Genomic DNA, 114,316 nt, shown 5'->3' on the forward strand with positions numbered 1-114,316 from the left:
CGACGTCCACCGGCGAGCCCCCGACCCCGGCGAGCCGCTCCAGCTGCGCGTCCAGCGCCGCCTCCGACTTCGCCGACACCACCCACGGCACCACATCGGGCACAACCGACGAAGCCGCCGGAACATCCTCCGCCGGCGCCTCCTCGACGATCACGTGCGCGTTCGTCCCGCTGATCCCGAACGAGGACACCCCGGCCCGTCGCGGCCGCTCGCCGCCCGGCCACTCACGCGCCTCCGTCAGCAGCCGCACCGCGCCCGCCGACCAGTCCACGCGCGAGGACGGCGTGTCCGCGTGCAGCGTCCTCGGCAGCACGCCCGCCCGCATCGCCTGCACCATCTTGATCACGCCCGCGACCCCGGCGGCCGCCTGGGCGTGACCGAAGTTGGACTTGACCGAGCCCAGCCACAGCGGCCGGCCGTCCTCCCGTCCCTGCCCGTAGGCGGCGAGGAGTGCCTGGGCCTCGATCGGGTCGCCGAGCGGCGTGCCCGTCCCGTGGCCCTCGACGGCGTCGACGTCGGCGGCCGTCAGCCCGGCGTTGGCGAGCGCCTGGCGGATGACCCGCTGCTGCGAGGGGCCGTTGGGTGCGGTGAAGCCGTTGGACGCGCCGTCCTGGTTCACCGCCGAGCCCCGCACGACCGCGAGGACGCGGTGCCCGTTGCGGCGGGCGTCCGAGAGGCGCTCCAGCACCAGCACGCCGACGCCCTCGGCCCAGCCCGTCCCGTCGGCGCCGTCGGCGAACGCCTTGCAGCGCCCGTCCGGGGCCAGTCCGCCCTGCCGGGAGAACTCCATCAGCGAGCCGGGCGTCGCCATCACGTTGACGCCGCCCGCGACGGCGAGCGTACACTCGCCGGCCCGCAGCGCCTGGACCGCCCAGTGCAGGGCGACCAGCGAGGACGAGCACGCGGTGTCGACCGTCACCGCCGGGCCTTCCAGCCCGAGGGTGTAGGAGAGGCGGCCGGAGAGGGCCGAGGCGGCGATGCCGGTGCCGATGTCGCCGGTGGCATCGGCCAGGGAGCGCACCAGCAGGTACGCGTAGTCCTGGCCGTTGGTGCCGAGGAAGACACCGGTGCGGCTGCCGCGCAACGCCGTCGGGTCGAGGCCCGCCCGCTCGAAGGCCTCCCACGAGGTCTCCAGCAGCAGGCGCTGCTGGGGGTCGGTGGAGACGGCCTCGCGCGGCGAGATTCCGAAGAAGTCGGCGTCGAAGCCGGACACCGAGTCGAGGAAGCCGCCACGCCGCGAGACGCGGGTGTCGCGCTCGTCGACGCCGGCGTCCGCCAGGGCGCCGAGGTCCCAGCCGCGGTCGGCCGGGTAGCCGCCGGTGGCGTCGGTGCCGCCCGCCACGAGGTCCCAGAGGTCCTCGGGCGAGGCGACGCCGCCGGGGTAGCGGCAGCCCATGCCGATGACGGCGACGGGTTCGGCGGCCGCGGCCAGGAGCTGGCGGTTCTGCTTGCGCAGCCGTTCGGTCTCCTTCATCGAGGACCGGAGAGCGGCGACTACCTTGTCGTGGGGCGTGGTCATCTCTGCTCCGTCAGTCCTGGGCGTGGTCGGGGTCGTTGCGCAGGGCGGCCTGCACCAGGTCGTCCAGGTCCATCGCGTCGATCGCGTCGGTGTCCTCGGCCTCCTGGGCGGGCGCGCCGTCGGCGAGCCTCAGCAACGCGTCCAGGACGCCGCTGCGCCGCAGGCGGTCCAACGGGACGGACTCGACGAGCGCCCGCAGGCGGGCGCGCTCGGGGTCCGTGCCGTCCGTTCCGGCCGCGCCGTCGCCCTCGAACAGCAGGCCGAGCAGGTGCTCGGCGAGCTCGGTCGGGCTCGGGTGGTCGAAGACCAGCGTCGGGGACAGGTCGAGGCCGGTGGCGGCGCCGAGCCGGTTGCGCAGCTCGATCGCGCCGAGCGAGTCGAACCCGAGGTCGCGGAAGGCCTTCTCGGGGCCGACTGCCTCGGTGCCGGGCAGTCCGAGCACCTCGGCCGCGCGGCCGCGCACCAGCCCGAGGAGGGCGGCGGAGCGGCGGGCCGGGCTGAGCGCGGCCAGTTCGGCGCGCAGCTCGCGACCGTCGGCGTTGTCCCCACCGGGGCCCTGCGGGTCGGCGTAGCCGGGGAGTTCGGCGAGCAGCCGGCTCGGGCGCATGGCGGTGAAGGCCCGGACGAAGCGCTCCGGGTCGACGTCGGCGACGAGCGTGGACGGCGCGGTGTCGAGGACGGCCCGGCGCAGCGCGGCGACCGCGACGGCCGGGTCGAGCGGCCGGATGCCGGTGCGGCGGGCGGCCTCGCCGGCCCGGGCGTCGGCGGCCATTCCGCCGCCGGCCCAGGCGCCCCACGAGAGGGACGTGGCGGCGAGCCCGTCGGCGCGGCGGCGTTCGGCGAGGGCGTCGAGGACGGCGTTGGCGGCCGCGTAGTTGCCCTGGCCGGGGTTGCCGACGGCCGCGGAGGCGGAGGAGAACAGGGCGAACACGGCGAGGTCGTGGTCCCTGGTCAGCTCGTCGAGCAGGAGGGCCGAGCCGGCCTTCGCGCGGTAGACGTCCTCGAAGCGGTCGGGGGTGAGGCCGTCGATGACGCCGTCGTCGAGCACGCCGGCGGCGTGGACGACGGCCGTCAGCGGCTGTTCGGCGGGCACGGCGGCCAGGACGGCGGCGAGCGCCTCCCGATCGGCGGCGTCGCAGGCCACGACGGTGACCGCGGTGCCGGTGGCGGTCAGTTCCTCGCGGAGCTCGGCCGCCCCGGGAGCGTCCGGGCCCCGGCGGCTGAGCAGCACGAGGTGCGGGGCGCCGGCGGCGGCGAGGCCACGGGCGACCTCGGCGCCGAGCGCGCCCGTGCCGCCGGTGATCAGGACGGTGCCGGTGGGCTCCCAGGCCGCCGGGTCGTTGTCGGAGCCGCCGGGTGTGGCGGCCAGGCGTCGGCCGAGGATCCCGGTCGGCCGGACGGCCAGCTGGTCCTCCCCGTCCGGCTTGGCGAGGACGGCGGCCAACAGGGCGGCGGTGCGCCGGTCGAGGCTCGCGGGCAGGTCGATCAGACCGCCCCAGCGCTGCGGGAGTTCGAGCGCGGCGACCCGGCCGAGGCCCCAGACGGCCGCCTGGGCCAGGCCGGTGACGCGGTCGCCGGGGGCGGCCGCGACGGCGTCCCGGGTGAGGCACCACAGGGGTGCGCCGATCCGGGCGTCGCCGAGGGCCTGCACCAGGGCGGCGGTGCGGACGAGCCCGGCGGGTGCACTGCCGTCCGCCGACTCGTCGAGTGCCAGGAGGGACACCACTGCGGTGATCTCCTCGACCGCGTAGGGGAGATCGGCGAGCTGCTTGGCGAGGCCGGCGCGGTCGGTGCCGGCCTCGACGGTCAGCCGGACGGCGTCCGCGCCGAGCGCGGCGAGGACGGCGTCCGTCCAGGCCGTGCCGCCGTGTCCGGCGGGCACGACTGCGAGCCAGGTGCCGGCCGGAGCCGCGGCGCGCGGCCGGTCGAGCGGCTTCCAGACGATCCTCCGCCGGCGGGCGTCCACGGCGGTCTGCTCCTCGCGCCGGTCGTGCCAGTCGCGCAGCGCCGGGAGCACCTGGGCGAGGGCGTCGCCGTCGACGTCCAGGGTGCCGGCGAGCGCGTCGAAGGACGCAGTGCGCAGCGCCGTCCAGAACTCCCCGTCCGGGGAGGTGGCCGGCGAGGCGGCCGAGGCGAACGACTGCTCGGGCCAGTAGCGCTGCCGCTGGAACGGGTAGGTGGGCAGGTCGACCCGGCGGGCACCGGTGCCGGCGAAGACGGCGGACCAGTCCGGCGCGAGCCCGTCGGTGTGCAGACGGGCGACGGCGGTGAGCAGGGTCGTGCGCTCGTCGCGGCCGTGGCGCAGCGCGGTGGCGGTGACCACCGGGCGGGCCGGGTCGGCGTCTTCCGCGGTGTTGGCCTGGACGAGGGCGGACAGCACGCCGTCCGGGCCGAGTTCGAGGTGGCGGCGCACGCCGCGGGCGGTGAGGGCCGCGACGCCGTCGGCGAAGCGCACGGCCTCGCGGACGTGGCGCACCCAGTACTGCGCGTCGAACCGCGCCCTGGTGTCGCCGGTGACGACGTCGCCGGTCAGGTTGGACACGAGCGGGATGCGCGGGGCGGCGTAGCCGATGCCCCGGGCGGTCCGCTCGAAGTCGTCGAGCATGGCGTCCATGTGTACGGAGTGAAACGCATGGCTCACCCGCAAACGCCTAGTCCTGCGCCCGTCGGCGGCGAATCCGGCGGCGATGCGTTCGACGGCGTCGGCGTCTCCGGCGAGGACGACGGCGCGCGGGCCGTTGACGGCGGCGATCGAGACGCCGTCCGTCAGCAGCGCCAGCACCTCCTCCTCCGTCGCCTCGACGGACACCATCGCTCCCCCACCGGGGAGTTCGGACATCAGCCGGGCCCGAGCCGCGACCAGCGTGCAGGCGTCCTCCAACGAGAACACCCCCGCCACATGCGCCGCCGCGATCTCACCGATCGAGTGCCCGACCACGTAGTCCGGGCGCAGACCCCACGACTCCACCAGCCGGAACAGCGCCACCTCCAGCGCGAACAGCGCCGGCTGCGCATACCCCGTGTCGTCCAGCAGAGCCGCCTGAGCCGAACCCTCCGCCGCGAACAGCACCGGGCGCAGCGGCCCGGCCAGCCGTCCCTCGAAGCCGGCGAGGACGGCGTCCAGCGCGTCGGCGAACACCGGGTGGGTGGCGTACAGCTCCCGCCCGGCACCGGGGCGCTGCGAGCCCTGGCCGGGGAAGAGGAAGGCGGTCTTCCCGCCCAGGGCCGAGCCTTGGACGAGCTGCGGGGCGGCCTGGCCGTCGACGAGGGCGCGCAGGCCCTGCGTCAGCTCGGCGCGGTCGGCGGCGAGCACGGTGGCCCGGTGGTCGAGCAGCGTGCGGGTGGTGGCGAGCGAGTGGCCGAGGTCGCGGACCGTCAGCTCCGGGTGCGCGGAGAGGTGGCCGAGCAGCACGGCGGCCTGCTCGCGCAGCGCGACGGGCGTCGCGGCGGAGAGCGGGACGGGCAGCGGCCGGTCGTCCGGGCGGTCCTCGGCGGGCTCGGCCGCGGCCGGCGCCTCGATGATCACGTGGGCGTTGGTGCCGCTCGCGCCGAAGGCGGAGACGCCCGCCCGGCGCGGGTGGCCGGTGGCCGGCCACGCGGTCTCCTCGGTGAGGAGCTCGGCGGCGCCGGCCGTCCAGTCGACGTGCGAGGACGGCGTGCCGACGTGCAGCGTGCGCGGCAGCAGGCCGTGCCGCATGGCCAGCACCATCTTGATCACGCCGGCCACCCCGGAGGCGGCCTGGGTGTGGCCCAGGTTCGACTTCAGCGCGCCGATCAGGACGGGCCGTTCGCGGTCCTGGCCGTAGGTGGCGAGGAGCGCCTGCGCCTCGATCGGGTCGCCGAGCCTGGTGCCGGTGCCGTGCGCCTCGACGGCGTCGACCTCCGCGGGCGCCAGGCCCGCGTTGGCCAGGGCGCGCCGGATGACGCGCTGCTGGGACGGGCCGTTGGGCGCGGTGATGCCGTTCGACGCGCCGTCCTGGTTGATCGCGGAGCCGCGCAGGACGGCCAGCACGCGGTGGCCCCGGCGCTCGGCGTCCGAGAGCCGCTCGACCACCAGGACGCCGACGCCCTCGGACCACGCGGTGCCCTCGGCGGCGTCGGAGAAGGTGCGGCAGCGCCCGTCCGGGGACAGCGCCCCCATCTCGCCGAACTCGACGAACCCGACCGGGCTCGACATCACCGTCACGCCGCCCGCCAGGGCCAGCGAGCACTCACCGGACCGCAGGGCCTGGGCGGCCAGGTGCAGGGCAACCAGCGAGGACGAGCACGCGGTGTCCACGCTGACGGAGGGCCCCTCCAGGCCGAGGGTGTAGGAGAGCCGGCCGGACAGCAGGCTCGCGGACTGCGCGGTCTCGACGTGACCGAGCTGGCCGATGGCCGGCCGGTAGTCCCCGCTGCCGCCGCCGATGAACACGCCGGCGTCGCCGCCGCGCAGGCCCGCCGGGTCGATCCCGGCGCGCTCCAGTGCCTCCCACGCGGTCTCCAGGACGAGCCGCTGCTGCGGGTCGACGACCATCGCCTCGCGCGGGGAGACCCCGAAGAAGGCGGCGTCGAACTCGGCCGCGTCGTACAGGAACCCGCCCTGCTGGGTGACGCTGCGCCCGCGCCCGTCGCGGTCGCCGTGGGCGAGCCGGTCGAGGTCCCAGCCGCGGTCGGCCGGGAACGGGCCGATCGCGTCGGCGCCCTCCCGCAGGAGCTGCCACAGGTCCTCGGGCGAGCGGACGCCGCCCGGGTAGCGGCAGCCCATGCCGACGATCACGATCGGGTCGTCGGTGTCGGCGGCGACGGCCGAGCGCTCCACCTCCTGGGCCTCGTCGAAGAGTTCGGCGCGGAGGTGGGCGGCGAGGGCCGCCGGGGTCGGGTAGTCGAACACGAGGGTGGCGGGCAGGCGCAGGCCGGTCGCGGTGTTGAGCCGGTTGCGCAGGTCGACGGCGGTCAGCGAGTCGAAGCCGAGGTCCTTGAACGGGTGCCCGGGGGGCACGTCGTCGGCGTCGGCGTGACCGAGCACGGCGGCCGACTCGGCCCGGACGATCGCCAGCAGCGCCTCGGTGCGCTCGGCCGCCGACCGCTCGCGCAGACCGGCGCGCAGTGCGTCGGCCTTGCCGGAGGCCCCGGGCGCCTCCTCCGGCTCCGCGGTGACGCGGGCCTCGGGCAGGTCGGCGAAGAGGCGCGTCGGCCGGGATTCGGCGAAGGCGGGCGCGAAGCGCTCCCACGCCACGTCGGCGACGGTGACGGCGGGGCCGTCGAGGGCGGCGGCGAGGGCCGTCAGGGCGCGGTCGGGGGCGACGGGCGGCAGCCCGTTGGCCCGCAGGTGCGCGGCCAGCGAATCGGGCGTGCTGCCCGCCCAGGCACCCCACGCGACGGCGGTGGCGGCCCGGCCGGCGGCGCGGCGCCCCTGGGCGACGGCGTCGAGGAGGGCGCCGGCGGCGGCCTCGTCGGCCCGGCCCTTCACCCCCCAGGTGCCGGCGATCGACCCGAACAGCAGGTAGGCGTCGAGGTCCCGGTCCGCGAACGCCTGGTCGAGCGCGTCGAGATCGGCGAGCAGCCCGGCGAGGTGGTCGGCGGGCTCCCCGGCCCGGCCCGTGTAGAGGACGGCCGAGAGGTCCGGCAGCCCGAGGACGGAGGCGACGGCCTCCGGGTCGCCGGGCGTGCCGATGACGAGCGTCAGGTCGGCGCCGTGCTCGGCGAGCTCGGCGCGCAGCCGGTCGGCGGCCTCGCCGTCGACGGCGGTGTCCGCAGTGAGCAGCACCACCTGCCGGGCGCCCGCGTGGGCGAGCCAGCGGGCGGTGGGGGCCGCGTGGCCCTCCGCGTCGCCGACCACCAGGACCGTTCCGCGCGGGGTCCACGGGCGTGCCGTGTCGGGCGTCGTGGCGCGCACGAGGCGGCGGGCGAAGGCTCCGGCGGGGCGCAGCGCCAGCTGGTCCTCGCCGTCCCCGGCCGTCAGCAGGGCGCGCAGGCGGGCCGCCGTGCGGGCGTCGGGGGCCTCGGGGAGGTCGATCAACCCGCCCCAGCGCCGCGGGTGTTCGAGGGCGGCCACCCGGCCGATGCCCCAGGCGGCCGCCTGCGCGGCGTCCTGCGGGGCCTCGGTGTCGCCGACTGCGACGGCGCCCCGGGTGAGGCACCACAGCGGAGCCTCGACGCCTGCCTCGCCGAGGGCGGCGAGCAGGGCGTCCGGCCGGGCGAGCCCGGTGGGCACGCCGTCGGAGGCGCCGAGCAGGGACACCACGCCGGTGATCGGCCCGGCGATCGGGGTCAGGTCCGCAGCGTCGTCCCCGTCGACCGCCACCCGCACGACGTCCGCGCCGAGGGCCGCGAGCACCGCGGACGTCCAGGCGTCGTCGTCCCGGTCGGCCGGAACGAGGGCCAGCCAGGTGCCCGGCAGGGCGTCCGGGCCGGTGCGGGCGGCGTACGGCTTCCAGACCGCGCGGTAGCGCAGCCGGTCGGCGTCCGTCCGCTCGGTCCGGCGGCGGCGCCACGCTGAGAGGGCGGGGAGCAGTGCGCTGAGCGACGACTCGTCGTCCAGGCCCAGCGTCGTACCCAGCGCGGCCGTGTCGGCGCGCTCGACGGCGGACCAGAACGCGGCGTCCGCCGGGTCGGCGGCGGCGACAGCCTCGGGTGCGCGCTCGGGCCAGTACAGCTTGCGCTGGAACGGGTAGGTGGGCAGGTCGACCCGGCGGGCGCCGGTGCCGGCGAGCAGGGCGGTCCAGTCGACCGGGACACCCGCGACGTGCAGGCGGGCGAGGGCGGTGACCAGGGTCCGCTCCTCGGGCCGGTCGCGGCGGCAGGTCGCTTCGGCCACCCGGTCGGGGTCACCGCCGGAGCGCTGGGCGAGGGCGGCGAGGACGCCGTCCGGGCCCAGCTCCAGGAAGGCGGTGGCGCCCGCCTCTTCGAGCGCCCGGACGCAGTCGGCGAAGCGGACGGTCTCCCGGACGTGGCGCACCCAGTACTCGGGGGTGCACAGATCCGCGCTCGCGTCGCCTGTCAGGTTCGAGACGAGCGGGATCGACGGAGCCGCGTACGCGAGCCCGTCGAGGACGGCCCGGAAGTCGTCCAGCATCGGTTCCATCAGCGGCGAGTGGAAGGCGTGCGAGACCCGCAGGCGCGTGGTCCGCCGGTCGGCGAAGTGCGCCTCGATCGCCTCGACGGCCGCCTCCGCCCCCGAAACGACCACGGAGGTCGCTCCGTTCACGGCGGCGATCGACACCGACTCGTCCAGCAGCGGCAGGACCTCGTCCTCCGAAGCCTCCACGGCGAGCATCGCGCCGCCCTCCGGGAGCGCCTGCATCAGCCGGCCGCGCGCCGCCACGAGGACGCACGCGTCCTCCGGGGAGAAGACCCCGGCCACGTGGGCCGCGGCGATCTCGCCGATCGAGTGTCCGGCCACGAACTCCGGCCGGACTCCCAGGGATTCGACGAGCCGGAACAGCGCCACCTCGACCGCGAAAAGCCCGGCCTGGGCGTACTCCGTCCGGTTCAGCAGCTCCGCGTCGTCGCCCCACACCACGTCCCGCAGCGGCCGGTCCAGGAGCTGGTCCAGCCGTGCGCAGACGCCGTCGAAGGCCTCGGCGAACACCGGGAAGCGGGCGTACAACTCCTGCCCCATGCCGAGCCGTTGCGAGCCCTGCCCGGAGAACAGGAAGGCCGTCGAGCGCTCGGCGGCGACGCCGCGCGCGAGCTCGGCACCGTCCAGCAGCACCGCCCGGTGCCCGAGCGAGGCCCGGCCGACGGCCAGCGAGTGGGCGACGTCCAGCGCGGACGGCCCGTCCACCTCGGCGAGGCGCGCGAGCGAAGCGTCCAGCGCGGCCTCCGACTTGGCGGAGACCACCCACGGCGCCGCGTCTGCGGGCAGCACCGGACCGGCCGGATCCACAGCGGAGGGCGCCTGCTCCAGCAGGACGTGCGCGTTGGTGCCGCTGACACCGAAGGCGGAGACGCCGGCCCGGCGCGGGCGGCCGGTCTCCGGCCAGTCGCGGGCCTGCGTCAGGAGCTCCACGGCGCCGGCCGTCCAGTCGACGTGCCGGGAAGGCGCGTCGACGTGCAGCGACTTCGGCAGTTCCCCGTGCCGCATCGCGAGCACCGTCTTGATCACGCCGGCGGCGCCGGCGGCGGCCTGGGTGTGGCCGAGGTTGGACTTCACCGAGCCGAGCAGGAGCGGGAGTTCGCGGTCCCGCCCGTAGGCGGCCAGCAGGGCGTGCGCCTCGATCGGGTCGCCGAGGGCGGTGCCGGTGCCGTGCGCCTCGACGGCGTCGACCTCGGCGGCGGTCAGGCCCGCGTCGGCCAGGGCCGCGCGGATCACCCGCTGCTGGGCCCGTCCGTTCGGGGCCGTCAGCCCGTTCGAGGCGCCGTCCTGGTTGACGGCGCTGCCGCGCACGACCGCGAGCACCGGGTGCCCGAGCCGGCGGGCGTCGGAGAGCCGCTCCAGGACGAGCACGCCCGCGCCCTCGGACCAGGCGGTGCCGTCGGCGGCGTCGGCGAAGGGCTTGCAGCGGCCGTCGGCGGCGAGGCCGCCCTGCGCGGTGAACTCGACGAAGGCGTCCGGGCTGGACATCACCGAGGCGCCGCCGGCCAGGGCCAGCGAGCACTCCCCGGCGCGCAGCGCGCGGGCGGCCAGGTGGAGCGAGACGAGGGCGGAGGAGCACGCGGTGTCGACGGTGACGGCCGGGCCCTCCAGCCCGAGGGTGTAGGAGAGGCGGCCGGACAGAAGGCTCGCGGTGTTGCCGGTGGCGGCGTGGCCTCGGACGTCGGCGGTGCCGCGGCGCAGCACGGTCAGGTAGTCCTGGCCGTTGGTGCCGACGAAGACGCCGGTGTCGCTGCCGCGCAGGCGGTCGGGGGCGATGCCGGAGCGCTCCAGGGCCTCCCAGGAGGTCTCCAGGAGGAGGCGCTGCTGCGGGTCCATGGCGAGGGCTTCGCGGGGCGAGATGCCGAAGAAGCGGGCGTCGAAGCGGCCGACGCCGTCGAGGAAGCCGCCGTGGAGGGTGGCGGAGCCGCCGCGGCCGAGGGCGTCGAGGTCCCAGCCGCGGTCGGTGGGGAACGGGCGAACGGCGTCGGCGCCGTCGCCGAGCAGCCGCCAGAGGTCCTCCGGCGACTCGATGCCACCGGGGAAGCGGCAGGCCATGCCGACGATCACGATCGGGTCGTCCGCGACGGCCCGCGGGGCCGGGGCCCGGTCGGGTTCGGGCAGGGCACCGAGGAGTTCACCGAGGAGGTGGGCGGCCAGGTCGGCCGGGGTCGGGTGGTCGTAGACCAGGGTGGCCGGCAGGGTCAGGCCGGTCGCGGCGGTGAGGGCGTTGCGCAGTTCGACGGTGGTGAGGGAGTCCATGCCGAGGTCGGTGAAGGGCTGGTCCGCGCCGACGCGTTCGCCGCCCGCGTGGCCGAGGACCGCCGCGACGCGGGTGCGCACGAAGTCGAGGACGAACCGCTCCCTGGCCTGCTCCGACAGCTCGGCCAGGCGCTGTCGCAGCCCGGAGTCCGGGGCGGTCGCCGACGGCCGGCCGGCCGGTCCGGCCAGCGCGGCGATCAGCGGCATGGGCCGCTGCGCGGTGAAGACGGCGGCGAAGCGCTGCCAGTCGATGTCGGCGACGGTGAGCGCGGTGTCGTCGTGGTCGAGGGCGTGTCCGAGGGCGGTCAGGGCGCGCTCGGGCGCCATCGGGCCGTAGCCGCCGCGGCGCACCCGTTGTTCGACGCCGGCCCCGGCCATGCCCTCGCCGGCCCACGGGCCCCAGGCGATCACGGTGGCCGGGCGGCCGTCGGCGCGGCGCTGCTCGGCGAGGGCGTCGAGGTGGGCGTTGGCGGCGGCGTAGTTGGCCTGCCCGGCGGCACCGAGGGTGCCGGCGGTGGACGTGAACAGGACGAAGGCGGCGAGGTCGCTGTCGCGAGTCAGCTCGTCGAGGTGGCACGCGGCGTCGACCTTGGGGCGGTACACCTCGGCGAAGTGCTCAGCCGTCAGGGTGTCGAGGGTGCCGTCGGCGAGCACGCCGGCGGTGTGGAAGACGGCGGTGAGCGGCCGGTCGGCGGGGACGGCACCGAGGACGGCCGCGAGGGCGTCCCGGTCGGCGGCGTCGCAGGCGGCCAGGGTGACGCCGGCGCCGAGAGCGGCGAGGTCGGCGCGCAGCTGCTCGGCGCCGGGGGCGTCCGGGCCGCGGCGGCTGACCAGCAGCAGGTGCGCGGCGCCCTGGGCGGCGAGGCGGCGGGCGAGCTGCCCGCCGATGCCGCCGGTGCCACCGGTGATCAGGACGGTGCCGGCGGGCACGTACGGCCGGGCGGCCGCGCGCCCGCCCAACGGCTGGCGCACGAGGCGCCGGGCGAAGGTGCCGGAGGCGCGGACGGCGAGCTGGTCCTCGCCGTCGGTGCGGGCGAGCGCGGCGGCCAGACGGCGCAGCGCGGTGTCGTCGAGCTGCTCCGGCAGGTCGATCAGCCCGCCCCAACGGGTGGGCAGTTCGAGGGCGGCGGACCGGCCGAGGCCCCAGACGGCGGCCTGCCGGGGGTCGGCGGGGCGGTCGGAGCGGCCGGTGGCGACGGCGCCGCGGGTGAGGCACCACAACGGGGCGGTGAGGTCCGCGTCGCCGAGGGCCTGGACGGCGGTGACGGTGGCCGCGAGCGGGTCGTCGCCGAGCGCGAGCAGGGACAGGACGCCGGTGAACCTGCCTTCTTCCGCGGTCACTTCACGCAGCCGGGAAGCAAATGCGGCCCGGTCGCCGCGGACCCGGAGGGTCACCCCGTCGACGAGCCCGGCCACCCACGCTGCCTCGTCCGGCGCGAGCACCAGCCAGCGGCCGGACGGCCGGGCCACGGCAGCGCCCGTCGCGTCGAGCGGCGTCCAGGAGGCGCGGTAGCGCCAGGCGTCCACGGCGGAGCGCTCACGGCGGGCGCGGCGCCAGGTGGAGAGGGCGGTCACGCTGTCACGGTCGAGGTCAAGACCGGTGCCGAGCGCCCCGAGGTCGCCGCGGTCGACGGCGGCCCAGAACTCGGCGTCCACGGGGTCGGATCCCATCGCCGGGACGGACCGTCCCTCCGGCCAGTAGCGCTCGCGCTGGAACGGGTAGGTGGGCAGGTCGGCGCGACGGGCGCCGGTGCCGGCGAAGACGGCCACCCAGTCCGGGCGCAGGCCGCCGACGGCGAGCCGGGCGAGCGCGGCCATGAGGGTCGGGACGCCGGGCCGGCCACGCCGCAGCGCGGGCACGCCGGCCACGCGGGCGCCGTCTCCGAGGGTGTCGCGGGCGGCGGCGGTGAGGACGCCGTCGGGACCGAGTTCGAGGAAGGCGGCGGCGCCGTGGCCGGCGAGGGCTCGGACGGCGTCGGCGAAGCGGACGGTGTCGCGGACCTGCCGGGCCCAGTACGCGGGCGCGGCGAGCTCGTCGGCGGTGGCGAGCGCGCCGGTGACGGTGGAGATCAGCGGGATCGCCGGGGCGTCGTAGGTGAGCGTGGCGGCGACGCGGGTGTAGGCGTCGAGCATCGGCTCCATGTGCGGCGAGTGGAAGGCGTGCGAGACGCGCAGTCGCCTGGTGCGCCGCCCCTGGGTCTCGAACTGCCCGGCGATGCGCAGGACTTCGCTCTCGTCGCCCGCGAGGACCACCGAAGTGGGCCCGTTGACGGCGGCGATCGAGACGCCGTCCGTCAGCAGCGCCAGCACCTCCTCCTCCGTCGCCTCGACGGACACCATCGCTCCCCCACCGGGGAGTTCGGACATCAGCCGGGCCCGAGCCGCGACCAGCGTGCAGGCGTCCTCCAACGAGAACACCCCCGCCACATGCGCCGCCGCGATCTCACCGATCGAGTGCCCGACCACGAAATCCGGCCGCAGACCCCACGACTCCACCAGCCGGAACAGCGCCACCTCCAGCGCGAACAGCGCCGGCTGCGCGTACCCCGTGTCGTCCAGCAGAGCCGCCTGAGCAGAACCCTCCGCCGCGAACAGGACGTCCCGGACCGGCCGTTCGTAGTCGAGGTCGAAGCGGGCGAGGACGGCGTCGAGCGCCTCCGCGTACACCGGGTACCGGTCGTACAGTTCCCTGCCCATGGCCGGGTACTGGCTGCCCTGGCCGGTGAACAGGAACGCCAGGCCGCCGGCGGCCGCCCGGCCGGTGACGAGGGCGGCGTCCGGCAGGCCGTCACGAAGGGCGGCGAGCGCGCGCCGCAGCTCGGCGCGGTCGCCGGTGGTGACGGCGGCACGGCGGTCGAGCGCGGTGCGGGTGGTGGCGAGGGAGAACGCCAGGTCGGCGAGCGGCGGTTCGGGCTGCTCGTCGAGCGCGGTCAGCAGCCGCCCGGCCTGGGCGCGCAGCGCCTCGTCGGTACGGGCGGACAGCGTGAAGGGCACGGTGTCGCCGTCCGTCGGCGCAGCCGCCACGACGGCGGCCGGTGCCTGTTCGAGGATCACGTGCGCGTTGGTGCCGCTCAGCCCGAAGGAGGAGACGGCGGCCCGGCGCGGACGCCCGGTCTCGGGCCAGTCGCGCGCCTCCGCGAGGAGCTCGATGGCACCCTCCGCCCAGTCGACGTGGGTGGACGGCTGGTCGATGTGCAGGCTGGCCGGGAGCACGCCGGTGCGCAGCGCGAGCACGGTCTTGATGACGCCGGCCACGCCGGAGGCCATCTGGGTGTGGCCGATGTTGGATTTCACCGAGCCGAGCAGCAGCGGCAGTTCGCGGTCCTGGCCGTAGGTCGCGAGCAGCGCCTGCGCCTCGATCGGGTCGCCGAGCCTGGTGCCGGTGCCGTGGCCCTCGACCGCGTCGACCTCGCCCGGGGCGAGCCGCGCGCTGGCGAGCGCGGCACGGATCACGCGCTGCTGCGCGGGCCCGTTGGGCGCGGTGAGGCCGTTGGAGGCGCCGTCCTGGTTGACGGCGGAGCCGCGCAGGACGGCGAGCACCGGGTGGCCGAGCCGCTCGGCATCGCAGAGGCGCTCGACCAGGACGAGGCCGACGCCCTCGGCGAGGCTCATCCCGTCGGCGGCCTCGGCGTAGGCCTTGCAGCGGCCGTCCACGGCCATCGCTCGCTGGCGGCTGAAGCCGACGAACGCGTTGGGCGTGGCCATCACGCTGACGCCGCCGGCCAGGGCGAGGGAGCTCTCCCCGTTGCGCAGCGACTGGCAGGCCAGGTGCAGGGCGACGAGCGAGGACGAGCACGCGGTGTCGAGCGTGACGGCCGGGCCCTCGAAGCCGAAGGTGTAGGAGAGCCGGCCGGACAGGACGCTCGGGATGGTGCCGGTGACGAGGTGGCCCTCGGCGCCGTCCTGGGCGGAGTCGCCTGGGCTGTAGTCCTGGTAGCTGGCGCCGATGAAGGTGCCGGTGAGACTGCCGCGCAGGGCGGACGGGTCCAGGCCGGCGCGCTCCATGGCCTCCCAGGCCGTCTCCAGGAGGAGGCGCTGCTGCGGGTCCATGGCGAGGGCCTCGCGCGGGGAGATGCCGAAGAACGCGGCGTCGAAGTCGGCGACGTCCCGCAGGAAGCCGCCGCGCACCGAGTAGGTGCGGCCGGGCGCGTCCGGGTCCGGGTCGTACAGCCCCTCGGTGTCCCAGCCGCGGTCCGCCGGGAACTCGGTGATGGCGTCGCCGCCCGAGGTGACGAGCCGCCACAGGTCCTCGGGCGAGGCGATCCCGCCGGGGTAGCGGCAGCTCATGCCGATGATGGCGATCGGCTCGTCCGACGCGGCGCCCGCCACCGTGGCGGCGGGGCCGTCGACGGCGGCACCGGCGATCTTCTCGCGCAGGAAGCGCACCAGGGCGAGCGGGTTCGGGTGGTCGAAGACCAGGGTGCTGGGCAGCGTCAGCCCGGTCGCGGCGGCCAGCCGGTTGCGCAGGTCGACGGCGGTCAGCGAGTCGAAGCCGACGTCGCGGAAGGCCCGCTGCTCGGACAGCACGTCGGGCGAGGCGTGGCCGAGCGTGGTCGCCGCCTCGGCGCGGACCAGGTCCAGCAGGCGGCGCTCCTGTTCGGCGGCCGGCAGGGCGCGCAGCTTGGCGGCGAACTCGCCGTCCCCGGCCGGGCGGTCGGCGGCCTCGGTGAGCCGGCGCACCTCGGGGACGTCCTCGAACAGGGCGGTCGGGCGGCCGGAGGTGAAGACCGGGTGGTAGCGCCCCCAGTCGACGTCGGCGATCGCGAGCACCTGCTCGTCGGCGTCCAGGGCCTGGCGCAGCCCGTCCAGGGCGAGCGAGGGGTCCATGAAGACCAGGCCGCTGCGCCGGATCTGGCCGGGGTCGACGCGGCCGAGCTTCAGGTCGTCGGCCCAGATGCCCCAGGAGATCGCGGTCGCCCGGCCGCCGCGGGCGCGGCGGTGCTCGGCGAGCGCGTTGAGGTAGGCGTTGCCCGCGACGTAGGCGGCGTGCCGGCCGCTGCCCCACATGCCAGCGGTGGAGGAGTACAGCACGAAGGCGTCGAGCTGGTCGTCGGGCAGGAGCTCGTCCAGGTGGCGGGCGCCGGCGGTCTTGGCGTGCAGGACCTTGGCGAAGGCCTCGTGGGTGGTCTCCTCGATCGACAGCAGCTCGATCACGGCGGCGGTGTGGACGACGGTGCGCACCTCGTGGCCGGCGGCGGCCAGGTCGGCGAGCATCGCCGCGACGGCCTCGCGGTCGGTGAGGTCGCAGGCGGCCATCTCGGCCGCGCAGCCCGCGGCGGCGAGCTCGGCGAGCAGCTCGGCGGCGCCCGGCGCGGTGGCGCCGCGGCGGCTGGTGAGCACGATCCGCTCGGCGCCCTCGGCGGCGAGTCGGCGGGCCAGGTGCGGGGCGAGGGTGCCGGTGCCGCCGGTGATCAGGACGGTGCCGCGCAGCGGCCTGGCCTCGCGGGGGGCTGCGGCCTCGGCGCGCACGATGCGGCGGGCGTAGGCGCCGGAGGGGCGGATCGCCACCTGGTCCTCGACGCCGGCGGCCAGGACGGCGGCCAGCCGCTCGCCGCCGCGCCTGTCGAGCGTGTCGGGCAGGTCGACGACGCCGCCGAAGCGCTGCGGGTGCTCCAGGGCGGCCGTCCAGCCGAGGCCGTGGACCTGAACCTGCACCGGGTTGGCCACCTTGTCGGTGCGCCCTGCCGCGACGGCGCCGCGGGTGAGACACCACAGCGGGGCGTCCTGCCCGGCGTCGCCGAGGGCCTGGATCAGGGCGAGGGTGAGCGCGACGCCCTGCGGCAGGGCGGGGTGGCGCTCACTCGGCCGCTCGGCGGTGGCAAGCAGCGAGACGATGCCGGTGAGCCCGGTGGGGTCGAGGCGCGCGGCGAGTCGCTGCCGGTCGGTGCAGCTGTCGTCCAGGACGAGCCGCTCGACCGTCGCGCCGTGCGCGGTCAGCGCCTTGGCGACGTCCTCGCCCTCGCCTTCCTGGGCGGTGACGAGCAGCCAGGTGCCGTCCAGCCGGGCGGGACCGACGGAGAGCGGCTTCCACGTCGCCCGGTAGCGCCAGGAGCCGACCGTCGAGCGCTCCTGTCGGCGGCGGTGCCAGTCGGACAGCGCGGGCAGCACTGGCGCGAGCGCGCCGCTGTCGATGCGTAGCCGGGCGGCCAGCGCCTCGACGTCGGCCTCCTCGACGGCGCTCCAGAACTCGCCGTCCTCCGGCTCGCCGCCGGGGCGCGGCGCGACGGCCCACAGGTGCTCGTGCTGGAAGGCGTAGGTGGGCAGCGGCACGCGACGCCCGCCCGCGGTGTGGGCGGACCAGTCGGCCCGTCCGCCACGGACGAAGGCCTCGGCGAGCGAGGCGAGGAAGCGGTCGGCGCCGCCCTTGTCGCGGCGCAGGGTGCCGACGGCCGTGGCGCGGTCGCCGCGGTCCTCGGCTGTGGCCTCGATCGCCATGGTGAGCACGGCGTGCGGGCTGACCTCGACGAACAGGCCGTGCCCCTGGGCCATCAACTCCCGCACCGCCGGGTCGAAGCGCACCGGGTTGCGCAGGTTGCGGTACCAGTAGCCGGCGTCCATGGCCGTGGTGTCGAGCCAGTCGCCGGTGACGGTGGAGAAGAACGGCACCTCGGCGGCGCGCGGGCGCACGGGGGCGAGGTCGGTCAGCAGGTCGTCCTTGAGCAGCTCGACCTGAGCGGAGTGCGAACCGTAGTCCACGCTGATCCGCCGGGCGCGCAGGCCCTCGGCCTCGAACTCGGCCATCAGCTCGTCGAGTTCGTCGGCCGGTCCGGCCACCACGACGGTCCGCGGCCCGTTCACGGCGGCGACGGCGAGCCCACCGCCGCGCGAGCGCAGCCGCTGCTCGGCCTCCTCGGCCGGCAGCGGCACGGAGACCATCCCGCCGGAGCCCGCGAGGACGCGGCCGATGAGCCGGCTGCGCAGCGCCGCCACGCGGGCGCCGTCCTCCAGGGAGAGCGCCCCGGCGACGACGGCGGCGGCGATCTCGCCCTGGGAGTGGCCCACCACGGCGTCCGGGTGGATGCCGTGGGCGCGCCACAGTTCGGCGAGGGCCACCATGACGGCGAAGGTCGCCGGCTGGACCACGTCGACGCGGTCCAGCGCGGGCGCGCCCTCGACCTGGCGCAGCACGTCGGGCAGCGACCAGTCGACGTGCCCGGACAGGGCCGCCGCGCACTCGGCGATCCGCTCGGCGAACACCGGCGACTCGTCCAGCAGCCGGGCGCCCATGCCGGCCCACTGGGAGCCCTGGCCGGGGAAGACGAAGACCGTGCGGCCGCCGTCCTCGGCGAGGCCGCGGACGGCGTTCGGCGCGGAGGCGCCGGCGGCGAGCGCGGCGAGGCCCTCGCGCAGTTCGGCGACGTCGGCGCCGAGTACGACGGCGCGGTGTTCGAGGAGGGCGCGGGTGGTCAGCAGGGTGTGGGCGACGTCGTGCGGGCGCAGGTCCGGCTCGACGTCGAGGTGGTCGGCCAGGCGCGCGGCCTGGGCGCGCAGGGCGGCGGGGGTGCGGGCGGAGAGCACCCACGGCACGACGCCGTCGGACACCTCGGCAGGCTCGGCCGGAAGGGCGGCGGGCGCCTCCTCCAGCACGACGTGCGCGTTGGTGCCGCTGATGCCGAAGGAGGAGACCGCGCAGCGGCGGGTCCGCTCGCCGGCCGGCCACGGCACGGCCTCGCTGAGGAGGCTGACGGTGCCCGGCGTCCAGTCGATGTGCGAGGACGGCTCGGCGGCGTGCAGGGTGGCCGGCAGCACGCCGTGGCGCAGCGCCTGGACCATCTTGATCACGCCCGCGACGCCGGCCGCCGACTGGGTGTGGCCGAAGTTGGACTTGACCGAGCCGAGCAGCAGCGGGCGCCGCGGGTCGCGGTCGCGCCCGTAGGTGGCCTGGAGTGCCTGGGCCTCGATGGGGTCGCCGAGGGCGGTACCGGTGCCGTGCGCCTCGACGGCGTCGACGTCGCCCGGGGTGAGGCCCGCGTTGTGCAGGGCCTGGCGGATGACGCGCTGCTGGGACGGCCCGTTGGGCGCGGTGAGCCCGTTGGAGGCGCCGTCCTGGTTGATCGCGGAGCCGCGGATGACGGCGAGCACCTGGTGGCCGTTGCGCTCGGCGTCGGAGAGCCGCTCCAGGACGACGACGCCGACGCCCTCGGCGAGGGTCATGCCGTCGGCGGCCTCGGAGAAGGCCTTGCAGCGGCCGTCGGCGGCGAGCGCTCGTTGGCGGCTGAAGGCGATGAAGGCGTTCGGGTTGGTCATGACGGTGGCGCCGCCGGCGAGCGCGAGGGAGCTCTCGCCGCCGCGCAGCGACTGGCAGGCCAGGTGCAGCGCGACGAGCGAGGAGGAGCACGCGGTGTCGACGGTGACGGCCGGGCCCTCCAGGCCGAACAGGTAGGCGAGGCGGCCGGAGAGCACGCTCGGGCTGGTGCCGGTGACGGCGTGCCCGGCGGAGCTGTCGTCCATGCCGAACCCGTACTCCTGGTACGTGGACCCGATGAAGGTGCCGGTGGCGCTGCCGTGCACGGAGGTCGGGTCGATGCCCGCGGATTCGAGGGCCTCCCAGGTGGTCTCCAGCAACAGGCGCTGCTGGGGGTCCATGGCGAGGGCCTCGCGCGGGGAGATGCCGAAGAACGCGGCATCGAACCCGCCGGCCTCGTGCAGGAAGCCGCCCCGGGTGGAGTAGGTGCGGCCGGGGGTGTCCGGGTCCGGGTCGTAGAGGCCGGTGTCCCAGCCGCGGTTCTCCGGGAACTCGGAGATGGCGTCGGTGCCCTCGGCGACGAGCCGCCACAGCTGCTCGGGGCTTCCGGCGCCGCCGGGGAAGCGGCAGCCCATGCCGACGATGGCGATCGGCTCGTCCGGGTCGGCGGCGGCGACCGGCTGCGCCGTCACGTCCTGCGGTCCGTCGAGTAGTTCGCCGCGCAGGAAGGCGGCGAGCGCGACCGGCGTCGGGTGGTCGAAGGCCATCGTGCTGGGCAGCGGCAGGCCGGTCAGCGCGGCGAGGCGCTTGCGCAGCTCGACGGCGGTCAGCGAGTCGAAGCCGGCGTCGCGGAAGGCGCGCTTCTCGGGCACGCCGTCGACGGAGCCGTGGCCGAGGACGGCGGCGGCCTCGCGGCGCACCAGGTCGACGAGCAGGCGGTCACGCTCGGGCTCGGACAGGCCGCGCAGGCGGCGGACGAGGTCGGAGGCGGCCCCGGCGTCGGCAGCGGCGCCGCGGGCGAGGGCGCGGACTTCGGGCAGCTCGTCGAACAGGACGCTCGGCCGGGCGGCGGTGAAGACGGGGGCGTAGCGTTCCCAGTCGACGTCCGCGACGGTCACGGCGACGTCCTCGTGGACGATCGCGCGGCGCAGCTCGGTGAGCGCGGTCTCCGGGGCGAGGAAGCGCAGGCCCTGGCGGCGCAGGCCGTCCGAGACGGCCTCGTGGGCGGCCATGCCGGCGCCGGCCCACGGGCCCCAGGCGATCGAGGTGGCGGTCAGGCCGCGGGCGCGGCGGTTTTCCGCGAGGGCGTCGAGGTAGGCGTTGGCGGCTGCGTAGGCGCTCTGCCCGGCGCTGCCCCAGATGCCGGCGACGGAGGAGAACAGGACGAAGAAGTCCAGTTCGTGGTCGGCGAGGAGGGCGTCGAGGTGGGCGGCGCCGTGGAGCTTGGCGGCGGTGAGCGCGGCGACCTCGGCGACCGGGGTCTCCGAGAGCGGGGCGGCCTGGCCGACGCCGGCGGCGTGCACGACGCCGGTCAGCGGGTGCTCGGCCGGGACGGCGGCGAGGACGGCGGCGAGCGCGTCGCGGTCGGCGACGTCGCAGGCGAGGACGGCCGTGGTGGCGCCGTGTTCGGCGAGTTCGGCGACGAGTTCGGCGGCGCCGGGGGCGTCCGGGCCGCGTCGGCCGGTGAGCACGAGGTGCCGGGCTCCGCTGCGGGCCAGCCAGCGGGCGACCTCGGCGCCGAGCGCGCCGGTGCCGCCGGTGACGAGGACGGTGCCGTCTGCGGTGAACTCCTCGGCGCGGGGCAGCTCGTCGACGGCGTGCCGCACCAGGCGGCGGCCGTAGGCGGCGCTGCCGCGCAGCGCGATCTGGTCCTCTCCTGCGCGCTTGCCCGCCTTGCTCGCCGCGAGGACACCGACCAGGCCCTGCACGGTCGGCGCGTCCAGCACCGGGGGCAGGTCGACCAGCCCGCCCGGCGCCTGCGGGCGCTCCAGGGCGGCGACCCGGCCCAGGCCCCACGCGGCGGCCTGGACGGGGTTGGTGAGCGGATCGGCGGGCCCGGTGGAGACGGCCCCGCGGGTGACGGTCCACAGCGGCGCGGCGGAGCGCAGGTCGCCGAGGGCCTGGGCGAGGACGACGCCGCGCGCGACACCCTCCGGCAGGCCGGGGCCCAGGGTGGGCCGGTCGGCCAGCGGGACGAGCGACAGGATGCCGCTCAGCTCGCCGAACTCCGCTATCCGGCGGCCGAGTTCGCTTCGATCGCGGCAGTCCTCGTCGAGCACCAGCCGTTCGAGGCGGGCGCCGTGGCCGCGCAGCGCGTCGACGAGCTCGGCGTCGTCGACAGCATCGGTGGTGACGACCAGCCAGGTGCCGTCGAGGACGGGCGCGGCCGCCGGGCGGACGGGCCGCCAGTGGACGCGGTAGCGGGCCGCGTCGAGCTGGGCCTTCTCGTGGCGGGTGCGGCGCCAGTCGGCGAGGGCGGGCAGGAGGGCGTAGAGGCCTGCGTGGTGTTCGTCGCGCAGGCCGAGCAGGTCGGCGAGTTCGGCGGCGCTGCCGCGCTCGACGGCGCCCCACAGGGCGGAGTCGGCGGGGTCGGCGGCCGGGGCGGCGATGGCGGGCTCGGCCTCGGGCCAGTAGCGCTCGTGCTGGAACGCGTAGGTGGGCAGGCCGGTGCGGCGGGCGCCGGTGCCCGCGTACAGCGCGGCCCAGTCCAGGGCGTGCCCGCGCACGTGGAGTGCGGACAGGGCGAGGGCGGCGGTCCGTTCCTCGGGCCGCCCGGCGCGCAGCAGCGGGACGGCGGTCGCGGCGGTGTCGTCGGCCAGGATCTCCTCGGTGAGCGCGGCCAGCACACCGTCCGGGCCGAGTTCGAGGAAGGTGGCGGCGCCGGCCGCACGGGCGGCGCGGACGCCGTCGGCGAAGCGGACGGCCCGGCGGACGTGCTCGACCCAGTACTCGGGCGAGCACAGCTCGGCCTCGGTGGCGAGTTCGCCGGTGGTGTCGGAGACGAGCGGGATGGCCGGCGTGCGGAAGTCCAGCTCCGCGACGGCGCGCCGGAACTCCTCCAGCATCGGCTCCATCAGCGGCGAGTGGAAGGCGTGCGAGACGCGCAGCCGCTTGGTCCGGCGGCCCTCGGCCGCGAACTCGCCGGCGATGCGCAGGACTTCGCCTTCCAGACCGGAGATCACCACGGCCCGCGGCCCGTTGACGGCCGCGACGGACACGCCGGGCACCAGGCGCGCCAGCACCTCGTCCTCGGCGGCCTCGACGGAGACCATGGCGCCGCCTTCGGGCAGCGCGTCCATCAGTCGGGCCCGCGCGGCGACCAGCGCGCACGCGTCGGCGAGCGGGAGCACCCCGGCGCAGTGCGCGGCGGCGATCTCGCCGACGGAGTGGCCGAGCAGCACATCGGGGCGAACGCCGAGCGAGACGACCAGGCGGAACAGCGCGACCTCGACGGCGAAGATCGCGGGCTGGGCCCAGCCGGTGCGGTTCAGCAGCTCCTCGTCGTCGCCCCACAGTACGTCGCGCAGCGGGCGTTCCAGCCGCGGGCCGAACTCGCGCAGCACGTCGTCCAGCGCCTCGGCGAACACCGGGAAGCGCCCGGCGAGTTCGCGTCCGACACCGAGGCGCTGGGCGCCCTGGCCGGCGAACAGCACGGCGAGCTTCGCGGCACCGGTCTCGCCCGCGACGAGCCCGGCGGCGGACTCGCCCGCGACGAGGGCGGTCAGGGCGGCGAGCAGTTCGTCGCGGTCGCCGCCGACGGCCACGGCACGGTGGTCGAAGCCGGAGCGGGTGGTGGCGAGCGAGAGCCCGAGGTCGGCCAGGCTCCCGGCCGGGTCCGCGGCGGCGAAGGCGCGCAGGCGGGCGGCCTGGTCGCGCAGCGCGGCCGGGCTGCGGCCGGCCAGCGGCCACAGCAGGACGGGCTCCGCGACGGCCGGGGTGGCGTCCCGCGAGACGGCGGCGGGGGCCTGTTCGAGGATGACGTGGGCGTTGGTGCCGCTGAAGCCGAAGGAGGACACGCCGGCCCGGCGCGGGCGGCCGGTCTCCGGCCAGTGCGCCTCCTCGGTCAGCAGCTCCACCGCGCCCTCGTCCCAGTCCACGTGGGAGGACGGCTCGGCCGCGTGCAGGGTGCGGGGCACGACGCCGTGTCGCATCGCCAGCACCGTCTTGATCACGCCCGCGACGCCCGCAGCGGCCTGGGTGTGGCCGAGGTTGGACTTCACCGAGCCGAGGAGCAGCGGGAGTTCACGGTCCTGGCCGTAGGTGGCGAGGAGCGCCTGGGCCTCGATCGGGTCGCCCAGGGAGGTGCCGGTTCCGTGTGCCTCGACGACGTCGACGTCGGCCGTCGCGAGCCCGGCGCTGGCGAGGGCCTGGCGGATCACGCGCTGCTGGGACGGCCCGTTGGGTGCGGTGAGCCCGTTGGAGGCGCCGTCCTGGTTGATGGCTGAGCCGCGTACGACGGCCAGCACCTCGTGCCCGTTGCGGCGCGCGTCGGAGAGGCGCTCCAGGGCGATCACGCCGACGCCCTCGGACCAGCCGACCCCGTCCGCCCGGTCGGAGAACGCCTTGCAGCGCCCGTCCGGGGCGAGGCCGCGCTGGCGGGAGAACTCGATCAGCGAGGTCGGGGTGGACATCACGGTGACGCCGCCGGCCAGGGCGAGCGTGCACTCTCCGGCGCGCAGGGCCTGCATGGCCCAGTGCATGGCGACGAGCGAGGACGAGCACGCGGTGTCGACGGTGACGGCCGGGCCCTCCAGGCCGAGCGTGTAGGAGACGCGGCCGGAGGCGATGCTCGGCGAGGTGCCGCTGCCCTGGAGGCCCTCGAAGCGGCCGCCCGCGAGCAGCGCGGAGTAGTCGTTGTACATCACGCCGGCGAACACGCCGGTGCGGCTGCCGCGCAGCGACACCGGGTCGATCCCGGCCCGCTCGACTGCCTCCCAGCAGGCCTCCAGCAGCAGGCGCTGCTGGGCGTCGGTGGCCAGCGCCTCGCGCGGGCTCATGCCGAAGAAGCCCGGATCGAAGTCGGCGGCCTCGTGCAGGAAGCCGCCGAAGCGGGTGTAGCTGGTGCCGAGGTGGTCCGGGTCCGGGTGGTAGAGCGACTCGACGTCCCAGCCGCGGTCGGTTGGCAGGCCGGAGATCGCGTCGGTGCCCTCGCGCAGCAGGCGCCACAGGTCCTCGGGCGAGGCGACGCCGCCCGGATAGCGGCAGCTCATGCCGACGATGACGATCGGGTCGTCGTCGGCCGCCGCGCGCACGGGGGCCGCGCCGGCGGGCGCCTGGGCACCCGTCAGGCCGTCCAGAACGTGCCCGGCGAGGGCGGTGACGGTCGGGTAGTCGAAGACGACGGTCGCGGAGATGCGCAGGCCGGTGGCGGCGCTCAGACGGTTGCGCAGCTCGACGGCGGTGAGCGAGTCGAAGCCGAGGTTCTGGAACGGACGGTGCGGGTCGACCTCGGACGCGTCGGCGTGCCGCAGCACGGCCGCCACCTGGGCACGGACCAGGTCGACGACGGCCGCGGTGCGGGCGCGCTCGTCCAGCCCGGCGAGCCGGCGGGTGAGGGCACCGGCCGCCTCGGTGGCGGTCACGGCGGCGCGCCGCGCGGGGGTGCGGATCAGGCCGCGCAGGAGCGGCGGCACCTCGCCCCGGGCGCGCAGCGCCGGGAGGTCGAGGCGGACGGGCAGCAGGACGGCCTCGGGGCGGGCGAGGGCGGCGTCGAACAGCGCGGTGCCGTCGGCCTCGGAGAGCGCAGGGGTGCCGAGCCGGGCGAGCCGGTCGAGGTCGGCGTCGGTGAGTTCTCCGGTCATTCCGCCGACGGGGGCCCAGGGACCCCAGCCGAGCGAGAGTCCGGGCAGTCCGGCGGCGCGGCGGGTGCGCACGAGCGCGTCCGCGAAGGCGTTGCCCGCGGCGTAGTTGGCCTGCCCGGCCGCGCCGACGGTGCCGGAGAAGGACGAGAAGACGACGAACGCGGCGAGGTCGAGGGCCTGGGTGGCCTCGTGGAGGTGCCACAGGGCGTCGGCCTTGGGCCGCAGTACGGCGGCGAGCCGCTCGGGGGTGAGCCGCTCGACGACGCCGTCGTCGAGCACGCCGGCGGCGTGCACCACGGCGGTCAGCGGGTGTCCGGCGGGCACGCCCGCGATCAGGCGCTCGACGGCGGCGCGGTCGGTGAGGTCGCACGCCTCGACGGCGACCTCGGCGCCCGCCTCGGTGAGCCGCGCGGCCAGGTCGGCGGCGCCTTCGGCCGCGGCTCCTCGGCGGCTCGCGAGCACGAGGCGACGGACGCCGTGCTCGGCCACCAGGTGCCGGGCGAGGACGGCGCCGAGGCCGCCGGTGCCGCCGGTGATCAGGACGGTCCCGTCCGGGCTCCACGCGGCGCCGGTCTCGGCCACCGCGCCCGCGCGGGCCAGCCGGGCCGCGAGCACGGCGCCGCCGCGCACGGCCAGCTGCGGCTCGTCGCCGCCGAGGGCGCGCTCGGGCAGCGGCCCGCCGGCCGGGTCCAGGTCGACCAGGCCGAACCGGCCCGGGTGCTCGGCCTGCGCGGAGCGCACCAGGCCCCACACGGCGGCCGCGGCCGGGTCGGTGACCTCCTCGTCCGCCGTGGTGGCGACGGCGCCCCGGGTCACGAAGACCAGCCGGCCGAACGCGTCCTCGGCGAGCCACTGCTGGAGCCGGGCCAGGGCCAGGGCCGTCAGCGCGTGGGCCGAGCCGACCGGGTCGGCCGGATCTCCCGCGAGCGGCACGAGCACCACCTCGGCCGGGGCCTCGCCCGCCGCCGGCAGCACGCCGAGGCCGAGCGGGTCCGCCTCCGGGACGGCCACCGCGGCGGGCACCTGCGCGCCGCCGCGCGGCCGGGACCAGCGCAGCTCGAACATCGCGTCCCGGACCGGCCCGGCGCCCGCACCGGCCGGCGCCGGGAGCGCCCGCAGCAACAGCGAGCCGACCGAGACGACCGGGCCGCCCGCCGCGTCGGCGACCTCGACGGCGACCGAGTCGTCCCCGGTCGCGGACAGCCGCACCCGCACCACCGACGCGCCCGTGGCATGCAGGCTGACGTCCTGCCAGGAGAACGGCACCCCGCCGAGCCCGAGGAACGCCGTCGCGTGCAGCGCCGCGTCCAGCAGCGCCGGGTGGATGCCGAACGCGCTCGCCTCGCCGCTCGCGCCCTCGTCCAGCGCGACCTCGGCGAACACCTCCCCGCCGCGCCGCCAGGCCGCGCGCAGCCCGCGGAACGCCGGGCCGTAGCAAAAGCCCGCACCGGCGAGGCGCTCGTCCAGGCCGTCCAGGTCGAGCGCCTCGGCGCCGGCCGGCGGCCACTGCGTGAACTCCCCGCCGACGGACCGGTGTTCGCCGGCCGAGTCACCCGACGCGAGGAAGCCGTCGGCGTGCTGCGTCCACGGGGCGTCCTCGTCGCCCTCGGGACGGGCGTAGACGCCGACGGTGCGCCGCCCGCTCGCGTCGGCCCGCCCGGCCCACACCTGCACCTGCACGCCGCCCTGCTCGGGCAGCGGCAGCGGCGCGGTGAGCGTCAGCTCCTCGACGCGCTCGCAGCCGACCTCGTCGCCCGCGCGCACGGCGAGCTCCAGGAAGGCCGTGCCGGGCAGCAGGACGGTGCCGTCGACGGCGTGGTCGGCCAGCCACGGGTGGGTGCGCAGCGAGAGCCGGCCGGTCAGCAGCAGGCCGTCGGTGTCGGCGAGCGAGACGGCGGCGGCGAGCAGCGGGTGGTTGGCCGAGCCGAGCCCGGCGGCGCGGACTTCGCCGGTGCGCGAGAGCGCGCTCTTCGGCCAGTAGCGCTTGTGCTGGAAGGCGTAGGTGGGCAGGTCGGCGCGGCGGGCGCCGGTGCCCTCGAAGTAGGCGTCCCAGCGCACCGGGACACCGCGCACGTGCAGGCCGGCGAGGGCCTCGGTGAGCGCCTCGGTCTCGTCGCGGCCGGGGCGCAGCGCGGCGAGGGCGCTGCGACCTTCGCCGGCCGGCTCGTCGAGGGCGCCCTGGGCGAGCGCGGCGAGGGCACCGTCCGGGCCGAGTTCGAGGAACAGGGTGGCGCCGTGGCCGCCGAGCCAGCCGGCAGCGTCGGCGAAGCGGACGGCCCGGCGGGCCTGGTCGGCCCAGTAGCCGGCGGAGGTGAGCTGCTCGACGGTGGCGAGGGTGCCGGTGAGCGTCGAGACGACCGGGATCGCGGGCGCCTGCGGGTTCAGCCCGGCGACGACGGCGCGGAACTCGTCGAGCATCGGGTCCATGAGCGGCGAGTGGAAGGCGTGCGAGACGCGCAACCGCCGCACCTTGCGGCCCAGTTCGGCGAAGTGCGCACCGACCGCCTCGGCCGCCGCGGTCTCGCCCGCGACGACCACGTTCTGCGGCCCGTTGACGGCGGCCAGCGACACGCCGTCGCCGAGCAGCGGGAGGACCTCGTCCTCGCTCGCCTGCACCGCGACCATGGCACCGCCGGCCGGCAGGGCCTGCATCAGGCGGGCCCTGGCGGCGACCAGGACGCACGCGTCGGCGAGGGTGAACACCCCGGCGACGTGCGCGGCGGCGATCTCGCCGACGGAGTGGCCGGCCAGGAAGTCCGGGCGCACGCCCCAGGACTCCAGCAGCCGGTACAGCGCGACCTCGACGGCGAACAGCGCGGGCTGGGCACAGCCCGTGCGGTTCAGCGCCTCTTCGTCGAAGCCCCAGATCACGTCGCGCAGCGGCGCGCCCGGCCGGCCGTCGAGCTGGACGTCGAGCCGGGCGAGCACCTCGTCCAGCGCGGCGGCGAACACCGGGAAGCGGGCGGCCAGTTCGCGGCCCATGCCGAGGCGCTGCGAGCCCTGGCCGGCGAACAGGAAGGCGAGCTTCCCGCGCCCCTGGGTGGTGCCCAGGACGGCCCGGCCGTCGCCCTCGCCGTCCGCGAGCGCCGTGAGCGCCGCGACGGCCTCGGCGCGGCCGGCCGCGGTGACGACGGCGCGGTGCTCCAGGGCGGCGCGGGTGGTGGCGAGCGAGTGGGCGAGGTCGGCGTCGGAGCCCTCGGCGTCCGCCGCCAGGAATGCGACCAGCCGCTGGGCCTGGGCGCGCAGCGCCTCGGGGGTACGGCCGGAGACCAGCCAGGGCAGCACCCCGGCCTCGACGGCCTCGGACGCGGGCGCCTCCTCCGCGGCCGGAGCCTCCTCGATGATGGCGTGCGCGTTGGTGCCGCTGAGGCCGAAGGACGAGACGCCCGCCCGGCGCGGCTCGGCGCCCTGCGGCCACGGCGTCGCCTCGGTCAGCAGCCGGACTGCGCCGGACTCCCAGTCGACGTGGGTCGACGGCTCGTCCACGTGCAGGGTGCGGGGCAGCAACTCGTGCCGCAGCGCCAGCACCGTCTTGACCACCCCGGCCATGCCCGCCGCGGCCTGGGTGTGGCTCAGGTTCGACTTCACCGAGCCGAGCAGCAGCGGGCGCTGCGGGTCCCGCCCGCGCCCGTAGGTGGCCAGCAGCGCCTGGGCCTCGACCGGGTCGCCGAGGACGGTGCCGGTGCCGTGGGCCTCGACCGCGTCCACCTGGTCGGCGGAGAGCCGCGCGTTGCGCAGCGCCTGCTCGATGACGCGCTGCTGGGACGGCCCGTTGGGCGCGGTGAGCCCGTTGGAGGCGCCGTCCTGGTTGACGGCGGTGCCGCGCACGACGGCCAGCACCCGGTGCCCGTTGCGCCGGGCCACCGACAGCCGCTCCAGGACGAGCACGCCGACGCCCTCGGCCCATCCGGTGCCGTCCGCGGCGTCGGCGAAGGAGCGGCAGCGGCCGTCCGAGGCCAGGCCGCCCTGGCGGCCGAACTCCACGAAGGTGGTGGGGGTCGACATGACGGTGACGCCCGCGGCGAGCGCCATGCCGCACTCCCCCGCGCGCAGCGACTGCGCGGCCAGGTGGAGCGCGACGAGCGACGACGAACACGCGGTGTCGACGGTGACGGCCGGGCCGACGGCGCCGAGGACGTAGGAGAGGCGGCCGGAGATCACGCTGGTCGCGTTACCCGTCAGCACGAAGCCCTGGACGTCGTCGTCCGGCCCGGTGCGGTAGTCCTGCGGCATCGCGCCGACGAAGACGCCGGTGCGAGTGCCGCGGATGCTGCTCGGGTCGATGCCCGCCCGCTCGATGGCCTCCCAGGACACCTCCAGCAGGACGCGCTGCTGTGGGTCCATGGACAGCGCCTCACGCGGCGAGATGCCGAAGAAGCCCGGGTCGAAGTCGGCGGCGCCCTGCAGGAACCCGCCCCGGACGTCGACCGGCCCGGCCGCCGGGTCGAGCTCCCAGCCGCGGTCGGCGGGCAGGCCGGTGATGCCGTCCTCGCCGGCGACGAGCATCGCCCAGAGGTCCTCGGGAGACGCGACCCCTCCCGGGAAGCGGCAGCTCATCCCCACGATGGCGATCGGCTCCCGGGCGGCCGCCTCCAGTTCGTCCACCCGCTGCCGGGAGCGCTGGAGGTCCGCGCTGGCCCGCTTGAGGTAGTCCCGGAGCTTCTGTTCCTTGTCCATCATCGACGCAACCCATCTGGAAGACCGGCGAACGGCAGGGATCCGCTTGAGGACGGCTCGCGTGCCCGGCACGCGCGGCGCTCGCATTCCCGCACTCCAGCGCCCAGTCTCGATCGGGGCCGCGCCGAATTTCCCTAGGGTCTGTCGATCACGTCCGAACGGGTCCCGGACTCTAGGGAATTGCCGGGCCGTTCGGCTGGATCGTCAGTTGCGCGAGCCGTGGGTGCGGCCCGACCGGGCCGAGCGCCCCGACGTCGACGAGGATCATCGCCATGCCCGAACCCTTCCCGCACGGCACCGCACCGAGAGTGCCGCTGCCCTCCACCGAGGGCACCGCGGACCCGGTCGCGGCCGAGCTCAGCGAGCTCGACGAGCAGCTGATCGCCCAGCTGGTCCACCGCATCCGCCTGGCCCGCGGCCACCAGCTCAGGCGCCGCGCCGCGGGATTGCCGACCACCAGCCTCGCGCAGGAGAACGCGATGCTGCGCCGCTACGCCGCCCGGCTCGGCGGCCAGGGCGCCGGGATCGCGCTGGCGATCCTGGAGCTCTCCCGGCCGCCGAGCGGGCGGGCCGTCGAACAACGGTAGGGCGGTGGGGACGCGAGATCCCCACCGCCCTTCCACTGTTCCCGGCCGGTGTCACCAGCGGGCACCGGCCAGCACCTCGTCGTAGTCGCGGGCCACGCGCGCCTGTTCCAGGTCGGACTCGACCATCATCCGCATGAGTTCGGGGAAGTCGACCTCCGGCTCCCAGCCCAGCTTCTCCCTCGCGTTGCCGGCGTCGGCACAGAGCGTCTCCACCTCGGCGGGCCGCACGAGCCCTGGATCGACCTCGACGTAGCGCTCCCAGTCGAGCCCGACACACTCGAAGGCGATCCGGGCCGCGTCCCGCACCGAGTGCATCCGCCCGGTGCCGATGACGTAGTCGCCCGGCTCGTCCTGCTGGAGCATCAGGTGCATCGCCCGGACGTAGTCCCCGGCGAAGCCCCAGTCTCGGACGGCGTCGAGGTTGCCGAGCAGCAGCCGGTCTTGCAGGCCGAGCTTGATCTGCGCGACCGCGAGGGAGATCTTCCTGGTCACGAACTCGGCCCCGCGGCGCGGCGACTCGTGGTTGAACAGGATCCCCGAGACACCGTACATCCCGTAGGACTCGCGGTAGTTGCGGGTGATGTAGTGACCGTAGGTCTTCACCACTCCGTACGGGCTGCGGGGGTGGAAGGTGGTCCGCTCGTTCTGCGGGGTCTCCGCCACCATGCCGAACATCTCGGAGCTGGAGGCCTGGTAGAACCGGATCCGCCCGGGGCCGCCGGCGGCACCGGCCGGCTTGTTGATGCCGCTGACCATCCGGATCGCCTCCAGCACCCGCAGCACGCCGGTGCCGTTGACCTCGGTGACGAGTTCCGGCTGCCGCCAGGACATCGGCACGAAGGAGATCGCCCCGAGGTTGTACACCTCGTCCGGCTGGATGGTGTCGACCGCCGACACCAGACTGCTCTGGTCCATCAGGTCGCCGTCGACGAACCGCAGGTCCGGGATCAGCCGGCTGACCCGGTCCTTCCGCGGGTTGGCCTGCCCCCTGGTGAGGCCCCAGACCTGGTATCCCAGGGAGATCAGGTGCTCGGCCAGGTAAGACCCGTCCTGGCCGGTCACCCCGGTGATCAGTGCACGCTTGGACATCCGTTCCCCTTCAGCCACTGCTCGCGGACCGCTCTCGGCACAGCCAGCGAACCACCTACGCGGCTAAGGAATTTGCGAGACTTCCCGCAAGCGGCTGTTCATCGCCACCTCGTACATCACGGCGGACGCCGCCGAGTACCTCGGGCTTCCTCGTGACCGCACGGTCATCATGGGTGCGCACATCGAGGTGTAGGCGCGTCTTCTGCGGTCCACCGGGAGACCGCACCGAGGTCCGGTGCGGTTCAGGGCATGGCTCGAAGTCCGGGGCAGGCGGCTGGAGCACCCTTCAGCGACGACCGGGGCCCGGGGGAAGGCGACGGCCGGGGTCAGCCTTGTGCGGGGTGGGTGAGGGTGTGCCAGGCGGTGTAGCCGCCGAGGAGGTCGGAGACGTCGGGGTGGCCGTGGTGGCGGAGCAGGCTGGCGGCGATGGAGGAACGGTGGCCGCCGGCGCAGTGGACGACGAGGGGTCGGTCGGTGGGGATCTCGCCCTGGCGGGTGGGGAGTTCGGCCAGGGGGATGTGCAGGGAGCCGTCGACGGAGCCTGCTTCGCGTTCGCCGCAGGTGCGGACGTCCAGGACGGTGGGGGGCTGCTCGCCGGCGAGGGCGGTGCGGAGCTGGTCGGCGGTGAGGCGGCTGGCGGGGGTGAGGTGGTCGGCGAGGGCGGGCAGGGCGCCCGCGGGGTCGCGCAGGTAGCCGGCGATGCGGTCGAAGCCGATGCGGGCGAGGCGGGTGACGACCTCGTCCTCGCGGTCCTGCGGGGCGATGATCGCGAGGGCGCTGTCGGGGGTGAGGACGGTGCCGGCCTGTTCGGCGAAGCGGCCGTCGACGGGGACGTTGACGGCGCCGCGCAGGTGTCCCGCGCCGAAGTCCTCGGGGCTGCGGGCGTCGAGGACGACGGCGCCTGCGGCGCGAGCCTCCCGGAGGCCTTCGGGGCACAGCGGACGGGCGGGGTTGGTGCGGTCGAGCAGCGGGCGGTCCTGCCGGTTGAGGGCGGCGTCGTGGCCGAAGTAGGCGGGGGCGGCGGTCTGGCCGGTGGTGACGATGCGGACGAAGGTGTCCTGGTCCATGGGCTGGCAGGCGTAGTTGGTCCGGCGCTGGGCACCGATCGTGGAGCGCTTCTCGGTGGAGAGGTTCTTGCCGCAGGCCGAGCCGGCGCCGTGGGCGGGGAAGACCAGCGTCTCGTCGGGCAGGCCCATCAGCTTGCGGTGGACGCTGTCGTAGAGCATGACGCCGAGTTCGGCGGCGGTGACGCCCACCGAGGCGAGCAGGTCGGGGCGGCCGACGTCGCCGATGAACAGGGCGTCGCCGGTGAGGACGCCGTACGGGACGGTGTCGTCGGGCTGCTCGAAGACCAGGACGCTGATCGACTCCGGGGTGTGCCCGGGGGTCTCCAGGATCTGCAGGGTGACGTCGCCGAGTTCGATCCGCTCGCCGTCCGCAAGCTGGCGGATGGGGTACTCGGTCTCGGCGCGGCGGCCGTAGCCGATCCAGGCGCCGGTGCGGTCGGCCAGTTCGAGGTGGCCGGCCAGGAAGTCCGCGTGGAAGTGGGTGTTGATCACACCGACGACGGTCAGGCCGTGCGCTTCGGCGTCCGCCAGGTACTCGTCGACGTCGCGGCGCGGGTCGACGACGACGGCGCGGCCGGTGCGCTCGTCGGCGATCAGGTACGAGGCCTGGGAGAGGCAGTCGAGGTAGAACTGGGCGAAGTACACGGGGAGTCCTCCTGGGCGGCGCCGGGCGCCGCGGTGGTGTGATGATGCTCGAACCGATACCCCCCTCGGTATATTCGCCAGCATAGGGCACCGAGGTCAAATACGGGTGGGGGTATCCAGAACGATTTTCGATAATACCCCCTGGGGTACTATGGTGGGCGTCGAGGGGGAACCGGCGGCCGCCGACCGAACAGGTACGGGCGGAGCCGGGCAGACACCCGCGTGCGCCGCCGAGCCGCCGAGCCGCACCAGGCCGCCGCTCCACCGAGCCGCCACGCGCCGACCCCGACGCGCCGGACCATCGCCGTCCGGCCCATCCCGCACCACGGAGAAGCCATGCCCCAGCACCCGCCCACCCCCGGGCAGACCACCCCCGACCACGCGCACCAGCTGGCCCGCAGCGGCACCGCCGTGCTGCTCGACGTCCGCGAGGCCGACGAGTTCGCCGCCGGTCACGCGCCCGGCGCGCTCCACCTGCCGCTCATCGGCCTCGTCGCCGGCGCGGCACTGCCGCCCGAGACGGCCGGCCGCACCGTGCTCGCCCTCTGCCACTCCGGCAACCGCTCCCAGCGAGCGGCCGAGCTGCTCGCCGCGCGCGGCGTCGAGGTGCTGAACGTGACCGGCGGCATGTCCGCCTGGGCGCGGGCGGGCCTGCCCGTCAACGCCTCGCGCGGCGGCGCCGGGCGCGTGATATGACCGCGCTGCTGCTGGCGCTGGCCGCCGGGGCCGTGGTCGGCCTCGCGCTCGGCGGGCTCGGCGGCGGCGGCAGCATGCTGGCCGTCCCCGCCCTGGTCTACCTGCTCGGCTTCAGCCCCGCGCTGGCCACCACCGCGAGCCTGGTGATCGTCGCCGCGACCTCGCTCACCGCCCTGCTCGCGCACGCCCGGGCCGGCCGGGTCCGCTGGCGCACCGGCGCGCTGTTCGCCGCCGCCGGACTGCCCGCCGCCGCGGCCACCGGGGCACTCTCCGTCCACCTGCCGGGCGCGCTGCTGACCGGCGCGTTCGCCGTCCTGGCGGCGCTGGCGGCCTGGCGGATGCTGCGGCCGCCGAGAGCGGGCCTGCCGGAACGTTCCGCCGCCGGCCCGAACACGGGCACCGCCGCCGGCACCGGTCCCGCCACGGCGGCGGGCGCCGGGCTCGGCGCCGTCACCGGACTGCTCGGCGTCGGCGGCGGCTTCCTCGCCGTCCCCGCGCTCGTCTCCGTCCTCGCCTTCACCATGGCCGAGGCGGTCGGCACCAGCCTGCTGGTGATCACCGCCAACTCACTCGCCGCCCTGCTCCCCCGCCTCGGCTCCGCCGGGGCCATCGACTGGGCCGTCGCCGCCCCCTTCACCGGCGCCGCCGTCCTCGGCGCCTGGGACGGCAAACGACTCGCCGACCGGCTCAGCGGACGCACCCTGCAGCGGGCCTTCGCCGTCGCGCTGCTCGCCGTCGCCGCCCTGATGCTCCTCACCACGCTCGCCTGACCCCCCACCTCCGGAAGGACTCCCCCCATGACCACGCCGCTGACCGTCGAGCAGCTCCGCCCCCGGCTCGGGCAGCTCGCCCTCATCGACGTCCGCTCCCCCGGCGAGTACGCCGCCGGCCACATCCCCGGCGCGCTGAACGTCCCGCTCGACCAGCTCGACCGCGCCCTGCCCGCCCTGCGCCAGGCCGCCGACCGGGGCGAACTCGCCCTCGTCTGCGCCTCCGGGCTCCGCGCCGCCACCGCGTGCCGGCGGCTCTCGGAAGCCGGGATCGCCACCCTCGTCCTCACCGGCGGCACCAACGCCTGGGCCGCCGACGGCCACCCGCTGAACCGCCCGGACGGCGCCCGCGCGGTCTGGGCGATGGACCGCCAGGTCCGCTTCGCGGCCGGCTCCCTCGTCCTGATCAGCCTGCTCGTCGCTCTCGCCCTGCCCGGCGTCCGCTGGTTTGCGGCCGCGATCGGCACCGGACTGGTCCTCTCCGCCGTCACCAACACCTGCGCGCTGGGCCGGGCCCTCGGCAAGCTCCCCTTCAACCGCCCCCGCCCCGGCACCCCGACCCTCGACGACACCCTCAGCACCCTGGCCAACCCGCCGACACCCTGAGGCCCCGCGGGGCCCCGGCACGCCCGCTGACCTTCCAGGACCACGCGCCGACGGCCCGCTGGCCGAGCGGGCCGGAGCGCCCGGGCACGTCACCGGGGTGCGGCCTCCTCCACCGTGACGGACACGGTCGGCCAGAGCTGCCGGAGGTCGGCGAAGAAGCGCTCCGCGTCGACGGACGTCTCCGGGGGGTGGACGCCGGGCGTGGGCGCGGTGCCGTCGAGGAGTTGGGCGGCGCCGACTGCGGCGGGGACGCCGGTGCACTCGGCCATGTCGGCGAGCATCTCGTCGGCGCCGGTCAGGCGGTCCAGGACGGTCAGCCGGCGGCCGGAGCGGGTGCCGGTAGCGGCGGCGAAGAAGCCCGGGAGGGTGCCCGGGCCGTGGAGGCGGGCGGCGCAGACGGCGGCCCGGAGGGTGCGGCGCAGGGTGGGCCGGTCGAGGTCGGCGGCGGCGGTCTCGTTGGTCAGCCGCCCGGCGTCGAGGTCGCGGCGCAGCACGTCGAGGTACGCCGCGGTGGACGAGGTCGCCGAGGGGTACCGCCGGCTCGCCGAGGTCGCCGCCGACAAGCTCACCCGGCTCACCGAGGGCGGCCTCGGGGACACCGAACTCCTCACCATCGCCGTCGAGTTGGCCGCCGCCCTCACCGCGGCGGCGGACCCCGACCCGCTGCTCCCCCCGGAGCTGCTGCCGCTGCCCTGGCCCGGCGCCGCCGCCCGCGAGCTGGTCGCCCGCTGCTGGGCCCTGCTGCTCGCCGACCCCAGGCCGGGTGAGCCGCTGCTGTTCGCCGCCTACGCGGACGTGGTCGCGGCGGTCGCGGGCTGACCCCCGACAGGGTCTGCCACCGCGGCCCCGACCCCGACAAGGTCTGTCGCCGCATCCCCTGCCAGTCCCCGGGCGCCCCGCCGGTGGGTCGACCGTGCCCGTTGTCGGCGGGTGGTGGCAGGCTGGGGGCATGTGCGGCCGTTTCGTCTCCACCACCACGCCCCAGGACCTCGTCTCGCTGCTCGGCGAGCTGCGCTGGGACCCGGCCGAGGCCCTGGCCCCGAGCTGGAACGTCGCACCGACCGACCCGGTGCCGGCCGTGCTGGAGCGGGTCGACCGGGAGACCGGCGAGCTGCTGCGCGGGCTGCGGCCGCTGCGCTGGGGGCTCGTGCCGTCCTGGTCGAAGGACCCCTCCGGGGCGGCCCGGATGATCAACGCGCGCTCGGAGACGGTCGACACCAAGCCGGCCTTCCGCAAGGCCTTCACCGCCCGCCGCTGCGTGGTGCCCGCGGACGGCTACTTCGAGTGGCGCGAGGTGCCGGCCGAGGCCGGCCGGAAGAAGTACAAGCAGCCGTACTTCCTCAGCACCGGCGGCGTGCTGCTGATGGCCGGCCTGTACGAGTTCTGGCGCGACGCGAGCCGGCCCGAGGACGACCCGCTGGCCTGGCTCGCCACCACCACGATCATCACCACGGACGCCACCGACAGCGCCGGCCGGGTGCACGACCGGATGCCGCTCACCATCGCCCCGGACGACCTGGACGTCTGGCTCTCCCCGGCCCACACCGACTCCGCCGAGCTGCACCACCTGCTGCGCCGCCCGGCGGACGGCGCGCTGCGGGTGCGGGCCGTCTCGACCGCCGTCAACAGCGTCCGCAACAACGGGCCCGAGCTCCTCGACTCCGCACCGGACCCGCTGGGCCTCGCGGACTGACGGACCGGCCCGGCCGCCGGTACGGGCAGCCGGGCCGGTCGGCCGGTCGGTCCGGGCGGTCGGGCCCGGCAGCCGGGCCGGTCGGTCCGCGAGTCGGTCCGTCAGCGCTGGCGGATGGTGTGGAACCCGCAGACCGGGTTGCAGAGCGTGACGATGCCGCTGTACCGGTAGGTGGTCCGCCCCCGGGTGATGCTGTGCACGGTCAGCTTCTCCCGCAGGGTCGGCTGGTGGCAGCGCGGGCAGGCGGCCGGGACGGCCGTGCCCCACGGACGCTTCGGGTCCAGCTTGTTGAAGGCGAAGACCATGGAGACGACCATGACGCCCGCCGCGCCGAACCCGACGTACCGCCAGATCTCCTTCGAGGACTCCCGGCGGTCGATCATCTCCGAGTAGGAGAAGGTCCCGCCGCCCCCGCGGTTGGAGATGATCTGGCACATGCTCCTGTGCGTCATGGTGTGGCCGTCGCAGTCCGGCGGGGTGTCCGGATCCGCCTTCCCGAGCACCAGCGCCGCGAACAGGCCGGCCGCGGCGAGCAGCCCCAGCACCACCATCGTGCTGGTCCGGCTGCGGCCGGTGTGCAGCCGCTCCCGCTCCTTGATCGCCGTGTCCATCACGGCCTGAGCCATGTTTCCGTCTGCCGCGTTGACCGCCATCGCGCTCTCCCCCGTCGTGGTGCGTTCTCGTCGTGACGTGCTGCTACTGCGTCCAGCCGCCGAATGCTCCCATCTGGCTGCGGAGTTGACAAGAAATGGTCATATGCCAGGCCCGGCCCACCGGATATCACGGGATTTCACCCCACTTGTCCGGCTGCTTTCCGGCTACCCCCGCACCTTCTCCCGCACCATCTCCCGCGCCGTCTCCCGCGCGTCGCCCCCGGCTACTCGCCCGGGTCGACCGACCCCAGGTAGGCCGCCGCTCCCGCCGGGTCGAGGAACCACTCCCCCAGGTCGGCCGGCCGGTCGAAGCCGTTGGCGAACCGGTCCGCCACGGCGGGCAGGCGGGCGGCCGCGCCGAGCACCGCCAGGGCGTGCGGGGGCGGCGGCGCGAGCATCGCGTTGGTCCACGCGGTGGCCGGCCGGGCGGCGCTGTGCCAGAAGCGGTCGAACGCGGCCTGCATGAAGTCGCGGTCGAAGGGCTTGTCCCCGTGCGCGAGGATCGCCTCCAGGTACCCGGCCGCGCACTTGGCGGCGTTGTTCGCCCCCTGCCCGGCGATCGGGTCGTTGCCGACCACGGCATCCGCGACGCCCAGCACCACTCCCCCGCCGGGCAGTTCGCCGACCGGACGGCGCACGGTCGGGGTGAAGCGGCCGGCCAGGGTGGCGCCGGCGTCGACGAGTTCGACGCCGCCCCGGGCGCGGTCGTACTCCCAGGGGGTGTGGGTCCGCATCAGCTCCAGGGTCACCCGCAGGTGTTCGGCCGGGCCGCGGAGCCCGTCGAAGGCATCCGCCGGGCCGCCGGGCAGGGCCTCCCAGAACAGGATGTCGCACGGCCCGGCCGCGGTCAGCGCGGGCATCACGAACAACTCCCCGATGCCGGGCAGCAGACAGCAGGACACCGCCGGGAACTCCCGCTCCGGGTGCGGCGCGAGCCCGTGCACGTAGCTGACCGCCAGGGCGCGCTGCGGCCGGTCGTACGGCGAGCGTTCCTCGTCGCGCTCGAAGACCGAGCCCAGGCCGCCCCGGCCCGTCGCGACCAGCACCAGGTCGTACGCGCCGGCCAGGTGCGCCACGTCCCCGGCGCCGACCGGCCCGATCACGACCCGGCCGCCGCGCTCGGCGAAGGCCTCCAGCCAGGCCGGCAGCTTGAGCCGCTGGTCGACGGACTGCGCGCGGGCGTTCAGCCGCCCGGTCCAGTCGAGCGCCCGTTCGCCGGCCGCCGGCCCGCCCACGGACACGCCGATGCCCCCGATCCGGGGCGCCTCGTCGGCCCAGTAGTCCAGGCCGAGGGCCCGTTCGGTGCGCAGCGCGGTGTCGAACATGCACTGGGTGGAGAGCACCCGGCCGGTGCGGACGGCCTCGGCGTCGCGGTCGGTCATCACCGTGACGTCGTAGCGGTGGGCCTGCAGCCCGAGGGCCAGCTGGAGGCCGGCCTGCCCGGCGCCGACGATCAGAACTCTGCGCATCGTCCCCGCTTCCTGCTTGTCCGTGCGTCCCGAGGGTCGCGGCCGCCCGGCCGCCCGTGGCCTGGATACCAGGCCGTGCCCGTCGCGTCCACGGGTGCGGCGGGTCTTCCGGCGCGCGGTCAGGATTCCGCGCCGGGGGCCCGCTCGGTGGCGCCGTCCTCGGGCGGGGCGGCGGTCGGGAAGATGACCGGGCTGAGCAGGTACGGCTCCCGGCCGGGGGCCGGCCGGTTGGCCAGCCGGGGCGCCAGGACGTTCATCAACTCGCCGCCCAGTTCGGCGAGTTCGTCCGGGCTGAGCCAGAAGGTGCCCTGCTTGTAGGACACGCCCTGGGTGAGCGGGTCGGCGCCCTCGCTGTCCAGGTAGGCGTTGAACTCCGCGATCAGGACGGCCATCGCGGCCGCGAAGCCCCGGCGGTGGTCGTCCGTGGTCATGGCGGCGGCGTCCACGGCGGGGCGCCCGGCGCGGAGCCGGTAGTGCCGTTCGACGGCGCCGCGCACCCGCTGTTCCCGCGCCACCTCCAGCACGCCGCCCTCGGCGAGCAGGGCGACGTGCCGGTAGACGGTCACCTTGGACACCCCGGTCAGCCGTTCGCACAGCTGGGCGGTGGTGAGCACCCGGCCCCCGGCGAGGGCGTGCACCACGCGCAGGCGCACCGGGTGGAGGAGCAGGTCGGCGTAGTCGAGGTCCATTGCTCCACGATTTCACATCGGATACCTTTATCAAAGATGAAAACGGTGGAGCCGGCGCCCGGGCCGCATGCCCGGGCGCGGGCGGAACGGGGAGGCACCATGCGCGAGCAGAGCGGGCGGCCGGTGGTCGTCAACGGGCGGACCGTCCACGTCGAGGAGTCCGGCCACGGCCCCGACCAGGTGCTGTTCGAGGCCGGCCAGGGCCTCGGCCGCACCTCCTGGGACGCCGTCCGGCCGCTGCTGGACGACCGGGCCCGGCTGGTCGCCTACGACCGGGCCGGCTTCGGACGCAGCCCGCGCGCCGACGCGCCGCTGCGGCTGGACGAGCTGGCGGCGGACCTGGTGGCACTGGCCGACGCCGTCGTGCCCGGCCGCTTCGTGCTGGTCGCGCACAGCATGGGCGGCCTGGTCGCCCGGCTCGCCGCCGAGCGGCTGGCACCCCGGCTGCGCGGCCTGCTGCTGGTCGACCCCACGCCGGAGACGGCGCCGTCGTACGACGCGGTCGACGCGCTCGCCCAGCGGGTCGACCGCACGCTCGCCGTCGCGCAGCCGCTGGTCCGCTTCCGACCGGTGGCCCGGCTGCTCAGCGGCAACGTCCGGAAGGTCTTCCCGCGCGACACCTACGCGGCCATGCTCGCCGAGGACTTCGTGCCGGCCGGGATCGCCCAGACCCGCCGTGAGTTCCGCGCCGTCGCCGAGGCCGTCCCACGGCTGCGCGCCCACCCGCCGACGCCCGCGGCCTGCCCGGCCGTACTGCTGTCCGCCGACCGACCGCGCCGCGGCGGCGAGCGCGGCCACCCGGCCCTGCAGGAGCACCAGCGGCGGCTGGCCGCGGCGATGCCGCACTGCCGCTACGAGCGGGTCGACGCGGGGCACTTCATCCAGGCCGAGCAGCCGGAGCTGGTCGCCGCCCGGGTCCGCGAACTCCTGGGCGGGGCGTGAGGGTCGGCTTTGGCAGGAGCCTCAGCGGTGCTGCTCGCGGTTCCAGCCGAGCACCAGGAGGGTCTGCGGGCGGCTGCGGACCAGGCCCCTCCTGGTGTGCAGCGACTGGAAGCCGCTCTTCTCCGCGACCCCGCGCCACGCGGTGTCCGTCTCGTCCACCTCCACCTTCAGGCAGGGCAGGTCGGCTTCGTTCCGGGCCCAGTGGCTGAGCAGCCGGACGGCCCGGGTGGCGAGGCCCTGGCGGCGCCGTTCGGGGAAGACCCGGCAGGTGAGCAGGGTGCAGGCGTGCAGCCGCCGCGCGAGTTCGACCAGCCCGACCGGTTCGTCGGTGACGGCGTCCGCGATCACCAGCGGCACGCGGCGGCCGACCTGCCGGGCCTCCCACTCCCGCACGTACCCGGCCGGCATGCCGTCGAACAACCGCTGCCGCGCCGGATCGCGGCCCGCCTCGACGGCCTCGGCGTCGGCGGCGCACTGCGGACGCAGGATCACCACGCCGTCGGTCAGGGGCTGTGCGGGGGCGATCAGGGGAAGCGGCGCGGGGATCATCCGGTGATCTTACGAGTGCACGGCCGGGGCCCCTCAGCCGGCGACCAGCCGGCGGCCGCTGATCTCGTCCGGCCGCACCCGCACCCAGCGGGGCCGGTCGCCGCCCGCCCAGGGGGCGGCGCCGGGCAGGCCGGAGAGGCGGCCCAGCTCCTCCGGGTCGTCGACGTAGTGCGCGGAGCCGAGGGCCAGGACGCTCCAGCCGCGCCCGAGGAGTTCGTCGATGCGGTCGACCTGGAAGGACAGCGCGGCGCCCTCGGCCGGGGCGGTGGCGGTGCTCTCGCCGGTGCGGTAGGCGAAACTGCCGTGGTCCACCACGTAGTTGACGGGGTAGACGACCGGCGCGGGCCGCACCGGCAGGGCGATCCGGCCGACGCCGTGGGCGCCCACCAGGTCCCAGCACTCGGGCTCGGTGAGGGTGAGCAGCCGGGGGCGCGGCCCGGGGCCGGACTGCCCGGGCGGGGCGTCCGGGCGTCCGGTGAGCAGTTCGTCGCGGCCGAGGCCGAGCGCGGCGGCGATCCGGACGAAGCCGCCGGGGTCGAAGGCGGGGCCGGCTTCGAGCAGGTGGGCGAGGTAGCGCGGGGCCATCGCGGCCTGATGCGCCAAGGAGTCCTCGCTGAGGTCGAGTTGGCGGCACCGGTCGGTGATCCGGCGGGCCACGGCGGCGGGGTCGGTGGTGTCGTTCACGGTGTCGGCTCCTCGACTGGCCGGGGGTGCCCCGGGTCGCGTCGCGGGGCGCGCGCGACCACCGCGGACGGGGTCGCCCGCGGTGGTCGCGTACGGACGGTGACCGGGCCGCCCCCATCCAAGCGCCCGACCCGCGACAAGTCGAGCAACGGGCGGGCGCCGTGGCGTGTCGGGATCGGACACGAACCGTCCCGCCGGCCGCCCGACCGTCCGTGACCGCCCTTGATCCACTCCGGGTGGACTGCGATCATCCGAGCTGACGAGATGATCTGACTGACGCTTCATCAACTGTGCGTCGGTCACGGGGAAGGGAACGAATCGTGATCGTCGTGACGGGAGCCACCGGTACGGTCGGCGCCAAGGTCGTCGAGGGGCTGCGCGAGCGCGGCGAGGCCGTCCGGGCCGTGGTGCGCCCCGGCTCGAAGGGACTCGCCGAGTGGGGCGACGCGGTCGAGCGGGCGGAGGCCGACTTCGCCGACGCGGCCGCGCTGGACGCCGCGCTCGCCGGGGCCGACACGGTCTACCTGCTGGTCGCCGTCCACCCGGAGATGGCCGCCCACGAGCGGAACGTGATCGACGCGGCCGTCCGCACCGGCCGCCGCCCGCGGATCGTGCTGCACGCGGCGGCCGGGGTCGAGCAGCGGCCCGAGGGCGTCCGCTTCGTCGGCGCGCACGTCGCCGGGCTGGACCACCTGCGGGCCTCCGGTCTGCCCTGGACGGTCATCGCGCCGAACGGCTTCCACCAGAACTTCCTCGGGATGGCCGGGGCCGTGCAGGCCGGGAGCCTGGCCGTGCCGGGCGGCGCCGGCGCGGTGTCGTACGTGGACGCCCGGGACGTCGCGGCGGCCGCCGTCGAGGTGCTGGCCGGCGCCGGGCACGAGGGCGCGGTCTACACCCTGACCGGCCCGGAGGCGCTCACCCACGGCGAGCTGGCCGAGCGCCTCGCCGCCGTCGCGGACCGCCCGGTGGCGTACACCGCCGTCCCGCCCGAGCAGGCGCTGGCCGGGATGCTGGCCGCGGGCTGGCAGCCGTGGCGGGCCGAGGGCATGGTCGAGCTGTACGGCCTGTACGCGGCCGGGCACGCCTCGGCGGTCAGCCCGGACGTGGCGCGGCTGACCGGCCGTCCGCCGCGCTCCTTCGCCGAGTTCGCCGCCGAGCACGCGGCCGTCTTCCGGGGCTGACGCCGGCCCGGCCGGCCTCACCCGCCGGCCTCACCCATCGGCCGGGCCCGCCGCCACGCGTGCGGCGGCGGGCTCCGCCGCGACGGCGCGGGCCAGCCGGTGCAGCGCCCGCTCGTCCTCGGACCCGGACTCGGCGGTGTACACCGCGATCACCAGGTCCGGGCGGTCGGCGACCTGCAGCGCCGCGCCGGCCAGCCGCAGCAGGCCGATCCCCGGGCAGGCGAGCAGCGTCGTCGTGTGCCCGTTCTCCAGCACCACCTGCTCGCCCCAGAGGCGACGGAACTCCGGGCTGTGCTCGCGCAGTTCGCGGATCTCCCGGGCCAGCGCCGCGTCCCGGGGCCACTTGGCGACCTCGCTGCGCAGGAAGCCCACCGCCTCCCGCGCCTTGGCCTCCCAGTCGACGTAGAGCTGCCGCGCGCGCGGATCCCCGAAGACCAGCCGGCCGACGGTGCGCTCCTCGGGCCGCAGCCGGGAGAAGTCGACGAACACCGCCGCGGCGAGCCGGTTCCAGGCGAGGATCGCGCCGCCCGGCCCGACCAGGTACGCGGGGGTCCGGGCCATCGAGTCCAGCACCGGCTGGAGGCCGGCCAGCCCCTCGGACGGGAGCCGGGGCTGCTCGGCGGCCTCCGGCCGGGCCAGGCTGCGCAGGTAGCGGCGCTCCCCCGGGCTGAGCCGCAGGGCGTCGGCGACCGCGTCCAGGACGGTGTCCGAGACCCGGGAGGCCTGCCCGCGCTCCAGCCGGGTGTAGTGCTCCACGCTCATCGCCGCGAGCCCGGCGACCTCCTCCCGGCGCAGGCCCCGCACTCTCCGCACGCCGTGGACCGGCAGCCCCACCTCGTCGGGGCGCAGCCGCGCACGCCGGGATACCAGGAAGTCGCGGAGAGCCGAGGGTAGGTCCATGCCGGCGATTGTCTCCGTACGGACAAGGGCCGTCCAGAGGCTCCGCCCATGCTCCGGCCCGCGCTGCCAGGGCACGCTCTGACCTCCCTCGCGGGCGTCGCCGTCCGGCATCCTCGTCCTACCGGCCCCACCCCAGAGGGGGCCGGGCCACCCTGCGGGGCCCACGGGGTAAACCGGGCCCTGCAGGGAACGGGGGACGGGGGGAAACGGGGGACGGGGGGAAACGGGGGACGGGGGAAACGGGGGACGGCAACGGGGGAACGCCGCGGCCCGCACCACCGGTGCGGGCCGCCGCCGTACGCCCGCGCGGGCCGGGCGCCCTGACGCGCGGTCACCGCCGCGAAGATCCGGCCGCACGGCCCTGTCCGTCCGGGCCGCCCGCGCGCATACTGGCCTGCGCGGCTCGCACCCCTCGCGACAGGGCCACTCCGGTCCCGGCCGGGCTGCGCCGCGTACGGGGGAGGCCGAACGACCATGGCAGCGCTCGTGATCGTCGTCGTACTGGTGCTGTTCCTGCTGGCCACCGGTGTCCGGGTGGTGCAGCAGTACGAGCGGGGCGTGGTGTTCCGGCTCGGCCGGGTGCGCGGGCAGGTCCGCGAGCCGGGGATGACCCTGCTGGTGCCGATCGTGGACCGGATGCGCAAGGTGAACGTCCAGGTCGTCACCATGCCGGTGCCGGCCCAGGAGGGCATCACCCGGGACAACGTCTCGGTGAGTGTGGACGCGGTGCTCTACTTCCGGGTCTCCGACCCGATCCGGGCCACCGTCGACGTCCAGAACTACCACTTCGCGATGCTGCAGGTCGCCCAGACCTCGCTGCGCTCGATCATCGGCAAGAGCGAGCTGGACGACCTGCTCTCCGGGCGCGAGAACCTGCACCAGGGCCTGGAGGTGATGCTGGAGAGCCCGGCCACCGGCTGGGGCGTGCACATCGACCGGGTCGAGATCAAGGACGTCAGCCTGCCGGACTCGATGAAGCGCTCGATGGCCCGTCAGGCGGAGGCCGACCGCGAGCGCCGGGCCCGGATCATCACCGCGGACGGCGAGTACCAGGCCGCCGCCAAGCTGGCCGAGGCGGCGACCAGGATGGAGCAGACCCCGGCGGCGATGCAACTGCGGCTGCTGCAGACGGTGGTGGAGGTGGCGGCGGAGCGGAACTCGACGCTGGTGCTGCCGTTCCCGGTGGAGCTGCTGCGCTTCTTCGAGGCCGGGGCCGACCGCGGCGCGGCGCCGGTCGCGCCCGTTCCCTCCCCCGTTCCGGCCTCCACTCCGGCCGAGGCGCGGACCGAGACCGCCTGACGCTATTCCCGGTGGGGCCATAGAACCGCTCTATGGCCCCATAGGCCGGCACCGACTACACCCCCGCCCGCGGGCCCGGTTTGCTGCACAGGTATAGTCCAGAGACCGTTGCGCCTGCCCGGAGGATCTTCCACCATGCACCGCCCGATCAGGGTCGCGATCGTCGGAGCCGGCCCTGCCGGCGTCTACGCCGCCGACGCCCTGCTGAAGTCCGACGCCGCCCAGACCCCCGGGGTCTCGATCGACATGTTCGAGCGGATGCCCGCGCCCTTCGGCCTGATCAGATACGGCGTCGCGCCCGACCACCCGCGGATCAAGGGCATCGTGACGGCCCTTCACCAGGTGATGGACAAGCCGCAGGTCCGCCTGTTTGGCAACGTCGATTACCCGAACGACCTCGCGCTGGACGACCTGCACCGGTTCTACGACGCCGTGGTCTTCTCCACCGGCGCGATGGCCGACCGCGCGCTCGGCATCCCCGGCATCGAGCTCGACGGCTCGTACGGCGCCGCCGACTTCGTGTCCTGGTACGACGGCCACCCGGACGTGCCGCGCACCTGGCCGTTGGAGGCCGAGAAGGTCGCCGTCCTCGGCGTCGGCAACGTCGCGCTGGACGTGGCCCGCATACTCGCCAAGACCGCCGACGAGCTGCTGCCCACCGAGATCCCGCCGAACGTGTACGACGGCCTCAAGGCCAACCGTGCCGTCGAGGTGCACGTCTTCGGCCGCCGGGGCCCGGCGCAGGCCAAGTTCAGCCCGATGGAGCTGCGCGAGCTGGACCACTCGCCGAACATCGAGGTCATCGTCAACCCCGAGGACATCGACTACGACGACGGTTCGATCGCCGAGCGCCGCGCCGTCAAGCACGTCGACCTGGTCGCCTCGACCATCGAGAACTGGGCGATCCGCGACGTCGGCGACCGCCCGCACCGGGTCTACCTGCACTTCTTCGAGTCCCCGACCGAGGTCCTGGGCGAGGACGGCAAGGTCGTCGGCCTGCGCACCGAGCGCACCGAGCTGGACGGCACCGGCAACGTCCGCGGCACCGGCCGGTTCACCGACTGGGACGTCCAGTCGGTCTACCGGGCGGTCGGCTACTACTCGGACGAACTGCCCAAGCTGCCCTTCGACGCGATCTCCGGCACCGTCCCGCACGAGGCCGGCCGCGTCCTGGACGGCGACGGCTCGCACCGCACCGCCACGTACGTGACCGGCTGGATCAAGCGCGGCCCGGTCGGCCTGATCGGCCACACCAAGGGCGACGCCAACGAGACCGTCGCCTGCCTGCTGGAGGACCACGGCGCGGGCCGGCTGCCCGGCGCCGTCGAGCCCGACCCGGCCGCGGTCGAGGAGCACCTGCGCGCCCAGGGCGTCCGCTACACCACCTGGGACGGCTGGAAGCAGCTCGACGCGCACGAGCGGGCCCTCGGCGCGGCCCAGGAGCGCGAGCGGGTCAAGGTCGTCGAGCGCGAGGACATGCTCCGCCACAGCGGGGCCTGAGCCCGACGCGCCGGGGGCCCGGCTCGTCCCTCCGTGGAGGGACGCGCCGGGCCCCCGGCCTGTCCGCGCCTTGTCCGCCGCGGTGGCCGGGCCGTCAGGGGCGGACGACGGGCAGCAGCACCTCGTCCACGATCGCCGCGGGGTCGATCCGCTCGGCGTCGCCGCCGCACATCTTGATCCGGTACAGCATCAGCGCCGGCACGACGTCCGTCACCAGCGGGGTCACCGATCCGGGCCGCACCTCGCCCCGGGCGGCGCCGCGCGCCAGCACCTCGCCTACCAGGTCGGTGGTCGGCTCCACGACCCGCTCCAGCACGATCGCCAGGAAGACGTGCGCCCGCTGGTGGTCCAGCTCGGACATGATCGCCCGCATGGCGGCGCCCACCTCGCTGCACATCGCGGCGCGCAGCCGGGCCACCACCTCCAGCAGGTCGCCGCGCAGGCTGCCGGTGTCGGGGGCCGGGCCGGCCTGCGGCAGGCTGGCGCGCAGCGCGTCCTGCACCAGCGCCTCCTTGCTCGACCAGCGGCGGTAGAGGGCGGCCTTGCCGGTCTGCGCGGCGGCGGCGACGCCCTCCATGGTCAGCCGGGCGTAGCCGTCGGTGGTGAGCTGCCGGACGACCGCCTCGAAGATGGCGCTCTCCAGCGCCTCGCCGCGCCGCCGCAGCGGGGCGGTGCTCGCCGGTCCGAGCGCGGTGCCGGTCTCTGCGGTCATGACTGCGCGCCTTCCTCGGGTCCCGTCCGTTCCATCCTCCCCCTCTGCCCCGGTTGCACCGGAGCACTCTCGATGTTAGTGAACGAACTCTCCCCGACCCAGTCACGGAACCCGTTTCGGCCGGGACCGGAGCGGGAGCGCCTCCGGGCCCGGGGCGGCCATTCGACCGGGCCCGGTCCGGTGGCCGGTCGGGGCGGCGCGGGTTTGCATGGGGTGACCGCGCCCCTGCGATCCGGAGGTCGAGCCGTGTACGAGATGTGGGCCGAGCACGACCCGGCGGTGTCCCCGCCGGCCGTGGTGTGGCACGTGATGGCGAAGGGCGACGCGAGCGCGTCGCTGTGCGGGCGGCTCCTCGAACCGTCCCAGCGGGTGGTGCCCGCGATGGACGGCGAGGCCCCGGCGGCGCCGGACCGCTACTGCGATCCCTGCCTGCTGACCGTCCGCGAGGCGCTGGCGAACACCGGGCACTGACCCGGGCGCCCGCGGCCGGTCTGTGGCCGGTCTGTGGCCGGTCAGCAGGCCGGTCAGCGGGCCGGTCAGTGGCCGCCGCGCGGCGGCTCGCAGCCGGTGCCGTCCGGGTAGCCCGCGTAGGACTCCACGGTGGTGCCGGTGCCGCTCATCGTGCCGCTCAGGCAGATCCGGCCGTCGCCGGCGGTGAAGGCGACGCCGTTGTCGCCGAGCTGCTGGACGTGCACCTGGGCCGCCGGGTAGCCGAGGCCGGTGAGCAGGCCGCGGGTGCCGTCCGGGGTGAAGTCGCGGCGCGCGCGCAGCGGTTCGAGCCCACCCCGGACCCGGTGGACGGCCGCCAGGCCGTCGCAGCGGCTCTGGCCGTGCAGCGGGATCGGCTCCCGGAAGCCGTGGTTCTCGGCGTAGTGGTCGGTGACGGGCGGCGTGGCCGGTTCCGAGGGGTCGGCGGTCCCGGTCCCGGTCCCCGTCCCGGTCCCGGTCGCGGTCGGCGTCGGCGTCGGCTTGCCGGGCGGGGTCGGGGTGGGGGTCTCGCCGGGGCACGGGAAGTCCGCCGGGATGCTCGGCGTGGCCGCGGTCGCGGTCCGGCTCGGCGTCTTCAGGGCGGTGGGCCCCGCCGCCTGACTGCCGCACCCCGCCACCAGCACGGCGAGCACGGCCACGGCCAGGGCCTTCGGGCGCCCCCGCCCGGATTCGTTCGTCCTCATCCCGTGATCATGGCGCGGTGCCGGGCCGGGCGTCATGAGTATCCGTACTCAGCCGCCCGGAACCGCCGGTCGCGCCGTCAGCGGCCGAGGGCGCGGGCGATGGGGAGGGTGTCGGAGGTCTGGCGCAGCCGGGCGATCCTGCCGTCGCGCAGGGTGAAGAAGTGCGCGAAGCGGGACTCCACCGGCTCGCCGCCGGTCGTGACGCCGACGTAGCGGCCGAGCACGATCACCTCGTCACCGGCTTCGAAGTACGCGTCGCCGAGGCAGCGGAACTCGCGGAAGTCGGCGAGGAACGGGAAGAAGTCGGCGATGATCCGGTCGAGGCCGTCGTACACGCCGCCCCGGGGGAAGCCCTCCGCCACGTCCCAGCGGGCGTCCTCGGCGACCACGGAGCGGATCACGTCCAGGTCGCCCTTGGCGTCGTAGAAGCGGCGGACGGTGTCGATCTGCGGGGAGTCGGGCATGGTGGGTCCTTCCTCGCGCGGACGTGACGCTGCGCCGACGAGACTACTCCCCACCGTGACGACCGGTGCGGGAGTTCCGGAATGCGGCCCGATTGCCGGAAGGACCGCTCGCCTCCCCCGCCATTGCCGCCTCCACCGTCGCCCGGCGGCGGCCACCCGCGCACAGCCTCCGCCGCCTGACCGGCTCTCCCAACGGGCGACCGGGCCCGGCCGCTCCGGGCTGCCCTCCCTCACGGTCGCCGGCCCGCCGCACTTCCTTCGGGCCGGCCTCCGGCAGACCGCGCACCGAGCGCACCGACGCGTCCGCCGCCGCCGACGCCGCCCTCGCGCAGCAGCACTTCCAGCAGCTCCGCGAGGGTGGGCCCGGCGTCCGCCGGATGGCGCAGCTGTTTGCCCGCGATCACCTGGTAGCGGTTGACCCGTCCCCGGCGCTCGTGGCTGAGGTAGCCGGCGTCCTCCAGGTCGGCGATGATCCGCTGCACGGCCCGTTCGGTGAGCAGACAGTCGGCAGCGATGTCCCGCATCCTGATGCCGGGATCACGGGCGATCTGCACCAGGACCCGGGCGTGGTTGGTGAGGAAGGTCCACCCCTGGCCCGCCGGACGGTCGGTCATGATCCCGGCCTGCGGACGGTCCGACGTCTTCGCGGAGCCGCGAGGACGCGACGAACGGCGCCGGCGGCGCATGCGGGCGTCGCGGCACCTCCGGAGCGGATGCCGCTGAGGAGCTGGGGAGCGAAGGTCTTGACCATGGTGTTCCTCCGACACGGCTGCCGCGGGGCCTGCGGGTGGCGGGCCGTGGCCAGGGCGAGCGGCCGCAGGTCGCGGACGGCCTGCTCGGTCGGCGGGGCCGGGTCAGCCCTCCAGCGCGTCCGCGATGCGGTGCAGCACGCCGCCGCCGGTCGGATGGCGCGGCGCGGTCTCGCGCACGGCCCGCATCCGTTCGCCCAGCTCCCGCAGTTCCGTGCGGCCGAGCGCGGCCCGAACCTCAGGGAACCAGTCCTCTTCCTCCCGCTCGATGTGCCGCTCGACCGCGTCGATGAGGACGGCGGTCTTGGCGTCGTAGCCCTCGTCGCCCGGGGCCATCCGGCTCAGCTCCTCGCAGAGCAGGTCGGCGACGTGGTGCTCCTGTTCGGCCTGCTCCATCTCCTCGGCGAGCCCGGGCAGTTCCTGACGGATCCTGGGGTAGACGAGTTCGTCCTCCAGGTAGGTGTGAACGGTCAGCGACTCGATGATCCGTTGGACCGTCCTGGCCCGTGCGGGGTCGTTGCCGCCGTCACCGTCGGCGAGCCCCCGGTACTCGCGGAACAGGCGGCGGACCTCCTTGTGGTCCTCCCGTAGCAGGACAATGGCATCGTTCGACATCGCTGCTCTCCTCCTCGTCGGCTCCCCCGCCGGTCGGCGTGTCCCCAGCCTGGCCCGGGCCAAACGCGGGCGGCCGCCGGCATGGCCGTCGCCACTCCCGAGCGGCCGCAGTGGCATGGGCCAAGCACTCGCACCCGCCCTCGAAGCGCTCGGCGACTTCCACGAGGAGGGCCGTCTCTCGTGGCGCGGAGTGCGCTCGCGGCGCGGGTGCGGTTCCGTTTCCACCGGTTCAAGGTGCTGAGATGGCAGGAGGGTTGTACAGGTCGACCATCGTGCGCACGGGGAGCGGCAACCAATCGCCTGCTGACGGGCCGTTCCGGGACAGCAGTTCGAGTACTTCGGTCGCACTCGGACGGCGTCTGGGATCGTAGTCGAGACACAGGGTGATGACACCGGCGAACCGAGCGGGCAACAAGCCGAGGGCGGATTCCAGGGATTCGCCGTCCGGGAGCGGCGCGGCTCCGGCGGCATGGCACAGCACCACGCCGAAGGCGTAGAGATCCGTGGCATGGGTGATCGGCGCGCCGGTGAGCTGTTCCGGAGCGAGGAACCCCTGCGTGCCGAGGACATAGTTCGTACTGGTGAGTCCGATGCTGTCGAGGGCGCGAGCGATGCCGAAGTCGATGATGCGGGGTCCCGCGCTGGAGATGATGATGTTGCTCGGCTTGAGGTCGCGGTGGACGATGCCGCGGGCGTGGATGCGCTCAAGCGCCTCGGCGACACCGACAGCGAGGGTGTGCAGGGTCCTCGGCGGCAGGGCGCCCTGCTGGCCGAGGACCTCGTGCAGTGATGGGCCGGGAATGTACTCGGTGGCCAGCCAGGGCGGGTCGCCGAGGGGATCGGCGTCGACGACCGACGCGGTGTGGAACCCACCGACGAGGCTTGCGGCTTCGATCTCGCGGGCGAAACGCTTCCGGAAGGTCGAGTCCGCGGCGAGCTCCGACCGGATGACCTTGAGCGCGACCAGGCGCTGCCCGGGCGACTGGCCGAGGTAGACCGTGCCCATCCCGCCTTGCCCCAGCACCGCCGTCAGGCGGTAGCGGCCGATACGGCGAGGATCCTCCTGCCGCAGCGGACGGTGCCCGGGGACCATTCCCGACCGCACGAGCGGCTGCGGTGAACCGGTCGCCGCTCCGTTCCCATGTGCCGGGGCGACGGGCACCCTGAACTGGTCGGCGCGAACCTGCTCCGGCATCGAATCCGGGATGAAGGTAGGCAACGCGTCCACCTTGCACTCGACTCGGTGGACCCGGATACCCCAGCGGGCGGTGTCCCGATCAAGCGCGGCGCGCAGGTCTGCGGTGATCTGCTCCCGGGAGGCCAGGGCCCGTTCGAGGTCCATGCCGTCGATGGTGCGACGCATCGTCGCGACGGTGAGTTGCTCGATCGCCTGGACGTAGCTGGTCACGCCGTAGGTGGCGGCCCTTGCGTCCGACACCTGGTAGAAGACAGCGATGTCGATGTCGATACGTCGGTTGTCCTGCGTGACCAGCTGCTGCTGCGGAACCGCCATGACCTGTTCGCGCAGGTCGACCCGGAAGCGAAGGCGGTCGATGAACGGGATGACGAAGTGCAGACCGGGGTTGAGCGTGCGGCTGTAGCGCCCGAAGCGCTCCACGATCGCCGCGCTGGCCTCCCGAATGATGTAAACCGCTTTGAACAAGACCCTGATGGCGAGTGCCACCAGAACGATCAGAACGATGAGGACCGGCTCCACAGCGGCTCTCCCACTCCTCCGGTTGCTCCACCCTGACGCCAGTTCGCGCCGGGCAGCAGTCTTCCAGAGAGCTACCCAATGACGGGATCGTCTTCACGAACCTGAACTGACCAGTGAGCACTGAACGTTGCGGCGAGCACGGCTGTGCCGACGTTCACGCCGGCTTCGGTGGGAACTGGGTGGTTCGTGGTGCGGGAATGCCCAGGCCGACGACGGGCCTGCGGGTGATTCGCTCTGTTTCGTCTCCTTTCGAACGCAGGAGCGCGAGGGTGAGGTGCGGGCGCAGGAGCCGAGTTCGGCCTTGTGCTTGTCGAAGCGTTCCTCGAACTCCTTGTTGGTCGAAGTGACCAGCGCGCCGCACCCACACCGCGCACGGGTCATCCCGGGCTGATCCGGCCGCGCCAGCCGCCCTCCTCCCGGCCGCGTTCCTCGATGAACTCCTTGAAGCGCTTCAGGTCCCCCTTCACCCGCCGGTCGACCACGCCCATCACGTCGCCGGCCTTCTCGGCCATGCCCTCGGGCCGGAAGTCGATGGCCATGTTGACCCGGGTGTGCAGGTCGTCGAGCCGCTGGAAGGTCACGACGCCCTTCTGCTCCACCTCGCCGTCCATCGTCCGCCAGGCGATCCGCTCGTCGGGCTGCTGGTCGACGATCTCGGTGTCGAACTCCCGGCTCACGCCGCCGATGCTGGTCCGCCAGTGGTTGTGGCGGTCGTCCAGCTGCGTCACCGACTCGACGCCCTCCATGAAGCGCGGGAACTCCTCGAACAGCGTCCACTGGTTGTAGGCGGTGTGCAGCGGCACACCGACGTCCACGGACTCCTTCACCATGCTCATCTGCAGCCTCCTCGCACAGTGCGGCCGGGTCGTTCCCGGCCGGTCGCGCGTGTGCCCACCCGGGGGAGGCGTAACCATCCCACCGGGCCCGGAGCGATGACGGAGGTGCTCACACCATGACGGTCGACACGATCACGTCCCGGCTGCTCACCGAGTACGGCCGGACGTACGCCGAGGAGGCCGGCATCACGCTGCGCGACAAGCCCTCGCCGCTGTACCGGCTGCTGGTCCTGACCGTGCTCTGCTCCATCCGGATCAGCGCCGGGACGGCCACCGCGGCGGCCCGGGAGCTGTCCGCCGCGGGGTTGCGCACGCCCCGCGCGATGGCGGACTCCCGGTGGCAGGACCGGGTGGACGCGCTGGGCCGGGCCCACTACGTCCGGTACGACGAGAGCACCGCGACCGCGCTCGGCGAAGGGGCGCGACTGGTGCTCGACCGCTGGCACGGCGACCTGCGCAGGATGCGGGACGAGGCCGACCGCGATCCGGACGCCCTGCGGGGGCTGCTGCGGGAGGTCCCGCGGATCGGCCCGGTCGGCGCGGGCATCTTCTGCCGCGAGGTCCAGGCGGTCTGGCCGTGGCTGCGCCCGTTCTTCGACGACCGCGCGTGCGGCGCGGCCGAGGACCTCGGACTGCCTCACACCCCGGCCGCCCTGGGCGGCCTCGTCCCGCCGAAGGACCACGCCCGGCTGGCCGCCGCGCTGGTCCGGGTCAGCCTGTCGAAGGACGCGCCGGCTGCGCTGCGGGCAGCGTGAGCGTCCGCGGCGCTCTGGCCGTCGCGCTCTCCTCCCGTGTGCCCTGCCCGGCGGCTGCCAGGACACGGGCGGCCGAATCCGGTCAGTCGGACCGGGCGTGCAACCGGTAGAGCGCGAAGGCCCGGCCGATGACGGGCTGGGCGACGTTGCGCACGCGCACCCCGCAGGCGGTGAGGCCGCGCTCGGTGCCCAGGTGCGCGTGGCCGTGGACGGCCAGGTCGGCGCCGGCCCCGTCGATCGCCTCGGCGAGCAGGTAGCTGCCCAGGAAGGGGAAGATCTCGGGCAGCTCGCCGGCCAGGGTGTCCGGCACCGGGGAGAAGTGGGTGAGGGCGATCCGCAGGTCGCACTCCTCGGCGGCCAGCCGGTCGAGCGCGTTGCGCAGGCCGTCCGCGCACTCCCGGCTGTGCCGGATGAAGGCCTTCATCTCGGGCTCGCCGAACTCCCCGCCGCTGCGGCCGGCGAAGCCGCCGCCGAAGCCCTTGGTGCCGGCCACGCCGACGAGCCGGCCGTCCACCCGCAGGGCGGTCGAGGTACGTTCCAGCACCCGCACGCCGTGCGCGGCCAGGATCCGGGTGACCTCGTCCGGCCCGCCGGCGTCGTAGTCGTGGTTGCCGAGGACGGCGATCACCGGCACCGGCAGGCCGCCGACCTCCTCCCCCACCACCAGCGCTTCCTCGGCGGTGCCGTGCCGGGTGAGATCGCCGGCCAGCAGCAGGACGTCCGCCAGCTCTCCCAGGGTGGCGAAGGCGGGTCGCAGCAGGCCCCGGCTGTCCGGGCCGAGGTGGATGTCGCCGACCGCGGCCACCCGGATCACGGCAGGTCCTCCACCCCGCTCGGCGGGTGGCCGTCCGCGAGCGCGATGTCGGTGTGCACCGTCAGTCCGGCCATCGCCTCGCCCACGATGCGCTCGACGGCCGCCCGGCGCCGCTCGTTCAGCACGGTGCCGCGCACCGTGACGCGGGAGCCGTGCAGCTCGATCCGCAGTCCGAGTTCGCCGGCCTCGTCGTCGGCGAGCCGGTCGCGCAGGTGGGCGAGTCGGTACTCGGTGTCGTCGGCGCCGGTCATCGGACGGCCTCCTCGGGTTCGATCACCTGGAGCCGTTCCAGGAGGTACAGAAACGCGGCCGGCATCGGCGCCTCGCCGCGGTCCGCCCGGACTCGCCGCCAGTCGACCTTCTCCCGCAGCGGCCGCACCACCGAGAGCACCGCGCCGAAGTCGCAGTGGTGCTCGGAGAACGCGGCCAGCAGGCTGCTGACCAGGTCGGTGGCGGACAGCACCGGCATGTGCACCGAGTCCACCGGCAGCACCTCGGCGCGCTCCAGCAGCTCCGAGGTGACCGGCCGCTTGGCGAGTTCCAGGATCAGGTCGATGTCCTGCCCCAGGCAGCGGGCCTTGACCAGCCAGTCCTCGGGCGGCAGGAACACCTGGAGTCCGGCCTCGCGCAGGGTGTGGGTGACGGCCTCGGCGTCCTCGCGCCGGATGCAGAAGTCGGCGTCGTGCTGGAGCCGTACGTCGGCACCGTGCGCGTAGGCGGCGACCCCGCCCGCCAGGGCGAACGGATGGTCCCTGGCCTTGAGCAGCGAGCCGATCCGCTTCGCCGCCTCCAGGATGGCCTGGGCGCGGTCGGGCGGCAGGCACCCGCCCGGTCCGTCCAGCGGCCAGTCCTCCGGATCGGGGCGCACCGGACGCGGCGGATCGGGGTGTTCGACGCGTCGGTCCATCGCGGGCTCCTCCTCGGGGTCGTTCGGCCGCTCCAACGGCTACCCCGATGCCGCGGGTTCACGCAGCCGGAGGGCGCTCCGCCCCGGCCGGGCAGGGCCGGATGATTTCCGGCGATTCGTCCGGGTACACGCCGCCGGGCAACAACCGGACGAAGAGAGGAGGAGCAGCCATGCCCCGAGGATCCAGCCGCAAGCGCGAGCGGCAGTACGAGCACATCAAGGAGAGCGCCCTCGACCGAGGTGAGAGCGAGAAGCGGGCCAAGGAGATCGCCGCCCGGACGGTCAACAAGGAACGCGCCCGGCACGGCGAGTCGAAGACCGCGAGCCGCACGTCGACACACGACATGTCGTCCGGTCGTCGCGGCGGGCAGCGCTCGCACCAGGGCTCCCAGGGCCCGACCTACGACCAGCTGTACAACGAGGCGAAACACCGCAACATCAAGGGCCGTTCGAAGATGAACAAGCGCGAGCTGGCCCACGCGCTCGGCCGTTGAGCGCGGCGACCGCCGGGCGCGCAGCCGCCGAGCGCGCGCCCGGCGAGCGCTGACCCGGTCGGCCTGTCATGGACGCCATGGACCCGGCGACGGCGCTGCGCCGGATCGCCTTCCTGCTGGAGTGGAACGACGCCTCGCCCTACCGGGTGCGGGCGTTCCACACCGCGGCCGACGCCGTGCGCGCGCTGCCGCCCGGGCCGGTGGACGCCGCCCGGGCCCGCGGCCTGCCGGGCGTCGGGCCGGTCACCGCCGAGGTGATCGCCCAGGCCTCCACGGGCGCCGTCCCGCGCTACCTCGCCCGGCTGGAAGCCGTGACGGGACCGGCCGCGCGGGCCGGGTGGGAGCTGGCGGCGGCCGCCCGGGGCGACTGCCACCTGCACTCCGACTGGTCCGACGGCGGCCACCCGATCGAGGAGATGGCCGAGGCCGCCCGCATGCTCGGGCACCACTGGGCCGTACTCACCGACCACTCACCCCGCCTGGCCATCGCCCACGGGCTCGGCCCCGAGCGGCTGCGGCGCCAGCTCGACGCGGTCGCGGCCCACAACGCCGGGAACGGGCCGTTCCGGCTCCTGACCGGGATCGAGTGCGACATCCTGGAGGACGGCTCGCTCGACCAGGAACCCGAATTGCTCGGTCGGCTCGACCTGGTGGTGGCCTCGGTGCACTCCAGGCTGCGGTCCGACCCGGAACCGATGACGGCCAGGATGCTGACGGCGGTCCGAGACCCACGCACCAACGTGCTCGGGCACTGCACCGGACGGATCGTCACCGGCCGCGGTCGGCCGCCGTCCCGCTTCGACGCCGCGGCGGTGTTCACCGCCTGCGCGGCGGCCGGGACGGCGGTCGAGATCAACTGCCGCCCCGAACGCCGGGATCCGCCCGACGAGTTGCTGCGGGTGGCCGTCGAGGCGGGCTGTCTGTTCGCCGTCGACACCGACGCCCACGCCCCGGAGCAACTGCACTGGTTCACCTCCGGCTACGCCCGCGCGGCCCGGTTCGGCCTCGACCCCGACCGGCTGGTCACCACCTGGCCGCGCGAGCGCCTGCTGGCCTGGGCGCGACCGGCTCCCCGCTGACCCTCACGGGCCGGTCAGCAGCGCGACCACCGGCCGGAAGACCGCCGGCCCCACCGCGGCCAGGACGGCGGCATGCCAGGTGCGGAAGTCGACGGCGGACAGGCCGGTGCCGCTGTGCTCGCGCAGGTGGCCGTTGAGCCGCCCGGCGGCGACGCGGACCGGGGCGGACGCCGCCGGTCAGGGCCCGCCGGCGTCCAACGTGCCGGGCGCCGGGGCCCGTTTGCCGTCGACGGAGCGGCGCAGGAGGATGGCGAGGAACTCGGCGACGGTGGGACCGGCGTCGGCGGGGTGGCGCAGCTGTTTGCTGGTGAGGACGCTGTAGTGGTTGGTGCGGCCTCGGCGCTCGTGGCGCAGGTACCCGGCCCGTTCGAGGTCGGTGATGATGCGCTGGACCGCGCGTTCGGTGAGCAGGCAGCTGGTGGCGATGTCACGGACGCGAATGCCGGGGTCGCGGGCGATCTGGACCAGGACCCGGGCGTGGTTGGTCAGGAAGGTCCACTGCCGATCGGTCGCGGTTCCGTCGTCCATGTCTCCTACGATAGGCCGCTCCGCTTTCACGGTTGCCGGAACACGAGACCGAATTCCTGTCTCGACGGACGCGGATGTCATGGAATACGCGAAACCGGAGTCGCGCGTACCTGCATGGATCGGTCCGGGTGGGGCACACGCCGTGTCCGAAACATCCGCAACCCCACGGAAGGGTCGATTCCCGTGCTGATACTCGTCCTCGTCCTGCTCCTCGCCCTGATCCTGGGCGGCGCAGGCTTCGCCATTCACATCCTGTGGTGGATCGCGCTGGCCGTTCTCGTCATCTGGGTCCTCGGCTTCGTCTTCACCGCCGGAGCCGGCGGTGCTCGCGGCCGGTGGTACCGATGGTGACCAGCCACAACTCCTGAGTCGGGGCACGCGGCGGCGCGAACGGGGCCAAGCGCTCCTGTTCACGGTCCACCCCGACCCGCCGGACGGAGAAGCCATGAACGGCCCCGAGGCGTTTCCGAGCGAACGGTGCGCCGAACCATGCGGCTGATCAGGCCGCCGGGCGTCTACCGCCCCCAGGGCGACACCGAGTTGCTGGTCTCCTGCGTGCGCCGCGAGCGGATCGACCCGGACAGCCGGGTGCTCGACCTGTGCACCGGCACCGGTGCCGTCGCGCTCGCGGCCGCGCAGGAGGGGGCCCGGGTGACGGCGGTCGACCTGTCCGCGCGCGCCGTGGCCACGGCCTGGCTCAACGCCCGGCTGCACCGCAGCGGGATCCGACTGCGGCGCGGCGACCTGCTGGCCCCGGTGACGGCCGGGAGCTTCGACCTGATCACCGCCAACCCGCCGTACGTCCCGGCCGCGCCGACGCGCCGCGGCCGCGGGCGCGGGCTCGCGTGGGACGCGGGGCCGGACGGGCGCCTCGTGCTGGACCGGATCTGCCGGGAGACCCCGCCGCGGCTGGCCCGCGGCGGCGTGCTGCTCGTTGTGCAGTCCTCCCTCGCGAACGTCCCCGCCACACTGGCGGCGCTCGGCGCCGCCGGACTGCGGACGACGGTGACGGCGCGGCGTCCGCAGGCGTTCGGGCCGGTGATGACGGCGCGCGCCGCGCTGCTCGAGGAACTCGGCCTGATCGTCCCGGGCGAGCGGTGGGAGGTCCTGGTGGTGGTGCGCGGTGTCCGGGAGCGCTGACCGGTCCACCACCCGGGTGGTCGTCGTGCCCGGTGGTCCGCTGCTGGTCGAGGGACCGGTGGAGGTGGTCCTGCCGGGCGGCGAGGTCAGGGCCTCCGAGCGACCGGTGGTGGCGCTGTGCGTCTGCCGCCGGAGCCGGTGCTACCCGTTCTGCGACACCAGCCATCGACGGCACGCTCGCCGGGAGCGCCGCTCGACGGGCGACGGTTCGAGCGCCCGCCGTTCAGGAAGCGACGGCTCAGGAGGCGCTGAGGACGGCGGGCTCGCCCAGGGGTGAGCGCAGGGAGGTACGACCGGCCCGCCAGCAATCGAGCAGGTGGCCCGCGAACCGGCCGTCGACGACCTGCGCGGCCGCCAGGCCGAACGCGATGTCCGGCGCCAGATCCGGCTCGGCCGCGATCAGTTGTTCGACGACCCCGTGACGGACGAGCTGTTCGTGGACGGCGTCGGCCTCGACGTGTTCGCGGTAGAACAGTGTCCCGTCCGGCCCTGCGCCCAGGCGCTCCAGCGCGGCGGCGAGCCGGGCGGCACCGGGCGGAGAGGTGATCTCCAGGGCGGCGAACTGCCCGACCGCGGCGCCGCGCAGCGCGCGGTGGAGGCCGAAGAGCGTCATCAGGTTGACCGCCGCGAGGGAGACGGCCGGGACGACGTCCAGGTAGTGCGCGTAGGACGGATCGAGCCCGAAGGCTTCCATCATCCGCGCGTACAGCCCCGCGTGCGCCCGGTCGGGGCGCCCGGCGCCGTACTCGTCGTAGAGGATCGTCATCAGGACCGCCTGGGCCGGCCCGTGGATCCTCGGCACCACCCACACCTGCGGGTCGGCCTCCTTGAGGTGGTAGACGGAGCGGTGCACCAGGTACTCGCGGACGTGCCGGGCATCGCCCTCGTCGAGCAGGAAGCGCGAGGGCCCGGTACCGCCCGGCGGCTCCGTCAGCAGCGCGTCCAGGGCCTCCGGAACCGGCGGGACGGGCTCGGCCTCCGCACGCACCGCGGCGAGGAACGACCGCTCCAGCGCCTTCCGCAACAGCAGCAGTTCGGGCTCCCACTCCCAGCCGGGGTGGACACCGGCCAGGCCCCGGTCGTGGAGTTCGTAGCACAGGTACAGCGCGAGCTGGTGGTCCTCGCCCCACGGGTCGGTGAACGGGCCCGGCGGAGTGAGCAGCCGCCCGGCGCCGGGCGGTCCGGCCCGCAGCAGGCCCAGCACCGCCGCGGACAGCGGGCCGCGCGGGCCGGACAGGCCGGTCACCGGCCGCTCCTGCCGTCCGCGGGCGTCGGCCGTCCCCTGGCGCGGCGCCGCGGTCGGTCCGAGGTGTTCGATGCGCTGGTCCACTGGATCTCCCGAGTCGTCCCGGTCTGCCCGGCCGGGCAGCCGGCCGGATCGCTCCGGCGGGTACCCCGCCGGCCGGCGTTCACTCGGCGTGGGGCAGGAGTCCGCCGTCCCCGGTGCCCTCCCCCACACCGCTCCTCGGTGATCACGTACCCGTCTTCGGCTGCGGTGGGCCGTCCGGACGGTCCTCGGGCGGCCCGTCCGACCAGCCCGGGGCCTCGCGGTCCTCCAGCCGCTCGCGCAGGCCGGCCAGTACGGCGCTGAGCAGGCGGGAGACGTGCATCTGGGACACGCCGATCCGTTCGGCGATCTGCGATTGGGTCAGACCGTCCCAGAAGCGGAGCTTGAGCACCGTCTGCTCCCGCTCGGGCAGTTCGGCGAGCAGCGGGCGCACTGCGGTGCGGAAGTCGGCGAGCGCGATGCCCGGGTCGCAGCTGCCAAGGCGGTCGAGCATCGCGCTGCCGCTCTCGTCGCCGTCGTGCTCGCGCAGCGCGTCCAGGGAGCTGGGGCGGTAGACCCGCCCGGCCATCAGCCCCTCGACGGCCTGCTCGACGCTCAGGTGCAGGTCCTCGGCGATCTCCTCCGGGCGGGGGAGGCGGCCGAGTTGCTGCTCCAGCCGGTCGGAGCCGCGGGCGACGGTCAGGTAGAGCTCCTGCATGCCGCGCGGCACGCGCACCGGCCAGGAGGTGTCGCGGAAGAACCGCTTGATCTCACCGGCGATGGTGGGGATGGCGTAGGTGACGAACTCGACGCCGCGGTGCGGGTCGTAGCCGTCTATGGCCTTGATCAGGCCGATCGTGCCGACCTGGAGGATGTCGTCCATGTCCTCCGGCCGGTGGCGGAATCGGGCCGCGACGAAGCGGACCAGCGGCATGTTCAGCTCGATGATAATGCCGCGCACGTAGCTGTACGCGTGCGTCTCACGGGCGAGACCGGCCAGGCGCTCGAACAGCGCGTCGCTGAGCTCACGCGCCTCGAACTTGCCCATCGTCCGCAGCTCGGCCTTGGTGTAGGGAGGCGGCAGGTCGGGCGACGGCCGGCCGGACGGGGTCACGGCGGTCATCCGGTCAGAAGGGTCCTGTGTCACGAGGGGGATGGACACTTGTTGCTCCTGGGCATCGGGGCGATCGCCCGGCGTCACGGACGAGCCCCCCGCTCGCGCGCCGCGGGCTTCCTTCCCCAGGACCGGTGCCCGGCTTCTTCAAGCGACGGTCCCGGTGGCACCCGGTGGGTGCCGGCGCGGCCGCCAAATCTGCTACGACCGCTGCACCATTCGTCCTACCCCGACAGGTGACATCGAATTCACGTTTTGCCGGACTTATTTCGATTCGCTCCGATACGCGCACCGGCGCGGCGGTCCCGGGAGGGACGGGTTCCCCGAAGCTGCCGTTCGCGGCGGCTCGGGCGGGTACGCCGGTCCCGCCGGGGCACACGTGCGGGGGACCGAGGAAGGAACGATCGCCATGAACACATCCAGGGACCACGCCGACCCGCGCGTCGCCGAGCAGGCGAGGGAGAAGTCCGCCGAGCAGCGCAACATCACCGCCCCCACTCCGGCGGACGTGCGCGCCGAAGCCGAGGAGGGCCGGGGCCACGAAGCAGGCGAGGAAGAGCCGAAGGAGGAGCCGCCGGCCGGCACACCGGCCTCGTGATACCCGACATCCGGCTACGGCCCCGGGCGGCGTCCAGACGCCGCCCGGGGTTCCGGCCTGCGCCGTTGGAGTGATCTACCGCCGCACGACGGCGGAGCCGCCGCGCTCGGCCGCCCTTCGCACAGGGCCTCGCATAGCTTGCCTCGGGTGGAGCCCACCGAATCATCCGAGGTCACCAGCGAGCCCTCCGCCGGGGAGCGCGCCGTCACCGCACTCGACAAGCGCCTGCCGGTCATGGAGGGCGGCCGGGCCCTCCTGCGCAAGGCGTTCCCGGACCACTGGTCGTTCCTGCTGGGCGAGCTCGCGCTGTACGGCTTCGTCGTCCTCCTGCTGACCGGTGTCTACCTGACGTTCTTCTTCCGACCGAGCATGGGCGAGATCGTCTATGACGGCTCCTACCTGCCGTTGCGCGGCGTGCGGGTGTCCGAGGCCTACGCCTCGACGCTGCGGATCAGCTTCGACGTGCGCGGCGGTCTGCTGATCCGCCAGGTCCACCACTGGTCGGCGCTGCTGTTCGCCGCGGCGATCGGCGCGCACCTGCTGCGGGTGTTCTTCACCGGCGCCTTCCGCCGCCCCCGGGAGCTCAACTGGGCCATCGGGGTGACACTGTTCAGCCTGGCGCTGCTGGAGGGGTTCTCCGGCTACTCGCTGCCGGACGACACGCTCTCGGGCACCGGGCTGCGCATCGCCGAGGGCGTCCTGCTGTCGCTGCCGCTGGTCGGCACGTACCTCACCCTCTTCGCGTTCGGCGGCGAGTTCCCGGGGCACGTCGTCATCCCGCGGCTGTTCACCGTGCACGTCCTGCTGGTGCCGGGCCTGCTGGTCGCCCTGATCGGGGCGCACCTGACGCTCGTCGTGGTGCTGAAGCACACGCAGTGGGCCGGGCCCGGGCGCACCAACCGGAACGTGGTCGGCATGCCCTTCTTCCCACAGTTCATGACCCGCAGCGTGGGCCTGATGTTCACGGTGGGCGGCGTCATGGCTCTGTCCGCCTTCCTCGCGGAGATGAACCCGATCTGGCGCTACGGCGCCTACCGGCCCGACGTCGCCGGGGCCGGCGCCCAGCCCGACTGGTACATCGGCTTCATCGAGGGTGCGCTGCGGCTGATGCCCGCGATCGAGACCAGGGCCCTCGGGCACACACTGTCCTGGAACGTGCTGCTCCCGGCCGTGGTGCTGCCCGGGCTGATGTTCGCACTGCTGTACGCCTACCCCTTCGCCGAACGGTGGCTCGACCCCGGACCGGGCGAGCACCACCTGTGCGACCGGCCGCGCAACAAGCCCACCCGCACCGCGCTGGGGGTCGCCGGGATCACCTGCTACGCCGTCCTGCTCATCGCGGGCGGCAACGACGTGATCGCGTTCGCGTTCGGGATCTCCGTCAACGCGCTCACCGACGTGCTGCGCGCGGCCTTCGTCGTCCTGCCACCCCTCTCGTTCATGCTCACCCGACGCCTCTGCCTGGCCCTCCAGGCCCACGACCGCGCCCGGCTCCTGGAGGGCGACCCGACCGGCCGCATCGACCAGGCCCTCGACGGCGGCTTCGAGGGCCGCCGCCGAGGCGTGCGGCCCGCCGAGCGCGAGGTCATGCTGGTGCGCGACGCCCCGGTGCCGCCGCCGGCCCCGGAGGGGGCACCGCGCCGGGAGCGGGCGCGGGCCGCCGCGAGCTCCTGGTTCTACCGCGACCGGGTCGAACTGCCCGCCTCCGAGATGGAGTCCCAGCGGGTCGCGGCCGTCCTGACCGCCCCGGAACACCCCCGCACCCCGGCCGGACGAACGGCCCGGCCGACCGCGGCCGGCCCGCTGCGCCGACTGCTGCGCCGGATCACACGCCGTCGTCGTCGCGGTACTGGAAGATGAACCCGAACACGGCCACCGCGACCACCAGCCCGCCGACGACGACCAGCCACAGGGCGAACACCACCCCGAGGGCGAAGACCGTCACGCCCACGGCCGCGAGCACCGGGTAGCCGCTGCGGGCCGGGAAGAACCCGATCGGGCCCGCCGTCTCCGCGATCTCGGCGTCCTTGCGGTCCTGCGGCCGCCCGTGGCCCCGCCGCTGGTGCTGGACGAACCAGAAGAGGGCGACCAGCGCCGACATCAGGAACCCCACCGTCAGGATCGCCTTGCCGGCGGGCTCCCGCGCCCAGAGCCCGTAGACGAGCCCGGTCACGGCGAAGAACGCCGCCATGATCGAGAACAGCCACCCTTCGGCCTTCACCGCGCGCTTCCCCGCTCCCCCTCGTCGCCGGACACCCGGTCGGCGCCGCTCTCCTCACCCGGGACCTCCGGGTGGTGCAGGTCGAAGGCCGGCGATTCGGAGCGGATGCGCGGCAGCACGTGGAAGTTGTGCTCGGGCGGCGGACACGACGTCGCCCACTCCAGCGACCGGCCCCAGCCCCACGGGTCGTCCCGGTCGACCCGGCGGCCGTGCCGGGTGGTGATCCAGACGTTGTAGAAGAACGGCAGGTTGGAGATCCCGAGCACGAACGCGCCGCACGAGGCGAGCACGTTGAGCGCGGTGAAGCCGTCCACGTCCAGGTACGTCGCATAGCGGCGCGGCATCCCCTGGGCGCCCAGCCAGTGCATGACCAGGAAGGTGAGCTGGAACCCCGTGAAGACCAGCCAGAAGTGCGCCTTCCCGATCCGTTCGTCGAGCATCTTCCCGGTCAGCTTCGGCCACCAGAAGTAGAAGCCCCCGAAGGTCGCGAACACGACGGTGCCGAACAGGACGTAGTGGAGGTGCGCCACCACGAAGTAGCTGTCGGTGACATGGAAGTCGATCGGCGGCGCGGCCAGCAGCACCCCGCTCAGCCCTCCGAACAGGAAGGTCACCAGGAACCCGATCGACCAGAGCATCGGCGTCTCGAACGAGAGCGAGCCGTTCCACATCGTCCCGACCCAGTTGAAGAACTTCACCCCGGTCGGCACCGCGATGAGGAACGACATCATGGAGAAGAACGGCAGCAGCACCTGGCCGGTGGCGAACATGTGGTGCGCCCACACCGACATCGACAGCGAGGTGATGGCGATGGTCGCGCCGATCATCCCGTAGTAGCCGAACAGCGGCTTGCGGCTGAAGACCGGGACGATCTCGCTCACGATGCCGAAGAACGGCACCGCGACGATGTACACCTCGGGATGGCCGAAGAACCAGAAGAGGTGCTGCCACAGGAGCGCACCGCCGTTGGCCGGGTCGAAGACGTGCGCACCGAACTTCCGGTCCGCCTCCAGCAGTAGCAGGGCCGCCGTGAGCACCGGGAAGGCCAGCAGCACCATGATCGACGTGAACAGCACGTTCCAGGTGAAGACCGGCATCCGGAACAGGGTCATGCCCGGCGCCCGCAGGCAGGTGATCGTGGTGATGAAGTTGACCGAGCCGAGGATCGTGCCGAGGCCGGCCACGACCAGGCCCAGCGCCCACAGATCGCCGCCGGTGCCGGGCGAGAACACCGGCCCGTTCAGCGGCGCGTACGCGAACCAGCCGAACGCGGGCGCCCCGGTCGAGGTGAGGAAGCCGCTCAGGACCAGCAACCCGCCCAGCAGGAACGCCCAGTAGGTGAAGGCGTTCAGCCGGGGGAACGCGACGTCGGGCGCCCCGATCTGCAGCGGCATGATCGCGTTGGCGAAGCCGGCGAACGTCGGGGTCGCGAACAGCAGCAGCATGATCGTGCCGTGCATGGTGAACATCTGGTTGTAGCGCTGGTGCGACAGCAATCCGGTGTCCGGCCCCATCAGTTGAGCCCGCATCAGCAGCGCCAGCACCCCGCCGACCAGGAAGAACCCGAACGCCGTCACCAGGTAGAGGTTCCCGATGACCTTGTGGTCCGTGCTGAACAGCCAGCGCAGCACCGTGCTGCCCTGGTGGAGCCGGGCCCGGGTGCGGCGCGCGGCGGTGGTCGAAGCGGTCATGGAACCTCCGCAGCACGATGGACGGGATCCGCGGGAACGGGCGGCCCGCACACGCCACCGGCGACCCTAGCGGCGGCCGACGACCCGCCGTCGCCGCCACGCGGGACCGGGCTCACCCGGGCTCGGGACCTCGGAGCACGGGCACCCGCCCCGACCGGAGGACCGGGGCCGTCCGGCGCCGACCGGAGGCCCGCCAGGCCGTTTGGAGTGCGGCCCGGCGGCAACCCGTAGGAGTATGGCGTACCTCGGAGAACCCGTACCGACCTTCCCGCGGCCCCGTCCGGCCACCACCACCCGGACCGACCCGTCCGCACCATGGTTGTTCACCCGCCCGGGCCGCAAGGCGGCTGACGGGCCGATGGACGCCGTGCTGTTCGGCCGGGACGGCACGCTGCTCCAGGACGTCTCCTGCAACGGCGATCCCGCGCTGGTGCTCCCCATGGCCGGGATCCGGGCCGCACTCATGGCGCTGCGCGAGGCGGGATTCGCGCTCGGCGTGCTGACCAACCAGCCCGGTGTCGCACGCGGGCTGATCGGCCGGAGCCAGGTGGAGGCCGTCCAGGCCCGCGCCGAGGAGCTGCTGGGCCCGTTCGACGCGTGGGCGGTCTGCCCGCACGGGCCGCACGACGGCTGCCCCTGCCACATGCCGGCGCCCGCCCTGGTGACCGCCGCCGGCCGGGCACTCGGCCTGCCGCCCGCCCGCCTCACGGTGGTCGGCTCCAGCGACGCCGTCGTCGCCGCCGCCCTCACGGCCGGAGCGCACGCCATCCGCGTGCCGGAGGCGCCCTTCCGGCCCGGCGCACCGTGTCCGCCCTGCCTCCTGACCACGTGCCGCGCGGTGGCCGGACCGGTCGAGGCGGCCGACCTCCTGCTGCGGCACTGAAGCCTGCGGCACTGAAGCCCCCCACGAGCTTCACGCCCCCCGGACGCACCCGTTCCCCGCCGCCGTCAGTCGTCCCCCGGCTTCCCGTACCGGGCCCGCCACTCACGGGCCCTGGCGTTGTGCCACGCGACACCCTGCTCGGCCTGCTGCACGGACAGGCCGCTCAGTTCGGCCACCTCGCTGAGCGGGACGGGTTCGTCGTCGTACTCGGCGAGTACCCGGCAGACCTTGCCGGCCCACTGCTCCTCCGGGATGAAGGGACGGCGGCGGTACTGCTCGATCAGGCTGGCCAGGTGGTCGAGGTTGCAGGCGGTCAGCACCCGCTTGCCGTCCAGGGCCGGGTCGCTGACGTGCAGGGCGGACGAGTCCGGTACGAGTGCGCCGAGCAGGTCGTCGTCATCGACGGCCTGGCCGCACAGGTCGCACAGGTCGAGCTCGGGAATGCCGCCGGACCGGTCGTCCGTCGGCGGGCCGATGTCCTCCATGGGGCGCGCCTACCCGCTGGCCCCGGGGCCAACCCAGCCGCACCGGCCCCGGGGTGCTTCCCCCGCCGGGCCGCGGACACCGGTGTCACCGGCGCGCCGGACCGCCGCGATCCGCACCCGCCGGAACCGGCCGCCCCTCGGCGGCGACCCGGCGGGCCACCTGATCGAGGTCGGTCCCCAGGAGCTGGGCCGCCCTCGCGAGGACCGTCAGGGCCGCGTCCGCGGTCACGCCGAACCGCTCCATCGTGATGCCGATGGCCACGCCGGTGGAGTGCCGGCGGTCGAACAGGTCGGCCACCGCACGGGCCAGGCCGGAGCGGTCGAGGGCCATCGACGCCTGGAGGGCGAGGACCGTGACCAGCCCGGAGGCGGGCGTGCCGGGTTCCGCAGCTGACCGCAGGTAGACGCTGAGGGCCGTGCACCCGTGCGGGTGGGTGCGCAGATGCGCCGCCACCACCGCCCGCACCCCGCAGCGCCGGGCGCGGTCGGCGAATCGCCCGGGGCGGCCGGAGTCGAGCCGGACGACGACCTGCCCCTCGCCCTGGTGGCGCAGCCGCGGCAGCGGTCCGGCCCCCGCCTCGCCCTGGGCCCGTTCGAGGGCCAGCAGCTGCGGGGAGCTCGCGGTCAGCACGTCCACCGAGCCGTCGTCGTGCCAGGTGCTGACCGCGGCGCCCACGCAGTCCGGGACGGTGACCACGGACAGCTGGAGGACGTCGCGGAGGGTGGGGAAGGACCGGGCGCGCCCCTGTTCCCGGGCCGCGAGCTCGCCGAGCTCGGCCAGCAAGGGGCCGTGGCCACGGGTGGCACGCGGCTCACCGGTCGCCGGGCGGGGACCGGTCCGCTCCCGACTGTGCGGGCCGATCAGGGCCCTGGCCCGGCGAACGGCACGGGGGTGGTCGGTCTCCCCCGTGTAGACGGCGATCGTGTAGCAGACATCCTGCAGTCTCCGCTCGGCTTCAGGTGATCGTGAAGCGGAGAGCGTGTCGTACTCCGCGACCAGTCGGCCGAGCGCGGCGACATCCACCATGGGCATGGGCACCTCCGGAGGCGTGCCGAGAGCGGTCAGCCGGCCAGCACCGTGGCCGGGTCCAGGTGCCCGTCCACCAGGGCGCGGGCCGCGTCGGCCACTCCCCTGCCGCTGCGGCGGGCGTGGACGCGCAGCACCTCGAAGGCGCTGTCCATGTCCAGGCCTCCGGCCTCGGCGAGGACGCCCTTCGCCCGCTCGACGGCGGTGCGGTCCACCAGCGCGGCGCCGATCTCCTCGGCCGCCGTCTGCGCTCGCCCGTACCGCTGCTGGAGCAGGGCGATCACGGCGAGGTCGGCGAGCGGCTGGACGATGTCCGCACCGTCCTGGCCGGGCTCGACCCCGGCGTGGACGTCGAAGACGTTGAGCGCACCGACGACCCGGCCGTCCAGGCGCAGCGGCACCGCGCGCACCGAGCGGAACCCGAGGTCGAGGGCCTGCTGAACGAAGCGGGGCCAGCGGGCCCGGGCGCGGTCGAGATCGCGTTCGACGACCTCGCGGCCGGTGCGGTGGCAGTCCAGGCAGGGCCCCTCGCCCGCGGCGATCTGCAGCGCCTCCAGCCGGCGGACCCGGTCGTTGGAGTAGGCGATGTCGCGCAGGTCGCCCCGGCGGTCCGCGACGACGAGACCGGTACCGGCCGTCCCGCTGAGTGCCGTGCAGACCTCGGTGAGCCGGTGCAGGAACTCGACGGTGTCGTAGCCGGGGCCGACCAGCGTCCCGGTGAGCCCGGCGAACGCCTCGTTCACCCGGGCCTCGCGCGTCATGACCGTCTCCACTTCCCTTCGGGGCCAGGCTACGCCCCCACCCGCCAGTCGGTCATCCGTCATCGGTCCTCCTCGGTGAACCGCAGCCGCCGGAGCACGATCTCGTGCGCGACCTCGTCGATCTCACGGTCGTGGGTGAAGGCGTGCGCACGCAGCCGGTCGAGGGCCTCCTCGGCGGACACCCTCAGCTGCACCATGATCATGCCGACCGCCTGGTCCACTTCCACACCGTTCAGCGGCGGGTCGTCGAGCCACGGCTGGACGGGCACCTCACCGGACGGCTTCATGAAGGAGCCGACGATCGCGAGCGTGACGCTGGTCGCGGCGACCCTGATGTCGGCGACCTCCTCGGCTCCGGGAATGCCCGGGGCCGACCGGTAGAGACTCAGGACGCCGATGCTGGCGGAACCCAGATGGAGCGGTGCGGCGTAGATGCTGCGCAGCCCTCGGTGGTCGGAGTTGGCCGAGGCGAGGTCGGCCACCAGGACCGGCCAGCGCACCTCATGGGACGCCAGCAGATCGGCGACCGCCACCGGGGTCCGGGCCCGGAAGGCGTCCACGCCGGGGCCCTCGCCCAGGCTGAACTGCCGTTCCTCCATCCGCCGGGCCCTCCCGTCGCTGGCCCACACCCCGGCGCGGTGGCCGGTGTCGGCCATCAGGGTGATCGAGGCGGCTTCCACGGCCAGGGCTTCGACACAGGCCGTGCAGAGCCGCTCGGGCAGGGAGGGGTGGCCCGGGCCGTTGACGGCCTCGGCCATGATCTGCGCGATTCGCGTCAGATCGGCCATCTCCGTGCCTCGTTCTTCTGTCGTCTCCCCGCCGCACCCGGGCGGGTGAGCGACGGTCGTCGCGGTCGGGACTCCCGTGCGCCGCCACAGCGGCTCGCGCCGCGGCGTGATCACCGCGGCCGTGATCACCGCAGTATAGGTGCCCGGGCCGTCTCCGAACTCCGTCCGGCGACTCGCGTGTACCCGGATCCGCGCCCGGCACACGCACCGCGTCGCACCGTCCGACGGCGCACCGTCCGGCAGCCCGCCCGGGCAGGGACACTCCCTCCGGCTCCCTGAGGTGCGGCCGCCCGGGGCAGCCTGACCGGCCGTCACCGTCCGCGCCCGTCGTCCCCGGCGCACGCGCACAGCACCGCGAAGGCGATCGCGAGCGCCAGGGCCCAGCAGCCGGCGAACGCCCAGGCGACGGACGCCGAGGCGCTCCGCAGGCCGGCCACCAGCAGGCCCAGGGACAGCAGCACGAGGACGATCACCGTCCGGGGCCGCACACCCCGCGAGAGCTCCCAAGCCCGGCTGCGCAGCCTGAACACGAGCCCGCTCACCAGCGAGTCGAGCCCGCGCTCACACCGGGCTTCCCGCTCGGCCCCGGCCGACCTGCGCCCTTGCCACCCGTCCATCGCGTCCTGCCTCCTCGCGTACCCGCCCCCAGGTCCGCCGACGCGGGTTCCCCGTCCGGGCGGACACTAACGCGCCGATTCGCGCGGCTACGGCCGGCTACCGCCCGGGACGGAGGCGGACGGCGAGGAGGCAGCTGTCGTCCGCGGGGTTGGGGCCGCCGAGGCGGGCGGCGATGTGGTCGAGCAGTTCGGCGAGGCCGGCTGCGACGCACTCCTCGGCGGCGCGCAGGAGGCGGCCCGGACGGCCGGTGCCGGCGTCGCGCCGGTTGAGCAGGCCGTCCGTCCAGAGCAGGACGGAGTCGCCGGGCCGCAGCGGCTGGACGGTGTCGCGGTAGCGGCTCTCCGGCAGGGCGCCGAGGACGGTGCCGGTGGGCCCGTCCGCCAGGGCGGCGGCGCCGTCCCGGACGACGGCCGGGGGCTCGTGGCCGGCCGCGCTCCAGGTGAGCGTCCGGGCGGCCGGGTCGAGCAGGCCGCACAGCACGCTGGCGATCCGGCGGCTCCCGCGGTGGCAGAGCAGCGAATTCAGCCGGGTGAGCCCGGTGCCCGGGCCGTCGCCCGTGCCGCACAGGCCGCGCAGGGCGTAGCGCAGTTCGGACATGGCCACGGCGGCCGTCAGGCCGTGCCCGCTGACGTCGCCGACGGCCAGCAGCACCGTGCCGTCCTGCAGCGCGGTGAGTTCGTACCAGTCGCCGCCCACCCGGCGGCGGTCCCCGGCGGGCAGGTAGCGGGCCGCGTGGTCGAAGTCGGCGAGCGGCGGATCCGGCTCGTCCGGGGCGGCCATCAGCGCGTTCTGCAGGGCCCGCGCGGTGCGGTGTTCGGCGGCGGTCCGGCGCTGCTGCTCGGCGAGCCTGGTCCGGACTCCGGCCAGGGCCTGCTCGGTGCGATGCCGCTCGGTCACGTCCTGGAGGACGCCCCGGACTTCCCGCACGCGTCCGGTGGCCGGATCGGGGATCGCCTCCGCGCTGATCCGCAGCGTCCGCTCCCTCGCCCCGGGCGGCCCGACCGCGACGTCCACCGGGCCCGGGTGCCGCCCGCCCAGCAGCAGCCCGGCGAAGGCCCGCACAGCGGGGCGGTCGGCTCGGTCGACGCACGCCAGTGTCTCGACCGCGGTGGCCGGGCCCGGCCGGTCCGGGTCGAGGCCGAGCAGCCGCCTCGCCTCCGTCGACAGCCGCAGGCCCGCCGTGCCGGGCGACCAGGTGAAGCTGCCGACGCCGGCCAGCCGCTGGGTGTCGCCGATCCCGACCACGGGCTCGGCGCCGCCCGGCGGCCGCCAGGTGAGCAGCAGACCGTCGAGGAACGGAACCGCGCGCAGGATGAGGGACTCCCCCGCGTCGGTGGAGTCGCCCGGCCTCGTGAAGTCCCGGATCCGGTCCTCGTGGCGGGCACTGGTCTCAGCGGCGTCGAGGATCCGGGCGAAGCCGCCGGTGGCGACGAGCCCGGGGAGGATCTCGGTGAGGCGCCGTCCGAGCATCGGAGCGGTTCCGGCCGCGGCGTTCGCGTACCTGACGCGAAGGTCGGTGACCGCTCCCTCGCGGCCGCCCTCGCGGACCACGGACAGCACGAGGACGGGTTCGAACATCGCGTCCAGCACACCGCGGAACCAGTACTCGCCGCCCGGGACCACCAGTCCGGGCTCCCCGCCGCCCGCCGCCGCGACGCGCAGCAGGTGCCCCGCCACCAGCCCGGACAGCGCGTCGAGGTACCGGGTGGCCGCGCGGGCCCGCTCGGGCGGGCCGTCCCAGCCGAGACTCATCGCCCCGACGATCCGGTCGCCGTTGCGCAGCGGCACCGCGCAGGCCGTCCGGCCGGGGACGATCCGGCCCGTCTCGGGCGAGCGGCCGCCGGCGTCGTCCGCGTCGAACTCCCAGACCATGCCGCCTCCGTGTGCGGCGGCGGCCAGCGGGACCCCGGTCTCCGGCGGGATGCGCCGCCACTGGCTGATCCGGTGCGGTTCCACGCCGTGGCTGCCGATCAGCGCGAGGGCGCCGTCCGGCTCCAGCAGGCCCAGGACGACGGCGACGACGCCGAGCGGTGCCACGGCCACCTCGTGGAGCAGCTGTGCCAGTTCCTTCGGCGTCTGCGCGCCCGCCAGTGCGGAGACGGCCAGGTGGTACCGGCCGGCCAGGCCTGGACCGGGGGCCGGCCGGGTGGCGCCCGGGGGCGCGGGAACGGGCGGATGGGCGGCCGGGTACGGGACGGGCCGGACGAACTCGTCGACGGCGTCCCGGAGCGACGCGTCCGCGGCGACGTCGCCGATCGGAGCCGCGAGACCCACCAGCTCGGCGGCGATGTCCGCGACCCTGCGGTTGGAGTCCTGCGAGAGTCGGATCAGGTGGCCGAAGGCCTCGTCCGGCGTACAGCCCAGGCGTTCGGTGAGCATGCCCTTCGCCTGCTCGATCACGCCCCGGGTGCGCATCGCCCGGCGCAGTCCCTCCGCCTCGGCACGCAGCCGGTCCACCGCCGCCAGCAGCACGGTCGTGTCGTCGGCCCTGGCGGTTCCTTCGCTGGTCCGGTGCTCAGACACAGGCCGCCGCCACGTCCGGGTAGAGCGGCAGCACCGCCGTCACGCCGCTCAGCTCCACGACGTCCCGCACCCGTGGCACGGCGCCCGCCAGCCGCAGCGCGCCGTGCGCTTCCCGCACCCGGCGGGCGGCGCCGAGCAGGGCGTTGAGGCCGGTCGAGTCGACGAAGCCGACCGCGGTCAGGTCGACGACGAGTCGGGGCGCGCTGCCGTCCACCAACGCGTCGAACAGCTTCCGCAGCTCGGGAGCGGCGAAATCGTCGACGTCACCGAAGAGTGGAACGACCGTCCAGCCGTTGAACTCGGAGAAGTCCTTCATCCGGATCACCTTCTCCACCTGGTTCCTCTTCCAGGCTAGGGCCTGTCGCCGCAACGGCTCCAGGGCCTGAGCCCGGGCGCCGTCACCCTCCGCCGTCCGGGTGCCACTCGGCGAGGGCGATCGTGGCGTCGTCGCGCAGGCGGTGGTCCTGGTGGGCGAGCAGGGCGTGGATCAGGTGACGCAGGGCCTCGGGGGCGGGCTCGCCGCTCGCCATGTGCCGGACGATGGTGTCGGTCAGGCGCTCCTCCCCGAAGGTCTCCCCGCTGGAGGAGCGGGCGTCGGTGACCCCGTCCGTGTAGACCAGGACGCGGTCGCCGGGCTGGAGCCTGATGTGGTGCACGGGTTGCGGGCCGCGGTCGTGGAACCCGAGTCCGAGCGGGAGTTCGGCGCGCCGTCGCAGGGCCTCAGCGACGACGTGCCGGCCGCGGATGAGCAGCGGGGTCGGGTGGCCGCAGTTGATCCAGGAGAGTTCGCCGGTGGCCGCGTCCAGGTCGGCCACGACGGCGGTGAGCAGCCGGTCGGGGATCCAGCGGCCCAGTGCGCGGTCGATGGCCCGCGCGATGGCCGCCAGGTCGCCGCCGGCCCGGCGGGTGCTGCGGCAGGCCGCGAGCGCGACCGAGCTGGCTCCGCCGGAGGCGAGGTCGTGCCCCATGGCGTCGAACACGGACAGGTGGAGGCGTCCGCCCGCCACGGAGTGGTCGAAGGCGTCGCCGCCGACCTCATAGGCGGGTTCGAGGACCGCACTGGAGGTGACGTCGCGGGTGCCGATGGTGCGCGGCGGCAGGAAGGCCCACAGGAGTTCGGCCTGCAGGCTCATCGGCCGGTCGCGAGTCGTGCGGACGATGACGTCGCTGTACGCGGACCCGGAGACCACGAGCAGGGCGACGAGCGCCGCCAGGGACTCCCAGCAGCCGGCCGGGTCCGGCTCCGGCGTCCCGGTCTCCACGCGCAGCACGCCGATCCGCTCGATCCCGTCGATCAGGGGGAACCAGCCGACGGCGGGCGGCCCGGCCGAGATCTGGGTGCGCCGCAGCCGGTAGGCGCGTCCCGCGAGCGTGGTCCCGATGTCGAGGCGATCGCCCGGGGCGCCGGCCTCCGGGTCCGCCAGCGGCACGAGGTGCCGTTGCTGGACGTCGGCCAGGAACACCCGTGCCCCCGCCCCGCCCAGCTCACGGGCCGCGTCCCGCACCGCGCCGGGCAGGTCACCCGGCCCGCTCGCCCGGGAACGGGCCAGGGCCCGCGCCAGCACTCCGCCCAGCGCCTTCTCGTCACACATCGCCGCCTGGCACCTCCCATCGCGCTCGCGCTCACCGCTCGCACCCGGAGGCCTGGGCCGGATAGCGGGCGGCCCGGGCGCCGTGGCCGACCCCAGGCCAGCGGCGGCCGGGCCGGTGGTGGGCCGGCCGCCGGGCGGCGCGCGAGGACCGTGCGAACACCCCGGGGTCGCCCGAAGCCACCTGCTCAGTCCTCACCGAGGACGGCGTAGGTCTCCGCATCGCCCTGCTCCCTGCTCTCGTCGTCCGGTGCGCCCGACGGGCGGGAGCACGCCGGTCCGCCGACATCGGGCCGGTCGGGTGTGCGGACGGCTCCGGCCGTACCGCCGGCTTCGCGCGCGTCCATGGTGGCCACCTCCGTGGTCGGTGCTTCGGGACCCGTCCGGCTACCCGGTGCCGGGCCCGGCAAACGGCGACGAGGTTTCACGACGCCCGGCCCGGTAAGCCGCTGCGACGAAGGAGAGCGGCGGACCGACGAAGCGAGGCTGCCATGACCGCGTTCGGCTACTTCCTGTCCTGCGAGGAGTTCACCCCCGCCCAGCTGGTCGAGCAGGCCCGGTGGGCGGAGCGGGCCGGTTTCACCCGGCTGGCGATCTCCGACCACTACCATCCGTGGAACGACGCCCAGGGCAGCAGCCCGTTCGTGTGGGGTGTGATCGGCGCGCTCTCGCAGGTCACCCGGCTCCCGGTGACCACACTGGTGACCTGCCCGACCGTCCGGATCCACCCTGCCGTCGTCGCCCAGGCGGCGGCGACCGCGGACGTGCAGCTGGTGGGCGGGCTGCGGCTCGGCGTGGGCACCGGCGAGGCCCTGAACGAGCACGTGCTGGGCGACCGGTGGCCGCCGTTCGGCGTCCGGGCGCAGATGCTGGAAGAAGCCGTCGCGGTGATGCGCGAGCTGTTCACCGGCGGGCTCGTCAGCCACCAGGGCGCGCACTACACCGTCGAGAACGCCCGGCTCTACACGCCGCCGCGGGACGGGCGGCTGCCGGTGTACGTCTCGGCGTTCGGCCCCAAGGCCGCCGAGGCGGCGGCCGAGTTCGCGGACGGGCTGGTCACGATGAGCCCGGACACCGACCTCACCGGCCGCTACCGGGCCGCGGGCGGTTCCGGACCGGTGCTCGGCGGCGTGAAGGTGTGCTGGTCGCAGGACCGGGCCCGGGCGGTCAAGACCGTCCACCGGCTCTGGCCGAGCGAACTGCTGCCCGGCGAACTCGCCCAGGTCCTGCCCACGCCGCGGCACTTCGAGCAGGCCACCGAGCTGGTCACGGAGGAGATGGTGGCCGGCTCGGTCACCTGCGGCGACGATCCGCGCGAGCACGCCGACCGGTTGCGCGGCTACGTCGACGCCGGGTTCGACGAGGTGTACGTCGGCCAGATCGGCCAGGAGCAGGAAGGGTTCTTCGACTTCTACCGTGAGCGGGTCCTGCCGCGGCTGGAATGACCGGGTGATGGCCGACATGCGGCAGGAGGTGGGCCGTTGAGCACGCCCGACAGCACCGCGCCCGCCCCGCACGCCCTGCGCGACTACGCCCTGCTCGCCGACGGCCACCGCGGCGCCCTCCTCGGCCCCTGCGGCGACATCGTGTGGATGTGCGCCCCCGCCTGGGAGGACGACGCCGTGTTCGCCGCACTGATCGGCGGCGCCGGCTGGTACACCGTCACCCCGGACGGCCCCTTCGTCCGGGGCGGTTACTACGAGCCGGGCAGCCTGGTCTGGCGCAGCCGCTGGATCACCACGGGCGGGATCGTCGAGTGCCGCGAGGCCCTGGCCCACCCGGGCGACCGGCACCGCGCCGCCTTGCTGCGCCGGATCGAGGCCGTCCACGGCGACGCCCGGGTGGACGTCCGCCTGCGCCCGGCGGCCGGCTTCGGAGCCCACCCGCTGTGCGAGCTGCACCGCGACGAACGGGGGGCCTGGACGGGCCGCACCGGCGGCCTGCACGTACGCCTGACCGGTGCCCCGGACGCCCGGCCGGACGGCGCCTCCCTGCACACCGCGGTGTTCCTGGAGGCCGGCGGGCGGCGGGACCTCGTCGTGGAGATCTCCGACCGGCCCCTCTCGGCGCCGGATCCCGCCGACTCCCTGTGGCGGTCGACCGAGGCCGCCTGGGCCGCCCGCGTGCCCGACCCGGTCGGCGTCATCGGGCAGCGGGACGCCCGTCACGCCCACGCCGTGCTGAGCGGGCTGACCGGACCCGGCGGCGGTACGGTGGCCGCCGCCACCACGAGCCTGCCCGAGCGGGCCGAGCAGGGCCGCAACTACGACTACCGTTACGTGTGGGTGCGCGACCAGGCGTACATCGGTCAGGCCGCCGCGGCCGCCGGCGTGCACGAGCTGCTGGACGGCTCCGTACGGTTCGTCACCGCCCGTCTGCTGGACGACGGCCCCGCGCTCGCGCCCGCCTACACCGCCACCGGGTCGACCGTCCCGGACCAGCGCACACTGGACCTGCCCGGTTACCCGGGCGGCTTCGACGTGGTCGGCAACCACGTCAACCGCCAGTTCCAGCTCGACGTCTTCGGCGAGAGCCTGCTCCTGCTCGCCGCGGCTGCCCGTCGCGACCGGCTGGACGTCGACGGGCGGCTCGCCGCGCTCACCGCCGCCGACGCGATCGCCGCCCGCCACCGGGAGCCGGACGCCGGAATCTGGGAGCTGGACGCCGACCGCTGGGCGCACAGCCGCCTGATCTGCGCCGCCGGCCTGCGCGCGATCGCCGCCGCCCCCGGCACCGGCGGAGGACGCGCGGCTCGCTGGGAGGCGCTGGCGGACCTGATCGTCGCCGAGACCTGCGCCGACTGCCTGCACCCGGACGGCCGCTGGCAGCGCTCACCCGGCCGGAGCGGTGTGGACGCGGCCCTCCTGCTGCCGGCCCTGCGCGGCGCTTTGCCGGCCGACGACCCCCGCACCACCGCCACCCTACGGGCCGTCCGGCGGGACCTCGGGCAGGACCATTACCTGTACCGGTTCCGCCACGACCGGCGGCCCCTGGAGGACGCCGAGGGCGCGTTCCTGCTGTGCGGCTTCGTCATGGCCCTCGCCGAGCACCAGCAGCACGACGAGGTGGAGGCGGTGCGCTGGTTCGAACGCAACCGCGCGGCCTGCGGCCCGGCCGGCCTGTACGCGGAGGAGTTCGACGTCGCCCAGCGCCAGCTGCGCGGCAACCTGCCCCAGTCCTTCGTCCACGCGCTGCTGCTGGAATCCGCCGCCACCCTGGTGTCCGGCCACTGACCGGGCGGGCGCGCAGACGGCCGTCAGGCCGGGAGCCGGGCCAGCAGGCCGGCGTCCAGGTCCGCCAGCAGCTCGGCGGTGTCGCGGTGCACCTCGGCGGCGCCGCAGCCGAGGAGCTCCTGGGCGGAGAAGCCGCCGCTCTCGACGGCCACGCACGGCACCCCGGCACGGCCCGCGGCGGCGACGTCCCACACGGTGTCGCCGACGAACACCGCGTCCGCGGGGTCGGCGCCCGCGCGCTCCAGCGCCGCGTGGACGAGGTCCGGCGCGGGTTTCGTCGCGGCCACGTCGTCGGCGCAGGTGGCCGCTTCGATGACGTCGTCGGCGCCCAGGGCACGGCGCAGCACCGCGAGTTCGCGCGCGGAGGCGGAGCTGGCCAGGACGATCCGCCAGCCGCGTGCGGCGCAGGCGCGCAGGAGGTCGGGGGCGCCGGGCAGCGGTGCGATGACCGGCCAGTGGCTGGCGTAGAGGGCGTCGTGGGCGGCGGTGATCGCCTCGTCGTCCCCGTGGTCGCGGTGCTCCCCGAGGAGGTGGTCGAGCAGTTGGTCCCCGCCCATCCCGACGGCCCGGTGGACACGCGCGGCGGGGACCGACCGGTCGTACTGGCGCAGCGCCTCCCACCAGCTCAGGGCGTGCAGGTAGGCGGTGTCGAGCAGGGTCCCGTCGACGTCGAAGAGTGCCGCTGCGGTCTTCATGGCTCTTCCTTCCGGGTCTCAGGCGGTGCGGTACTCGGCGGCTCGGGCGGGCGCGAGGCGCAGCCCGTGGCCGGGGGTGCCGTCCGCGCCTGGGGTGACGGTGCCGCCGGTGGGGTCGAGGGTGCCGTCGAAGAGCAGCCGCTCGATCCGGACGTGGTCGTGGAACCATTCCAGGTGGCGGCAGTTGGGGACGGCCGCGGCGACGTGGGCGTGCAGGTGGGGGGCGCAGTGGGCGGAGACGTCGAGGCCGTGGGCTTCGGCGAGGGCCGCGACGCGCAGCCAGGCGGTGAGGCCGCCGCAGCGGGTGGCGTCGGCCTGGAGGCAGTCGACGGTGGGGATCATGCGGGCGAAGTAGGCGAGGTCGTAGCCGTACTCCCCCGCGGTGACGTCGGGGGTGACGGCGTCGCGGACGGTTCGCAGGCCCGTGAGGTCGTCCGAGGAGACGGGTTCCTCGAACCAGGTGACGCCCTCGTCGGCCAGGGCGTGGCCGAGGCGGACGGCCTGCTTGCGGTGGTAGCCGCCGTTGGCGTCGGTGTAGAGCTCGGTGCGGTCGCCGACGGTGGCGCGGGCGGCTCGGACGCGTTCGAGGTCGCGGCGCTCGCGGGTGCCCCACGACTCACCGATCTTCATCTTGACGCGGGGGATGCCCTGTTCCCCGGTCCAGCCGCGCAGTTGCCGTTCCTGCTGAGCGGCGGAGTAGGTGGTGAAGCCGCCGCTGCCGTACACGCGGACGGGCCGGGCGGCCGCGCCGAGGAGCCGGACCAGCGGCAGGCCGAGCAGGTGGCCTCGCAGGTCCCACAGGGCGAGGTCGACGGCCGAGATCGCGCCGGCGACCAGCCCGGGGCGGCCGGTGTTCCGGACGGCCCGGTTCATGGCGTCCTGGGCTCCGCTGGTGTCGTGCGGGTCCCGGCCGGTGAGCAGCGGGGTCAGTTCGTCCCGGATGACGGCGGCGGTGGCCGGCGCGCCGTAGGTCCAGCCGATGCCGGTGTACGGGCCGCTGCGGGCCTCCGTGAGGACGAGCGTGGTGTGGTCCCAGGCGATCGTGCCGTCCGCCTCCGGGGCGTCGGTGGGGACGGTGTAGACGCGGACGCCGATCCGCTCGATCTCGTTCATCCCGGTGCTCGCAGTCCGGAGCGCTCCCCCGCGGCGAGCAGGCCGGCCGCGCGGTCGACCAGGGCCATGATGGTGAGCGCGGGGTTGGCGCTGCCCTGGGTCGGCAGGACGCTGCCGTCGGTGATGAGCAGATTGGGCACGGCGAAGGTCCGCAGCCGGTGGTCGACCACGCCGGCGAAGGGGTGGTCGGCCATCCGGCAGCCGCCGACGAGGTGGGCGTAGCGGTCGATGGTGATGACCTCGCTCGCGCCGGCGGCGCGCAGGATGTCCTCCATGACCGTGCGGGCGGCGCGGATCAGCATCCGGTCGTTGTCGCACTGGGAGAAGGCGAACTCGGCGACGGGCAGGCCGTGCCGGTCGGTCTCGGCGGCGAGGGTGACCCGGTTGTCCGGTTGGGGCAGCAGCTCGGCCATCGCGCCGAGGGTGGCCCAGTGGACGTAGTCGCCGAGGTAGGTCCGCAGGTCGGCGCCCCAGTGGCCCTGGGCGACGACGTGCTCGGCCCAGGTGATGGGCAGCGGGGAGATGTTCTGGATGGTGAAGCCGCGCCGGTAGGGCCGGTCGGCGCCGGTCTCGTAGTACTGCTCCGTGGAGACCTCCGGCGGCGGGGCCTTGTAGGCGCGGATCTCCTCGTCGAACCGGCCGGAGGTCTGCGGGGCGCCCTGCATCATGACGTAGCGCCCGACCAGGTCGTGGTTGTTGCACAAGCCCTCGGGGAAGCGTGGGCAGGCGGAGTTGAGCAGCAGGCGCGGGGTCTCGATGGCGTAGCCGGCGACAGCCACCGTTCGGGCCCGCTGAAGGTGTTCGCGGCCGTGGTGGAAGTACCGGACGCCGCGGGCGAGTCCGGCGGCGTCGAGTTCGACGGCGGCGGCCATGCAGTCGGCGCGGATCTCGGCACCGTGGACGAGGGCGTCCGGGACGTGGGTGATCAGCGGAGAGGCCTTGGCGTTGACCTTGCAGCCCTGGAGGCAGAAGCCCCGGTAGACGCAGTGCGGGCGGCGGCCGAAGCGGCCGTTGGTGATGGCGACGGGGCCGACCCGGGCCTGGATGCCGAGGGCGGCGGCGCCGCGCAGGAAGACCTCGCCGTTGCCGCCGACCGGGTGCGGCGGGTGCGGGTAGGGGTGCGGCTCGCCCCAGGGCCAGTACTGGCCGGCGACCGGGAGTTCCAGCTCCAGGCGCCGATAGGAGTCGCGCAGGTCCGAGTAGTCGATCGGCCAGTCGGCACCGACGCCGTCGAGGCTGTGGGTGCGGAAGTCGGAGGGGTGGAACCGGGGTGCGTAGCCGGCGAAGTGGACCATCGAACCGCCCACGCCCCGGCCGGAGTTGTTCGAGCCGAGCGGGACGGGATCGGTGCCGGAGATGACCCGGGGCTCGGTCCAGTACAGGTGGTGCGAGCCGGCCTCGTCGCTGACCCAGTCGGTGAGCGGGTCCCAGAAGGGCCCGGCCTCCAGCACCACGACGCGCCAGCCCCGGCGGGCCGTCCGCTGGGCCAGGGTGGCGCCGCCGGCGCCGCAGCCGACGATCAGCAGGTCCACCTCGTCCGCGTCGTCGTAGCGCCGCATGTCGCGCAGCAGGGTGTGGTCGAAGCCGCGCCCGTCGCGGGGCAGCAGCCAGGCGGAGGCGTTGGTGCGCCGGACTTCCCGTTCGGCGGCGGCGTTGGCCCGGACGGTCTCGGCGGCGGCGCGCAGCCGGGAGTGGCGGCCGGGGTCGGTGGCGGGCGGCAGCGGGCGCACCGGCTGGTGGTCGGGCGGCCGGGGCGGGCGGTTGCGGGCGTCGGCGACCTCCCAGGGTTCGCGCAGGCCGATGCCCAGGCGCAGGTAACCGCGTGGGTGGGCGGGGCCGCCGAAGCCGATCTCGTTCCAGGCGGTGGGGTGGGAGTAGAAGGCGGTGCACGCGTACCTGGTCCACAGGCTCCACACGTGCTTCGCGGGCAGGCCGTGCCAGCGTTCGCCGTCCAGGTCCGCGACGCGACCGACCAGGGCCCGCTGCCGCACCTCGGTGAGCGCCGCGAACGGGCCGTCCGCGTCCGTGTCCAGGGCGTGCAGGGAGCGGCGCCAGGCCTCGTCGTCCCTCGGCATGTCGGTGTAGTGCCAGCCGTCGGTCTCCAGCTCGGCGAGCCGGGCGTCGATCGTCCGCAGCAGCGGCGGGTCGGGGTGGTCGAGCAGTTGGTCCAGCAGGGCGCGGGCGGTCGCCTCCTCGCCGGGGGTGAAGAACCTCAGCGGCGGCTGCGGCCCGGTGCGGGCCAGCACCACGGCCGCCGTCTCGCGGTCCCAGTACCGGGATTGGGCGAGCACGTCGAAGCCGGGGAAGCGCGGTTCAGGCATCGCGGGACTCCCGGCGCAGTACCGCGGCGACCAGGCCCATCCCTCCGACCATGCTCATCAGCAGCGGTGCGAACAGCGGCGGCCCCATCTCGACGTTGTAGCGGGCCATCGCCCAGCCGCCCGGCTTCTCCGCGATGCCCCGGGCGTGCAGCCAGGTGCCCTGGACGCCGTTGGCGGCGATCGCGGCGGAGGCGACGGGGAGCATCGTGTGCGCGGCCCGCGGGCTGAGCGCACCGGCCACCCCGGCCACCGCGCCGACCGGCCCGAGCCACACCGGCCACCACATCACGCGGTTGCCGAAGCCGGCCCGGTCGTGCTCGAGGTAGATCTCGGCCGCCGTGACGACCGAACCGGCGGCGGTGGCCAGGGCGAGCGAGCGCTGGAAGCGCCCGGAGCGCACGTTGCGCAGCGCGAGGTCAACGGCGCCCATGCCGGCCTCCGAAGGAGGGCAGGAGCTCCTGCAGCTTGGCCTTGAACCCCTGGCGGACCATCGCGACGCGGTCGCTGTCGCCCCGCAGGACGGACTCGGCGGCGGCCTGGATCTGGTCCCAGGTCGCGTGCGGCGGGATCGGCGGCACCGCCGGGTCGGTGCGCAGCTCCAGGACGAACGGGCGGTCGGCGGCGAGGGCGTGCCGCCAGCCGTCCGGCACCTCGCCCGGGGCGTTCGCCCGCTCGGCGCGCAGGCCCAGGGTGCGGGCGAAGGCCGCGTAGTCGACGTCGGGCAGTTCCTGGGAGGGCAGGAAGCTCGGCTCGCCGGCCATGGCCCGCATCTCCCAGGTGACCTGGTTGAGGTCGCGGTTGTTGAGCACCGCCACCACCAGCCGCGGGTCCTGCCACTGCTGCCAGTACTTGGCGATCGTGATCAGTTCGGCGAGGCCGTTCATCTGCATCGCGCCGTCGCCGACCAGGGCGATCGCCGGCCGGTCCGGGTGGGCGAACTTGGCGCCGATCGCGTAGGGCACGCCCGGGCCCATGGTGGCGAGCGTGCCGGACAGCGAACCGCGCATGGTGCCGTGGAAGCGCAGGTGGCGGGCGTACCAGTTGGCGGCGGAGCCGGAGTCGGAGGTGACCATGGCGTCGTCGGGCAGCAGGTGGTCGAGCTCGTGGATCGCGTACTCGGGGTTGATCGGATCGGCCTCGACCGCGGCCCGTCGCTCCATCACCTCCCACCAGCGCTCGGTGTTGTCGCACACGGTGCGCTGCCAGCCGCGGTCCTCCTTGCGGACCAGCAGCGGCAGCAGCGCGTCGAGGGTGCGGGCCGCGTCGCCCACCAGGTTGACCTCGTACGGGTAGCGGAGCCCGACCATGAAGGGGTCGAGGTCGATCTGCACGGCCCTGGCCTTGCCGAAATCGGGCAGGAACTGGGTGTACGGGAAGCTGGACCCGATCGTGAACAGGGTGTCGCAGTCCCGCATCAGCTCGTAGGAGGGGCGGGTGCCCAGCAGGCCGATCGCCCCGGTGACGTACGGCAGGACGTCGGGCAGCGCGTCCTTGCCGAGCAGCGCCTTCGCGACGCCGGCGCCGAGCAGTTCGGCGGTCTCCTGCACCTGCCGCCGGGCGTCGCGGGCGCCCTGGCCGACGAGCATCGCGACCTTGCGGCCGGAGTTGAGCACGTCGGCGGCCCGGCGCAGGTCGTCCTGTTCGGGCACGACCGTCCAGTGCGGATTGCCGAGGCTGGACGGCACCATCTTGAACGCGTGCTCCGGCGGGCTGTAGTCGAGCTCCTGGACGTCGGCGGGCACGATGACGGCGGTCACCGTGCGCCGTGCGGCGGCGGTGCGCACCGCCCGGTCGAGCACGTTGGGCAGTTGCTCGGGGACGGTCACCATCTGGCAGTAGTCGGCGGCGACGTCCTTGAAGAGGCTGAGCAGGTCCACCTCCTGCTGGTAGGAGCCGCCCATGGCGCTGCGGCTCGTCTGCCCCACCAGGGCGACCACCGGCACGTGATCGAGCTTCGCGTCGTACAGTCCGTTCAGCAGGTGGATCGCGCCCGGGCCGGACGTCGCCACGCACACGCCGGTGCGCCCGGAGAACTTCGCGTAGCCGACCGCCTCGAACGCGGCCATCTCCTCGTGCCTGGCCTGGACGAACACCGGCCGGTTCTCGGCCCGGCCCCAGGCCGAGAGCAGCCCGTTGATGCCGTCGCCCGGATAACCGAAGACGTGCTCGACGTTCCAGTCGCGCAGCCGTTCCAGGATGTGATCGGAAACCTTCGGGGACACGGTGCTCCTCCTTCACGTCCGTCACGCGGGTCTCCCCCGCAGGCGCGGCTTTCCGCTCCGGCGATCCGGAAACGTCCGCACCGGCGCGAAGAGCGCCTGCGGCGCACGGCACGTTTGCCCGCCCCGGGCACGGCTACACGCGTGGGACGGCAGCAGCGCAGACCTGGTCGGCGGCCCGCGGTCCGGGTTCCTGCGTCGATCCAGGAGGAGTGCCCCGATGACGCCAGCGCGCACAGGACGGACCGGACGCGGCCACACACCGCGGGCCGGACGGCGGGAATCGGCCGACGAACGGGCCGACCGTCGCTGGACCGACCTGCTCCAGGAGGTGCGCGTCGCCCAGACCGGTTCTCAGGTGCTGTTCGGCTTCCTGCTGAGCGTGGTCTTCATGCCCCGTTTCACGCAGCTGGGCGGATTCGACCGGGGCCTGTACGTGGTCACCGTCGCCCTCGGCGCCCTCGCCACGGGTACGCTCACCGCGCCGGTCGCCTATCACCGGATCTTCGCCGGACACCGCCTCAAGCCCCAACTGGTCGATGCCGCCGCACGGTTGGTGACGATGGGCCTGCTCCTGCTGGCGCTCACCATCGGCTCCGCCCTCCTGCTCCTGCTTCGTGTGGCGACCGGTTCCACGGCCTCGGGCTGGATCGCCGGATCCGTCATGCTCTGGTTCGTCTCCTGCTGGTTCCTCCTGCCGATCCGGCACCTGCACCGCAACAACGGGCGGTGCACGTCGCCGCCCGCGGCCCCCGGCGGGGAAGACCCGCCGGACGACCGACCCTGACGTTTCGGCGCCACCGGCCCGGCAAGACGCCCGACATGACGACGACGAGCGCGCGTTCCGGGCCCCGCACGGTGGTCATCACCGGCGCCACCGCCGGCGTCGGCCGGGCGTGCGCCCGGGCCTTCGCCACCCGGGGCAACCGCCTCGTGCTCGTCGCCCGCGGAACCGCCGGGCTGCGCGCCGCGGCAGCGGAGGCCCGGGCGGCCGGCTCCCCGGTGCGCACCATCGCCGCGGACGTCGCCGACCCGCAGGCGTGCGAGGCCGTCGCAGAGCGGGCCGAGGCGGAGTTCGGGCCGATCGACGTCTGGGTCAACGACGCCTTCGTCTCGGTCTTCGCGCCGTTCACGGAGATCAGCGCGGAGGAGTTCCGGCGGGTCACCGAAGTCACCTACCTCGGGTACGTCAACGCCACCCGCGCCGCGCTGCGCCGGATGCTGCCGCGCGACCGCGGCACGATCGTGCAGGTCGGCTCGGCCATCGCGTACCGGGGCATCCCGCTGCAGACCGCCTACAGCGGCGCCAAGCACGCCCTCCAGGGCTGGCACGAGGCGCTGCGCTGCGAACTGCTCGCGACCGGCTCGGGGGTGCGGGTGACGATGGTCCAACTGCCCGCCGTCAACACCCCGCAGTTCGACTGGGTGCTCAACCGGCTTCGCGGCCGGGCCCGTCCCGTCCCGCCGGTCCACCAGCCCGAGCTCGCCGCCCGCGCCGTCCGGTACGCCGCCGACCACCCCGGGCGCCGGGAGTACTGGGTGGGCGCCAGCACCGCCGTCACCCTGGTCGCCAACGCGGTGGCCCCCGGGCTGCTCGACCGCTACCTCGCCCGCAACGGCATCGACGCCCAGCAGGACGAGCGGCCGCGCCCGGCCGGGGCCCCGGTCAACCTGTGGGCGCCCGGCGACGGCTCCGAGGACCACGGCGCCCACGGGCGGTTCGACGCCGAGGCCCGCGAGCGCAGCGCGCAGCTGTGGGCCTCCCAGCACCACGGCCTGCTCGCGGCCGGGGGCGCGGCCCTGCTCGGCGCCGCCGCGGCCGGCGCACGGGCCCGGGGACGGTGACCGGCGGTGGCCGCACCGCACGCCGCGCCGCCGGACGGCGGGTTCACCGCGACGGCGCATGGAATCGCGCGAGCCGGGCAGGCGCCGCGTGGGGCGGCCCCCGCCCCGACAGCGAAGGGAGTGCACGGCATGGGTACGTCCGACAAGATTCGCAACATGGCCGAGAAGGCCCGCGGCAAGGCCAAGGAGGCCGCCGGCAAGTCCATGGGCGACCGCCCGATGGAAGCCAAGGGCCGGGCCGAACAGGCGAAGGGCGACCTGAAGCAGGCCGCCGAGAAGATCAAGGACGCGGGCAAGCACTGACCCGGCATCCGGCGGCCGCCCCAGGGCGGCCGCCGGATCGGAGTGTCGCCGTGGGGGAGTCCGCCGCATCCGCATGGTTCGCGGTCCACGAGGAGGTGAGCAGCATGAGCGGCCAGAAGGAGCACGCACCGGCGGACCCGACCGTCCCGGTCGAGACGCCGGAGTCGCGGATGACCGGCGAGGGCGGTCCGCCGCCCGAGCACGAGGAGGAGAAGGGGCCGCAGGACGGCCCGGAGTACGAAGTCACCGAGCCCGCCCACGAGTCCGCACCACCCGGTCGGGACTGAACGCCTGGCCGATCATCACAGGACCCGGCCCCGCGCTGCGGCGAACGGGTGATCCGCGGCGGCGATCCCGCGGGCGGCGGCGTTGCGCGCGCGACCGGCCCACCGCCCGGACGGTACACCTGGGGCCGCTCGCCACAGTGGCGGGGTCGATGGCGGGACATGGGGGCGGTGCGGTGCGATCGGTCTTCGAACTTCTGCTCTGGTGGGGCCTGTTGCTGCTCCTCAATACCGTGTTCATCAGCTCGGTGACCCCGCTGGAGGTTGCGGTCGGCGGCGGTGTCGCGCTCGTCGGGGCCATCGGCGCGGCCGCCGTGCGGCGCGCCAGCGGGGCTGCCCCGGGTGGTCCGGCCCGACTCGCGCGGGCGCTGTGGGCCTTCCCGTGGACCCTGCTGGCCGACACCGGCCGGCTGGCACTCCTCGTGCTCTCGCCCGCCCGCCGGCGGCAGGCCGGATTCCGAACCGTCCGGCTCCCCTCCGGGACCGGAGCGGCCTGGGCCGCGGCACTGCTGTCCTCGACGCCCGGCGCGTACGTCGTCGACACCGAGGACGACGTCCTCACCGTGCACGCGGTCGGCGGCCAGGTGTCCGTTCTGGAAGGCGCGTTGACGGGTGGGGAGCGGTGAACGCGTGGCTGCTGGCGGCGGCCGTCCTCGCCACCGGCGGGCTCGGCCCGTGCCTGCTGATCGGCCTGCGCGGCGAACCGCACCGGCGCCTGGCGGGGCTCAACCTCGCCGCGACGGCGGGCTCCGCCGTCCTGCTCCTGCTCGCCCAGGGCTTCAGCCGCACCTCGTACACCGACCTCGCCCTCGACCTCGCGGTGCTCGCCCCCGCCGGGACGCTCGTGTTCACCCGCTTCCTCGCCGGGAACGACCGATGACGGGGCGCCACACCGTCGCCGTGGCCCTGCTGTGCGCGGGCACCGCCACCTTGCTGCTGGCCGCCCTCGCGCTCGCCGTTCTGCCCGGCCCGTATCTGCGCCTGCACGCGCTCTCCCCCGCCGCCACCCTCGGTACGCCACTGATCGCCCTCGCGCTCGCCGTCGACACCGGGCCGGGGCGCGCGGCGGTGAAGCTGCTGGTGATCGGCCTGCTGCTGGCCGCCGGAGGCACGGTGACCACCATGGCCATCGGCCGCGCCACCGTCCGCGGCGAGCAGCGGTCCGACCGGGAGGCCGAGCGGTGACCGACGCCCTGATCGTGATCGCCCTCCTCCTCACCGCCACCACCGCGACCGCCGCCGCACTCACCCGCGACCCCGTCCGGCAGGCCGTCGTCCTCGCCCTGCTCGGACTGAGCCTCACCGTGCTGTTCACCGTGCTCCAGGCGCCCGACGTCGCCCTGTCCCAGCTCGGCGTCGGCAGCGCGATCACCCCGCTGCTGATCCTGCTGACCGTCCGCAAGCTGAGCCGCCGGGAGACTCAGCCCGAGGACGGCGACGACCACAGGGACCGCGCCGAGTGAGCCGGACCACCCGCCTGCGCCTGTTCCTGACCGCCGCCGCCATCCTCGCCGCCGCCCTGATCGTCGCGGCCGAGCAGCTCCCCGGCTTCGGCGGCGCCCACCACCCGTACGGCGAGCGGGCGGTGGCCGCCGGGCTGGCCCGGCAGACCGCCAACATCGTGTCCTCCGTCAACTTCGACCAGCGCGGCTTCGACACCCTCGGCGAGGAGTCGATCCTGTTCGGCTCGGTGCTCGGCGCGGGCATGCTGCTACGCCTGGCCCGGGACGAGCACAAGCGCCGGGCGGCAGCCGAGCCGGTCCTGCCCACCACCCGCCTGTTCGGCGCCACCCTGCTCCCGATCACCCTGCTGACCGGCGGATACCTCGTCGCTCACGGGCAGTTGAGCCCCGGCGGCGGCTTCCAGGGCGGTGTCGTGCTCACCACCGCCCTGCACCTGGCATACGTCGCCGCCGACTACCGCGTGCTGAAACGGATCCGCCCGTTGGCCGTCCTGGACGTCACGGACGCGATCGCCGCCGGCTCCTACGCCGCCCTCGGGCTGATCGGCCTCGTCCAGGGCGCCGGCTACCTCGCCAACACCCTGCCGCTCGGCACCTTCAACGAACTGTCCTCCAGCGGCCTGGTGGCCGTCATCAACGCCGCGGTCGGCGTGGAGGTCGCCTCGGCCGTGGTGGTGCTGCTGGCGCACTTCCTGGACCAGGCCGTCGAGGTCACCCCCGGCAGGAGGAACCGATGACCGTCCTGCCCTACCTGACGGCCGGGTGGATCCTGCTCGCCGGGCTGTACGGCCTGGTCACCAGTCGCAACCTGGTCCAGGCGATCGGCTGCCTCGCCGTCGCACAGTCCTCGACGTACGTCCTGCTGCTCGCCGTCGGCTACCGCCGCGACGCCACCGCGCCGGTCTACTCCGACCTGCCGACCGGTGCCCCGGTCGTCGACCCGGTGGTCCAGGCCCTCGCGCTCACCGACATCGTCGTCGGCGCGACCGTCACCGCGCTGCTCCTCTCCCTCGTGATCCAACTGCGCAAGCGGCACGGCACGGTGGACCCGGAGGATCTCACCGGGCTGCGCGGGTGACGCGCCGGTGAGCACCGCGGACCTGTTGCCGCTCGCCGTCGCCGTCCCCCTGCTGGGCGCCGCGCTGGTCGCCGTCGCCGGGCGGTGGCTGCCCCGCCCGGGCCGGGACGCGCTCGCCACCGGCTGCGCCGCCGCCGACGTCGGCTGCCTCGCGCTGCTGTGGGCCCGCACCGACCCGGACGGCCGCGCGGTGTCCTGGCTCGGCGGCTGGCGGCCGCACGACGGGCACAGCGTCGGCATCGTCCTGGTCGCCGACCGGCTCGGCAGCGGACTGGCGCTCCTCGCCGCCGTCCTGGTCCTCGCCGTACTCTGCTACGCCTGGCGCTACTTCGACGAACCCTCCGGCGAGCACGGCGGGATGTTCCCCGCGCTCCTGCTGCTGTTCCAGGCCGGCATGTGCGGCTTCGCGCTCACCGGCGACCTCTTCGACGCCTTCGTCTTCTTCGAACTGATGGGCGCCGTCGCCTACGCCCTGACCGGCTACCGCATCGAGGACCCGCGCCCGCTCCAGGGTGCCCTCGCCTTCGGGCTCGTCAACTCGGCCGCCGCGTACCTCTCCCTGCTCGGCATCGGCCTGCTCTACGCCAGGACCGGCGAGCTCGGCATGGCCCAGATCGGCGCCGCGCTGGACGAACGCGCGGCGGCCGGCCACGGCCGGGACGCCCTGGTCGTCGTCGCGTTCGTCCTGGTCCTCGCCGGTCCGCTGGTGAAGGCCGCGACGGCGCCCTTCCACTTCTGGCTGCCGGACGCCCACGCCGTGGCACCCAGCCCGGTCTGCATGCTGCTGTCCGGGGTCATGGTCGAACTCGGCGTCTACGGGGTGGCCCGGATCCACCGCGTCGTCTTCGCCGGCACGGGCGGGCTGCCGGACGCCGCCGTCCGGGACACCCTGCTCGCCGCCGGGGTGCTCACCGCGCTGGTCGGCGCCGTCATGTGCTGGCAGCAGCGCCACCTGAAGCGGATGCTCGCCTTCTCCACGGTCGGGCACGTCGGCCTCTTCCTCGTCGGCGCGGCGCTGCTCACCCCGGCCGGCCTCGCCGGGTCCGCCGTGTACGTGGCCGGCCACGCGGGCGCCAAGGCCGCCCTGTTCGGCCTCACCGGCGTCCTGCTCGACCGCTACGGCTCGGTGGACGAGCACGGGCTGCACGGCCGCGCCCGAGAACTCCGGCTGCCCGGACTGCTGTTCGCCCTCGGCGCGCTGGCCCTCGCCGGCCTGCCGCCGTTCGGCACCGGTCTGGGGAAGGCTCTTTCCGAGGATGCCGCCGGACGCCTCCACGGCTGGTTGCCCGCCGTGTTCGTCCTGGTGTCGGCCCTCACCGGCGGCGCGGTGCTGCGCGCGGGTCTGCGGGTCTTCGGCGGGATCGGCTTCCCGCCGCGGGAACACCCCGAGGTCGCCGCGACCACCGGCGAGGGCGAGGAACCGGAGATCCGGGAAGCCGGCCGCCGACTGCCGACGCCCATGATCGCCGTCCCGGCCGCCCTGCTGGCGGGCTGCCTCCTCGTCGGCGTCGTCCCGGGAGTCGGCCGCGCCCTCGCGGCGGCGGCCGCGGCCTTCACCGACCGCACCGGCTACCTCGCCGCCACCCTCGGCCGGACGGCACCGGCCGGCGCCCCCGCCCCGGACACCGACTGGACGCCCTCCGGCTTCCTCCTCGGCCTGCTCTCCGCCGCACTGGCCACCACCTTCGCCCTCGCCGCCGTCCGCCGCGACCCGACGCGCGGGACCGGCGCCCTGTACCGCTCCACCGTCCTGCCGCTGCGCCGCCTGCACTCCGGGCTGCTCGGGGACTACGTCGCCTGGCTCGCCGTCGGCCTGGCCGCACTGCTGGTCGCCCTCACCGCGCAGTTGTGACCCGGGCGCGCCGGAGGGCTCAGCCCCCAGCCCGAGAAGACCCGGCTCGTCGTCGAGTACCGCACCGGTCAGGGCAGGGGCAGGGCGTGCAGGCAGGTGTGCCGGCCGGGGCCGGCGGCGACGGCGAGCGGGCGGGCGACGCCGGCCGTGATCTCGACGCGGAAGGTGCCGGCGGAGTCCTGGAACACCGGCTGACCGCCCCGGCTCGTCTCGCCCGTGGCATGGACGATGACGACCTTGGCCGGTGCGTGACCGCCGGGGATGCCGGGAAGGGTGATCGCATAGCGTGACGAGGTGTTCATATTCACTCCCGCGTGGGTGGGCGGCTGCCGTTGAGGGCCGCGTGGACGTCGTCACGGATGGTGAACAACTGGTCGGTGCCGGTGATCTCCAGAAGTCGCCGGATCTGGGGTGGGGGTGCGGCCAGGACGAGCAGCGTGCCGCCCAGCACGGCGTGCCGGTGGGCCGCCAGAAGAGCGTTCAGACCGGCGGAGTCGCAGAAGCCGACCCCGGCCATGTCGATGACCAGCCGAGGCGGGCGGTCCCGCACGGCCCGGGTGAGGGTCTTCTCCAGCCTCGCCCGCTGCCCGTCGTCGATCTCGCCTTCGAGGCGGCAGACCACGGCCGTGGCCGTCGCGAGCACGGTGATCCGCAGGACGGGCCCGATGGCGTTGCCCGCGGTGGCCGGTATGACACGTCTGGACATGAGCGGGCTCCCTCCTCGTGAGGAAAGCTGTCGGTTCCGAACCTGCCCGGTTGCGTTTGCCGCAATCACCTGGGCGCCACCCGAGTTGGCCACTCGAACCAGCTCCGGCAACGGTTCGCGCGTGATCGAGCACTGCATGTGAAAACCCGTCACCGCCCGACCTGTCCGGGTCGCCCACCGTGTTCACGGCCTCGAGCAACGGGACGGTCCTGCGGCCTTGGGCGCCGGGCCCGTCCCGGAATCCGGAGCGACGGCCGTGCTGTTCTGCCAGCGGCAGAACACCGGCCGGACCGGGCTCGACGGTCACTACAGTCCGGTCTCATGGCGAAGATTTCGACGCGTACGGTCGAGTACCCGGCCGACGGTTTGACGATGATCGGGCACCTCGCGCTCCCGGCCGGGGCCGACCGCCGGCCCGCGGTGCTGCTCGGGCCGGAGGGCATGGGGCTCAGCGACGTCGAGCGCCGCCGGGCCGATGCTCTCGCCGAGTTGGGATACGTGGCGCTGGCCTTCGACCTGCACGGCGGGCGCTACCTGGGTGACCCCGAGGAGATGCTGGCCCGTTGCCTGCCGCTGCTCGCCGATCCCGACCGGATGCGGGGCATCGGTCATGCCGCGCTCGACGTGCTGCGCGCCGAACCGCGGACCGACCCCGACCGGATCGCCGTCGTCGGCTACGGCACCGGGGGCGCCGTCGGGCTCGAACTCGGGCGCGACGGCGCCGGCCTGCGCGCGATCGGGACGGTCAACGCCCTGACCACGGGCCGACCGGGCGAGGCGGCGCGCATCCGCTGCCCGGTGTGGGCCGGGGTCGGATCGGAGGACCCGATCATGCCGCCCGCGCAGCGGGAAGCGTTCACCGCCGAGATGCAGGCCGCGGGCGTCGACTGGCGCCTCACGGTCTACGGCGGAGCCTTGCACGCCTTCCACCACCCGCCGGTCGACCACCCCGCGGTCCCCGGTGTCGGCTACCACCGACAGCACGCGCGGCGAGCCTGGCGCGACGTCGTCGACCTGCTCGCCGAGTGCCTGCCCGTGACGGAGGACCTGGGGGGAAGCCTCCCGCCCCCACCTCGCTCTCTCGACGCTTGCTGAGGCCCACGTTCCAGTCCGCGTCCAGGGCCTCAACCTGCGGTGGCACCATACCGGCGGCAGCCAGGTCGGTCTCCGCGCTCGCCCCCCACCACCGAGATTCAGCCACCAAGTCCCGGTATTCGAAGGGGACTTAGCGACATCAAGGCACAGACCGTACCACCGGTGGCGGTCGGCCGTGGACCGCCTGGGTCCGCCGATCCGGAGCATCGGCGGGTGGCCTGCGGCCGCAGTCCCCTTCTCTCCTCCGCGCCACCTGGACGAACTCCATAACACGATGTGATGGGATGCTGGGATCTTCTGGACGGTGCCCCGGTCGGCCAATCTTCTCCCACGCGTGAAATGTCACATGGTGCGAGGAGAAAATGTGAGGCAGCGAAGAGTCGGGCTGGCCCTCGGGGCGGCCCTGGGGTTGCTGTCGGTTGCCGGCTGTACGGGATCCGACAGCGGCGTCACCGGCGGCCCGGAGGCGGCGGCGGTGAAGGGCGGCACGCTGCACGTGCTGTCCACCCTCGACCTGGAGCATCTGGATCCGGCGCGCAACTACGTCACGTCCTCGCAGGACGTGGGCCGGCTGATCTACCGGACGCTGACCACCCTCGCGGCCGCGCCCGGCCCGGCGGGCGGGAAGATCGTGCCGGACCTGGCCACCGACACCGGCCGGCCCGGCGACGGCGCGAGGACCTGGACCTTCACCCTCAAGCCCGGCGTGAAGTTCGAGGACGGACGGCCGATCACCAGCAAGGACGTCAAGTACGGCGTGGAACGCACCTTCGCCGCCGAACTGCCCGAGGGCCCTCCGTACGCCCGGATGTGGCTGGTGGGTGGCGACACGTACAAGGGCCCGTACAAGGATCCGGCCGGGCTCGCCTCGATCGAGACCCCCGACGACACCACCGTCGTCTTCCACCTCAAGCAGCCGGTGGCCGACTTCGGCTCGGCGGTGTCGCTGCCGATGTTCGCCCCCGTGCCGCAGGACAAGGACACCGGCGTCAACTACGACTCCCGCCCGTTCTCCTCCGGCCCGTACAAGATCGACGCCTTCGAGCCCAAGAAGCAGCTCACCCTGGTCCGCAACACCGGCTGGGACCAGGCCACCGACACCGTCCGCAAGGGCCTGCCCGACAAGGTCGTCATCGACCTCGGCCTGGACGGCGCGGTGGTCGACCAGCGGCTGATCGCCGGCCAGGGGGAAGACGCGAACGCGGTGGCGATGGAGCCGATCGGCCCGGCCTCGGTCGGGCGGGTGCTGAACGACCCGCGGCTGAAGAGCCGGCTGGTCACCGGCGACTCGATCAACACCCGCTACCTGAGCATCAACACCAAGCACAAGCCGCTCGACGACGTCCGGGTGCGCCAGGCGATCGCCTACGCGCTCGACAAGGACGCCCTGCGCACCACGCGCGGCGGCCCGATCGCCGGCGACCTGGCGACCAGCCTGCTTCCGCCCTCGCTCGGCTACCAGGCGCAGGACCCCTACCCGAGCAAGGACGGCAAGGGCGATCCGGACCGGGCCAAGGCCCTGCTCGCCGAGGCGGGCCACGCCGCCGACCTCGCCCTGACGCTCGACGCGCCCGCGTCGGCGACCGGCAAGGCCCAGGCCGAGGCGGTCCAGGCCTCGCTCGGCCGGGCGGGCATCACCGTGAAGATCAACGAGATCAGCTCCTCGGCCTTCTACAGCACGGTCGGCAACACCTCCCAGGAGCACGACCTGGTGATCGCCGGCTGGTCCCCGGACTGGCCGGGCGCCTCCACCTACCTGCCGATCGTCTTCGACGGCCGCCTGATCACCGCTCAGGGCAACAACAACTACGCGCAGTACGACTCCCCGGCCGTCGACGCGCAACTCGACCAGGTCGCCACGGTGGGCGACCCGGCCGCGGCCCAGGAGGCGTACGGGCAGCTCGCCCAGCAGATCATGCGGGACGCCCCGGTGGTCCCGTTCCTGTGGGACAAGGCGCCGATCCTCGCCGGCCCGAACGTCACCGGTGCCTACGGGCACATCGCCTTCGTCGGCCGGCTCGACCTGGTCTCCCTGGGGTTGCGCAAGTGACGGTGATCCGAAGGCTGTTGGCCCAGCGCTCGGCGGCCCTGGCGCTGGCCGTGGTGGTCGGGCTGATCCTGGTCGCGCTCTCGGCGCCGCTGATCAGCTGGATCGCCGGGAGCTCGCCGACCGCTTTCCACGGCGATGCGGTGGACCCGGCGCTCGGCGGCCTGCCGCGCGGTGCGGCGGGCGGGATCAGCGCCCGGCACTGGCTGGGCGTGGAGCCGGTCAACGGCCGGGACGTGCTTGCCCGGGTGGTGTACGGCGCCCAGGTGTCGCTGCTGATCGCCGTGCTCGCCACCGCCCTGTCGGTGGTGCTGGGCACGACGCTGGGGCTGGTCGCGGGCTTTTTCGGCGGCTGGGTGGACACCGCGATCGGCCGCATCATGGACCTGCTGCTGTCCTTCCCCAGCCTGATCTTCATGATCGCGCTGATCTCGGCGGCGCCCGGCACCGACCGGCGGCTCCTGCTGGTCGTGGTGCTCGGCTTCTTCGGCTGGCCGTACGTCGGCCGGATCGTGCGCGGGCAGGCCATGGTGCTCGCGCGCGGCGAGTTCGTCGCGGCGGCCCGGGTGCTCGGCGCCTCCCGCCGGACGCTGCTGCTGCGCGAGGTGCTGCCCAACCTGACCGGCCCGGTGCTGGTGGTGGCCACGATGTCGATCCCCGGCTGCATCGCCACCGAGGCCGGGCTGTCCTTCCTCGGCGTGGGTGTCCAGGCACCGACGCCCTCCTGGGGTCAGATGATCGCCACCGCCGTGCCCTGGTACGCCGCCGACCCCGCCTACTTCCTCATCCCCGGCGTCTTCCTGTTCGTCACCGTGCTCGCCTTCAACGTGCTCGGCGACGCCGTCCGGGACGCGCTCGACTCCCGGAGCCAGCGACGATGATCTCCTACCTGCTGCGCAGACTGGCCGTCACGGCGGCCATCCTGCTGGTGATCTGCGCCGCCACCTTCGCCATCTTCTACCTGATGCCCGCCGACCCGGCGCAGGGCGCCTGCGGCAAGGCCTGCAGCCCCGAGCGGATCGCCGAGATCCGCACCACCCTGGGGCTGAACCACTCGCCGCTGGTCCAGTTCCGCGACTACGTGGCCGGCATCGTCTCGGGACGGACCTACGGCACCGGCGCGCAGGCCGTCGACTGCCCCTTCCCGTGCCTGGGATTCAGCTTCCAGACGGACCAGCCCGTATGGCAGACACTCACCGGCCGGCTGCCGGTCAGTTTCTCGATCGCCATCGGGGCGGCGGCGCTGTGGCTCGTCGTCGGGGTCGGGGCCGGCGCCGTCTCGGCCCTCCGGCGCGGAAGCCTGTGGGACCGGGCCGCGATGGCGGCCGCCCTCGGCGGGGCGTCGCTGCCGATCTACTTCACCGCCCTGGTGCTGCAGTACCTGCTGGTCGTGCGGCTCCACCTGCTGCCGTACCCGCAGGCCGTGCCGTTCACCACCGATCCGGCCGGCTGGGCGCAGTCGATGCTCATGCCGTGGATCACCCTCGCCATGCTGTACGCCGGGATCTACGCCAGGGTCACCCGCAGCGAGATGCTGGAGAGCCTCGGCCAGAACTACGTCCGCACCGCCCGCGCCAAGGGCCTGCCCGAGCTCACGGTCGTACGGCGGCACGCCCTGCGGCCCGCCCTGATGCCGATCGTCACGATCTTCGGCATGGACCTCGGCGCGCTGCTCGGCGGGGCGCTGATCACCGAGTCCGTGTTCGGCCTGCCCGGAGTCGGCAAACTCGCGGCCGACGCCATCGCCTCCGCCGACCAGCCCGTGATCATCGGCGTGACGCTGTTCGCGGCCGGCTTCGTCGTGCTCGCCAACCTGCTCGTGGACCTGCTGTACGCCGTGCTCGACCCGAGAGTGAGGGCCGTCGGATGACCCTGCTGACGGTACGTGACCTGACCGTGGAGTTCCGCTCCGGCGTCCGCGCCGTGGACCGACTCGACCTCGACCTGGACACCGGACAGGTGCTCGGCGTGGTCGGCGAGTCCGGCAGCGGCAAGTCCGTCACCAGCCTCGCCGTCCTCGGCCTGCTGCGCGACGCCCGGGTCAGTGGCGAAATCCGCTTCGACGGAGAGGAGTTGACCGCTCTCGACCAGCGCTCGCTGCGCCGCCTGCGCGGCAACCGGATCGCCATGATCTTCCAGGACCCGCTGTCCTGCCTCAACCCGTACTACTCGGTCGCGTTCCAGATCGCCGAGGCGTACCGGGCGCACCACCGCGGTTCCCGCAAGGAGGCGCACCGGGTCGCGGTCCGCATGCTGGACCGGGTCGGGATCCCCGAGCCGGAGCGGCGCGCCCGCAGTTATCCGCACGAGTTCTCCGGCGGAATGCGGCAGCGCGTGATGATCGCGATGGCGCTGTGCCTGGAGCCCGACCTGCTGATCGCCGACGAGCCGACCACCGCGCTCGACGTCACCGTCCAGGCGCAGATCCTCCAACTGCTGCGCGAGCTGCGGGAGGAGGCCGGCACGGCCATCATGCTGATCACCCACGACATGGGCGTGGTCGCCGGGCTGGCCGACCAGGTCGTGGTGATGCGCCAGGGCCGGGCGGTGGAACACGGCCCGGTCCGGGACGTGTTCCACCGGCCGCGACATCCCTACACCCGCGGGCTGCTGGCCTGCGTGCCCCGCATCGACGGACCCCTGCCGGACCGGCTGCCCACCCTGGGAGCCACCGCATGAGCGAACGAGCCATCAGGAGGAGTGCGGTGGGCGACCAGCGAGCGGAGCAGGGAGGTGGCCGGGTCCTCCTTGAAGCGCGGAACCTGGTCAAGCGCTTCCCGGTACGCCACGGTCTGACCCGGCGGCCGGCCGGGCAGGTCGCGGCGGTCGACGGGGTCTCCCTGGCCGTCCGCTCCGGCGAGACCCTGGGCCTGGTCGGTGAATCCGGCTGCGGGAAGTCCACCGTCGCCAAGCTGATCACCCGGCTGGAGCGGCCCACCTCCGGCAGCATCCACTTCGCCGGGCGCGACCTCGCCGAGCTGGACGAGACGGCGCTGCGCCCGGTCCGCCGCGAGCTGCAGATGGTCTTCCAGGACCCGTTCTCCTCCCTCAACCCCCGGCACAGCGTCCGCCGGATCCTCACCGCCCCCGCTCGCTACCAGGGCCTCGAACCCGGGCAGCCGGTGGAGGAGTTGCTCACCCGGGTCGGCCTGAAGGCCGAACACGCCGACCGGCACCCGCACGAGTTCTCCGGCGGCCAGGCCCAACGCATCGGCATCGCGCGGGCGTTGGCGCTTCGCCCGAAGCTGGTGGTGTGCGACGAGCCGGTCTCGGCGCTCGACGTCTCGGTCCAGGCGCAGATCCTCAACCTGCTCAAGGACCTGCAGGACGAGTACGGGCTGAGCTATCTGTTCATCGCGCACGACCTCGGCGCCGTCCGCCAGATCAGCACCCGGATCGCGGTGATGTACCTCGGCTCGGTCGTCGAAACCGCCGACCGCGACACGTTGTTCGCCCACCCCGCGCATCCCTACACCCACGCCCTGCTCTCCGCCGTGCCGCTGCCCGACCCGGACGCCGAACGCGGGCGGGAGCGGATCGTCCTGCGCGGCGACCTGCCGAGCCCGCTCAACCCGCCCAGCGGCTGCCGGTTCCGCACCCGCTGCCCCAAGGCCGACGAACTCTGCGCCGCCGAACGCCCCGAGCTGCGGACGATCGCCGTCGGACAGCAGGTCGCCTGCCACCACCCCGAGAGGACACCGTGATCCAGTCCAGCTACCGCCTGCCGGGGTTGGCGGTGACCGACCACGTCTTCACCGCGCCGCTCGACCACGCCGCCCCGGCCGGCCCGACGATCGAGCTGTTCGCCCGGGAGCTGTGCGATCCGGCGAAGGCCGGCGACGACCGGCTGCCCTGGCTGCTGTACCTCCAGGGCGGACCGGGCGGGAAGTCCCCGCGCCCGCTGAACGCCACCGCCGGCTGGCTCGGCCACGCCCTGAAGACCCACCGGGTGCTGCTCCTCGACCAACGCGGCACCGGCCGGAGCACCCCGGTGACCGTACGCACCGCTGCTCGGTTCCGCACCGCCCGTCAACTGGCCGACCACCTCGCCCGATTCCGCGCCGACTCGATCGTCGCCGACGCGGAACTGATCAGACGCCGGCTGTGCGGGGACCAGCCGTGGGAGACCCTTGGCCAGAGCTACGGCGGCTTCCTCACCCTGACCTACCTCTCCTTCGCCCCGGAGGGCCTGCGCGCCTGCTACGTCACCGGCGGCCTGCCCGGCCTCGACGCCACCGCCGACGACGTCTACGCCGCCACCTACCCCCGCGTCCGCGACAAGACCACCGCGTACTACGCCCGCTACCCCGGCGACCGTGCACTCGTGCGCCGGCTGGCCGACGTGCTCGACCAGCGGCCGGTCCGCCTTCCCGACGGCGACCGGCTCACCGTACGGCGGCTGCGCACGCTCGGCCTGCTGCTCGGCATGGGCGACGGCGCCGAACGCCTGCACTGGCTGCTCGACGAGGCACTCGATCCGGACGGCGAGCCCGCGGCCACCTTCCTCCAGCAGGTGGCGAACCTGACCTCGTTCACCGACAACCCGCTGTTCGCCGTCCTCCAGGAGTCCATCTACGGCCGCCGCGGCACCGCCACCGCCTGGGCCGCCGCCCGGGCCATGGCCGAGCACCCGGAGTTCGCCGAGGACGCCGACCCGCTGCTGTTCACCGGCGAGATGTTCCACCCCTGGATGTTCGAGGACATCGCCGGGCTCCGCCCGTTCGGCGCGGCCGTCCACCTGCTCGCCGAACGCACCGACTGGCCCGACCTCTACGACCCGGCCCGGCTCGCCGCCAACCAGGTCCCCGTCGCCGCCGCCGTCTACCACGACGACATGTACGTGGACGCCGGACTGTCCCTGCGCACCGCCCGATCGGTCGGCTCGCTGCGGACCTGGGTCACCAACGAATGGGAGCACGACGGCGTCACCGCCTCCGGCGACCGCGTCCTCGCCCGCCTGATTCGCCTGGCCGCCGGCCTCAGCTGACCCCACTCCTGACCCACTCCTGACCCCACTCCCCCTCCCGCAGGAAAAGGAACACGAGATGAGACTCAGGGCCCTCGCCGCCGCCCTGGCCGCGACCCTCCCGCTGATCGCCGCCACCCCCGCCCTCGCCGACACCACCCGGGCCGGTACCTCCGCCCCGGCCTCCGCCTGCGCCATGCCCGGGAAGACCGGCTGGACGGACGAGGGCCACGACACCGACCGCACCCAGTTCCAGCAGCCGCTGGGCACCAAGCACGTGCTCATGCTGTTCGTCGACTTCCCCGACGCCGCGGCCACCGGCTCCCTCGACGACTACTACCACCAGCTGTCGCCCGCCGCCGACTGGATGAAGCAGGACTCCTACGGCCGGACCCGCCTGGACATCACGCCGCTCAACCGCTGGATCCACATGCCGCAGGACTCCGCCTCCTACGGCTTCCAGCGCGGCATCACCTTCGAACAGCACGAGCTGTACGTGAAGCAGGCCGTCCAGGCCGCCGACCCGTACGTGGACTTCTCCGGCTACGACATGCTCTACATCGTCCCCACCAAGTCCGCCTCCGCGATCGCCTTCTCGCCCACCTATCTGTACGACCCCACCTCCGCCGGCATCACCGCCGACGGCAAGCGGATCAAGTGGGCGGTCACCTTCGGCCAGGACATGTACCACTGGGGCTACAAGGTCGCCGACCACGAGACCTCCCACACCTTCGGCCTGCCCGACCTCTACTCCTTCGCCGCCACCGACTACCACCGCTACGTCGGCGGCTGGGACCTCATGGGCGACATCGCCGGCCCCGCACCCCAGCACACCGGCTGGGAGCGCTGGAAGTTCGGCTGGATCGACGACCACCAGGTCGCCTGCCAGCCCGTCGCCGGCAGCCGCACCGTCCGGCTGAAGGCCGTCGAACGCCCCGGCGGCACCAAGATCGCCGTGATCCGCACCGGCGACAGCACGGCGTACGTCGCCGAGTCCCGCCGGGCCGTCGGCGCCGACGCCAAAGCCTGCTCCACCGGCGTACTCGTCTACAAGGTCGACACCGCCGCCCAGACCGGCAACGGCCCCGTCCAGGTGCTCAACGGCACCCCGGGCGCGACCCCGCCGACCGGCTGCACCGCCCTCGACATGGCCGCCTACCAGCCCGGCCAGTCCTTCACCGACCCCGCCACGGGCGTGCGGATCGACGTGCTGCGCCACGGGCCGCTGTTCGACACCATCCAGGTCACCAAGCAGTAGGACCGCCGGTGATGCCCTCTCAACTCGCGCCGTGACGCCGCGCGGAGACCCCACAACAGCTCCGCTCCGAACGGCGCGGACGCTCCCGGCCGGGGACAACCCCTGGCCGGGAGCGACGACGTGCCGCTGGCGGGCGCGCCGGCCGACGCGGCCGGCCGGGCGCACCGGTGAACAGAACCAGTGAGCACCGGAAGGGAGTTCTCCGCTTCCATCATGCGATGTGATGGAGAGCTGGGAGCTACCGAAGGCACCGACCGATCCGGACGATAGCCTGCACGCTCCCCGCACGACGGCAGTGGCCGACGGTGCGCGGGAGCACTCAGGACACCCGGCTGACCGCCCGTACGGGCCCGGCCAGCCGGCTCGTCACCGGATCGATCCCTTCGGAGGCCCCCATGGACCCCTCGGTCAGACCCTGGCGCCCGCTGCCCGCAGCGCTCATTCTCGCCCTGGCCGCGCTGCTCGCCCTGGTCGTCGACCCCGCCCACCCCGCTCACGCGTTCAACGGCAGCACCTCGGCATGCGCCCTGCAGGGGACGACCGGGTACACCGACGAAGGCCAGCAAACCGACTACGCACGATTCCAGAACCCGGTCGGTACCAAGCACATCGGCCTGATCTACGTGGACTTCCCCGACGCCGGCGGCACCGCCCTGCCCCTCACGTCCTATGACGACACGCTGGCGGGCGCCAAGGACTGGATGTGGAACGCCTCCTACGGCCGGACCACGCTGGACATCCAGGCCCCGTACGCCAATTGGGTCCACATGCCGAAGAACTCCACCGAGTACGACTGGGAGCGCGGCTTCTCCTGGACCACCCACCAGGTCTACGTGAAGGACGCGCTCACCGCCGCGGCCGACGCCGGAGTCGACCTCTCCCGGTACGACATGTTCTACGTCGTGCCGACCGCCACCGCGACCGCGATCGGCCACTCCCCGACCTTCATCCAGGACCCCGCCGCCCCCACCTGGGTCTGGAACCCGCAGACCGGCGGCTGGGTGCTGATCCGCTGGGCGGTCACCTTCGGCCAGGACATGTGGCACTGGGGCTACAAGGTCGCCGACCACGAGACCAGCCACACCTTCGGCCTGCCCGACCTGTACGCCTTCAACGGCGATCTGAACCAGTACGTCGGCGGCTGGGACCTGATGGGCAGGATCTCCGGCCCAGCCCCGCTGTACTTCGGCTGGGAGGCCTGGAAGTTCGGCTGGATCACCGACGGTCAGGTGTCCTGTCTGACGTCGGCGGGCACGTACGCCACGACCCTGACCGGACTGGAGTACGGAGGCGGCGGCTACCGGCTCGCGGTGATCAGGACCAGCGCGACCACCGCCTACGTCGCCGAGTCCCGAAAGGCCGCCTACAACGACTCCGACACCTGCGCCACCGGTGTGCTCGTCTACAAGGTCGACACCTCCGTCACCACCGGCAACGGGCCGATCCAGGTGGTCGGCAACCCCGACGCCGCCGCACCCGCCGGGAACTGCACCGCGCTGGACATGCAGACCTGGCAGCCCGGCCAGTGGTTCCAGGACGACACCGCCCGGATCCGGATCTACGTGAACGCCTCCGACGCGTCCAGCGACACGGTCTGGACCTACCGGTGGTGACCGCGTAGCACCGCAGCGTTCCCGGCCGACGAGCGGTGCGGCCGACGCGACCCCGCGTCGGCCGCACCGTCCCGGCGTTCCAGCCAGCGCTGATAGACCGTGCTGCGAGCGGCCGCCGTCCGGTACGCCTCGGTGACGGTCCGCGCGAACGAAGGGCCCAGCGCCGCCAGCGGCCCTTCCTGGTGCCAGGCGACCAGATGCCGGTACCAGAGCGGATCGCCGGCGATCGGCCGTACGACGATGCCCGGCATCTCCTCGAAGGTGGCCTGGCAGAAGCTCACCGCGTGTCCGCTGCGGACCAGGTCCAGGACGAGCCGACCCTCCACCTCGTGGACCACACGCAGGCGATGGCCCAGGACGAACAGGGTCCTGGACCAGTACTCACGGATCCGGTCGTTGTCCGGGCCGGGAGCGGCCCAGTCCTCGCCCGCCAGGTCCTCCAGCGCCACCTCCTCCAGCGCCGCCAGCGGATGGGCCGCGGGCAGTGCCACGAAGAGCGGTTCGGTGGCGATCGGCTCGACCACGACCCCCGGGGGGAGCACGAGCTCGTATCCGGGGCAGTCGCCCACCACAGCCGCTTCGAGCCGGCCGCCCGCGATGTCCTCGACCAGCGGGACCGGGCACCCCTGGCCCCGCGAACTGATCTCGGCTTCCGGGTGGTGCGCCCTGATCGCGGAGATCAACCCGCCGAGCAACGGAGCGTTGACGGACCCGAGCCGGAACCGGTGCGGCGAGCAGCCCGTCTTCGCGGCGAGCGCGGAGACCTCCAGCAGCTCGTCGAAGGTCGGCAGCACCGCCCGTGCCCGGCTGAGGACCACCTCCCCGAACGCGGTCGGCACGATGCCCGACTGGGCACGGCTGAACAGCTCACCACCGAGCACCCGCTCGATCCGCGTCAGCTGGGCGCTGAGGCCGGGCTGAGTCAGCCGCAACGACGCGGCGGCCCGCGTCAGACTGCCGCTGTCCGCGATGCAGCAGATGATCCGGAGGTGGCGGAATTCGAGCTCCATGGCGAGATGGTAGGGAGATCAGCCGTCATCGAACAGGGGCCCGTCGGTAACTCGCCGGACGTCCGACGGGTTTGGCGGGTCGGCAACCGGCAAGCCGCCCGGTATGAACGCGACGCCTCTGCACACCCACCCGTGGTCCCGCCGGCTCCGGCACGCGCTGGACGCACCGGCGCGCTGGGAGGCCCTGGACCGCCCGGCCGGGCCGCTCGCCGACGCGGTCGAGTCCCTCCCGCTCGGCCCGTACCGCGACGCACTGCGCGGCGTGTGGCTGGGCCACCCCGTGCATCCCGTGCTGGTCCAGATGCCGCTCGGCTTCTGGACGTCGGCGGGTCTTCTCGACCTCGTCCCGGGCGCCCGACGGCATGCGGACGCCCTGGTGGCGGCCGGTCTGCTGACCGCCGGCCCGGCCGCTCTGGCGGGCTGGGTGGACTGGGCCCGGCTCGACCCGCCGCGGCGGCGCACCGGCCTCGTCCACGCCCTCTCCAACACCGCCGCCGTGCTGCTGTACGGCGACTCGCTCCTGGCCCGCTGCCGGGGCCGCCGCGCCCGGGGCCGGCTGCTCGGCCTGGCCGGGCTCACCGTCGTCTCGGTCGGGGCCACGCTCGGCGGGCACCTGGCCTATCGGCAGGCCGCCGGGCCCGACCGCGCCGCCGCCGTCCCGCTGCTGGCGCCGCTGGACTGGGTCGGGCTCGGCCCGGTCGAGGACTTCCCGCCCGACGAACCCGTCCGCAGGACGGTGGGCGAGCTGGCCGTGGTCGTCGTCCGCAGCGGCGAGCGCTGTCACGTGCTCGCCGAGCGGTGCACCCATCTGTCCGGGCCGCTCTCCGAAGGCGCGGTGGTGGACGGCTGCCTGCGCTGCCCCTGGCACGGCAGCGAATTCCGGCTGCGGGACGGCGAGGTGGTGTACGGACCGGCCACGGCGCCACTGCCGGTGCTGGAGACCCGGGTGCTCTCCGGCCACCTGGAGGCGCGGTTCCCCCGGGCGACCTGACCGATTCGCTTCACGTCCCCGCGTCGGACAGCGGGCCTGCCGTTCCCTCGTCCGGGCGTTCTCATCCGGGCCGGCGCAGGACGACCAGATCGGCGCCGACCCGGTCGACGACGGCGACGGGGTGGTGTCAGTCGGTCGGCAGCCGCAGTTCGCACCACACCGTCTTGCCGTAGCCGGCCGGACGCCAGCCCCATCGCAGGGCGAGTCGGCTGAGCAGGAACAGGCCGAGGCCGCCGCGCTCGTCCGGCTCGTGCGGCGGGCGCGGGCGCGGGGGGCGGGGGCTGGCGTCGCTGACCTCGATCCGCAGGCGTCCGGCGGCGCGGACCAGCAGCAGTGCCTGCGGGCGCCCGGTGTGCCGGACGGCGTTGGCCACCAGTTCGGAGACGAGCAGGACGGCGTCGGCGACGGCCAGCGGATCGGCCACGTCCACCAGGAACGCGAGGGTGAAGGCCCGGGCCCGCGCGACGGCCCCGGGCCGGGCCGAGAGCGGAAGGCGCCGGGACTCCGGTACCTGGGACGACGGGCGCGCGGACGGGACCCCCGCTCCATCCATGCGCCCGCACCTCCCTCAGTTCTCCGAACGTCCGCGGCATCCGCCGCGCTCAGTGGCCGAACAGGTGTCGTCTGCGGCCGGCTGCGGGAGGTGCCACCGGCCTGCCGACGGCCCGGCCGCCCTGTTCGGCGGCTTCTTCCTCCGGGGTCACGACCGTCTCCTCGTTCTCCGGTACGGCGGGTTCCGCCACCCGGGCGGCCCGCTCCGGGTACGCCTCGCGGGGGACGGCACGGCGCGCCCTGCCGAGGAACGGCCGCCGGTGCGCCCCGATCGGTCTCATCAGGGCCACGCCGAGGCAGAACACCAGGGCGAGGCCCACCCCGGCCAGGAAGACGCCCAGGCTGTTGAGGGTGGCCAGGTCGTTTCCCAGGATCGTCACCTGATAGTCGGGCCCGCCCGACAGATTGTCCGCGATCAGCAGTCCGGCGAAAGTGCCGGACGCCGCCATCAGCAGAACTCCGAGCAGCAACATGGGGATTCCTTTCCGTGAACGGTCACCCCCACGAGCCGCGCCTACCCGGGCCTGCTCGCCCCTAACACCGCGCGCCGGGTTCCCGGCGGCCCGGCCGGCGGGCGTCCGGACCGTACGGGGCTACGCCGTCTCCACGGCGAGGAGGCAGGTGTCGTCCCGGGTGTCGGCCGGGCTCAGCTCCAGGAGGCGGTCCAGGTAGCGCTCCAGGTCCGGGCCGGGCGCCCCGGCGGTGCGGATCAGCTGGTCCACCGATTCCTCGACCGGGCGGTCCCGGCGCTCGACTAGGCCGTCCGTGTAGAGCAGCAGGAGTTCGCCCGGGGCCAGGTGCGCGGTGTGCTCCTCGTAGCGGGCGCCTTCCAGGGCTCCGAGCAGCACTCCGGACGGCAGCGGGAGCACCTCGGCGCCGTGCGGTCCGACCAGGATCGGCGGCAGATGCCCGGCCCGGGCCCAGCGCAACTGCCCGCCCGCCGGGTCGAGGAAGACGCAGACGGCGGTGGCCGTGACCTGGCCGGGCTCGCGCAGGGCCACCGTGTTCGCCCACTCCAGCAGCTGTGCCGGGCCGGCGCCGGTGGCGGCGAGGCCGCGTAGGGCGTGCCGCAGGGCGACCATGCCGGTGGCCGCGCCGATTCCGTGGCCGGCGACGTCTCCCACCGCGAGCAGGACGCGTCCGTCCGGTAGCTGAAGGATGTCGTACCAGTCCCCGCCGACGCGGTCGCGCTGGGCGGCCGGGCGGTAACGGACGGCGGCCCGCAGGCCACTCCCGGCCAGCGGGGGCGGGTCGGCCGGCAGGATCGCCTGCTGGAGCCGCAGCGTCAGCCGTCCGCGCTCGGCGGCCTCCTGCTCGGTGTCCGCCAGACGCTCCCGGGTGGCGCCGAGCGCGACCTCGGTCCAGTGCTGGGCGGAGACGTCGTGGAAGGCGCCCCGCACCGCCGTCAGTCGGCCCCGGTTGTCCAGAACGGGCTCGGCGATCACCCGGGTGTACTGGCGGGTGCCGTCCGGCCGGGCCAGGCGGAAGACCGCGGACGAGGTGCGGTGGTGGCGGCGAACGCTGTTCAGCAGGCGTCGGATCGCGGGCGCGTCGTCGGGGTGGGCGTACCGTACGAGTCGGTCCAGCGGTACCGGGTCGGCCTCCGAGGGCAGGCCGAAGAGCTCACGCAGCCCGTCGCTCCAGCGGACCCGGCCGTCGCCGGTGGATTCCTCGAACCCGGCGACCCGGGCGAGCCGCTGCGCCTGCTGGAGCAGGGCGGCCTGTTCCTCGGCACCGGCCCGCCCGGGGTCCTGCTGCCACTCGACGAGCAGGCGGTCGGCCAGCGGGGCGATCGCGAGCAGCACGGTGCCGGGCACGGAGAGTTCACGGTCGCGGAACACCAGGCGCACGCTCTCGCCCGCCAGCGGCACCCCGGTCTCATGCACCCGCAGCAGGTGTTCGAAGAGGCCGGTGGCGGAGGCGAGCGGGTACGCCTCCAGCAGCGAGGCCCCTTGGAGTGCCTGCCCCGGTCTGCCCAGTGGGTCGCGGAATCGCGCGTTGGCCCCCAGGAGCGTGAAGTCCACGACGTTCCCGTCCCGGAGAACCGGCGCCAGCAGGAGCGCCGGAGAGGCCAGCCCCTCCAGGAACGCGGCGGATTCGCCGGCCGGCAGCACGGGTTCCGTGTCGGGCAGCAGGGTGGCGCACAGATCGGCGATCGCCTCCAGTTGGCGGCGCTGTGGCCCGCCGAGCACCGGGGCGGGCGGGCGCCACAGGACCTCCAGCGCGCCCCGCCGGCGCCCCCGGTCGAGCAGGGGGAGGACGGCCCGGGCGGATTCGGCGTCGATCGAGGGCCCGTTGTCCTCCGCGTCCGAGGCCCAGATTTCCGACCCATCGACGACGACCCGCTGGGCCGGGGTGGCGACACCGGGCGGAATCCGGCACCAGGCCGCCGCCTCGGAGGCGGGGAGTCCGGCGTGCGCGACGAGCGCCAGTGCTCCGCCGGGCAGTCGCTGCCAGATCGCGACGGCACGGACGCCGAAGGCCTCGCCGGTCTGCTCCAGCACCGTTTCGGCGGCGTGCCGCAGATCCGGTGCGGCGGCGAGGAGGGGCACGGTGGAGCCCTCGTCCCCCGGTTCCGCGGCGGAGGCCCCCTCGCCGGGGTCGCGCAGGCCGGCCACCTCGGCGGCCAGGGAGTCGACCGGGACGCCCGCCTCCCGGGCCAGCCGCGTGAGTTGGGTGGCGGCCTCGGCCGGGTCGACGCCGAGACGTTCGGCGAGGATGCCGGTGGCGAGGGCGACGACCGTCTGGCTGCGGGCCTGCGCGCGCACCCGCTCGATCGCGCTCTGGAGCCGCCGGACGGTCTCCGCCAGCGCCCGGGCGGTGGGCCGCGCGGACTCGGGCTCGGCACTCATGTCGGATCCAGCCAGTGCCGTATCCGGTCGAGCAGGTCGCGGGTGTCGACGGGCTTGGTGACGTGGTCGTCGGCGCCGGCGGCGAGGCTCTTGTCGCGGTCCCCGGGCATGGCCTTGGCGGTGACGGTGATGACCGGGAGCCTGGCGAAGCGTTCGTCCGCGCGGATGGCGGAGATGGTGGCGTAGCCGTCGAGGGAGGGCATCATGACGTCCATCAGGACGAGGTCGGTGTCGGGGTGGGCGCGCAGCTGGTCGAGTCCGGCCTCGCCGTCCGGGGCGTGGCGCACGTTCAGGCCGTGCTGTTCCAGTGCGGCGGCCAGGGCGAAGACGTTGCGGACGTCGTCGTCGACGATCAGCACCGTCCGTCCGACGAGCGGGCCGGCCGCTCCGGACGCGGCCGGTGCCGGAGCCGGTGCCGGAGCCGGCGGGTCCGGTTCGACCACCGGGGCGTGCCTGCCCTCCTCCGCGGTGACGTTCGTGTGCTCCGGCTCGGCGATCGGGAGGTACAGGGTGAAGCTGCTGCCTTCTCCGTCGGTGGAGTGGACGGTGATGGTGCCGCCGAGCAGCCGGGCGAGTTCGCGGCTGATGGAGAGCCCGAGGCCGGTGCCGCCGTAGCGGCGGCTGGTGGTGCCGTCCGCCTGCTGGAAGGCGCCGAAGATGCCGTCGAGGTGGTCGGGGGCGATGCCGATGCCGGTGTCCTCGACGTGGAAGGCGACGGCGGCCTCGACCTGGCCGAGTTCGGCGGGCAGGGCGGGGCCGTCCGCGCGTTCGATCCGCAGCTCGACCCGTCCGCTGTCGGTGAACTTCACGGCGTTGGACAGCAGGTTGCGCAGCACCTGCCGCAGGCGGGCCTGGTCGGTGAGGAGTTCGGTGGGCGCGGTGTCGGCGAGGGTGACGGCGAAGGCGAGCCCCTTCTGGTCGGCGAGCGGGCGGAAGGTGGACTCGACGTACTCCAACAGGTCCCGCACGGCGAAGGGTTCGGGGCTGAACTCCATCTTCCCGGCCTCGACCTTCGAGAGGTCGAGGATGTCGTTGATGAGCTGGAGCAGGTCGGTGCCGGCGGAGTGGATGACGCCCGCGTACTCGACCTGTTTGGCGGTGAGGTTGCCGCCGCTGTTCTGGGCGAGCAGCTGGGCGAGGATGAGCAGGCTGTTGAGCGGGGTGCGCAGCTCGTGGCTCATGTTGGCGAGGAACTCGGACTTGTACATCGAGGTGAGGCTCAACTGCCGTGCGCGTTCCTCCAGTTCCTGGCGGGCCTGTTCGATCTCCAGGTTCTTGGCCTCGATGTCGCGGTTGCGGTCGACGAGCAGGGCGGCCTTCTCCTCCAGCTCGGCGTTGGAGCGGCGCAGCTCCTCCTGTCCTGCCTGCAACTCCTCGGAGCGGGCCTGGAGTTCGGCGGTGAGCCGCTGGGACTCGCCGAGCAGTTCGTCGGTGCGGGAGTTGGCGAGCAGGGTGCCGATGTTGACGCCGCAGGACTCGGCGAACTGCTCCAGGAAGTCGCGGTGGACCTGGGTGAAGTCGTGGACGGAGGCGAACTCCATCACCCCGAGCAGCCACTCCTCCAGGGCGATGGGCAGGATGACGAGCGAACGGGCGTCGCCGGCCCCGGCGCCTGAGCCGATCGTGGCGTAGCCGGGTGGCAGGTCGTCGACGGCGACGGTGCGCCGGCTGCGGGCGGCCTGCCCGACCAGCGACTCCCCCAGTCGCAGCCTCCGCTGCGGCAGGGCCTCGGCCGGGCGGCCGTAGGCGCTGATCAGGGCCAGTTCGGTGCCGTCCTCGCCGTCCTCGGCGAGGTAGAAGGCGCCGTACTGGGCGCCCACCAGCGGGGTCAGGTCATCGGTGATCATCTCGGCGACGGCGCGGATGTCCCGGCGGCCCTGGATCGCGGCGGAGAAACGGGCGAGGTTGGTCTTGAGCCAGTCCTGCTCCTGGTTGGCGAGGATCGTGTCGCGCAGGGACTCGACCATGGCGTTGATGTTGTCCTTGAGGTCGGCGACCTCCCCGGAGGCGTCGACGCTGATCGAGCGGGTGAGGTCCCCGGCCGCGACGGCGCTGGTGACCTCGGCGATCGCCCGCACCTGGCGGGTGAGGTTGCCGGCGAGCTCGTTGACGTTCTCGGTGAGGCGCTTCCAGGTGCCGGAGACGCCCTCGACCCGGGCTTGCCCGCCGAGGCGGCCCTCGCTGCCGACCTCCCGCGCGACGCGGGTGACCTCGGCGGCGAAGTCGGAGAGCTGGTCGACCATCGTGTTGACGGTCGTCTTCAGTTCCAGGATCTCCCCGCGCGCGTCCACGTCGATCTTGCGGGTCAGGTCGCCCTTGGCCACGGCCGTGGTGACCTGCGCGATGTTGCGGACCTGGCTGGTGAGGTTGTGCGCCATGAAGTTGACGTTCTCGGTGAGGTCCTTCCACGTCCCGGCGACGTTGGGCACCCGGGCCTGGCCGCCGAGGATGCCCTCGGTGCCGACCTCACGGGCGACCCTGGTCACCTCGTCGGCGAAGGCCGACAGGGTGTCGACCATGGTGTTGATCGCGTCGGCGAGGGCCGCGACCTCGCCCTTCGCCTCCACGGTGATCTTCCGGGAGAGGTCGCCGCGCGCCACCGCCGTCGCCACCTCGGACATCGAGCGGACCTGGCCGGTGAGGTTGGAGGCCATCACGTTGACGTTGTCGGTGAGGTCCTTCCAGGTGCCGGAGACGCCTCGGACGGTGGCCTGCCCGCCCAGGTTCCCGGCCGTGCCGACCTCGCGGGCGACCCTCGTGACCTCGTCGGCGAACGCCGACAGCTGGTCGACCATGGTGTTGAGGGTCGTCTTGAGTTCCAGGACCTCCCCACGCGCGTCCACGTCGATCTTCTGCGTCAGATCGCCCCCGGCCACGGCGGTGGCGACCCTGGCGATGCCGCGCACCTGGGCGGTCAGGTTGCCCGCCATGGAGTTCACCGAGTCGGTGAGGTCGCGCCACGTCCCGGCGACGCCCTCGACCCGGGCCTGCCCGCCGAGCCGGCCCTCCGTACCGACCTCGCGGGCGACCCTGGTCACCTCGCCCGCGAAGGCGGAGAGCTGGTCGACCATCGTGTTGACGGTGTTCTTCAGCTCCAGGATCTCGCCGCGCGCGTCGACCTCGATCTTCTGGGTGAGGTCGCCGCGCGCCACCGCCGTGGTCACCTGCGCGATGTTGCGCACCTGCCAGGTCAGGTTCCCGGCCATCGCGTTCACGGAGTCGGTCAGCTCCAGCCACGTCCCGGCCGCACCCGGCACCTGGGCCTGCCCGCCGAGCCGTCCGTCCGTGCCGACCTCCCGGGCGACCCGGGTCACCTCGGAGGTGACGCGGGCCAGCTGATCGGCCATGCCGTTGAACACCGAGGCGATCTCGCCGTGCAGGCCCGGCAGGTCCGGAGCGAGCCGGGTGCGGAAGTCGCCGTCCCGGACGGCGGTCAGGCCGGCCAGCAGCTGCCGCAGCGCCTGTTCCGCCGGGTCCCTGCTCGCGGGCCCGGCCACCGGCTGTTCGTCCATCCGTCCCACCGCCCGGATCGGTCACCTGCCCGAGGGCGCGGTCTGCGCGCTCCGGCGCGAGGGCGACGGTGGCCGCCCTTGCTCCCACTGTGCCACCGGACGCCGCACGTGACAGCCGCGACGGACGACCGCGGGCGTCGGCGCTGACCGCCACGGCCACGTGGGCGGCGGGGTGCGGCCCCGCCGCGCCGGCCCCGGTTCGGGTCAGCCGGGCACGGTGTCACGGACGGTGAACGCCTGGGTGGCCCCCGTGAGTTCGAGCATGTGCAGGACGAGCGGCCGGGGCCTGGCGAGTTCGATCCGGCTTCCCTCGGTTGCCGCGCCGGCCTGGGCGCGGAGCAGGCTGTTGAGGCCGGTGGAGTCACAGAAGGTGAGTTCGGCGCAGTCGACCACCACGACGGATCCGGGCAGCCTCAGCGCCTCGTCCAGCGCGGCCCGGAGGTCGTCGACGGTGTCGAGGTCGAGTTCCCCGTACAGGCTGAGCACGGTACCGCGCGTCCATCGCCTGCTCCGGGTGAGGAGCCCGTCCGGTGGGGTCGGCGGCTGGACGGTCGCCATCTCGACTCCTTCCGGTCCGGGGCGGCGCCAGGGCCCTCGGGGGCCCTCTTCCCGCCTGCCCCCATGGAGCGCCTTGCCACTGCCGGAGCCCGGAAACGCCGGAACGCGGAGAGATTCAGCCTCCCGCCCGGGGTTCGTCCCGCCAGCCCGGGGAATCCGCGTCCTCCAGCTGTGCGCGCAGCCGGCTCAGGATGGCGGTGAGCAGCCGGGAGACGTGCATCTGGGAGACGCCGATCCGCTCGGCGATCTGCGACTGCGTACAACCGTCCCAGAAGCGGAGCTTGAGCACCGTCCGCTCGCGCCGCGGCAGTTCGGCGAGCAGCGGGCGCACCGCGGTGCGGAAGTCGGCGAGTTCGATGCCGGGGTCACAGCTGCCGAGGCGGTCGAGCAGCGCGCTGCCGGTCTCGTCCGGGTCCTGGTCGCGCAACGCGTCCAGCGAGTCGGAACGGTACACCCGGCCGGCGAGGAGGCCTTCGGCGGTCTGCTCGGCGGTGAGGTGCAGGTCCTCGGCGATCTCGTCCGGCCGCGGGAGCCGGCCGAGTTCCTGCTCCAGCCGGTCGCAGCCGCGCGCGACGGTGAGGTAGAGCTCCTGCGTGCTGCGCGGGACCCGCGCGGGCCAGGAGGTGTCGCGGAAGAACCGCTTGACCTCACCGACGATGGTGGGGATCGCGTAGGTGACGAACTCGACGCCGCGCTCCGGGTCGTAGCCGTCGACGGCCTTGATCAGGCCGATCGTGCCGACCTGGAGGATGTCCTCCATGTCCTCCGCACGGCGCCGGAAGCGGCCCGCGACGAAGCGGACCAGCGGCATGTTGAGTTCGATGATCGTGCCGCGGACGTAGCTGTAGGCGACCGTCTCCCGGGCCAGGCCGGCGAGGCGCTCGAACAGTGCGTCGCTGAGCTCCCGCGCCTCGGACTTGCCCATCGCCCGCAGCTCGGCCCTGCTCGGTCGCGGCGGCAGATCGTCCGGGAGACCAGCGGACTCCCGGACGGCATGGCCGGCGGCTTCCAGGGGGATGAACACCTCGTTCTCCTGGGCATCGGGGTGAGTGCCCGGTGGTGCCGGCGGAACTCGCCCGCGACTCCGGGCTACTTCCCGCAGGACCTGTGCCCGGAATCCTTGAGCGGGATCACGGTGGCACCCGGGGCCGGGTGCGGGGCGACCGGGCGGTGCCGGCCGCCATACGGGTGTTCTACCCGACGTGCGACCCCGGATTCACGTTTCGGACGGTTTGTTACCGTTCGGCCGGGTAGACGCGCTCGGGCTGAGACACGCGGCCCGACCTGCGACCAGCTGTACAACAAGGCCAAGCATCGTGGCATCAAAGGCCGTTCGAAGATGAACAAGCGAGAGCTGGCCCACGCGCTCGGCCGCTGAAACGGCGGCCCGTTCACGATCAGAGGAGGTGTGCTGCCATGACGATCCCGACGCCGCCGGACCCGGACACCCAGCCGATCCCCCATCCGAATCCCGCGCCCCGTCCGGGCGAGGGCCCCGACCCGGTGCCGCCGCCCATTCCGCCCTTCCCCGAGCCGGAGCCCTTCCCGGACCCCGATCCGGCGCCTCCGCCGGAGCCGGACCCGGCCGGCGGGTGAAGACCGTCCCGATGACGGCCGGCCCGGGGACGGTCGGCCGGCGCTCAGTCCAGGAGGTGCCCACCGCGATCGAGCGGGGACGGCACCTCCAGCCAGACCCGCTTCCCCCCGCCCTCGGGCACGCTGCCCCAGGCACGGGCGAGCCGGTCGACCACCCGCAGGCCGTGGCCGCCCGGGAAGCCCGGGTCGGCGTGCCTGCGCAGCTCCGGCGGCACCGGGCTGTCGTCCAGGACCTCCACCCGGAGCCGGCGCCCGTTCCAGTCCAACCGCAGTTCGCGCGGGCCCCCGGGAGCGTGGAGGCAGGCGTTGGTCACGAGTTCCGACACCATCAGCAGGACGTCCTCGGCGACGGCCTGCTGCTCCGCGTCGACGGCCGGGAGCCAGTGCCAGCGGCGCAGCGCCTCCTGGCTGAACTCGCGACCGCGCTGCACGGCGCCGACACTTCCGGCGAAGGCGAGCCTCCGCGTTCCCGCGCGGTCCGCTGGGGACGGCTCCTCGGGACGGTCCATTCCGGATCCCTCACTCCGCGCCGGGGCCGACCGGGCTGCCCGACTCCCCCGGATCCGACCCACTCGCCTTCAGCGCCGATTCGAGGTCGGGATGCACCCGCAGAACGCTTTCGACCCCGGTGATCTCGAAGAGCCTCGCCACCACCGGCCGCAGGCCGGCGACCTCCAGCCGCAGCCCGGCCGCCTCCGCTTCGATGCGGGAGCGCAACAGGATGTTGAGGCCGGTCGAGTCGCAGAACCGGAGGTCCGCGAGGTCGACGACGATGCGCTTCAGACCGTCGTCCACGGGGCGCCCGAGCGCCGCCCGCAGGCCGTCCGCCGTGTCGTGGTCCAGCTCGCCCGCGACGGCCACGACCCGTACCGGGCCCTCCCGGCTCACCGCGACGGTCAGCGCCCCACGGTCTCGTCCGCCCTCCGTCGCACCGGGGTCCTCCGCCGGCCGTGCCATCGAGACCTCCCGGTCCGCTCCAGATGACGGGGTACCGTCCCGACCATTGTGCCGCCTGGTTCGGCCGGTCGCGCGAACGACCGGAACGTCCGGGAAGCATGCAGGCGTCCGTAATGAACGGTTGTGTTCT

At 74.6% G+C, this 114,316-nt stretch carries 94 protein-coding genes; 43 read left to right on the top strand and 51 right to left on the bottom strand.

Features of this window, described 5'->3' with window-relative positions:
* Together ACPC54_RS20600 and ACPC54_RS20605 are read right to left on the bottom strand one after the other, a co-directional pair.
* On the bottom strand, window positions 1-1,519 hold a 1,519-nt coding region (locus tag ACPC54_RS20600; RefSeq protein WP_498966570.1), incomplete at its 3' end, for a type I polyketide synthase.
* Window positions 1,520-1,529: 10 nt separating this feature from the next.
* Complete coding sequence (locus ACPC54_RS20605; protein WP_498966782.1) at window positions 1,530-29,501, bottom strand: type I polyketide synthase; 27,972 nt, start codon at window positions 29,499-29,501, stop codon at window positions 1,530-1,532.
* Window positions 29,502-29,773: 272 nt separating this feature from the next.
* Between ACPC54_RS20605 and ACPC54_RS20610 the strand changes: the two genes are divergently transcribed.
* Window positions 29,774-30,088: a chorismate mutase family protein gene (locus ACPC54_RS20610; RefSeq protein WP_498966572.1), complete on the top strand. Its 315-nt coding sequence runs from the start codon at window positions 29,774-29,776 to the stop codon at window positions 30,086-30,088.
* Between the two features lie 51 nt (window positions 30,089-30,139).
* Here ACPC54_RS20610 and ACPC54_RS20615 read toward each other — a convergent pair whose 3' ends face one another.
* Together ACPC54_RS20615 and ACPC54_RS20620 are read right to left on the bottom strand one after the other, a co-directional pair.
* A complete protein-coding gene (locus ACPC54_RS20615) occupies window positions 30,140-31,177 on the bottom strand; it encodes a GDP-mannose 4,6-dehydratase (protein ID WP_498966573.1) in 1,038 nt (345 codons plus the stop codon).
* A 326-nt stretch (window positions 31,178-31,503) separates the two neighbouring features.
* A complete protein-coding gene (locus ACPC54_RS20620; protein WP_498966574.1) occupies window positions 31,504-32,889 on the bottom strand; it encodes an MBL fold metallo-hydrolase in 1,386 nt (461 codons plus the stop codon).
* Between the two features lie 336 nt (window positions 32,890-33,225).
* Here ACPC54_RS20620 and ACPC54_RS20625 point away from each other — a divergent pair, with 336 nt between their 5' ends.
* The 3 genes from ACPC54_RS20625 to ACPC54_RS20635 are packed head-to-tail and all read left to right on the top strand — an operon-like array spanning window position 33,226 to window position 34,961.
* A complete protein-coding gene (locus tag ACPC54_RS20625; protein WP_498966575.1) occupies window positions 33,226-33,585 on the top strand; it encodes a rhodanese-like domain-containing protein in 360 nt (119 codons plus the stop codon).
* On the top strand, window positions 33,582-34,355 hold the full coding sequence (locus ACPC54_RS20630; protein WP_498966577.1) for a sulfite exporter TauE/SafE family protein: 774 nt from the start codon (window positions 33,582-33,584) through the stop codon (window positions 34,353-34,355). The genes ACPC54_RS20625 and ACPC54_RS20630 overlap by 4 nt, the downstream gene beginning before the upstream one ends.
* A 27-nt stretch (window positions 34,356-34,382) precedes the next feature.
* Entirely contained in the window at window positions 34,383-34,961 is a 579-nt protein-coding gene (locus ACPC54_RS20635) for a rhodanese-like domain-containing protein (protein ID WP_498966578.1), read from the top strand.
* Window positions 34,962-35,050: 89 nt separating this feature from the next.
* Here ACPC54_RS20635 and ACPC54_RS20640 read toward each other — a convergent pair whose 3' ends face one another.
* Window positions 35,051-35,455 carry a hypothetical protein gene (locus tag ACPC54_RS20640; protein WP_498966579.1) on the bottom strand — a complete coding sequence of 135 codons (405 nt, stop codon included), beginning with the start codon at window positions 35,453-35,455 and terminating at the stop codon, window positions 35,051-35,053.
* Window positions 35,456-35,471: 16 nt separating this feature from the next.
* Here ACPC54_RS20640 and ACPC54_RS20645 point away from each other — a divergent pair, with 16 nt between their 5' ends.
* Both ACPC54_RS20645 and ACPC54_RS20650 read left to right on the top strand, forming a co-directional pair.
* On the top strand, window positions 35,472-35,780 hold the full coding sequence (locus ACPC54_RS20645; RefSeq protein ID WP_498966580.1) for a PaaX family transcriptional regulator C-terminal domain-containing protein: 309 nt from the start codon (window positions 35,472-35,474) through the stop codon (window positions 35,778-35,780).
* Between the two features lie 130 nt (window positions 35,781-35,910).
* A complete protein-coding gene (locus tag ACPC54_RS20650; protein WP_498966582.1) occupies window positions 35,911-36,654 on the top strand; it encodes an SOS response-associated peptidase in 744 nt (247 codons plus the stop codon).
* Window positions 36,655-36,755: 101 nt separating this feature from the next.
* Here the strand turns inward: ACPC54_RS20650 and ACPC54_RS20655 are convergent, their stop codons facing one another.
* The 3 genes from ACPC54_RS20655 to ACPC54_RS20665 form a co-directional block, all read right to left on the bottom strand.
* On the bottom strand, window positions 36,756-37,307 hold the full coding sequence (locus ACPC54_RS20655; protein WP_498966583.1) for a hypothetical protein: 552 nt from the start codon (window positions 37,305-37,307) through the stop codon (window positions 36,756-36,758).
* Window positions 37,308-37,531: 224 nt separating this feature from the next.
* On the bottom strand, window positions 37,532-38,776 hold the full coding sequence (locus ACPC54_RS20660; RefSeq protein WP_498966584.1) for a styrene monooxygenase/indole monooxygenase family protein: 1,245 nt from the start codon (window positions 38,774-38,776) through the stop codon (window positions 37,532-37,534).
* 119 nt (window positions 38,777-38,895) lie between these two features.
* Complete coding sequence (locus ACPC54_RS20665) at window positions 38,896-39,465, bottom strand: helix-turn-helix domain-containing protein (protein WP_498966585.1); 570 nt, start codon at window positions 39,463-39,465, stop codon at window positions 38,896-38,898.
* A 99-nt stretch (window positions 39,466-39,564) separates the two neighbouring features.
* On the opposite strand from ACPC54_RS20665, the gene ACPC54_RS20670 reads away from it, so the two are divergent.
* A complete protein-coding gene (locus ACPC54_RS20670; protein WP_498966587.1) occupies window positions 39,565-40,407 on the top strand; it encodes an alpha/beta fold hydrolase in 843 nt (280 codons plus the stop codon).
* A 21-nt stretch (window positions 40,408-40,428) separates the two neighbouring features.
* Here ACPC54_RS20670 and ACPC54_RS20675 read toward each other — a convergent pair whose 3' ends face one another.
* Window positions 40,429-40,956, bottom strand: a complete 528-nt coding sequence (locus ACPC54_RS20675; protein ID WP_498966588.1) for a GNAT family N-acetyltransferase — start codon at window positions 40,954-40,956, stop codon at window positions 40,429-40,431.
* A 33-nt stretch (window positions 40,957-40,989) separates the two neighbouring features.
* The gene (locus tag ACPC54_RS20680) at window positions 40,990-41,640 is read right to left on the bottom strand and encodes a pyridoxamine 5'-phosphate oxidase family protein (RefSeq protein WP_498966590.1); all 651 of its coding nucleotides are present in this window, start codon (window positions 41,638-41,640) and stop codon (window positions 40,990-40,992) included.
* Between the two features lie 320 nt (window positions 41,641-41,960).
* Here ACPC54_RS20680 and ACPC54_RS20685 point away from each other — a divergent pair, with 320 nt between their 5' ends.
* Window positions 41,961-42,821, top strand: coding sequence for an NmrA family NAD(P)-binding protein (locus tag ACPC54_RS20685; protein ID WP_498966591.1), 861 nt, complete (start codon window positions 41,961-41,963; stop codon window positions 42,819-42,821).
* Between the two features lie 30 nt (window positions 42,822-42,851).
* Here ACPC54_RS20685 and ACPC54_RS20690 read toward each other — a convergent pair whose 3' ends face one another.
* On the bottom strand, window positions 42,852-43,721 hold the full coding sequence (locus ACPC54_RS20690; protein WP_498966592.1) for a helix-turn-helix transcriptional regulator: 870 nt from the start codon (window positions 43,719-43,721) through the stop codon (window positions 42,852-42,854).
* Window positions 43,722-44,195: 474 nt separating this feature from the next.
* Between ACPC54_RS20690 and ACPC54_RS20695 the strand changes: the two genes are divergently transcribed.
* Window positions 44,196-45,020, top strand: coding sequence for a slipin family protein (locus ACPC54_RS20695; protein WP_498966593.1), 825 nt, complete (start codon window positions 44,196-44,198; stop codon window positions 45,018-45,020).
* A 135-nt stretch (window positions 45,021-45,155) separates the two neighbouring features.
* Window positions 45,156-46,520, top strand: coding sequence for an FAD-dependent oxidoreductase (locus ACPC54_RS20700; RefSeq protein ID WP_498966594.1), 1,365 nt, complete (start codon window positions 45,156-45,158; stop codon window positions 46,518-46,520).
* Between the two features lie 94 nt (window positions 46,521-46,614).
* Here ACPC54_RS20700 and ACPC54_RS20705 read toward each other — a convergent pair whose 3' ends face one another.
* Window positions 46,615-47,232, bottom strand: a complete 618-nt coding sequence (locus ACPC54_RS20705) for a TetR-like C-terminal domain-containing protein (RefSeq protein ID WP_498966596.1) — start codon at window positions 47,230-47,232, stop codon at window positions 46,615-46,617.
* Between the two features lie 246 nt (window positions 47,233-47,478).
* On the opposite strand from ACPC54_RS20705, the gene ACPC54_RS20710 reads away from it, so the two are divergent.
* Window positions 47,479-47,703, top strand: a complete 225-nt coding sequence (locus ACPC54_RS20710; protein WP_498966597.1) for a hypothetical protein — start codon at window positions 47,479-47,481, stop codon at window positions 47,701-47,703.
* Window positions 47,704-47,768: 65 nt separating this feature from the next.
* Here ACPC54_RS20710 and ACPC54_RS20715 read toward each other — a convergent pair whose 3' ends face one another.
* The 6 genes from ACPC54_RS20715 to ACPC54_RS20740 form a co-directional block, all read right to left on the bottom strand.
* A complete protein-coding gene (locus tag ACPC54_RS20715; protein ID WP_498966598.1) occupies window positions 47,769-48,404 on the bottom strand; it encodes a hypothetical protein in 636 nt (211 codons plus the stop codon).
* 77 nt (window positions 48,405-48,481) lie between these two features.
* Window positions 48,482-48,868 carry a nuclear transport factor 2 family protein gene (locus ACPC54_RS20720; RefSeq protein ID WP_498966599.1) on the bottom strand — a complete coding sequence of 129 codons (387 nt, stop codon included), beginning with the start codon at window positions 48,866-48,868 and terminating at the stop codon, window positions 48,482-48,484.
* Between the two features lie 230 nt (window positions 48,869-49,098).
* Window positions 49,099-49,482, bottom strand: coding sequence for a helix-turn-helix transcriptional regulator (locus ACPC54_RS20725; RefSeq protein WP_498966600.1), 384 nt, complete (start codon window positions 49,480-49,482; stop codon window positions 49,099-49,101).
* A 240-nt stretch (window positions 49,483-49,722) separates the two neighbouring features.
* Window positions 49,723-50,232, bottom strand: coding sequence for a hemerythrin domain-containing protein (locus ACPC54_RS20730; RefSeq protein ID WP_498966601.1), 510 nt, complete (start codon window positions 50,230-50,232; stop codon window positions 49,723-49,725).
* Window positions 50,233-50,461: 229 nt separating this feature from the next.
* Window positions 50,462-51,949 (bottom strand): protein kinase domain-containing protein, encoded by a 1,488-nt coding sequence (locus tag ACPC54_RS20735; RefSeq protein ID WP_498966602.1) that lies wholly within the window; start codon window positions 51,947-51,949, stop codon window positions 50,462-50,464.
* 377 nt (window positions 51,950-52,326) lie between these two features.
* Complete coding sequence (locus ACPC54_RS20740) at window positions 52,327-52,785, bottom strand: SRPBCC family protein (RefSeq protein WP_498966603.1); 459 nt, start codon at window positions 52,783-52,785, stop codon at window positions 52,327-52,329.
* A 116-nt stretch (window positions 52,786-52,901) separates the two neighbouring features.
* Between ACPC54_RS20740 and ACPC54_RS20745 the strand changes: the two genes are divergently transcribed.
* Window positions 52,902-53,540 (top strand): endonuclease, encoded by a 639-nt coding sequence (locus ACPC54_RS20745; RefSeq protein WP_498966604.1) that lies wholly within the window; start codon window positions 52,902-52,904, stop codon window positions 53,538-53,540.
* 82 nt (window positions 53,541-53,622) lie between these two features.
* Here ACPC54_RS20745 and ACPC54_RS20750 read toward each other — a convergent pair whose 3' ends face one another.
* From ACPC54_RS20750 to ACPC54_RS20760, 3 genes are read right to left on the bottom strand one after another with little or no spacing between them, the layout of a single operon-like run.
* A complete protein-coding gene (locus tag ACPC54_RS20750; RefSeq protein WP_498966605.1) occupies window positions 53,623-54,354 on the bottom strand; it encodes a metallophosphoesterase family protein in 732 nt (243 codons plus the stop codon).
* Window positions 54,351-54,605: a hypothetical protein gene (locus tag ACPC54_RS20755; protein WP_498966607.1), complete on the bottom strand. Its 255-nt coding sequence runs from the start codon at window positions 54,603-54,605 to the stop codon at window positions 54,351-54,353. The genes ACPC54_RS20750 and ACPC54_RS20755 overlap by 4 nt, the downstream gene beginning before the upstream one ends.
* Window positions 54,602-55,261, bottom strand: coding sequence for a nucleotidyltransferase family protein (locus tag ACPC54_RS20760; protein WP_498966608.1), 660 nt, complete (start codon window positions 55,259-55,261; stop codon window positions 54,602-54,604). Before ACPC54_RS20760 ends, ACPC54_RS20755 begins: the two co-directional genes overlap by 4 nt.
* Window positions 55,262-55,431: 170 nt before the next feature.
* On the opposite strand from ACPC54_RS20760, the gene ACPC54_RS20765 reads away from it, so the two are divergent.
* On the top strand, window positions 55,432-55,755 hold the full coding sequence (locus ACPC54_RS20765) for a plasmid stabilization protein (RefSeq protein ID WP_498966609.1): 324 nt from the start codon (window positions 55,432-55,434) through the stop codon (window positions 55,753-55,755).
* Between the two features lie 77 nt (window positions 55,756-55,832).
* Window positions 55,833-56,834, top strand: a complete 1,002-nt coding sequence (locus ACPC54_RS20770; RefSeq protein ID WP_498966610.1) for a PHP domain-containing protein — start codon at window positions 55,833-55,835, stop codon at window positions 56,832-56,834.
* 177 nt (window positions 56,835-57,011) lie between these two features.
* Here ACPC54_RS20770 and ACPC54_RS20775 read toward each other — a convergent pair whose 3' ends face one another.
* Window positions 57,012-57,362 (bottom strand): helix-turn-helix transcriptional regulator, encoded by a 351-nt coding sequence (locus tag ACPC54_RS20775; protein WP_498966611.1) that lies wholly within the window; start codon window positions 57,360-57,362, stop codon window positions 57,012-57,014.
* Window positions 57,363-57,545: 183 nt separating this feature from the next.
* Between ACPC54_RS20775 and ACPC54_RS20780 the strand changes: the two genes are divergently transcribed.
* The 3 genes from ACPC54_RS20780 to ACPC54_RS20790 all read left to right on the top strand — a co-directional run bounded on the left by ACPC54_RS20780 (window position 57,546) and on the right by ACPC54_RS20790 (window position 58,779).
* On the top strand, window positions 57,546-57,713 hold the full coding sequence (locus ACPC54_RS20780) for a hydrophobic protein (protein ID WP_498966612.1): 168 nt from the start codon (window positions 57,546-57,548) through the stop codon (window positions 57,711-57,713).
* Between the two features lie 138 nt (window positions 57,714-57,851).
* A complete protein-coding gene (locus ACPC54_RS20785) occupies window positions 57,852-58,502 on the top strand; it encodes a HemK2/MTQ2 family protein methyltransferase (protein WP_498966613.1) in 651 nt (216 codons plus the stop codon).
* 64 nt (window positions 58,503-58,566) lie between these two features.
* Window positions 58,567-58,779 carry a CDGSH iron-sulfur domain-containing protein gene (locus tag ACPC54_RS20790; protein WP_498966784.1) on the top strand — a complete coding sequence of 71 codons (213 nt, stop codon included), beginning with the start codon at window positions 58,567-58,569 and terminating at the stop codon, window positions 58,777-58,779.
* Here ACPC54_RS20790 and ACPC54_RS20795 read toward each other — a convergent pair.
* Window positions 58,741-59,832: an iron-containing redox enzyme family protein gene (locus ACPC54_RS20795; RefSeq protein WP_498966614.1), complete on the bottom strand. Its 1,092-nt coding sequence runs from the start codon at window positions 59,830-59,832 to the stop codon at window positions 58,741-58,743. The genes ACPC54_RS20790 and ACPC54_RS20795 overlap by 39 nt on opposite strands.
* Window positions 59,833-59,974: 142 nt before the next feature.
* A complete protein-coding gene (locus ACPC54_RS20800; protein ID WP_498966615.1) occupies window positions 59,975-60,892 on the bottom strand; it encodes a SigB/SigF/SigG family RNA polymerase sigma factor in 918 nt (305 codons plus the stop codon).
* Window positions 60,893-61,292: 400 nt separating this feature from the next.
* On the opposite strand from ACPC54_RS20800, the gene ACPC54_RS20805 reads away from it, so the two are divergent.
* Together ACPC54_RS20805 and qcrB are read left to right on the top strand one after the other, a co-directional pair.
* Window positions 61,293-61,481 (top strand): hypothetical protein, encoded by a 189-nt coding sequence (locus tag ACPC54_RS20805; protein WP_498966617.1) that lies wholly within the window; start codon window positions 61,293-61,295, stop codon window positions 61,479-61,481.
* A gap of 147 nt (window positions 61,482-61,628) precedes the next feature.
* Complete coding sequence (qcrB, locus tag ACPC54_RS20810; protein ID WP_498966618.1) at window positions 61,629-63,341, top strand: cytochrome bc1 complex cytochrome b subunit; 1,713 nt, start codon at window positions 61,629-61,631, stop codon at window positions 63,339-63,341.
* Here the strand turns inward: qcrB and ctaF are convergent.
* Window positions 63,307-63,702 carry an aa3-type cytochrome oxidase subunit IV gene (gene ctaF, locus ACPC54_RS20815; RefSeq protein ID WP_498966619.1) on the bottom strand — a complete coding sequence of 132 codons (396 nt, stop codon included), beginning with the start codon at window positions 63,700-63,702 and terminating at the stop codon, window positions 63,307-63,309. The genes qcrB and ctaF overlap by 35 nt on opposite strands.
* Complete coding sequence (ctaD, locus tag ACPC54_RS20820) at window positions 63,699-65,393, bottom strand: aa3-type cytochrome oxidase subunit I (RefSeq protein WP_498966620.1); 1,695 nt, start codon at window positions 65,391-65,393, stop codon at window positions 63,699-63,701. The genes ctaF and ctaD overlap by 4 nt, the downstream gene beginning before the upstream one ends.
* 235 nt (window positions 65,394-65,628) lie before the next feature.
* Between ctaD and ACPC54_RS20825 the strand changes: the two genes are divergently transcribed.
* Window positions 65,629-66,276 (top strand): HAD-IIIA family hydrolase, encoded by a 648-nt coding sequence (locus ACPC54_RS20825; RefSeq protein WP_498966621.1) that lies wholly within the window; start codon window positions 65,629-65,631, stop codon window positions 66,274-66,276.
* 65 nt (window positions 66,277-66,341) lie between these two features.
* Here ACPC54_RS20825 and ACPC54_RS20830 read toward each other — a convergent pair whose 3' ends face one another.
* The 9 genes from ACPC54_RS20830 to ACPC54_RS20870 form a co-directional block, all read right to left on the bottom strand.
* The gene (locus ACPC54_RS20830) at window positions 66,342-66,761 is read right to left on the bottom strand and encodes a hypothetical protein (RefSeq protein WP_498966622.1); all 420 of its coding nucleotides are present in this window, start codon (window positions 66,759-66,761) and stop codon (window positions 66,342-66,344) included.
* An 85-nt stretch (window positions 66,762-66,846) separates the two neighbouring features.
* Window positions 66,847-67,794, bottom strand: coding sequence for a DUF5133 domain-containing protein (locus ACPC54_RS20835; protein WP_498966623.1), 948 nt, complete (start codon window positions 67,792-67,794; stop codon window positions 66,847-66,849).
* 29 nt (window positions 67,795-67,823) lie between these two features.
* A complete protein-coding gene (locus ACPC54_RS20840; protein WP_498966625.1) occupies window positions 67,824-68,549 on the bottom strand; it encodes an ANTAR domain-containing protein in 726 nt (241 codons plus the stop codon).
* Between the two features lie 59 nt (window positions 68,550-68,608).
* Window positions 68,609-69,337 carry an ANTAR domain-containing protein gene (locus ACPC54_RS20845; RefSeq protein ID WP_498966626.1) on the bottom strand — a complete coding sequence of 243 codons (729 nt, stop codon included), beginning with the start codon at window positions 69,335-69,337 and terminating at the stop codon, window positions 68,609-68,611.
* Between the two features lie 311 nt (window positions 69,338-69,648).
* A complete protein-coding gene (locus ACPC54_RS20850) occupies window positions 69,649-69,954 on the bottom strand; it encodes a hypothetical protein (RefSeq protein WP_498966628.1) in 306 nt (101 codons plus the stop codon).
* A gap of 97 nt (window positions 69,955-70,051) precedes the next feature.
* Window positions 70,052-72,478, bottom strand: coding sequence for a SpoIIE family protein phosphatase (locus tag ACPC54_RS20855; protein WP_498966629.1), 2,427 nt, complete (start codon window positions 72,476-72,478; stop codon window positions 70,052-70,054).
* Window positions 72,471-72,812: an STAS domain-containing protein gene (locus tag ACPC54_RS20860; protein ID WP_498966631.1), complete on the bottom strand. Its 342-nt coding sequence runs from the start codon at window positions 72,810-72,812 to the stop codon at window positions 72,471-72,473. Before ACPC54_RS20860 ends, ACPC54_RS20855 begins: the two co-directional genes overlap by 8 nt.
* 64 nt (window positions 72,813-72,876) lie before the next feature.
* Complete coding sequence (locus ACPC54_RS20865; RefSeq protein WP_498966633.1) at window positions 72,877-74,070, bottom strand: PP2C family protein-serine/threonine phosphatase; 1,194 nt, start codon at window positions 74,068-74,070, stop codon at window positions 72,877-72,879.
* Window positions 74,071-74,255: 185 nt separating this feature from the next.
* Window positions 74,256-74,414 (bottom strand): hypothetical protein, encoded by a 159-nt coding sequence (locus ACPC54_RS20870; protein ID WP_498966635.1) that lies wholly within the window; start codon window positions 74,412-74,414, stop codon window positions 74,256-74,258.
* Between the two features lie 144 nt (window positions 74,415-74,558).
* Between ACPC54_RS20870 and ACPC54_RS20875 the strand changes: the two genes are divergently transcribed.
* Both ACPC54_RS20875 and ACPC54_RS20880 read left to right on the top strand, forming a co-directional pair.
* Window positions 74,559-75,512, top strand: a complete 954-nt coding sequence (locus tag ACPC54_RS20875) for a TIGR03557 family F420-dependent LLM class oxidoreductase (RefSeq protein WP_498966636.1) — start codon at window positions 74,559-74,561, stop codon at window positions 75,510-75,512.
* Window positions 75,513-75,548: 36 nt separating this feature from the next.
* On the top strand, window positions 75,549-77,300 hold the full coding sequence (locus tag ACPC54_RS20880; RefSeq protein WP_498966638.1) for a glycoside hydrolase family 15 protein: 1,752 nt from the start codon (window positions 75,549-75,551) through the stop codon (window positions 77,298-77,300).
* Between the two features lie 23 nt (window positions 77,301-77,323).
* On the opposite strand, the gene ACPC54_RS20885 is transcribed toward ACPC54_RS20880, so the two are convergent.
* The 5 genes from ACPC54_RS20885 to ACPC54_RS20905 are packed head-to-tail and all read right to left on the bottom strand — an operon-like array spanning window position 77,324 to window position 83,651.
* Window positions 77,324-77,995: an HAD family hydrolase gene (locus ACPC54_RS20885; protein WP_498966639.1), complete on the bottom strand. Its 672-nt coding sequence runs from the start codon at window positions 77,993-77,995 to the stop codon at window positions 77,324-77,326.
* Window positions 77,996-78,013: 18 nt separating this feature from the next.
* Entirely contained in the window at window positions 78,014-79,108 is a 1,095-nt protein-coding gene (locus ACPC54_RS20890) for an enolase C-terminal domain-like protein (RefSeq protein WP_498966640.1), read from the bottom strand.
* Window positions 79,105-81,429 (bottom strand): GMC family oxidoreductase, encoded by a 2,325-nt coding sequence (locus ACPC54_RS20895; RefSeq protein WP_498966641.1) that lies wholly within the window; start codon window positions 81,427-81,429, stop codon window positions 79,105-79,107. Before ACPC54_RS20895 ends, ACPC54_RS20890 begins: the two co-directional genes overlap by 4 nt.
* Window positions 81,422-81,859, bottom strand: a complete 438-nt coding sequence (locus tag ACPC54_RS20900) for a hypothetical protein (RefSeq protein ID WP_498966643.1) — start codon at window positions 81,857-81,859, stop codon at window positions 81,422-81,424. The genes ACPC54_RS20895 and ACPC54_RS20900 overlap by 8 nt, the downstream gene beginning before the upstream one ends.
* Window positions 81,846-83,651, bottom strand: coding sequence for a thiamine pyrophosphate-requiring protein (locus ACPC54_RS20905; RefSeq protein ID WP_498966644.1), 1,806 nt, complete (start codon window positions 83,649-83,651; stop codon window positions 81,846-81,848). The genes ACPC54_RS20900 and ACPC54_RS20905 overlap by 14 nt, the downstream gene beginning before the upstream one ends.
* A 217-nt stretch (window positions 83,652-83,868) precedes the next feature.
* Here ACPC54_RS20905 and ACPC54_RS20910 point away from each other — a divergent pair, with 217 nt between their 5' ends.
* From ACPC54_RS20910 to ACPC54_RS20960, 11 genes are all read left to right on the top strand, one after another.
* Window positions 83,869-84,435, top strand: a complete 567-nt coding sequence (locus tag ACPC54_RS20910) for a DUF6328 family protein (protein ID WP_498966646.1) — start codon at window positions 83,869-83,871, stop codon at window positions 84,433-84,435.
* A gap of 35 nt (window positions 84,436-84,470) precedes the next feature.
* Entirely contained in the window at window positions 84,471-85,493 is a 1,023-nt protein-coding gene (locus tag ACPC54_RS20915; RefSeq protein ID WP_498966647.1) for an SDR family oxidoreductase, read from the top strand.
* Window positions 85,494-85,622: 129 nt separating this feature from the next.
* Window positions 85,623-85,796: a CsbD family protein gene (locus ACPC54_RS20920; RefSeq protein WP_498966649.1), complete on the top strand. Its 174-nt coding sequence runs from the start codon at window positions 85,623-85,625 to the stop codon at window positions 85,794-85,796.
* A 104-nt stretch (window positions 85,797-85,900) separates the two neighbouring features.
* Entirely contained in the window at window positions 85,901-86,083 is a 183-nt protein-coding gene (locus tag ACPC54_RS20925; RefSeq protein ID WP_498966650.1) for a hypothetical protein, read from the top strand.
* 173 nt (window positions 86,084-86,256) lie between these two features.
* Window positions 86,257-86,706: a Na+/H+ antiporter subunit E gene (locus ACPC54_RS20930; protein WP_498966652.1), complete on the top strand. Its 450-nt coding sequence runs from the start codon at window positions 86,257-86,259 to the stop codon at window positions 86,704-86,706.
* Complete coding sequence (locus tag ACPC54_RS20935) at window positions 86,703-86,960, top strand: monovalent cation/H+ antiporter complex subunit F (RefSeq protein WP_498966654.1); 258 nt, start codon at window positions 86,703-86,705, stop codon at window positions 86,958-86,960. Before ACPC54_RS20930 ends, ACPC54_RS20935 begins: the two co-directional genes overlap by 4 nt.
* The gene (locus ACPC54_RS20940; protein ID WP_498966655.1) at window positions 86,957-87,265 is read left to right on the top strand and encodes a cation:proton antiporter; all 309 of its coding nucleotides are present in this window, start codon (window positions 86,957-86,959) and stop codon (window positions 87,263-87,265) included. The genes ACPC54_RS20935 and ACPC54_RS20940 overlap by 4 nt, the downstream gene beginning before the upstream one ends.
* Entirely contained in the window at window positions 87,262-87,543 is a 282-nt protein-coding gene (locus ACPC54_RS20945) for a Na(+)/H(+) antiporter subunit B (RefSeq protein ID WP_498966657.1), read from the top strand. Before ACPC54_RS20940 ends, ACPC54_RS20945 begins: the two co-directional genes overlap by 4 nt.
* Complete coding sequence (locus tag ACPC54_RS20950) at window positions 87,540-88,280, top strand: MnhB domain-containing protein (protein ID WP_498966659.1); 741 nt, start codon at window positions 87,540-87,542, stop codon at window positions 88,278-88,280. The genes ACPC54_RS20945 and ACPC54_RS20950 overlap by 4 nt, the downstream gene beginning before the upstream one ends.
* Window positions 88,277-88,621: a sodium:proton antiporter gene (locus tag ACPC54_RS20955; protein WP_498966660.1), complete on the top strand. Its 345-nt coding sequence runs from the start codon at window positions 88,277-88,279 to the stop codon at window positions 88,619-88,621. Before ACPC54_RS20950 ends, ACPC54_RS20955 begins: the two co-directional genes overlap by 4 nt.
* Before the next feature lie 7 nt (window positions 88,622-88,628).
* On the top strand, window positions 88,629-90,473 hold the full coding sequence (locus tag ACPC54_RS20960) for a complex I subunit 5 family protein (RefSeq protein ID WP_498966662.1): 1,845 nt from the start codon (window positions 88,629-88,631) through the stop codon (window positions 90,471-90,473).
* A gap of 68 nt (window positions 90,474-90,541) precedes the next feature.
* On the opposite strand, the gene ACPC54_RS20965 is transcribed toward ACPC54_RS20960, so the two are convergent.
* Both ACPC54_RS20965 and ACPC54_RS20970 read right to left on the bottom strand, forming a co-directional pair.
* A complete protein-coding gene (locus tag ACPC54_RS20965; RefSeq protein ID WP_498966663.1) occupies window positions 90,542-90,775 on the bottom strand; it encodes a DUF6296 family protein in 234 nt (77 codons plus the stop codon).
* A gap of 2 nt (window positions 90,776-90,777) precedes the next feature.
* Entirely contained in the window at window positions 90,778-91,179 is a 402-nt protein-coding gene (locus tag ACPC54_RS20970) for an STAS domain-containing protein (protein ID WP_498966665.1), read from the bottom strand.
* Window positions 91,180-91,500: 321 nt separating this feature from the next.
* On the opposite strand from ACPC54_RS20970, the gene ACPC54_RS20975 reads away from it, so the two are divergent.
* The 9 genes from ACPC54_RS20975 (at window position 91,501) to ACPC54_RS21015 (ending at window position 102,158) form a co-directional block, all read left to right on the top strand.
* Window positions 91,501-92,274 (top strand): dienelactone hydrolase family protein, encoded by a 774-nt coding sequence (locus ACPC54_RS20975; protein WP_498966667.1) that lies wholly within the window; start codon window positions 91,501-91,503, stop codon window positions 92,272-92,274.
* Window positions 92,275-92,638: 364 nt separating this feature from the next.
* Window positions 92,639-94,324, top strand: coding sequence for an ABC transporter substrate-binding protein (locus ACPC54_RS20980; RefSeq protein ID WP_498966669.1), 1,686 nt, complete (start codon window positions 92,639-92,641; stop codon window positions 94,322-94,324).
* Window positions 94,321-95,202 (top strand): ABC transporter permease, encoded by an 882-nt coding sequence (locus tag ACPC54_RS20985; RefSeq protein ID WP_498966670.1) that lies wholly within the window; start codon window positions 94,321-94,323, stop codon window positions 95,200-95,202. The genes ACPC54_RS20980 and ACPC54_RS20985 overlap by 4 nt, the downstream gene beginning before the upstream one ends.
* Window positions 95,199-96,191, top strand: a complete 993-nt coding sequence (locus tag ACPC54_RS20990; protein WP_498966672.1) for an ABC transporter permease — start codon at window positions 95,199-95,201, stop codon at window positions 96,189-96,191. The genes ACPC54_RS20985 and ACPC54_RS20990 overlap by 4 nt, the downstream gene beginning before the upstream one ends.
* Window positions 96,188-97,000 carry an ABC transporter ATP-binding protein gene (locus tag ACPC54_RS20995; protein ID WP_498966674.1) on the top strand — a complete coding sequence of 271 codons (813 nt, stop codon included), beginning with the start codon at window positions 96,188-96,190 and terminating at the stop codon, window positions 96,998-97,000. Before ACPC54_RS20990 ends, ACPC54_RS20995 begins: the two co-directional genes overlap by 4 nt.
* Window positions 96,997-98,025, top strand: coding sequence for an ABC transporter ATP-binding protein (locus ACPC54_RS21000; RefSeq protein WP_498966676.1), 1,029 nt, complete (start codon window positions 96,997-96,999; stop codon window positions 98,023-98,025). Before ACPC54_RS20995 ends, ACPC54_RS21000 begins: the two co-directional genes overlap by 4 nt.
* Window positions 98,025-99,308: an alpha/beta fold hydrolase gene (locus ACPC54_RS21005; protein WP_498966786.1), complete on the top strand. Its 1,284-nt coding sequence runs from the start codon at window positions 98,025-98,027 to the stop codon at window positions 99,306-99,308. The genes ACPC54_RS21000 and ACPC54_RS21005 overlap by 1 nt, the downstream gene beginning before the upstream one ends.
* Before the next feature lie 58 nt (window positions 99,309-99,366).
* Window positions 99,367-100,545 (top strand): M6 family metalloprotease domain-containing protein, encoded by a 1,179-nt coding sequence (locus ACPC54_RS21010; protein WP_498966677.1) that lies wholly within the window; start codon window positions 99,367-99,369, stop codon window positions 100,543-100,545.
* 395 nt (window positions 100,546-100,940) lie between these two features.
* The gene (locus ACPC54_RS21015; protein ID WP_498966678.1) at window positions 100,941-102,158 is read left to right on the top strand and encodes a M6 family metalloprotease domain-containing protein; all 1,218 of its coding nucleotides are present in this window, start codon (window positions 100,941-100,943) and stop codon (window positions 102,156-102,158) included.
* Here the strand turns inward: ACPC54_RS21015 and ACPC54_RS21020 are convergent.
* Window positions 102,146-103,168 carry a LysR family transcriptional regulator gene (locus tag ACPC54_RS21020; protein ID WP_498966680.1) on the bottom strand — a complete coding sequence of 341 codons (1,023 nt, stop codon included), beginning with the start codon at window positions 103,166-103,168 and terminating at the stop codon, window positions 102,146-102,148. The two genes, ACPC54_RS21015 and ACPC54_RS21020, sit on opposite strands and share 13 nt — an antisense overlap.
* A gap of 103 nt (window positions 103,169-103,271) precedes the next feature.
* Between ACPC54_RS21020 and ACPC54_RS21025 the strand changes: the two genes are divergently transcribed.
* Window positions 103,272-104,159 carry a Rieske (2Fe-2S) protein gene (locus tag ACPC54_RS21025; protein WP_498966681.1) on the top strand — a complete coding sequence of 296 codons (888 nt, stop codon included), beginning with the start codon at window positions 103,272-103,274 and terminating at the stop codon, window positions 104,157-104,159.
* 127 nt (window positions 104,160-104,286) lie between these two features.
* Here ACPC54_RS21025 and ACPC54_RS21030 read toward each other — a convergent pair whose 3' ends face one another.
* From ACPC54_RS21030 to ACPC54_RS21065, 8 genes are all read right to left on the bottom strand, one after another.
* A complete protein-coding gene (locus ACPC54_RS21030; RefSeq protein ID WP_498966683.1) occupies window positions 104,287-104,712 on the bottom strand; it encodes an ATP-binding protein in 426 nt (141 codons plus the stop codon).
* Between the two features lie 49 nt (window positions 104,713-104,761).
* Window positions 104,762-105,184 carry a hypothetical protein gene (locus tag ACPC54_RS21035; RefSeq protein WP_498966685.1) on the bottom strand — a complete coding sequence of 141 codons (423 nt, stop codon included), beginning with the start codon at window positions 105,182-105,184 and terminating at the stop codon, window positions 104,762-104,764.
* Between the two features lie 120 nt (window positions 105,185-105,304).
* Window positions 105,305-107,563 (bottom strand): SpoIIE family protein phosphatase, encoded by a 2,259-nt coding sequence (locus ACPC54_RS21040; RefSeq protein WP_498966686.1) that lies wholly within the window; start codon window positions 107,561-107,563, stop codon window positions 105,305-105,307.
* Entirely contained in the window at window positions 107,560-111,075 is a 3,516-nt protein-coding gene (locus ACPC54_RS21045) for a HAMP domain-containing protein (RefSeq protein ID WP_498966688.1), read from the bottom strand. Before ACPC54_RS21045 ends, ACPC54_RS21040 begins: the two co-directional genes overlap by 4 nt.
* A 204-nt stretch (window positions 111,076-111,279) precedes the next feature.
* Window positions 111,280-111,633 (bottom strand): STAS domain-containing protein, encoded by a 354-nt coding sequence (locus ACPC54_RS21050; protein ID WP_498966689.1) that lies wholly within the window; start codon window positions 111,631-111,633, stop codon window positions 111,280-111,282.
* Window positions 111,634-111,748: 115 nt separating this feature from the next.
* On the bottom strand, window positions 111,749-112,657 hold the full coding sequence (locus tag ACPC54_RS21055; protein ID WP_498966691.1) for a SigB/SigF/SigG family RNA polymerase sigma factor: 909 nt from the start codon (window positions 112,655-112,657) through the stop codon (window positions 111,749-111,751).
* 616 nt (window positions 112,658-113,273) lie between these two features.
* Window positions 113,274-113,660, bottom strand: coding sequence for an ATP-binding protein (locus ACPC54_RS21060; RefSeq protein ID WP_498966693.1), 387 nt, complete (start codon window positions 113,658-113,660; stop codon window positions 113,274-113,276).
* 88 nt (window positions 113,661-113,748) lie between these two features.
* The gene (locus ACPC54_RS21065) at window positions 113,749-114,186 is read right to left on the bottom strand and encodes an STAS domain-containing protein (protein ID WP_498966694.1); all 438 of its coding nucleotides are present in this window, start codon (window positions 114,184-114,186) and stop codon (window positions 113,749-113,751) included.
* Window positions 114,187-114,316: the final 130 nt, after the last annotated feature.

It is taken from the genome of Kitasatospora sp. NPDC094028, assembly GCF_049543595.1.
In the GTDB taxonomy this organism is placed as follows: domain Bacteria; phylum Actinomycetota; class Actinomycetes; order Streptomycetales; family Streptomycetaceae; genus Kitasatospora.

Bases quoted from the DNA above. Each gene is read 5' to 3' on its own strand.
- ACPC54_RS21050 (WP_498966689.1), bottom strand. From the start codon at position 111,633: ATGGCGACCGTCCAGCCGCCGACCCCACCGGACGGGCTCCTCACCCGG.
- ACPC54_RS20845 (WP_498966626.1), bottom strand. From the start codon at position 69,337: ATGGCCGATCTGACGCGAATCGCGCAGATCATGGCCGAGGCCGTCAAC.
- ACPC54_RS20910 (WP_498966646.1), top strand. From the start codon at position 83,869: ATGACGCCAGCGCGCACAGGACGGACCGGACGCGGCCACACACCGCGG.
- ACPC54_RS20955 (WP_498966660.1), top strand. From the start codon at position 88,277: ATGACCGTCCTGCCCTACCTGACGGCCGGGTGGATCCTGCTCGCCGGG.
- ACPC54_RS20800 (WP_498966615.1), bottom strand. From the start codon at position 60,892: ATGACCGCCGTGACCCCGTCCGGCCGGCCGTCGCCCGACCTGCCGCCT.
- ACPC54_RS21025 (WP_498966681.1), top strand. From the start codon at position 103,272: ATGAACGCGACGCCTCTGCACACCCACCCGTGGTCCCGCCGGCTCCGG.
- ACPC54_RS20885 (WP_498966639.1), bottom strand. From the start codon at position 77,995: ATGAAGACCGCAGCGGCACTCTTCGACGTCGACGGGACCCTGCTCGAC.
- ACPC54_RS20630 (WP_498966577.1), top strand. From the start codon at position 33,582: ATGACCGCGCTGCTGCTGGCGCTGGCCGCCGGGGCCGTGGTCGGCCTC.
- ACPC54_RS20765 (WP_498966609.1), top strand. From the start codon at position 55,432: ATGCCCCGAGGATCCAGCCGCAAGCGCGAGCGGCAGTACGAGCACATC.
- ACPC54_RS20755 (WP_498966607.1), bottom strand. From the start codon at position 54,605: ATGACCGGCGCCGACGACACCGAGTACCGACTCGCCCACCTGCGCGAC.
- ACPC54_RS20730 (WP_498966601.1), bottom strand. From the start codon at position 50,232: ATGTCGAACGATGCCATTGTCCTGCTACGGGAGGACCACAAGGAGGTC.
- ACPC54_RS20970 (WP_498966665.1), bottom strand. From the start codon at position 91,179: ATGTCCAGACGTGTCATACCGGCCACCGCGGGCAACGCCATCGGGCCC.
- ACPC54_RS20835 (WP_498966623.1), bottom strand. From the start codon at position 67,794: ATGCCCATGGTGGATGTCGCCGCGCTCGGCCGACTGGTCGCGGAGTAC.
- ACPC54_RS20925 (WP_498966650.1), top strand. From the start codon at position 85,901: ATGAGCGGCCAGAAGGAGCACGCACCGGCGGACCCGACCGTCCCGGTC.
- ACPC54_RS20625 (WP_498966575.1), top strand. From the start codon at position 33,226: ATGCCCCAGCACCCGCCCACCCCCGGGCAGACCACCCCCGACCACGCG.
- ACPC54_RS20915 (WP_498966647.1), top strand. From the start codon at position 84,471: ATGACGACGACGAGCGCGCGTTCCGGGCCCCGCACGGTGGTCATCACC.
- ACPC54_RS20650 (WP_498966582.1), top strand. From the start codon at position 35,911: ATGTGCGGCCGTTTCGTCTCCACCACCACGCCCCAGGACCTCGTCTCG.
- ACPC54_RS20865 (WP_498966633.1), bottom strand. From the start codon at position 74,070: ATGTGTGACGAGAAGGCGCTGGGCGGAGTGCTGGCGCGGGCCCTGGCC.
- ACPC54_RS21020 (WP_498966680.1), bottom strand. From the start codon at position 103,168: ATGGAGCTCGAATTCCGCCACCTCCGGATCATCTGCTGCATCGCGGAC.
- ACPC54_RS21030 (WP_498966683.1), bottom strand. From the start codon at position 104,712: ATGGATGGAGCGGGGGTCCCGTCCGCGCGCCCGTCGTCCCAGGTACCG.
- ACPC54_RS21065 (WP_498966694.1), bottom strand. From the start codon at position 114,186: ATGGCACGGCCGGCGGAGGACCCCGGTGCGACGGAGGGCGGACGAGAC.
- ACPC54_RS20870 (WP_498966635.1), bottom strand. From the start codon at position 74,414: ATGGACGCGCGCGAAGCCGGCGGTACGGCCGGAGCCGTCCGCACACCC.
- ACPC54_RS20825 (WP_498966621.1), top strand. From the start codon at position 65,629: ATGGCGTACCTCGGAGAACCCGTACCGACCTTCCCGCGGCCCCGTCCG.
- ctaD (WP_498966620.1), bottom strand. From the start codon at position 65,393: ATGACCGCTTCGACCACCGCCGCGCGCCGCACCCGGGCCCGGCTCCAC.
- ACPC54_RS20705 (WP_498966596.1), bottom strand. From the start codon at position 47,232: ATGACCGCAGAGACCGGCACCGCGCTCGGACCGGCGAGCACCGCCCCG.
- ACPC54_RS20805 (WP_498966617.1), top strand. From the start codon at position 61,293: ATGAACACATCCAGGGACCACGCCGACCCGCGCGTCGCCGAGCAGGCG.
- ACPC54_RS20785 (WP_498966613.1), top strand. From the start codon at position 57,852: ATGCGGCTGATCAGGCCGCCGGGCGTCTACCGCCCCCAGGGCGACACC.
- ACPC54_RS21045 (WP_498966688.1), bottom strand. From the start codon at position 111,075: ATGGACGAACAGCCGGTGGCCGGGCCCGCGAGCAGGGACCCGGCGGAA.
- ACPC54_RS20670 (WP_498966587.1), top strand. From the start codon at position 39,565: ATGCGCGAGCAGAGCGGGCGGCCGGTGGTCGTCAACGGGCGGACCGTC.
- ACPC54_RS20745 (WP_498966604.1), top strand. From the start codon at position 52,902: ATGACGGTCGACACGATCACGTCCCGGCTGCTCACCGAGTACGGCCGG.
- ACPC54_RS20695 (WP_498966593.1), top strand. From the start codon at position 44,196: ATGGCAGCGCTCGTGATCGTCGTCGTACTGGTGCTGTTCCTGCTGGCC.
- ACPC54_RS20920 (WP_498966649.1), top strand. From the start codon at position 85,623: ATGGGTACGTCCGACAAGATTCGCAACATGGCCGAGAAGGCCCGCGGC.
- ACPC54_RS21000 (WP_498966676.1), top strand. From the start codon at position 96,997: ATGAGCGAACGAGCCATCAGGAGGAGTGCGGTGGGCGACCAGCGAGCG.
- ACPC54_RS20940 (WP_498966655.1), top strand. From the start codon at position 86,957: ATGACGGGGCGCCACACCGTCGCCGTGGCCCTGCTGTGCGCGGGCACC.
- ACPC54_RS20890 (WP_498966640.1), bottom strand. From the start codon at position 79,108: ATGAACGAGATCGAGCGGATCGGCGTCCGCGTCTACACCGTCCCCACC.
- ACPC54_RS21035 (WP_498966685.1), bottom strand. From the start codon at position 105,184: ATGTTGCTGCTCGGAGTTCTGCTGATGGCGGCGTCCGGCACTTTCGCC.
- ACPC54_RS20605 (WP_498966782.1), bottom strand. From the start codon at position 29,501: ATGGACAAGGAACAGAAGCTCCGGGACTACCTCAAGCGGGCCAGCGCG.
- ACPC54_RS20720 (WP_498966599.1), bottom strand. From the start codon at position 48,868: ATGCCCGACTCCCCGCAGATCGACACCGTCCGCCGCTTCTACGACGCC.
- ACPC54_RS21040 (WP_498966686.1), bottom strand. From the start codon at position 107,563: ATGAGTGCCGAGCCCGAGTCCGCGCGGCCCACCGCCCGGGCGCTGGCG.
- ACPC54_RS21015 (WP_498966678.1), top strand. From the start codon at position 100,941: ATGGACCCCTCGGTCAGACCCTGGCGCCCGCTGCCCGCAGCGCTCATT.
- ACPC54_RS20995 (WP_498966674.1), top strand. From the start codon at position 96,188: ATGACCCTGCTGACGGTACGTGACCTGACCGTGGAGTTCCGCTCCGGC.
- ACPC54_RS20690 (WP_498966592.1), bottom strand. From the start codon at position 43,721: ATGGACCTACCCTCGGCTCTCCGCGACTTCCTGGTATCCCGGCGTGCG.
- ACPC54_RS20895 (WP_498966641.1), bottom strand. From the start codon at position 81,429: ATGCCTGAACCGCGCTTCCCCGGCTTCGACGTGCTCGCCCAATCCCGG.
- ACPC54_RS20760 (WP_498966608.1), bottom strand. From the start codon at position 55,261: ATGGACCGACGCGTCGAACACCCCGATCCGCCGCGTCCGGTGCGCCCC.
- ACPC54_RS20635 (WP_498966578.1), top strand. From the start codon at position 34,383: ATGACCACGCCGCTGACCGTCGAGCAGCTCCGCCCCCGGCTCGGGCAG.
- ACPC54_RS20660 (WP_498966584.1), bottom strand. From the start codon at position 38,776: ATGCGCAGAGTTCTGATCGTCGGCGCCGGGCAGGCCGGCCTCCAGCTG.
- ACPC54_RS20830 (WP_498966622.1), bottom strand. From the start codon at position 66,761: ATGGAGGACATCGGCCCGCCGACGGACGACCGGTCCGGCGGCATTCCC.
- ACPC54_RS20975 (WP_498966667.1), top strand. From the start codon at position 91,501: ATGGCGAAGATTTCGACGCGTACGGTCGAGTACCCGGCCGACGGTTTG.
- ACPC54_RS20900 (WP_498966643.1), bottom strand. From the start codon at position 81,859: ATGGGCGCCGTTGACCTCGCGCTGCGCAACGTGCGCTCCGGGCGCTTC.
- ACPC54_RS20770 (WP_498966610.1), top strand. From the start codon at position 55,833: ATGGACCCGGCGACGGCGCTGCGCCGGATCGCCTTCCTGCTGGAGTGG.
- ACPC54_RS20840 (WP_498966625.1), bottom strand. From the start codon at position 68,549: ATGACGCGCGAGGCCCGGGTGAACGAGGCGTTCGCCGGGCTCACCGGG.
- ACPC54_RS20675 (WP_498966588.1), bottom strand. From the start codon at position 40,956: ATGATCCCCGCGCCGCTTCCCCTGATCGCCCCCGCACAGCCCCTGACC.
- ACPC54_RS20965 (WP_498966663.1), bottom strand. From the start codon at position 90,775: ATGAACACCTCGTCACGCTATGCGATCACCCTTCCCGGCATCCCCGGC.
- ACPC54_RS21010 (WP_498966677.1), top strand. From the start codon at position 99,367: ATGAGACTCAGGGCCCTCGCCGCCGCCCTGGCCGCGACCCTCCCGCTG.
- ACPC54_RS20700 (WP_498966594.1), top strand. From the start codon at position 45,156: ATGCACCGCCCGATCAGGGTCGCGATCGTCGGAGCCGGCCCTGCCGGC.
- ACPC54_RS20715 (WP_498966598.1), bottom strand. From the start codon at position 48,404: ATGAGGACGAACGAATCCGGGCGGGGGCGCCCGAAGGCCCTGGCCGTG.
- ACPC54_RS20615 (WP_498966573.1), bottom strand. From the start codon at position 31,177: ATGTCCAAGCGTGCACTGATCACCGGGGTGACCGGCCAGGACGGGTCT.
- ACPC54_RS20775 (WP_498966611.1), bottom strand. From the start codon at position 57,362: ATGGACGACGGAACCGCGACCGATCGGCAGTGGACCTTCCTGACCAAC.
- ACPC54_RS20665 (WP_498966585.1), bottom strand. From the start codon at position 39,465: ATGGACCTCGACTACGCCGACCTGCTCCTCCACCCGGTGCGCCTGCGC.
- ACPC54_RS20610 (WP_498966572.1), top strand. From the start codon at position 29,774: ATGCCCGAACCCTTCCCGCACGGCACCGCACCGAGAGTGCCGCTGCCC.
- ACPC54_RS20725 (WP_498966600.1), bottom strand. From the start codon at position 49,482: ATGACCGACCGTCCGGCGGGCCAGGGGTGGACCTTCCTCACCAACCAC.
- ACPC54_RS20875 (WP_498966636.1), top strand. From the start codon at position 74,559: ATGACCGCGTTCGGCTACTTCCTGTCCTGCGAGGAGTTCACCCCCGCC.
- ACPC54_RS20990 (WP_498966672.1), top strand. From the start codon at position 95,199: ATGATCTCCTACCTGCTGCGCAGACTGGCCGTCACGGCGGCCATCCTG.
- ACPC54_RS20850 (WP_498966628.1), bottom strand. From the start codon at position 69,954: ATGGACGGGTGGCAAGGGCGCAGGTCGGCCGGGGCCGAGCGGGAAGCC.
- ACPC54_RS20655 (WP_498966583.1), bottom strand. From the start codon at position 37,307: ATGGCGGTCAACGCGGCAGACGGAAACATGGCTCAGGCCGTGATGGAC.
- ACPC54_RS20740 (WP_498966603.1), bottom strand. From the start codon at position 52,785: ATGAGCATGGTGAAGGAGTCCGTGGACGTCGGTGTGCCGCTGCACACC.